Origin of the sequence: Neobacillus sp. GCM10027624 (assembly GCF_042675345.1) — a bacterium.
Lineage (GTDB): Bacteria > Bacillota > Bacilli > Bacillales > Cytobacillaceae > Neobacillus > Neobacillus cucumis_D.
Map to the genome: position 1 here is coordinate 1 of NZ_JBHTHD010000005.1, position 115,343 is coordinate 115,343.

The window sequence follows — 115,343 nt, forward strand, 5'->3', positions numbered from 1 at the left end:
GGTGTGGCGGAATTGGCAGACGCACCAGACTTAGGATCTGGCGCCGCAAGGCGTGGGGGTTCGACTCCCTTCACCCGCACCATATTTTTTAAAGAGCAAAATCACTTAAATAGATGCGGAAGTAGTTCAGTGGTAGAACACCACCTTGCCAAGGTGGGGGTCGCGGGTTCGAATCCCGTCTTCCGCTCCAAAAGTGCCGGGGTGGCGGAACTGGCAGACGCACAGGACTTAAAATCCTGCGGTAGGTGACTACCGTACCGGTTCGATTCCGGTCCTCGGCACCAAGTTTTTTGCAAATTGAAATTATTTATCAACAAATGCGCCCGTAGCTCAATTGGATAGAGCGTCTGACTACGGATCAGAAGGTTATGGGTTCGACTCCTTTCGGGCGCGCCATAACAAAAAATAGCTTAATAATTCAAATTTGGCGGTGTAGCTCAGCTGGCTAGAGCGTACGGTTCATACCCGTAAGGTCGGGGGTTCGATCCCCTCCGCCGCTACCAAATGATTTTTAAAATAGTGGAGGAATACCCAAGTCCGGCTGAAGGGATCGGTCTTGAAAACCGACAGGCGGGTTAAACCGCGCGGGGGTTCGAATCCCTCTTCCTCCGCCATTATTTTATTGTTCACTTATAGATGGAGGGGTAGCGAAGTGGCTAAACGCGGCGGACTGTAAATCCGCTCCCTCAGGGTTCGGCGGTTCGAATCCGTCCCCCTCCACCATAGTTTTTTCGCGTTAGCGAAAATAACTTAGGGGTATAGTTTAAAGGTAGAACTAAGGTCTCCAAAACCTTCAGTGTGGGTTCGATTCCTACTACCCCTGTTTGTTTTATTTTGCCGGTGTGGCGGAATTGGCAGACGCGCACGACTCAAAATCGTGTTCCGTAAGGAGTGTCGGTTCGACCCCGACCACCGGTATCACACAAAAGGGTAAAACCCTTAAAGGTCAATGCTTTGAGCAATCTAAGCATTGACCTTTTTTGTTTTTAGTGTCTTAAAGTCTATACTTAATCGTGTGCTCAACAAATATACAACAACTACAGTTAACGGCTCTAGTCTATACTTTACGTGAGTGCACATTTTTAATCTAGTCCTAAGGTGGATGTTCATGAACCGGCTAATAAAAGATGATTCATATCAAATAAGTTTACAAAACATTGAATATTATTCTCCGCATATTTATTTAGGAATCGAGATTCTCCTAGTGATAAGGGGAGAAATCGAGATTACGGTCAATCAGCATTCCTACCATCTAGCTGAAAATGATCTTCTGCTGATTAACGCCAATGATCTACACTCTATTAAGGGTAATAAGGAGAATGTGGTCCTATCGTTACAAATTCCTTTGGATCTAATTAAGCCTCATTATTTAAATATTCATGAGTGTCATTTTAACTGCAACTCATCTAAAGAGGATAATGGGATGTATCTGCTTTATGATCAAATTCGCCAACTAATGGCGAAAATTTTGATTGCCTATTACCAAAAGCAGGATGGAAGTGAAATCGAGATTAACGGACTAATTTTTCAATTAGTTACACTGTTGATTCGGAATTTTAAAACTACCCATCCTGGAAGTAATCAATTCACCGAAATGAAGGATGAAAGAATTAGAGAGATCCTAGCTTTTATCGAAAAAAATTATCGCAAACCGATATCATTGAATGAAATTGCCAAAGAGCAGTATTTGTCTCTTTACTATTTGTCACGTTATTTCAAGCAAGAAGTTGGGGTTAGTTTCTCTCAATACCTCAAAAATGTCCGTTTGAAATCAGCGGTGCAGGAGCTGCTTTATACCGGCCAAAATATTACCCAGATTTCGGAGAATTGTGGTTTTCCCAATGTAAAAGCATTTAATATGGCTTTTAAAGAAATGTACCAACAAACGCCTACTGAATATCGCAACCTTCATAGACTGGAACCGATGGGTGTCGAGGAAGTGAAACATGAAACCGAACAATATACATTACTGCAATCACCCAACTTTTTAATGGAAATCAGTAAATATATTTCAGGAAATGAGAAGAGCACCACGCCGATGGAACCGGCTGCTACTGTGGTACATGTGGAGCTGCCGCAGGAGCCCATTTTTATCAGAGAAAAAGCCTTAAAGTTACTGGTGATCGGGAAGCTGGAATATGCTTTGCATGAAGAAGTGAAGGCAGCATTAATGTTGATCCAAGAGGAACTTGGATTTGAATATATCTATTTTTCGGACCTTTTTTCAGATAGCTTTGCGATGACAACGCCTCTCTACCAAATAGGCGGACAATTTTATCAGCTGGATGCCTTATTCAGCCTTTTTCAACAATTAGGGTTGGTTCCTTTCATTCGTGTGGAAGTTGAAAAGGAAGTGGAAAGGAGCTCTGAGTACCTTAAGAAGCTAGATGAATTTTTACAGCATAGTATTAGTTATTTCGGCAGTGACTTTGTAGGCAAATGGCGATTTGAACTGGTTTTCACGGAATGCGGCGAAACAGCAAAGAGCTTTTATCAAGATTTTTATCAAACTGTAAAAAAGCGGGCTTCTGCCGCAAAAATAGGTCTCCATATGCCGTTTTCTTTACGAAAGACTATATCCGTTCCTGCAGCTGAATTTATAAAGCAAATTTCCGACCGTTGCGAGCTAATCTGCTTCACCTGCAATCCGAATGAAGAAGTGGATTTTACCGATATGGATAATCTTAGTTTTGAAGGAGTAAAAAATTATGTAAAGAAAGAAATCGGCAAATTAAAGGAAAGTCTAGCGTCTGTGGGTTTAGACGAGATTCCGATTTTTCTTACCGATTGGAATACACTTTATGGGAATACGATGGATTTGAGCGGTATTTTTTTTCGCTCGGCCCTTATTTTTAAAGAAATGTTGGATGCAATGAAGGAAATATCCGGTTTGGGCTTCTGGATTGATACCCATTCACTGGAAAAAAATAATCTGGATCAAGACCATATTGCCATGAATGGAATTGCCCTCCTGTATTATTATCAAATTAAACGCCCTGCTTATTTTAATCTTCAACTGATGGCAAAAATGACCTTGCGGATTTTAGCGGAAGGCCCGGATTTTGTAATGGCAATGGGGGAAAATGGCTACCAATTAGCCGTTTATAACCCTTCCTATATTAATCCCTCTTATTCGGTCGAAAGCTTCTTTTTGCAATCCATTACAAAGGAAAAGAAAGTGGTGATTTCAGGCCTGCCGCCTGGGCGTTATCAAATTCGCAAGCACATCCTTGATCAAAATAACGGCGAATTTTATATTAACTGGATAAATTTGCAGCATCAGGATATTTACGACCAGGAGATTATTTCCTTTATTAAGCAGGGAACCCACCCTGATTTACAAATTTATGAGGAAAAAGTGGAATCGGAGCTTTATTTACAATCCACTCTGACCTTTAATGCTTTTCATCTCTTTGAAATAAAGCCATTAAGTTAAAACTTAATGGTCTTTTTTTGTGGTTAGTTTTGACGAAATTGTGAAGAAGGGCAAATATTAGAGGTACACACAACAAATATGGGAATGTAAATCGACAAAATTCGCTTTAAACTAAATATATGAAAACGTTTTCAGTCTAACTTCTTCTGATTCGGTAACGTGTTAGAAGTTTTTCTGAAAAGTTTATTAATGGAGGTTTGCACGATGTCCAGAAAAGTTTTAGAAGATATATTAACTCCACAGCTGCAAGAGCTGCGTGAGAAAGGGCTATATAACGTCATTGATACAGTAGAAGGCCCTAATGGCCCAATCGTAACAATCAATGGCAAAAATGTCATCAATATGTCATCCAACAATTACCTTGGGTTGACAAACAATGAAAGATTAATCCAAGAAGCGAACGAAGCGACGAAACAGTACGGTGTGGGTGCCGGTGCCGTTCGGACAATTAACGGAACAATGACCATCCATAATGAATTAGAAAATAGGATTGCCGAATTCAAACATACGGAGGCGGCAATTGCTTTCCAATCAGGATTTAATTGCAATATGGGCGCAATCTCGGCGGTGATGACGAAGAAGGATGCGATTATTTCTGATGAATTGAATCATGCCTCGATCATTGATGGCTGCCGTTTGTCCGGAGCAAAAATCATCCGGGTCAAACACCAGGACATGGATGACCTAAGAAGGGCTGCAAAAGAAGCGGTCGAAAGTGGCGCCTATGAAAAAATAATGTATATCACTGATGGCGTTTTTTCAATGGATGGGGATGTAGCAAAGCTCCCTGAAATCGTGGAAATTGCCGAGGAATACGGCTTGCTTACATATGTGGATGACGCACATGGCTCTGGCGTCATGGGCAATGGTGCAGGCACCGTTAAACATTTTGGCCTTTCCGATCAAATTGACTTTCAAATCGGAACGCTTTCCAAAGCAATTGGCGTCGTGGGCGGCTATGTGGCCGGTACCCAGCAATTGATTGATTGGTTAAAAGTGCGCGCTCGTCCATTCTTATTTTCAACATCGCTGACGCCAGGAGCTGCTGCTGCCTGCATTGAAGCCATCAATATCATGACGGAATCAACGGAGAGAGTCGATCAGCTATGGGAAAATGGCCGCTATTTAAAAGAAGGCTTGAAAAACTTAGGATTTAATATTGGCCACTCGGAAACACCGATTACACCATGTATTCTCGGCGAAGAAACATTAACGCAGCAATTTTCTCGCCGCCTCATGGAAGAGGGAGTTTACGCCAAAGCCATCACCTTCCCAACGGTGCCAAAGGGAACAGGCAGAGTGCGCAATATGCCAACTGCGGCCCATACAAGAGAAATGCTAGACCAAGTACTGGCTGTATATGAAAAAGTGGGAAAAGAACTGGGTGTCATCCAAGATTAGAAAAGAGGCAGGAGGGCCCGTTCTTAGAATGGTTCCCTCCCTATTACAACTTGAGAAATATTCGGGAGGTTGTTTACGATGAAAAAAATTCTTGTGACCGGAAGCTTAGGCCAAATCGGTTCAGAGTTAACGATGAGAATGCGCGAACTGTACGGAGAGGAAAATGTCATTGCCACTGATATCCGTCATGTTAATGGCAACCCAGTCGTGGAAAATGGTTTATTTGATACATTGGATGTTCTAGATGGCGAGAGAATGCAGAAACTGGTCAATGATTATCAGATTGATACGATTATCCATTTGGCAGCGCTACTGTCGGCAACAGCAGAGAAAAACCCGCAACTTGCCTGGAATCTAAATATGGGCGGATTGATGAATGCGCTCGAGGTGGCGCGGAATTCCCATGCACAGTTCTTTACACCAAGCTCGATAGGAGCCTTTGGTCTGTCTACGCCAAAAGACCTTACACCACAGGATACAATCCAACGGCCAAACACGATGTACGGTGTCACCAAAGTAAGCGCCGAATTACTTTGTGATTATTATTTTGCAAAATTTGGCGTTGATACCCGCGGTGTCCGCTTCCCGGGATTGATTTCTTACAAAACACTTCCGGGTGGAGGAACGACAGACTATGCAGTAGATATTTTCTATGAAGCGTTAAAAAACAAAAAATACACATCCTATATAGGGAAAGGCACTTACATGGATATGATGTATATGCCGGATGCGATTGATTCAATTATTCAATTAATGGAAACGGATTCATCAAGATTAAAACATCGGAACGCCTTTAATATTACAGCTATGAGTTTTGAACCTGAAGAAATTGCCACTTCCATCAGAAAATTTATACCAGAGTTTACGATGGATTATCAGATAGATCCAGTCCGGCAGCAAATTGCCGACTCTTGGCCAAACAGCATTGATGCGTCCGCTGCCAAAGAGGAATGGGATTTTAACCCGCGGTACGATTTAGACCGTATGACAAAATCCATGCTAGAAAACTTAGGGGAAAAATTGGGTATTCCATTTGGGGAACCTGTATTGGTTTAAAAGAAAGAATAACAGTAAGAAGGTAGAGTTAAAAAATCCAATGAGGGAAAGTAGGACAGTTTATGTCAAAAAACCAGGAATTAAAGCGTGGCCTTAAATCGCGTCATATCCAAATGATTGCATTGGGTGGTACCATCGGGGTTGGGTTATTTATGGGATCGGCCAGTACGATTAAATGGACGGGCCCATCCGTTATGATTGCCTATGCAGTTGCCGGTCTCTTCCTATTTTTCATTATGCGCTCGATGGGGGAAATGCTTTATTTGGAACCAACTACCGGTTCATTTGCTGACCTCGGCAATAAATATATCCATCCTTTGGCCGGATATTTGACAGCTTGGAGCTATTGGTTCCAATGGATCATTGTCGGCATGTCGGAAATCATCGCGGTTGGTTCGTATATGAATTATTGGTTCCCACATTTGCCAACATGGATCCCTGGGGTAGTCGCGATGGTGATCCTTGGCGTTGCCAATATGATTTCGGTTAAAAACTTTGGTGAATTTGAATTCTGGTTTTCATTAATTAAAGTATTAACGATTGTCTTGTTAATTATTGCTGGTATTGGAATTATTATCTTTGGCTTCGGGAATGGAGGCCATGCAATTGGATTTTCGAACATTTGGAAAAATGGCGGCTTTTTCACAGGCGGCTTTAAAGGATTCTTTTTTGCCCTTTCCATCGTAATCGGCGCTTATCAAGGAGTGGAGCTGATTGGGATTACGGCCGGGGAAGCAGAAAATCCGAAGGAAACAATCACGCATGCTGTGAAAACAACCGTTTGGCGTATTTTAATTTTCTATATCGGTGCAATTTTTGTCATTGTAACGGTTTACCCTTGGGACCAGCTCAGTCAAATTGGCAGCCCATTCGTTTCGGTTTTTGCCAAAATCGGAATTACAGCTGCAGCCGGCATTATCAACTTTGTTGTAATCACGGCAGCAATGAGCGGCTGTAACAGCGGCATCTTCAGCGCAACACGGATGCTTTACGCATTGGCGAAAAATGGACAGGCACCAAAGATTTTTGCTAAATTATCGGAAAATAAAGTTCCTGTCTATTCAACCATAACGGTTTTAGTCGGCTTGCTCCTTGGCGTAGTGTTGAGCTTTGTTGCACCACCATCGATCTTCGTGTATGTATACAGTGCAAGTGTACTTCCAGGTATGATTCCATGGTTTGTACTGCTCATCAGTGAAATCAAATTTAGAAAAGTAAATGCTGTTGCAATGGAAAAACATCCATTTAAAATGCCTTTTGCACCGTACAGCAACTATGCTACGATTATCTTTTTACTAGTGGTCCTTGTCGGTATGTTTATCAATCCAAGCACTCGCATCCCGTTAATCGTGGGAATTGCATTCCTTGCTCTCATGACAGGTATTTTCTATCTGTTAAAAATGGAAAAACGCGTACCGTTAGACGATGAAGAAAACGAAAAAGGCACAAAACCAAAAGCGGTTTAATATAAAGTTAACAAAGGATGAAACAGGGGGGACGGTTCTAATGCTTCACTTATTGGAACCGGCTCCTTTTAGGGAGTGGTATTATGTCTTTCATGAGTTTAAAGGAAGTAATTGAACTGGCCGAGCAACATAACATAACGATTGCTGAATTAATGATCCAAACGGAAATACAGCAAAAGAGTATTCCGCGCGAAGCGATTATCGAAAAAATGGCCGAGCAATTTACGGTAATGGAAGAGGCTGTCCGCAAAGGGACGACAAGTGCTGTTATGTCTCGTACCGGCTTGACCGGTGGTGATGGGTACCGTCTTCACCAATATGCCGAAAATGGAAAATCGTTTATCAATCCTGTTACATTAAATGCCGCAGCCAATGCGCTGGCCGTATCAGAAGTCAATGCAGCAATGGGGCGGATTGTAGCAACGCCGACTGCAGGTTCAGCGGGAATCTTGCCGGCAGTGCTCGTTCACGCTCTGGACAGCGGGAAATTCCCACGAGAGCAGATCGTACTGTCGATGTTCACTGCCTCTGCCCTTGGCTTGGTGATTGCTAATAAAGCTTCGATATCAGGAGCTGCCGGCGGATGCCAGGCGGAAATTGGCTCAGCAACCGCGATGGCAGCTGGCACTTTAGTTGAGCTTGCCGGAGGCACTCCAGAGCAGGTTGGAAATGCCATTGGAATTGCTTTAAAAAATTCACTGGGACTAGTTTGCGATCCGGTCGCAGGGCTAGTGGAAATTCCATGTATCGTTCGGAACGGATTACACGCGATTACCGCGCAGGCTGCTGCAGATATGGCGTTGGCAGGGGTGGTCAGCATTATTCCACCTGATGAGGTGATTCATGTAATGCATGAAGTCGGGCAGCAAATGCCTGAATCGCTAAGGGAAACCGGGATTGGCGGTCTGGCTGGTACCCCGACAGGTCAAAAATTGAAGGTGCAGATTTTCAGTGAAAAGACAAGCAGCTGCGGGCCGGCTAAATATCAAAGCGCCTATGAAATTATCGGCCCTGTCATGGTCGGGCCATCCAGTTCACATACTGCAGGTGCTGTCCGAATTGGCAACATAGCCTGCCAGCTGTTAAACGAAAAACCATTATTTGCAAAGTTCTCTCTGATGGGTTCCTTTGCCGAAACCTATCAAGGTCATGGCACAGATTTAGCATTATTGGGAGGGGTTCTAGGGTTAACAACAATGGATGAAGGCATTCCAAATGCAAAATCCATTGCCGAAGAAAATGGATTACAATACGAGTTTACGAAGCGGGTGATGGGAAGTTACCACCCAAATACAGTGCTAGTTGAATTATCAGGAGCAACGCGAACGGTAAAGGTATTGGCCAGTTCTTTAGGCGGTGGCAAAGTAGAAGTTCAGGAATTGGATGATTACCCGTTAAAGTTTTCCGGAGAACGACCAACACTTGTGATTCGCCATACCGATCGAAAAGGGGTTATTGCCGAGTTATCAGGATCACTTTATCAAAAAGGGTTAAATATTGCCCGTATGGCGAATGAACGTTCAAAAATCAATGGTTCGGCGATAACAGTTTGTGAGATTGACAATCAGATCGAAGGAAACCTCTTAACCATATTGAATAAAGAAATTCCCATCATTGATGAAATTTTATTAATCCAAACTATGTAGTGTTGAGGACTGTATTATTTAAAAGTTAAGGCAAGCCAATTATAGGCTTGCCTTTATCTATAATGATGAGGTATTAAAAACAAGTTATCCTCGTCTTCCGCCTCTACCGCCCTGTTTTGCTCCAGTGTTTTTTTTAAGGGTAGACAAATTTTCTTCACTCGTCTTTAAAAAACGAGCCATTTTATCTTCAAAACTTTCTTTTGATTTGAATTGACCTTTTGGACGAAAGTCTTTGGAACGGTTATCACCTCTGCCCGAGCGTTGTGGGCGTTGTTGTGAATAAGAAGAGGTTTGTCCTTCAGGTCTATCTATCGCTTTTTTTATGGACAAGGAAGTTTTTCCGTCCTTCATACTAATCACTTTTACTTCAACCTGGTCTCCTACCTTAAGATGGTCATTAATATCTTTTACATAGGTATCCGCAACTTCACTGATATGCACAAGACCTGTTGACCCATCTGGTAAGTCTACGAATGCTCCAAAATTAGTGATGCCTGTTACCTTACCTTGTACCTTGCTGCCTATTTCGACTGACATAAAAATAGTGTTCCTCCCTAATACTGTTATAAGATTTAATTATAACATATTCTTGAAGAAGTAAATATGGTCTGGAGCTGTACCTGAGCCAAAATTTTTCAGGTATCCATTCTATTTATGGTGGAAAAATAGTTTGATTAAAGGAAAACTGAGGAGTGTTTTACAATGGAACAACTTGAGTTCTTGGCTATTGGCAAGGCAAAACGGGAGAATTGGCTGGCTACAATGACTCCTGAGGAAAAGGCAATAATGGGAAAACACCTTGAATACGTTAGGCAGATGTACACGGAAGGGAAAGTGGTCTTGTCTGGCCCATGTTTAGATGGGGCTTATGGGATCATTATCTATAAAGCGGAATCTGCGGAAGACGCACAAAAAATGTTTGAAAACGACCCAGCTGTTCAAACCGGTGTCATGGATGTGGAATTACATCCCTTTAAAGTCGGAGTAATGGAAGGTCGCTAAGGTGAAATCGTGATGGTTTCATCTTTCTTATTGTCCATTAACCCGATAGTGGATTTTGTTCGTACAGGAAGTATTGAAAGGATTGTATAGACTATCTGCTTTTCTTTATTTTATCAAGATTCTCTCTGATTTTTTCATTCATTTTTAGTAACTGACTATTTTTCAAATCCCTTTTAGGTAAGGTTCCTGATGGTTTGTCCAAAAAAGGGCTTTTCTTTTTTCTTTCTCCCATTACATCATCTCCCAAACAGATCTTTATATATCTATATTGTCTGTATGGTCACAATATGAGAGCTTTAAACAAAAAAGACAGGAGAAATCTCCTGTCTTATCGCTTCGCTTCACCATAACGGCTATCTCTTAATCGCTCTACCGCTTTGTTGCTTCTCTCAAACAAATCTCTTGTATACAACGAAGGAGAAGTTTGTGGAACTGTTTGAGCCGTCCTTTCCATTAAGAAAGGGGATCTTGCTCTACCTTTGCGTCTCCTTGAAACAACTGCTTCTGCTCCAGGCTCTGGCATTTTATCCACTCCTTTCCTATCTTTTACCCTTATTCTATCAGATTTACACTCTATTTTCTATAATTGGCTTTGCCAATGTGGTTGTTGCGGTTGCTCTATTTCAACCCAAGTATGTATTACTGACAAATTGATTATGTGATCAATATCTATATCTAATATGTCGATCTCTGATTCAATTGCGATAACTACTGGATATGTATGTTTTAAGTAGGGTACTAATATTGTGAATTTATCAATATGAACGACCTTTTTCTCATTTAGAACTTTCATTTGGTCTTCCGTTAAATTAACGCCGATGATCGTACCTATCTCTTGTTTGAATGCTCCATCATCTTGCTTAACAAATACGGTAAGTTCCTGCCTACAAGTTTCTCCGTAGGCCATAAGAAAATCTTCTAAACTATCACGATATGATTCCGCATCTTGCCATTCTTGAGTACCAAAAGAAGATTTTTTCACACTGTCTAAAATAGAAGTGAACTGCAAGTTTCTGTTTTGCGTTTGTGTAATAACCTTGTGCATTTCTTCATTGATACTTTCCACCTCAGTAATCGGTTCCATTTCGGCTCCGCCTATTTTCTTAATAGACGGTGTAAGGAATAACGCTAAGTCTACAAATATAAACATGCCCGCTAATAACGTGTATCGTTGCCACTCTTTCACATCAAAACCTGACTGATTCAGCAGCAAGATCATCCCTATAATAAAAAAGAAGTACCATGTTCTTCTCAAATTTTGATTATACTTCTTAAAGAACTTCGGAAAAGTCCAACTTGTATAGATGATAATAAGAGCAACACCTACAAGGATCAACCATTTATTTTCCTGCGTAAAGGATAGAATTTGACTTCCCCAACTTTTCTTTACAACGAAAGAAATAATTAAGAGAATGAGGGGAATGATGATTTTAGCCAAAAAAACATACCGTTCCTTTGTCCAACGCTCTCTTTCATACCATTTTTTATAATCTTCAGTTACCATATTTCACCTCCTGAACTTTATTCTATCATGTTTTTATAAATTGAATTGTTATATATAAGACTTATCTTGGTGGTGGTTACTCACCAAGGTGATGAAAAAGAAAATACTATTTAAAATGTGTAGGGTTTTTTAGTTTAAAGAAAATATTTCTCAAATTTCTTTTATGTATTATTATGTGAATACATTTGCTTTAATTGGCGGAAAAGAATAAGATTGTTTATTTCAGTCTAAACTAAATCAATTTTATAAGGTATCCATTCCATTTATTGTGGAAAAATTGATTGATTAAGGACAACTGAGGAGTTTTTGAAAATGGAACAGCTTGAGTTTTTGGCTATTGGCAAGTCAAAACGGGAGAATTGGCTGGCTACAATGACTCCTGAGGAAAAAACAATAATGGGAAAACACCTTGAATACGTTAGGCAGATGTATGCGGAAGGGAAAGTTGTTTTGTCTGGCTTGGCCCATGTTTAGATGTGGCTTATGGGATCATTTTAGGTCATGATATTTTTTCTAGTAAACACTTTTGTCTGAAAAATCTGATTCCAATACCCAAAATAGGTAATGATAGGGTGAAATTTCACCCTATGTTCGTAATTTTTTTAATATTTCTCATACGTAATCACGTAATATGTTCATATTTTTGTCTCTTAATCAATCATTTTGCTTATTTTGTCCCATTTTACATAAATGCACTAAAACTGTATATTTTTTTCCTTAAGGCAGGTTGGTATAGTTGGGATATCAAATAATAATAGATAAGGAGATGAAGAGATGGATTTTAATTTAACGGAAGCCCAATTTGAATGGCAAAAGGAAGTACGGACTTTTTTAAAAGAACACGTCACTCCAGAATTACTAGAAGAATTTCGGGAACATGAAGATCAAGAAATGGGACCTCTAGAAATTGCCTTCAAAAAAAAATGTGCAGACCGCCGTTGGAATAAAATCAACTGGCCAATAGAAGAGGGTGGACTCAATTTAACGGAGATGGAGAAATTCATCTTAAATGAGGAGTTCTTATATGCCCTTGCACCACAAATTAATGATACCGCCTCATCCATCGTTGCCCCTTCTTTGTTTAAATTCGGAACCAAAGAAAATAAGGAAAGGTTTTTACCGCCTATTTTAAATGGTGAAATGTCTTTTGCCTTAGGGTATTCGGAGCCAGAAGCCGGTACCGACTTAGCTAGTTTAAAGACAAAAGCCGTCCTTGATGGGGATGAATGGGTGATTACTGGACAGAAGACATGGAATACCTTCGGCCATCGTGTGACTCATCAATGGCTTGCAGCACGTACGGGGGACGAAAATTCCCGTCATAAAGGGATTTCCATGTTTATCGTTCCAAATGACGCACCTGGATTAACCATGACAAGCCAATATACATGGGGAGATCATACAACGAATGAGGTCTTCTTCGATCAAGTCCGGGTACCGAAAGACCATTTAATCGGCGAAATAAATGGTGGATGGAAAATTCTAACTTCCGCACTTGATTTTGAACGAGTCATGATGGGGGAAGTGGCCGTTCCAAGACGAGCCTATGACGATACAGTGAAATTTGCCGCTACAACAGAATTAGATGGCGAATTAATAATGGATCGTCCAGACGTCATTTCAAAGCTGGCTGAATTAGAAATTGATTTAGAAATTGGACAATTATTTGGATATCAAGCCGCCTCCAAACTGGATGAAGGTGTGGATTTATCTGCAGATGCTTCGATGATGAAAGTCTATGCAACGGAATTATATACGAAGGTTTCCGATCTTGGAACGCAAATGATGGAAGCCTACGGCCAGTTAAACTGGCAAAATGAAGCTGCACCCGCAGGTGGAACCGTTGAGCATATCTATCGTCTTGCACCATTTCATCGATTTGGCGGGGGGACAAATGAGGTACAGAGAAATATTGTGGCACAGCGCGGATTAGGGCTGCCTCGTAAATAAAAAGGAGGGATTACAAGATGAAGATGACATTTACAGATGAGCAGCAAATGTTGCAGCAAGCGGTGAAACGTTTTTTTGAAAAAAATGCACCCATTGAAACCATTCGAAGGATTCAAGCAAGCGAACTAGGGCATTGTGAGAACTTATGGCATAAAATCACGGAGGCTGGCTGGAATGCGATCATCATTCCAGAAGAATTCGGCGGTGCTGGTGGAACGCTGATGGATTTGGCGATTATTTTTCAAGAAGCAGGGAAAGTTCTGTTACCGACTTCCTTTTACAGCACGACCTATGCCACGCTTGTATTAAATGACCTTGGCACGGACAAGCAAAAGGAACAATATTTATCAAAAATCGCCAATGGTGAATGTATCTCCACTGTGGCCTATGAAGAGAAAAATGTGCTAACGAATCCTGCATTATTTACGACAACAGCAGAGCAAGTGAACGGTAAATGGATGATTCATGGTGAGAAATGGTTTGTTCAAAATGCGTATAGTTCGGATGAAATGTTCGTTGTTGCACGGGTTGGCGAACAGTTTGGAATTTTTTCAATTTCGAAGGATCAAGAAGGAGTGCATTTACAAGAACTCCATACCATTGGACAGGACCAACAAGCGATTGTCCGATTAGATCACGTCATGGTGGACGCAGCAAACCTAATCGGTGAACGCCTGGTAAGTGCGGAGGAATTAGAGAACAGCCGGCTAAAAATGACAGCGCTTCAAAGTGTTGAAATGGCTGGCGGTGCGATGAGAGTCGTTCAAATGACGGTAGATTATGTAAAAGAGCGGCGTCAATTTGGGGTACCGATTGGAACTTTTCAAGCGGTTCAACATCATTTGTCCAACCTCTATACAAAGGCGGTAGGTTCACGGTTAGCTGCATATAAGGCAATCTCTGTGCTGCAAAAAAATCCAAAGGCGAAACGTGAAGTAAGCATTGCCAAAGCCTTTACCAGTGAATCGTATACCGGTATTACAGTCATGGCCCATCAACTATGGGGAGGCATGGGCTACTCAACAGAAAGCCACTTGTTTTTATGGTCAAACCGTGCAAAAGCAGCGGAATTAACCTATGGAACACCCGCTTTTCACCGAAGAGTAATTGAACAAATCCTACGGGACCGGGCAAAAGCTCAAGAGGAAAAAACAATATATGTTTAAACCGATCGGAGGAATGCAAATGTATGGACAATTAGAACCGTTATTTTCACCGAAGTCGATTGCCATTATTGGCGCGACTATTCGGGAAGGGGCCATTGGGAATACGGCGGTTCGTAACTTCCGTATATCGAATTATCAGGGGCGTGTATATCCAATTAATCCTCGGTACAAAGAAATTGAAGGATTTACCTGCTATTCAAATGTGAAGGAGATCCAAGAGCAGATTGATATGGCCATTATTGCTGTACCCGGAGAGCATGTGGAGAGAAGTGTGCAAGATTGTGCCGAGCAAGGAATTCGCCATGTTTTAATTTTTAGTTCCGGATTTGCAGAAATGGGCGAAGAGGGAACAAAGATGCAGGAGCGTTTTGTTTCTTACTGTAAACGGCAGGGGGTTCGTATTTTAGGTCCCAATACATTAGGGATGGTCAATGTCCATGAAGATTTAGGATTAATGTTCCAAGATATTGGCTACACGGTGTATGAAAAAGGGGAGGTAGGGATTGTCGCTCAAAGCGGTGCAACAGGATCGCAAGTACTATCCATGGCCTCAGAAGAAAAAGTCGGCTTTTCCTATATGGTTGCCACGGGGAATCAGCCAGATATCGATACGATTGAAGTGCTAGATTACTATATTCAGGATCCAAAAACGAGTGTTGCTTCCTTTTATATGGAAGGAGTGCCCTCTGGGAAACGTTTCTTATCGATGGCAGAGAAGGCATTAGCGGCAAATAAACCCGTTGTCGGCATTAAATCGGGGCGTTCATCTGCCGGGCAGAAAGCAGCCCTATCCCATACAGCTTCTTTAACGGGTTCAAATGAGATCTTTGAAGTAGCAGCGAAAAAATACGGTGTGACGGTTGTCGAAGGATTTGAACAGTTAATCGATACGTTAAAAGCCTTCCAATCTGGAAAAAGATCAAAAGGAAATCGTGTTGCTACCATTGTAGTTTCGGGTGCAGTAGGGATTTTACTCGCAGATGCACTAGAGCTGAATGGCTTACAAATGGCGGAGTTGTCTCAAGGTACAAAGACCAGGTTACGGGAGCAAATCGCCAGTTATTGTTCGGTTGAAAATCCAGTAGATATTGCCTCCACCTTTATCTTAAATGAGCAAGTGTATCCTCATGCGGTACAAACATTAGTAGATTCAGATGAAGTCGATATGGTGATCATTCATCTGCCCGTTCCAAAAGCATTAAATCCTCAAAAGTTTGCGGAAATGTTTGTTGAAATTTCAAAAACGACCGATAAACCCATCTTTGTTGTGCCAACAGGGCTTGAGTCTGAAATGGCAGAAGTCCGCCACTTCTTAACAGAAAATCATGTTCCCGCTTATCGGCATATTGAAGGGGCCGTTCAATCGGCAAAAGCAATCTATCAATATGAATGTACACGCCAAAAGTATATGGAAAACCAAAATTTCGCATCCGTGGAGGTGCCGATCAAGATTACCAGCGAAGAGCCTTCGATTGCCGAACATCTTGTCAAAGAGATGCTGCAAAACTATGGTGTGCCTGTGCCTAATAGTCTATTAATTAGAAGCGAAGCAGAGATTTCCTATCTTTCTAGTATCACCTACCCTGTTGTTGCTAAAGTCGCTTCAGCACATATTGCTCATAAAAGTGATGTAGGCGGAGTGGTGCTAAATATTAAAAACCCAGAACAATTAAGAGATGCCTACCATGAAATTCTATCAAAGGTAGGGATCCATTGCCCTGAAGTAAAAATAGATGGGGTTTTAGTTGAAGAAATGGCGACAGACCGCTTTATTGAATTTTTTGTTGGGGTGCAAAATGATGAATTATTCGGACCTGTTTTAACATGTGGATTAGGCGGCATCTTTGTGGAAGTCCTGAAAGATGTATCACGCCAGCTCGGATATGTATCGAAAGAGGAAGCCCGCCAAATGGTGGAATCTCTAAAAGGAGCGGCTATTTTAAAAGGGGCCCGTACGAAGGTAGAATACGACATGGATGCGTTATCTGAAGCCATCTCGAATATTTCTCAAATAGCAGCTTCACTTGAAGGCAATTGGCAGGACTTTGAGATTAATCCACTTGTAGTGTTTGAGAAAGGTAAATGTGTGTTAGCACTAGATGGATTAATTACACTAAAGCAAACAGCCATACCAGTTTCGTCATGAAAGGGTGAATAAAATGGAATATAACCATGTTCAAGTAGAAAACGCCGGACCTATTTTTATTCTTACGATTAACCGTCCAGAGGCCATGAATGCGATCAATCAGCAGACATGGATTGAAATTGGAGAAGCGCTCGAGTATTTCAATCGAACGGATGACTATGTTGTAGCGATTTTAACCGGTGCTGGTCAACGATCATTTTGTGCCGGGGCAGATTTGAAAGCGCTGTCGCGGGGGGAGAATATTATCCCTTCCACTGAAGCGGCGGATTGGGGCTTTGCAGGAATCGTTAAACACTATACAAATAAACCGATTATCGCAGCGGTAAACGGTTTTGCAATAGGAGGCGGAACGGAAATTGCCTTAGCCTGCGATCTCGTCATTGCTTCAGAACAGGCAACATTCGGCTTACCGGAAGTGAAACGCGGGATTATTGCCGGAGCTGGCGGGCTGCTGCGCCTGCCGCGGCAAATTCCAATAAAAATTGCCTCTGAACTAATCTTTACCGGTGATGCATTATCGGCAGATGCTGCTGCGAAGTGGGGACTTGTGAATCATGTCGTCCCACATGAACAAGTGATGGAGAAAGCCATGGAAGTAGCGCAAAAGATTGCCAATAATGCACCTGTTGCGGTTCGGGCCAGTAAAGATATTCTTTACAAAGGACTGGATGTACCCCTCGATCATCCGCAAACGGCATGGGAGATTAATGATCAATATGTGGAGGTGGTCATGTCTTCAGAGGATTCTTTGGAAGGACCGCGTGCTTTTGCAGAGAAACGTCAGCCTGTTTGGAAAGGAAAGTAAAACCAAAAATGGAGGGAAAAATATGAGCGCGGCAAAAAAGTATAATCCGTGGGTTGTTTTCTTCTGTCTATTAATTAGTGTATTTGTTTTACTTGAAGCAGCAGCCTTTCAATCACCCGCTTTACCATTCATTACGAAGAGTTTTGGAATTGATCCAGGTTTTGGCGGCGCGGTTACACTCGCTTATTATGCTGCGGCCGTTGTTTTTGCCCCATTAATGGGGCGTCTTAGTGACCAGGTTGGGCGTAAAAAAATGATTTTAAGTGGATTAACCCTCTTTTCCTTATCGGAGTTTACAGCTGCTTTAAGCCCGAACTTCTCCGTTTTCTTAGCAGCACGTTTCTTGCAAGGGATGGGTTATGCCTGCGTATTTCCTGTTATTTTTGCCTATATTTCGGATTTATTTAAGGAAGAAAGCCGGGGGAAAGCGATTGGATATTTAGGAGCTACAGCGACAGTCGGCGCCGCTTCCGGCGGGATTATTGCAGGGGTATTAATCGATCTGTACGGTTGGTCGATCATTTATTGGATTAGCGGCACTCTTTCAGCTATTGGGATTGGGATTATTTATTTTACCATGCCAAAATCCACAAAACTGTCAGGCAAACAAGTCATTGATTTCCCTGGAGCTGTCATTTTGCTCGTCACCATTGGCTCACTTGTCACGTTACCGATGATGCTGACCAATTTTGGCCTGGTTTCACCGATTTCGATTGGTTTAATCGCAAGCAGTGTGATTGGATTGATTTCGTTAATTTTGGTTGAACGAAAAGTACGCGTGCCGGTAATGGATATTAAAATCCTTCGATTACGCGGCATCCATCTTCCAGCAGTCATTGTGATTTTACAAAATTTCTGTAATATCGCCCTGATCTATGCCCTTACGTATTACATCGCTGGCCGTGAAGGCTGGGGGGCAACACAAACAGGGTTAATGAGTACGATTAACTATATTTTTAATAGTGTGGCAACATTAGCAACCGGTTATTTAGTAGATAAATATAAGCCAAGAATCTTTGTTCTAGCTGGGGCTGTATTGAGTTTAGGCGGAGCATTGGCCTACACCTTCATTACAACGACTTCCTCTTACGCTTTCTTAGTCTTCGCCGTAAGTATTGTTGGATTATGCGGCGGTCTAATCAACCCTGCCTTAATGAAGATTGTAACGACTGACGTGCCTAAAGCATTACGTGGCGCCGGATCAGGTACCTATGTCATGTTCCGGGATATTGGGGTGCCGCTAGGGTCTTCCATTGGTTTAGCATTATTTGGCTTTATGAGCCGCACTAGTGGTGTAAATGCAGAGCCGATTGTCGCCACAACGAAAGCCATCAATGGGGTCGGAATGGTTGTGATGGGTGTCATTGTTGTATTAATCCTCACTACTTTACTACTCTATCGAAAGCCTTCTGCGGAAACTCAAGAAGAATTTGGTATCCAATCTATTCCAGAACAGACCTAAAGGAGGATCAAGGATGAAAGGAAAAGCTGCAATCGTCGGCATTGGTGAAACAAACTATGAAAAAGATAGTGGAAAAAATATTTTGCAGCTTGCAAGTGTAGCAACTAAATATGCTTTAGCAGATGCCAATTTATCGATTCGGGATCTAGATGGCATCATCACGTTAAGTCCGCTATCTACTAGTGCACGTTTAAATAATGTGCTTGCCTCTTATTTAGATATGAAACCAGCCTATAGTGCGGAAGTGGCTGTTTATGGGGCTTCGGGTGGTATGGCATTAAAACAGGCAGCGGAGGCAATCGTATCAAAAGCGGCAAGAAGAATTCTCGTGATCGGCAGTGATAAAAATTTCTTAAAAGTTCAATCGAACGAACCGCAAATTTTAGGGAGTGCATATCAGCAGAAGTTTATTAGCGCTGAAGCCACACCTAGCTATGCGATGGCGGCTCATTTGCATCAGCACTTATATCAATCCACTAATGAGCAGCGGGCTAAAATCGCTGTGGACCAACGATATAATGCGAACCATTTTGACAAAGCACTTTTTAAAGAGAAGAAACTGAATTTGGATGATGTGTTGGCATCCCCGGTCATTGCTGAACCGATTCATATGTTGGAAATTGTCTATCCTTGCGATGGAGCTGTTGCCTTTATTGTAACCTCGACTGAGGATGCAAAAAGCATCACAGACACTCCCGTCATGATTGAAGGAGCAGGGTTTTATAACAGTCATTTTTTATTCACAGAGTCAGAAATGTTTACGAACGGATTAGTGACAGGTGTAAAAAAGGCAGCAGACATTGCCTATGAGATGGCAGGGATTGGCCCGCGGCAAATTCAGATTTGCGGTCTCTATGACTGCTACACCATTGCCGTAATGCTTATGCTTGAGGACTTGGGATTCTGTGAAAAAGGGCAGGGCGGCAGGTTTGTTGAGGAACATGATCTGACGTTCAAGGGCGATTTTCCTGTTAATACGAGCGGCGGCCAGCTGTCTGCCGGTCAGCCCGGCGATGCGGGCGGAATGGTCAATATTGTAGAAGTTGTCAGGCAGCTTAAGGGGGAAGCAGGCATCCGTCAAGTCGCGGATGTGGAATATGGAATTACCACATCGAACGGCGGATATTTCTCGAATGAATGTGTCCTGATTTTAAGGGGGGATCGGTAATGTATAAAGAAGCACAGCCATTTTGGGACGGAATAAAGGAGCATAAATTACTCCTCCAGCGCTGCAAGAACTGTGAGCAATTTGTCTTTTACCCGCGAACCTTTTGTCCACATGATCTGGGAGAACTGGAATATGAGGAAGTCGAGGCTGCCGGTAAAATCATTTCGTACTCCGTCGTAAACCGTTGTGGTGAGCCTAGTTTAATACCTTACCTCCCTTATGTTGCTGCTTTAATTGAACTAGATTGCGGACCCAAGATTTTTGGGCGTTTAGTAGAAGTACCGTTGCCGCTTGTACATTCCATTTTTGGGCAGCGTGTAAAAGGAAAGTTCGTTAAACAGGGTGAGGAAGATATGCTCGCTTTTGCACTAGAATAATAGATGTGTGTTTTGAATATTTCTAATTTTCAATTTACAATCTCGGTTTGATTCTAGTATGATAAGAGTAAACAAGGTCATCGATATTTCTCTGGTGGAGAAAAGAAGATGGCCTTTTCTCGTGAAGAATACATTGAATCGATGGGAGGTTTGACTTTGGCTCGAAAATTACCACATGCAAAGGAAGGATTGATGCAAGCGTTAATTTCCTTGATGGCTGAAAAACCATTTCCGCTCATTAAAATTACAGAAATCTGTCAGGTATCTGGCTATAATCGAGGAACTTTTTATAAACATTACCAACAAAAGGATGATTTGTTGGAAGATTTATTGGAGATTAAATTACAAGAATTGAATGCTGTGTTAGAAGATATCGCTAAAAATGGTTCACGAATGCAAATAGTTGAACGGCTGATTCCCTTGTTTTCCTATATTTATGAGAATCGGTATTTTTTTAGTGTGATTTTAGGGGAGCATAAAATTGCCGGTTTCCGGCTACGTATCTTTGAAATCTACCGACAGTACATAGCTCAGCATATCGTAAAGCCCATCCCGTCCGTTGAAAATGATCCGCTTTTACAAACGATTCAGCTTGATTTTGTGTCCTCTACTTGGCTGGGGATCTCTCTTTTTTGGATTCATCAGCAGGAGCAGCCGACCCCTGAATATGTGACGGAGCAATTTATTAAAATTATGGAGATGCCGAAGCATATTATTTTTTCAAAGGATTGGCATTTTAAGTTTCAGAAGGAAAATACTCCGGTTGATGCAAAAGCAAGGGGAGCCCGGAAGGCGTTTCAAATCTCGTTGATTAAGCTCCTGATGATGAGGGAATATAAATTGATTCGGATTCAAGATATTTTGGAGACTTCTGGATATAACCGTTCGTCCTTTTATCTGAATTTTGCTGACAAAGAGGATTTATTTCATTCCTTGCGAGATGATTTGGTGACGGGGATGCTGCGGGCATTCAGAAAAGGGCCTCAAAGTGCTCGTGCGATTATTGGGAGAGATCTTCCGATTTCCACGTTGTTTGATTACATCTATGAGAATCGCGAGCTCTTAAAGTTGATGTATAGTTCAAAAGCGGTGCCCGGGTTTTTTAATTATATGTTTAGCGCGGTGTCCCATTTTTTTGCGGAAGAGGTTTCGGGACGAGTAGATGTGGATAAGGATTTATACAGTAACTATTTGGCCACCACCCTAATGACCATCATCGGCAGCTGGTTCACCCATGGCGTGCGTTATTCACCAGAATTTATTTCTGGAATCTATCTAGAATTCCTGCACCAGTCCTCCGTTTGACCAGGAGGGCAGAGGGGGATCACGTGGACGGTTCAATAAGGGGACAATCGGAAGTTTTGCGCATGAAATGGCCCATCAAGCGAATAGGAGCTAGTTGGGCCTTATTGTTTTTTGGGGTAAGGTCTTTTCGCAATTGATTGCTCACGAAGAATGAAGTCGCAGTTATGGTCGTTGGGTTTCAATCTTTCGGTATCCGATAGTTTTTGATTATATTGGCTGTTTTCGTCTAATAGTAAGTATATTTTTTGTAATTTCAATCTATTTATAGAACTTTTCCTCGCCCCATGGAAGGGGGGGGGGTTGCTATCCAAAAGCCATATGTTATTCCAAGTCCTTATGCTGAACAAGGAACAAACTTGGGGACAGTTCGTGCAATTACCATTGAGGGATACTGTTTTATAAGTTTGAAATTGCTTCCTGTGTCGTCCAAGTAGCACTAGCAAAGGCTTTATAATTGGTAACTGCTGCTTGAAAATCTCTTTCACTTATCGTTGCTGTGGCATCATATACAATAGCTGTTTCAAACCCATTTTCGATTAAATCCCTCATATGGGACTCTACGCAAATGTTGGAGAGCACTCCTGCAATAATTGTCTTCTCTTTTCTATGTTGCCGTAACTGGTATACTAAATCATTTGTTTGTGGGCTAGCAACCTTGTGTGGAGTAGAAACGATGGTTCTCCTATGAAAAATATAAGGTTTCAAAGAATGAACGAAATCAGCTCCTACAGACGGTGGTGTATACGCATTTGCTTTTTCGTACATTTTAAGGCCTAATAACATATTTTGTTCATTTCCTGTAAATTGCCAGCCATAATCATGAGGATATAAATAATGGGGTGATATGAAAAGTTGATATCCTTTATTCAGTGCAGTTCTCATTAATAGCTCGAGGTTTTGTACAGTGTTGTTTTTCTCAATATTATCTTTTGTTAAATGATAACCTCTGCCTCCCGGGCTCATAAAATCATTTTGCGGGTCTGTAATTACAATGGCAGTATTATTGGGATGTGGTTTAAACGGCAAAATATTTACCTCCCTCTCAGCACAAGCTTGCGGAATTATTTTCAACCTGTTCGGATAGGATAGAGAACTTGTTTTGTTTAAAAAAGTTCAGCATGGACATGACAGTCGCACCGGACAAGCTACAAAGTCATCAAAAACTTTATAGGCATTTATATGTAGTTTCAGTTTGATTGGTTCACTTTGTTATAAGAAAATTAATGTACAACTTTGACCAATTGTTTGCAGAAGGTAATTGTTAAGCTAACGAAAATGTTTCCACCAAAAGCAGAGAAGAGATGGTTTGGATGTTACAATATAAAATTGAAGAAATGAACGGGCTGTGACAAACGTGTCACAGAAAGACTGGGACCAGGCACTTACTTTAAAAATCAAAATGACTTTCCCACTATTCCAGCAAGAACTCATCATGTTTTCAAACTGAATCCTCTGATATTCCATCCTGACCCTTTGGAAGGAACAAGCCTGAACCAAGCAATACCAGAGATTACTCCAGAGATTGTTCAAAGACAACAACAACAGAAAAAAACTCCCGTTGTCGTTGTATCCAACCTGAAAAACTCCCAACCCCCCTTTTTTAAGCCCAATTCAAATCTCTTGCCATTTGTTCAAACCTCGCCATACTCTAAAAAGCTTTTTTATTCACCCTGTCCATTTTACTCCTTTTTCTTTATATAGCAGGTGTAAGGTTATTGAACCAATCGAGGAATCATTCATCAGAGACTCTCTCGGGAATAAGGACAATAGGAGGAATAAGCAATGAACAGTTTATTACTGAACGAAAGCCCCATGATGGTGCTCCCATCATTGGCAAAGAATATTGGGTTAAATGAAGCAATCATCCTGCAGGAGATTCATTATTGGATTCAAAAAAGTTCTCATGTGATTGAAGGAAAGACCTGGATTTATAACACCTACCAACAGTGGCATCAGCAACTTTCTTTCTGGTCGTTAAGCACCATCAAACTGACAATTCGTTCATTGGAAGACCAAGGACTTCTCCTCTCAGGGAACTGGAATCGAAGCAAAATGGATCATACCAAGTGGTACACCATCGATTATGAGCGATTGGCAACATTAGAATTAACATCTCCTGAGCCTAAGATACACGAGGTTGAAACAGAAATAGACTCTACCGAACCGGAAACCGCATCAGAAACTTCACAGAAAACATCACCCATTACCGAAATTATCACCTACCTGAATGAAAAGACAAATGCAGCTTACAAACCAAGTTCACAAAAAACAAAGGTCATCATTCAAACAAGAATGAGGGAAGGGTTCACATTGGAGGATTTTAAAAAGGTCATTGATTTGAAGACCGCCCAATGGCTACATGATTCTCGTATGTCCAAATATCTTCGACCGGAAACTCTATTTGGTCCAAAATTCGAGTCTTATTTGAATCAGAAATCTTTTAATCCAAATTTGTTAAGAGCTGAGGATTTTGATTTAGATGATTTAGATGGAGACGGTTGAATTCATGAAGAGTATTAAGGTGTTTTTTTGAGCAGTTTGAAAAGGATCAAAAGAAAATGGAGATTATCTTTGAATCAGTAGATTTTGTTTAATTAAATAATATAGGATACCGATGAGAGGTCTTTTTAGTAAGGAGGCTAGGTATTTTTGATAACTTAGGAGAATTTAAGGAAACAAAAAAAGATGGCAAATTAATGCCCTCCCTTACATAGTTTTAAGAGTTCTGTGATGAGGCACATCGTCTTAAAGAACAGGGACATATGAAAAAGAAGATCCCTGGTGAAAATCAAGCCACACAAATTATTCGATCATCTAAAGTCAGTGTTTTCTGTGTAGATGATCAACAGGTTATTTCTAAAAAAGATATCGGGACTGTAAAATTAATCGAAGATGAGGCTGAGAAACTGGGTGCCATGATACATACAGTAGAATTGGAGTCACAATATCGGTGTTCTGGTTCCGGGAACTATATAGCATGGTTAGATAGTCTTTTAGGCTATATAGATAAGGAGATTGCGCTTGAAGGTGAGTTTGATTTTCGTGTAGTTACAGATCCACATGAGTTAGTTGAGGAGATTGTTGAGAAGAGAAATGGTCGACTTCTTGCTGGCTATGCATGGGAATGGAATAAGAATCCTATAGATGGACAACTTCCTAAAGATGTTGAAATAGAGGAATATAATTTTGCTTTACCTTGGAATGATCCGAATCGAATTGATTGGGCGATTCACCCTGATTGTGCTAATCAAATAGGTTGTATTCATACAGTTCAAGGTTTAGAAATGGACTATGTTGGAGTCATTATAGGTAATGACCTTGGATATGATCCAGAAACAAATTCTCTTTTTGTTAGAAGGGATGAATACAAAGATAAAGGTGCAAGGCCTGCAAAGCCGAAAAAAGGTCAAGAAGATCCACTATTTGATCTTGTGCGTAACACATATAAAACACTCATGACACGTGGCATGAAGGGATGTTATGTGTATTGCTGTGATAAAGAGTTGAGTGACTACATTATCAATAGAATGAAAAGGAGGAATTAGTTTCTAAAAAAGTATACTCTTATATAATAAATTCATGGGTTAAACTTGTAAAATGAAATTTACTTGGAAGAGATACACTATTGTTGTTCCCGGAAAAACTTTGAAGGAATACATTTATAAAGAATCGAATATATAGGTTGATGGAGAAACCTATTAAAAAATGGGAGGTATTGTATGTCTTCTCCTAAGTCCAGATTTGAAACGATTCATGGGTTGGAAGTCCATTTTACTGAATGGGGGGATCGAAACAACCCAACCATTGTTTGCTGGCACGGCCTAACTCGAAATGGGCGGGATTTCGACAAAATTGCAAGCTTTCTTGAAAAAGAATACCATGTTCTTTGTCCAGATACTATTGGGCGCGGATGGAGCCAGTGGAGTTCTTCCCCTGAAAAGGATTATTGCTTTGAAGTATACAGCAGCCTGGCAATTGGTCTTCTGAATCGGTTAGAAATTGAACAAGTCCGATGGATAGGGACCTCCATGGGGGGAGCAATCGGTATGCGGATTGCCGGCACCCCAGAGTGGCAAAAGCGCATCACCCATTTAGTTCTAAATGACATCGGGGCAGGTGCGCTGGAAAATTCGGTTCAAAATATTGAAGGGATTAAGCGGATTATTAGCTATGTTGCATCTCCTCCGCAATTTAAAACCGTTAGCGAATTAATGACCTATTATCAAACCATTTATGCCACATTCGGTTTTTCTGATGAACAGGAATGGATTGATTTTACCCGGTTTTCCTGCAGGAGAAAAGATGGAGGGGGCGTCGGCCCTGATTATGATCCGAACATTGCACTGCAATTCCATCACGTTGAAGATTTAAATCTCTGGAACTATTGGGAAGCCATTCAGTCCAAAGTATTACTTATTCGTGGCGAAATTTCCGATGTATTGCCGCTTGATGTCGCTGAAAAAATGAAGGAAAGACCGAATTGTCAAATGGTCACCATCCCGAAATTAGGCCATGCCCCGGCATTAAATACAGGGGAGCAAATTTCCATTATTGAAAAATTTTTAAAATCATAACAAAAGTATCCCTTGCCTTGCAAATGGAAACCATCCTGAATATGCTGCACAAGCAGTTTTAATGTCTACAGTATTTAGTATCATCACAGTAACCACAGTTATTTTTCTGCACATTTGTTATATTCTTAAAAAGTAGCGATTGCTCATCAAGAGTTGTCGCTTTTTAACTGATTTTAAAACTGGTATATAAAAAAATAGCCCGACGTAATGCGGCGGGCTGTTTACTAAATATTAAAAAGTGTGACTTCAATTATTTCCCTGAAGCTCAAGGATTAATCTTCGTTCTGTAAAATTAGACCATCGCTCATTTTAATTATATGATCAGTGTAAGAAAGCATTTCTTCGTCATGCGTTACCATTAAAGTAGTGATATTTAACGTTTTGGTTAAATCTCTTATTAATAACATAATATCTTTAGATCTTTTTGAATCTAGACTTGCAGTTGGTTCGTCTGCGAAGAGAACTTTAGGCTTATGAATGATTGCACGAGCTATGGCAACCCGTTGTTTCTCTCCACCTGACAATGAAGAAGGATAAGCCTTTTTTCGATGGTCCATTCCAACTAATTGTAGAATGGTATTAACTTCTGCTTTTCTTGCTTGTTTGCTTAATGCTGATTCAGAAACATCAAGCATTAGCATTAATTGTTCTTCTACTGTTAGAAAAGGAACAAGATGTGCAAATTGAAAGACAAAACCAAATTTATTTGCTCGTATTTTACGGATTTGTTCTGAGCTCATTGTCGTCATATTTTTTCCTTCAAATAGGATTTGTCCATTTGAGGCAGGTTGAAGCCCAGCAGCGATTGTAAGAAGTGTGCTTTTACCAGATCCTGAGGCACCCACTAATGCTGTTACTTCGCCTTCTTTTAGAGAAAGATTAATTCCTTTTAATATTTCTTCTTTTACTTCCCCATTCGTAAATGTTTTTCTAACTTCATCAATCGTAAATATTGTCATATTAAACCTCTCCTTGTTGTATTGCTTGTAATGGTTCAACTTTCTTTATTTGTATACCTGAGAGTGTTGCTCCAATAAAACCGATAACGAGAAAGACGATAGACAATTGAGCTGTTGTTTCAAAAGTTAAATGAAAAGGCATTCCTTCAGGTGCAATCATATTAAAGACTTGACTGAGTGCAATAGACATTGCTAGTGAAATGACTGTAATAAAAATCATCTGAGTCCACATCATTTTGAATAAATCACTTGTTTTTACACCAATTGCTTTTAAAATACCGTATAAACCAATTTTTTGAACGTTCATCATGTAGAAGAAAATCGCAAATAACATTCCACTAATGATCACTAAAAACCAAACAATCATATTTAAAGACATCTGTTCTGCGTTATAACTTGGAATGGTATTGAGAAAATCTTTCTGTGAAAAGGATTGTAATCCAGTGAATTCTTGTGAAGAATCTCCTCCTGGGATGAAAACTAATTGCATTTCTTTGACTTTGTAAATTTCTTTGTAATCCTCCATATTGATATAAGCAACAGGGACATGACTGTATTTTTTTTGATCAACAAAACCTTTTACAATAAACTTGCCACTAAATTGATTATTCGTTAAGATATCTCCAACTTTTATACCTTTATCCTTCAATGAGTTATCTAATATAATTTCATCGTGTTTAACATTTTTAAATAACTTTGAATGGGTAGATGTAACAAAGGCAACACTTTGTTGTTTATCATCCTTATCATTTAGAAAACCCATTTGAATAGAGAATGCTACAGCATCTTTTTGTTTGTTTAATATTTCATTTTGGATCCCGCTATCTATTTTTGACAGATTATACGTTTCCTCTGCCTCTTTAGCCATATAAAATTGACCTTCTGGTAAATCTTTAATTAATGCAGCATTGTCTTGTGATAATCCATTTGCCAAACCAGAAATAATAAAAGTTAGTAAACTAACAAGAAAAACAATGGAACCTAATATCAAAAATCTTACTTTATTTTTCTTCATTTCTTTCCACGAAAGATTCATCATTCATTCCTCCAATCTCTTCTTTACAAACTTAGAATAAACCTCCTATATGAACAGAGGATGAACAGATCTTTACATTTAAAGCGATACTGTCATGATTTATTTTAGTTACATTGACGAATGGAACTGATGTAGAAATTGCTCAATTTCGGAAAGTAATCAACGAAGAGTGGAAACAGATTAATATCAAGCTGGAAGAAGAGTGTTTAACTGAAAAAAGCACGGATAATTGATTAAGGGGTTCACCTTTTGGAGAGACAATTAACAATTTTGAAAAAGTAAATAATACGGGATTGATAATACGTGAAAAGAAGTCCAACGGGGTGTTTCTGCAACAGGCAGGAAAGGTTTTTTCACTGGGCGGATAGTGAAAAAATTCAAAAGAAAGTGAGAAATAAAAATGGGGCCAGTGTGCCTGACCCCCAGTGCTTTCGAAAGAAATGGTAATTCCATTTCTTTATGTATTTATTTTAGCGGTTAAAATAAGGAACTTTTTTCAATGCAGCACTAACCGGAAGGGCAACAATAACTCCTAATACATTTTGAACGACGTCTCCAGGGATCGAAGCTACGGGTGCAACCCAATTACCGTATAGAATTACTTCGCCAATGTAATAAACAGCAATCATTACCGGCATTGAGACGATTGTTCCAATTAAATTGAAAGCAATGCTATTGCCATTACGGCCATTTGACCAAGCAATTTTACCAACGATATATCCCTGCAGAGCACGGGAAACAAAGGTAATCGGTGCCCACAACGCCCAACCTCCAGCTAGATCAAATAATGCCATTCCGATCGCACCAGCAAGAGCCGCCTTTTTAGGACCAAAAAGAATTGCTGCGATAAAAAGCATTGCAGTCCCTAGATGAACTAAACCTCCATTTGCTGCAATTGGCAGTTTAATGTTCAAGAAAGTAGATAGGAAAACAAGTGCAATTAGCATGGAAGTAAGAATTAAATCAAACGTTTTGTAACCTGGCTTTGAATAAGTTTGTGTAGTTTGCATAGTTCTAACCCTTCTTAACTGAATTTTCTATGATTTTAGCAAATGACTGGCATATATAAAAGTGTCAATTTATTAAAAAACTATATGGTCAGTTAGTAAAGGAATTTTCCAAATTCTTTATTTGTGGTAATATGAAAAAGGTTTAAGACGGTCAGCCTTATGGGGGTTATTATGAAAAAAGTTGCTGTAATACAGGATTTATCATCTTTTGGAAAATGTTCATTAACAGCCGCAATACCGGTTCTTTCGGTAATGGGCGTACAGGCATGTCCGTTACCAACGGCCATATTGACGGCGCAAACGGGTTATCCAAGTTTTTATTGTGAAGATTTTACATCTAAAATGAAATATTTCATTGAGGAATGGAGCAAGCTTGAGGTTACCTTTGATGGAATCCACACAGGCTTCGTTACCGGTGAAGAGCAAATTCATAATATTTTTCTTTTTTTAGAGAAGTTTCAAACAAAGGAAACCCTTTTACTTGTCGATCCGGTGATGGGGGATTTAGGAGAAGTCTATAAGCTTTTTACCGATGAATTGCTGGTATTAATGAGGGAACTGGTGAAGCGTGCAGATGTGATTACACCAAATGTTACGGAGTGCTGTTTATTATCCGGTATTTCTTATAAAAAGCTGCATCGTTATTCGAATGAAAGGGACTATCTAAAAGCGGTCGAAGAAGCAGGAAATATTTTGCAACAGGAATCTGGCGCTCAGGTTATTATTACTGGAATGAATCCACCGTCAGCAGATTCAGATAAGCAGTATATCGGAAATATGTATTTGGACGGAGACAAAACCTTTTATCGTGCGATGGAGTATAACGGTATGAGCTATTCTGGTACGGGTGATTTATTTGCATCGGTGATTATGGGAAGCATGATGCGTGGGGAGAGCTTGGAAAAATCTGTACAGCTTGCTGAGGCATTTCTGACAGCGGCCATACAGGATTCCTCCAAAGAGCAAGTTCCTAGTGTAGAAGGAGTCCACTTCGAGAAATATTTGAAAATGTTATTTTAAACTTCTAACTTCAGTTATACGATAGATTGCGATACAAAAATTGTAACAAAACATTCACAAGGATTTTTCATAAAAATACAGAATTACTCTGTATAATCCGAAAGGTTGTGAATGTATGAAAAGTCCAATGGCAGCCGTTTCTGCGTATGAAGAGGATGGAATTTATTTTAGGGTCTATCAAGTAAGACACCGGATCAAGGTTTATGCTCGAAGGGGCAAAAAAGCCGTAATCGAGCATGGCAGCACACCAGATCAAGCTGCTGTTAAAGCAAAAAGAAGATTAATGTCACTGTAAATATAGACATTTGCCAACCCCAATAAAGATTCGGCAAAATTTGTCGGGAATCCTGTTTTAAGCGCCTATACTGGCGCTTTTTATTTTATATAATTATAGATGACGAGGGGACGGTTCCCCTCGTCTTACCATTGCAATTACTTAACCGAACAGATGTGAATTCTCTGGGTATGCCATGAAAAATGGCGAGGTTTTTATTGAGCTAAAGGCTAATTTATCTAATGTTATCGAGAAAGTTAGTGAACCTAAGGTGACACCACATTTTAATATTCGTATAATCCCTAAAGCAACAGGCGGCATTTATTTTCAAGAGGTCATTGAACGTGATACCTCAACTGATTTTGTTTTGCATAATAAAACTCTTATAGATGTTGAGGTACGATTGAATGGAACTTTTACAGAACCGCTGAACCAATTGGAACCTATTAAGATTCTAGGGGACAGCCTTCCATACCTCAATAAACGACAACTGGCTCATAGGTGCTGAGATTGTCATACACAGTTTTCATAATGCTCGGCGGAGTGTTAACACATCCATGAGATCCATCATTAAGATAGGCCTTATTTCCCCAATTTCCCCGCCAACTTGCATCGTGGATTCCCTGTCCGTCATTTGTAAAAGGAGCCCAATAATTAACAGGTGACTGATAAATGATTTTTCCATTTTTTCTGCCCGTTAGTATGGCAGGAGATCGCTTATAGAGAATATACCACACTCCTGGTGAAGTATCTTGATGGATATTATGTGTGCCAGTAACAACATTCGTTGTGACGATTAATTTTCCATTTTTGTATATCCACATTCGTTGCTCTGCAATGGAGACTTCAGCATACGTATCGCCAATACCATTATTGGTGAATGTGTCATATCCGTATCCTTCACCATTCCAGCCATGTCCGTAAATATTGGAGGCGGAAACCGATTTCTCCCCATTTTCAAAAGCCTTCATAATCCGTGGTATTTCTTTTTCAACATTTATAGCCCAGCCATAGCCTTTACCTTTAACTGATATTACCGAACCTGAATGGGTCTTGAATTTGAAATCCTTATTTAATGTGGATTGGGTATTGTTAATGTTGGCTATTTTTTTCTTAAAATCACTCCATTCATCAATCTTAATCTGTAAATCTTTTGAAATAGATGCATTTTTAACTAATTCGCCCGCCTTTAACGTAAAAACTTTATCCTGTACCTTGTAATCAACGGTCTGAGCAAGGAATTCTTCAAACATTTTCTTTTGATTTTTTACAAACTCGCTGTCTTCTTTAATTGGCTGTATATAAGCTGGATTGAGCCGGATTTCACTACTATATTTGTGTTTTTCGAAGTCCATCAAAAGACTTGCGACATCATACTGTGCACCGCTTATACTGTTTGCGACATTAATTTTGCCTTGTTTCAAAGAAACCACTGCATCTTGTGGAGCTTTTAAACCCTTATTCATGGCTAGAAGCTTTTCTTCCAACAGTTTTTTCAACTTCTGGTTTCGAAAGTGATCCTGATTGATGGGTAATAACGAATAATCTTTTACTTTTGAAGAAGGTATAAAAGTCCATTGGCTCTTTAATAATTTTTTGACATTGGGCAGATCCTTATCCGAATATTCTGCCTTTGTATCTTTTCCATCTATTATTTGTTGATCCCCAACATAGACTACATTTTTTAATACGGTTGTTTTTAATTTTTTTAGTGCCTGATCAGCGGTCATTCCGCCGACTTTGATGCCATTAATCTTGATTTGTGAATTAAAATGGTTAGCCTGATAGTAGCTGACTGCTGCAATGAAGAACGCGATAATAAAAATGATACTTGCTATAATAAACCACCTGTTTGCATACCACTTAGTTGAATTTACGCGTTGTTTCTCGAATTCTTGATTATTTACCTTGCTTTCCATAAAGTATCTATCCCCCATACCTGAACTTCCGCTGTAAACATCCTATGCCCATAAACGATTGATATTGTGTAATTGGTTACCTTTTTTTAGAAAATAGGTAATTTGTACTACTGTTCTGCAAAATGTCATATTTGAATATTGTCGGTTTTTGTAAATGTTTAAATTTTTGATTAGACCTATTGCAGAAATTCTAAAGGACCCCATGAAGCCTTGTGGTGGAAAGAGGAGAAAATAAATATTGATGAAAAAGTGGCTGAATCGGAGAATGAAAAATAGCTTTTCTCTAAATGGAAAGCATTAATTGAACATTAAAAAATGTATAATTAAAAGGCGCTTTCTTAAGAAGGCGCCTTTTTAGATCAATACTGCCAGTATGCTTATCACTAAATTCATTACAGCAATTTACCAATTTAAAACACAAAACGTAATACCATTAAAGAGATGATTCCAACGATAACAGTTCCTAATAAACTGCGTGTTACAATCGCAATAATAAAAGCAGGCAAAGCAGCGATTAGTTCAAGATTTTTTTGCAAAGGTTCCAGTTTTCCATTCGGCATTAACAACTCTTGCCCCACTAAGGCTGCCATAACAGCAATGGGAACGTAGCTCAACCAACGCATGGCCCATTCTGGCAGTTCAACACGACTTAAGATAGCAATTGGAAGCACTCTTGGAATGAATGTTACAAGGGCTGAGCCTAAAATAATTAAAAAGATAGACCATCTTACTTCCATTTTTCCACCGCCATTCCAATGGTTGATGCGATGATTGTCGCCACAATAACACCAACGCTTCCAGATGCCATTAAACTTACCCCTACAACAAGGACAACAGCGCTTAGTGCAACAAGAATATCTTTCATCAATTTTCTTCGGCTGACCATCTGGAGGACAAGCAGGCCAATAAACATACCCGGCAATGCAAAATCAAGACCGAATTTCTCCGGATTCGAAATCCATTCACCGAAAAATGCTCCTGCAATATTGGCAATGAACCAATTTAAATAAGCAGTTATATTTAAACCATACATCCATTTTTCACTGAGCCATTTCTTACTTGCTGCTTCATTCATTGCCACACCGAATGTTTCATCTGTAAGTAAAGAACCAATTAATACATTTTTGAAGGGTGAAAGATGACGGAAATAAGGCGATAAAGCCGCGCTCATTAAAAGATGGCGGAGGTTAATAAAGAAAATAGTAAAGATAATCGCCAGAGTGGGACTATTAGCACCAATCATCGCGGCGGCAATAAATTGACCAGAACCTGCGTATAAAAGCAAGGATATAAGTCCAATTTCAACAATCGAAAGTCCTGCTGTTTTTTCCACAACACCTGCCGCAAATCCAATACTTAAGTAACCAAGTACAGTGGGCAGACAATCCCGTACACCGGCAGAGAAGTTGTTTTCTTCCCGCAAAAATGTGTTTTCACTTATGTTCATCATCATTCACTCACTTTTAAAAATAATTTGAATATAAATTAACCTTATCATCCTCATTGTATGGCTTCAATGATATAATTGTATGCAATACAATTTTTCGAGGAGGGGTTATATGCCAGTTAATTCATTTGAAAATTATCCTATGTCGTGGAAGCCGGATAAAAAAAAGCTTGTCCCTCCAATGTATCGATCGATTGCCAGTTTGCTGGAATATGATATTCTCAATGGCTTTCTCGCACCCAATACGAAACTTCCTCCTCAACGAGAATTAGCAGATTATCTTGATATTAACCTCAGCACGATCACAAGGGCATTTAAAATATGCGAAGTGAAAGGATTAATCTATGCCGTTACCGGAAGGGGAACCTTTGTTACTCCCAATATAAAAAATGCTATTTTTATGGCAGACAGTGATGAGAATAAGAATTATATAGAGATGGGGATCATCAAGCCCCTTGACAGCACAAACTCAATCGTCGCACAAGCAATTAAAAGCATTGCCGCCAAAGATTATCTTGAAAATTTATTAGATTACAGGCACCCGTTGGGAATGCCTTATCATCGAATGGCAGCCAAAAAGTGGATGCAGCGCTTTAACATGGATGCGCCCATTGAAAATATTGCGATCACATCAGGAGGGCAAAATTCGTTTTCGCTGATTCTAATGGCCTTGTTTCATCCGGGAGATAAAATAGCGGTGGATATATATACTTATCCTAATTTTATTGAACCGGCCAAAATATTGAATATCCAATTAATCCCTATTGAAGGGGATGAGTTAGGGATTAAGCCGGAGCGATTAGATTCCGTCTGCAGAACAAATCCAGTGCAGGGTATTTATTTGAGCCCCTCCTGCAATAATCCTACTGCTGTAACAATGAATATGAATCGCAGAAAGGAAATAGCAGAAGTGATCAATAAACACGGGCTTATTTTAATAGAGGATGACGTATACTCGTTCCTGGCACCAAATGGCTATTTCCCTATTTCACATTTTGTACCGGAAAGATTTGTTTATATCCTGAGTATTGCCAAATCACTCAGCTCTGGTATTCGAGTTGCATTTATCGCATACGCCAATCAGTTTGTTGAAAAAATTACGTATGGAATTTTCAATCTCAATGTAAAGACATCTGCCTTAAATGCAGAAATTATAACAGAATTAATTAATACTGGGGCTGCTGAACAAATCATTAAGAAAAAGCGGGAAATTTCACAAGAACGGAATAGGATTTACCAGAAATATTTTCAAATAGATCATCCGAGCGAGAACCCTATTAGTTTTTTTCGTTGGTTACCATTGCATAAACAATGGCAGCTAAACCAGTTTGAGCATATTGCTTTAACTCGGGGGATTCATGTTTATCATTCTCATCGTTTCTTGGTCAAAAAAGATGAAACTCCCCAATTTATTCGTATTTCACTAACATCTCCTAAGGACTCCAATGAATTGGAGAAAGGGCTTTGCATCCTAAAAAGATTTTTGCTTGAGTCGTAAGTCAGAGGAATCTTTATCTGATATATAGAAAAACCGAATTGTCAAATGGTCACCATCCCGAATTTAGGTAATGCATAGGTATTAAATACCAAAGAACAAATTTCCATTGTTGAAAAATTTTTTTCCTCATATCAAATAGGAGCCCTTGCACCGCAAGGGCTTAGAAAGAATAAGTATAAGCCAAGATGTTTTGAAACGAGCCCCCATTTAACCAACCCTTTAATACCCTATCACTTTGTCACCATTATCCCGATCTTCCACAAGAGGATAAGGCAACTGCAGCCAATGCAGTAGCATGGTGAAGACCACCATTACATAAATTCATCCTTCCAAGAAAAAACTATCCATATCATAAACCACAGTTACATTGATTGGAGGAGCTAACTTGAAGGCTTCGGATTTATTTGTGAAATGTTTAGAAAATGAAGGGGTAAAGTACATATTTGGTATTCCTGGTGAGGAAAATACTGATTTTGTTGATTCCCTTATTGGTTCTGATATTGAATTTATTCTTGTTCATCATGAACAAGCTGCAGCTTTTATGGCTGATGTTTATGGCAGACTTACAGGAAAACCGGGGATTTGTCTGGCAACACTTGGGCCAGGTGCAACCAATTTACTAACGGGGATCGGGGACGCCTATCTTGATCATGCGCCAGTTGTCGCGATTACGGGTCAGGCTGGTCTAGAACGAATCCATAAGGAATCCCATCAATATGTCGATATTATAGGTGTTTTTGAGAAAGTAACAAAATGGAATCAACAAATCCGGGTAGCCCATACCATCCCTGAAATCGTTAGGAAAGCTTTTAAAAAAGCTGTCCTTGAAAAGCCTGGTGCTGTTCATATTGAACTTCCCGAGGATATCGCCATGGAAGAAACGGAGGGTAAACCGCTTCCAGTCACACCAAATCCAGCATCCAGCCCTACAAAAAGTGAAATTATAAAGGCTGCGATGGCCATTAATCGTGCAAAAAAACCAATTATTTTAGCGGGGAACGGAGTCATTCGCGATGGAGCAACGAATGTGTTAAGGGAATTTGCAGAAGCAAAGAATATTCCGGTTGTAAATACCTTCATGGCTAAAGGCGTTTTGCCCTCAAATCATCCCTTAACACTTTATACGGTTGGGATGCAGGCGAAAGATTATGTGCTTTGTGGATTTGACCAAGCCGATCTTATTATTACTGCCGGCTATGATTTTGTAGAGTATTTGCCAAAATATTGGAATGATGAGGCAATGAATCCGATTATTCATATTGATAGTCTTCCTGCAGAAGTGGACGCCTATTATCCGCTAGAAGCAGAATTAGTCGGGAATGTAAAAGAGGGGTTCGAAGCATTAAGTCCTCTAGTAGAAGGAAAAGAATTATGGCCAGGAGTTAAAAAATTAAAAGCGCAATTAGTTGAAAAACTTCATGCATCCGATGAGCTGTCGGGAAGTCCAGTTAAACCGCAAAGAATTATTGCCGATTTGAAAAAGGCTGAGAAAGGCGAAGCCATTATCATTTCGGATGTTGGAGCGCATAAATTATGGATTGCCCGTCTCTATCAGCCGGAAAAGCCTAATCATACCATTATTTCGAACGGATGGGCTTCGATGGGGATTGCGGTGCCTGGTGCAATTGCGGCCAAACTGGCCTTTCCCGAAAAACCGGTAGTTGCGGTTACTGGTGATGGCGGTTTTCTTATGAATGGTGTCGAATTGGCAACAGCCAAACGCCTTGGACTGGCATTTGTAGTTGTCATTTTCCATGATTCGAAGTTCGGTTTAATTGAGTGGAAACAGCTGAATAAATTTAATCGCTCAAGTGATATTGCCTTTACGGATCCCGACTTTTTGGAGTTTGCAAAAAGTTTCGGCGTGAGTGGAGTGAAAGTAAGTCATTCTGATGAATTGTTACCCGCTTTAGAAAAAGCGATTGCAAGTCAGGAAATTGTCCTAATTGATGTCGATGTTGATTATTCAGAGAACGTAAAGCTGTCGAAAACCCTTGGGGATTACATTTGTAGATTATAGAAATGATTCGGTACAAGACTGGAGGAAAATGTAGGATGAAGAAAAAATGGCCATTATGGATCGGCGGGAAGTGGCAGGAAGCAAAAACATATGAACCATTATATAATCCCCATACCGATGAGGAGTTAGCCGAAATCGGGCAAGCCGAACCAGCTGATGCTGAACAGGCTATAACGAATGCACATGAAGCGTTTCAAAATTTCAAATCTAATCCGGCACATGAACGGGCAAAAATTTTAGCAAAAGTCGCAGATATCATGGAAGAACGCAGTGAGGAATATGCGAAAATCATTGCACTTGAAGGAGCTAAATCGATTCGGAATGCCCGCGAGGAAATTAGCCGTACCGTTCAAACCTACCAATTTGCAGCAGAAGCGGCGAAGAGTAATTATGGTGAACAAATTCCAATGGATGCGGCGAAAGGCGGGGAAAATCGCTTTGGATTTACGATCCATACACCCATTGGGGTAGTAACGGCTATTACTCCGTTTAATTTCCCTTTTAATTTGGTTGCCCACAAAGTCGGTCCGGCAATCGCGGCAGGGAATTCGATGGTCTTAAAGCCGGCTGAACAAACACCGTTAAGCTCCTTAGTTCTTGCCGAGATTTTTCAAGAGGCCGGGCTGCCTGATGGAGTACTTAACATTATTCCGGGTAAAGGAGAAGTGTTAAGTAAAGTATTAACAAGTCATGCTCTTGTAAAAAAGGTGACCTTTACAGGCAGTGTTGAAGTCGGCCATATTATTCAACAGCAGGCAGGGTTTCGTAAACTTACGCTTGAGCTTGGGTCCAATTCCCCGTTGATCATTGATGAAGGTGTTGACCTAGACAAAGTCGTTGAACGTAGTGTGATGGGGTCTTTTTCCTATAATGGTCAAGTATGTATCTCCATTCAGCGAATTTATGTCCATTCATCATTTTATCAAGAATATTTAGATCGATTTATTCGCAGAACGAAAGAGCTTGTGATTGGTTCACCATTGGATGAAAAAACAAACATAACGGCAGTCATTTCGAAAAAATCTTTAGAGCGTTTGCAAAGCTGGCTGGATGAAGCCGTTAAGGAAGGGGCAAAAATTGAGTGCGGCGGTACGGTGGAGGGGAATATCTTGGCCCCAACCGTTTTAACGAATGTAAGCCGTGATTCAAAAGTATTCCGTTCTGAAATATTTGGCCCAATCGTTTGTATTTTCCCATTTGATACTTTAGATGAAGCGATCAATGACGCGAATGACTCCCGTTATGGATTGAATTCAGGAATCTTTACACCAAGCGTTGAAAAGGCTTTTTATGCAGCGCAACGCTTAGAAACTGGAGGGGTCATAATCAATGATATTCCAACCTTCCGGGTTGACAACATGCCTTATGGCGGTTGGAAGGATAGCGGTGTCGGAAGAGAAGGCATCAAATATGCGATGAAAGAAATGATGGAGCAAAAATTTATTAGTTTCAAATTAAGTGATGATTAAGTAGCTAGTGCCTGCCCCCCAGTGCGTTAAAGTTTTTGCTAGCTGGGCTAATTTTTAAAAAGGCTCTGTTACTACTAAATGTTGATTTTACTGTGTTTAAAAAATAAACGGTAAAATTCCGTTTAAAATCGGAAATACCCATTTCTCCTTAAAAATAAAGGAAGTTTTTCCGTTTATATGATCCAAATCCTTGGATTTTGTCTTATTTAGAGCAGATAATCGGAATATTTCCGCTTATATCTACTTCTTTAGCTCCTCTAAATAAATTAGCCGGAATTTCTCCGCCTTTGAATTCTGATATCTACACGAAAATCAACAATGAATAATAACAGAGTCTTTAAAAAACAAAAAGCACCGATAATCCGGTGCAAGTATTTGCATTTGAGTTTCTCAATTATCTAAATGGAGTTCTTGTGGTGGTTCACCATTTAGGTTTAAAATGCGGATGGTTTCAGGTTTTATTTCAAGAAAAACGTAGTTTGGATCTTCAGGGCCCTTAAACCATTGTTCAAATGAATCGTTCCAGTATTGTTGTTTCACTTTTGGTGAATCATTAAGAATCGATGTTCCGGAAATTTCAACATAAGAATCGTTTTGGCCTTGTTTTTCGTACCCTAACAAAACGGATACGGAAGGATTTTTCACTATTTCTTCAATTTTCTCCGTATCCCTTTTCGTTGGTGTATATAATGTTAAATTATCATTATAAAATGTCATGTACCGGGAATGAGGTTTATTATTTTCAACAGAAGAAAGAACCCCTGTTCTGTGTTCCGTAATAACTTTTAGCACCTTTTCTTTCATAGATGAATCTCTCATTGAATCTACTCCCTTTAATATATTAACATTAATTTTCCTCTTAATAATTGTAAATAAACTGTAAAATTAACCCAAGGAAAAGGGGCAATACAAGATGGATGTAAATGATGTAGTTAACACACTAAATAAATTTTTAAAATGTTCATTTCTTAAATCGTTTATTTATGAATTAGTAACCCACTTTTAGGGGGCTCGCTGTTTTAAAAGAGCCGTAGAAAAATATATAGCTAGTGCCTGATTCCCAGTGCAAAATTTTGAATTAATTCAATTTAATTACTACAATGCAAGGCCAGTGGGTGAGGCACTTAGATCTCAAAAAAACAAAGCCCTTCTTTACCGAGAAGGGGCTTTCACCTTAATTTTTATAGTTTCACAACTAATTCAGAAAAGTGAACTAGCTTTATATTTAACGGAGAACCTTCATCCACTATTTCACAATAACCGGACGCATATTGATGAAGAATGGTATATTCCTTACCTTCAAAAATCACTAAAATTTTCTCCACGAAATCACATCCCTATTTTTATACCCCAATAGTAATAGAATTTTCTTTAAAAGTCTGTGTCTTTGTAATGACAATTAAATTTGCCAAAAATGAAAAAGGAAAGGATTTATCCCTTCCCCGTTGAATGTTTGATCTCCAATAATAACCGAACAATGATTAAGCTGAACATCGTCGACAGAAAGGCCGTCCCAAGTCCGAGTTTAATGATTGTGTTGTCTTTATTTTTTTGGAACATCTTGCTCGCTCCTTTGGTATACACTTTTTTCATTAGTTCACCCTAAAACATCCAATAATTTACATTTAAATTTAAGGGAATGAAAGTACTATCGAAAAAAGCAATCGAATCTTGTTTCTCTAGTGTAAATTTCTAATCCATAGACTTATACCGTTACAAGCTATCGGAAATTCACATATTAATAGATGAACCGGAAATAGAGAAGGGATGATCGCTTTTGAAGATTTTATTTCTAGAAAGTCACCCAATGTGGATTTATGGTTTACCAAATGGTTTTAGAGAAGAAGGACATACGGTGATGATTTCTGGGCCTATAAGTAAGGAAAATATTACTGAAATGCTAGATTGGTTTAAGCCTGATTTAATCATATCTCTTGGATGGACACCTGAACATTCTAAAGAAAAATGGCCCTGGATTCGAGAGGCTATTATGAAAACTACGATCCCGTTCGTTTATTGGGCAACGGAAGACCCTTTACACACTGAAAATTTTACCCTACCCCTTATTAATGCAATTAGACCAGATTTTGTTTTTACCGTTACCCCTTCATTATGCGAAGTATACGAGAAGCTGGGTTTTAAAGCTGCTCATTTAGATTTCGGGTATCATCAGAGTGTTCATTTTCAGGTACAACCAATGAATAACTATCGTTGTGACATAGCGGTAGTAGCGAATGCTTATCCTGAATATCTTGAAGAAAATCCAGATGAGTACCGTTCGAGATCCTTAAAAAGATTATTAAGACCCTTGATTCAGAATGGAATACGTGTTGATTTTTGGGGAAAGGATTGGGAAAGAATGGGTAAGTTTTTTGGGAAAGAAATTCCAACTAATTGGATTCATGGCTATTTAGACTACCGGGATGCCTACAAAGTCTATAGTTCTGCCAAAATTGTGATTGGATTGCAAAACTCTCGAACACAACTTACTCAGCGCACATATGAAATTCTTGGTTCTGGTGGGGTTTTATTTACATCGGATACGTCGGCAGTTCGTGAACAATTTAAACCAGGTCAAGATTTAATTATTGTATCCTCCTCTGAAGAAACAGTAGAGAAGATTCAATATTATTTAAAAAATGATATAGAAAGACAGCAAATTCGTGAAAATGGTAAAATAGCTGTCAAAAATCATTCCTATCGAAATAGAGCAAAAGAAATGCTAGAAGTATTAGAAAATAGGGGTGTTCTGAGAGAAATCGGAGATATTATCCATTTTTCAGATTTTCTAAAAGAAATCTATGAAATGCATACGGTTTCTCCAGGTGATCATCTTTCTAGAATTGCAAATATCTATAATGTCCCGATTCAACAATTGATTGAACTAAATAATCTTAGCTCAAATGATGTATATGCAGGTCAAATCCTTAGAATAAAGAAAAAGTAGTGCCGGGGGAACGGTTCTCTCGGCTTTTTTGAATTCATAGAATTTTATTTACGCAAATATGCATGAGTATCCGTAAAGGTTTGAATTTCCAGGTTGTCATTCAGTGTAATAAAATATGAAGCAAATAAGGCAAAAGCAATCGTTAGAAATAAGGGAATTACTACAAACCATTCAGGTTTTTTTCTTTTTCTTTTCATTTTTTTATACATTTTTAAGCTAACAACCTTATTACTCTTGTTCACGATCATTCTCCCCCGTATTTTTATTCATATACACTTATAAATATAATATAACAGTATCTGAATTTTGTAAAAATTATCTTTTATCACTGCTTCTCTTTTGTGATCCTAGCCTCTTCAAAATTGCTTCATGAAACAAATTCAAACTTTAACTTATAATGGTAATTTTCTTGACCAATGTTGCAGATGAATAGGTAGAACAAAAAAATGCAGCAATTTTGGAAGGAATTAAATTATTTTCAAATGGTTATCCTAAGCGAAAAGACGAGGGGAGATTGGTTATGGCCACGGATAAGGAATTAAATCCAATGACTGTGATGAAACCACAAGATTTAAGTTTACATACAATAGGTGAAGACCAACCTTTAACGACTTTTGAAATAGGTAAGCTTTGGGCTACCTATATGGGAAACAGTATGTCCATTCAAATCCTAGGTTATTTTCTTCAACATTGCGATGATGAAGATATTCGGTTGCTATTGGAAAATGGTTTAGCCTTATCAAGAGATTTCATAGAGAGGATAGAAGGATTTTTTAACAATGAAAATTTCCCTATACCAAAAGGATTTACTAAAGAGGATGTAAATCTCGGTGCCCCTCGTTTATACGAAGATGAATTTTACGCTCATTATTTAAAATATGCTGCTAAGGCAGGTATGAGCCTTTACGCAGTAGCAGTTCCATTGATTATGCGGGAGGATATAAGAGAGTTCTTTATATATTGTAATCAGTGTGCTACCGTCCTTTTAGGGCAAATTAATAATGTTTTAATGAAAAAAAGGCTCATTGCAAAACCTCCGATCATTCCAATTCCAAAAGGGATTGATAAAATTGATAATCAAAGTTACAGTTATGGTTTTATGGGAGATGTCCGGCCATTACAGGCATTGGAAATCATTCATCTTTGGGATAACATTGAGAATAACACAACAAGTAAGGCGTTATTATTGGGGTTCTATCAGATCGTGAAGGATGAAAAGATAAAGGCTTTGTTTAAAAGAGGTTTGAACATGACGGAAAAAGCGGTAAAGCAGTATAAGGAAAAACTTCATATTGAACAAATTGATTCACCTGCGTACTTGGATCATTTGGTTACAACATCTTCATATCCTCCTTTTTCAGATAAAATAATGCTGTTTCATAAAGTTGATATGTTCGCAATGAAGATAAGGGCGTTCGGAAATTCACTGGCAGTAACTGCAAGAAGAGATATAAATATGTTATATATAAGAACACTTGTAAACATTGGCTTATTTGTGGACGACGGCTTGAATATCTTAATTGATAAAGGATGGTTGGAATCACCTCCAAAAGCGTTTGACAGGGATAGCTTGAACAAGTCCTAATTGAAAACTGGGCAAAAAAAGATTTTAGAAAAGGAATAGAACAATTTGGTGAACAGTAAAGAAGCGTTGTTATGGAGTATTGCACTTCCAGGCTTCGATCAATTTCTAAATGGTAAACCTTTATAACAGGGGACGGTCGCCCTCTTAATTGCTTCGATGATAAGATAAAGCCCAATTTTGGTAAAAACAGAATAGGGCTTTTTACCTTTCATTATCCATTCTTTTCAAATAACAGTAACTTATGAAATTAATCTTTTTATAATAGTGGATAACCGTCGCAGCCCATCTTCTAAATCTAAAAGTGAAGCAAAAGAATAAGAAATCCGCAGATATTGTTCAGATTGGTGATCATACACATTCCCTGGATTCAGTAAGATGCCTTCTAAAAGTGCCATTTCGAATAATTTTCGGATCGAGATCGATGGGATCAAACGGACCCATATATAAAATCCTCCTTTTGGTTTTTCCCAAACTGCTAGATCAGAAAAATATTTATTCAAAGTAGTTAGGGTAAAATCTCTTCGTATTTTCAATTCTTTTCTTACATCATTAAGATGTTGAACATAAAGTCCGCTAGAAAACCACTCCGCGGCAGCCCACTGAGATAATGAACTAGAACCATAATCGGTTTGCATTTTAATATCTGCTAAATGGTCCACAACGGGTTCTGGGCCAACGATCCAACCAATTCGGAGACCGGGACTTAACGATTTTGATAAACTTCCCAAATAAAGGACAAGCCCATTTTTGTCCAACGCCTTGATTGGCATCGGAGGTTTTTCATCTAACCATAATTCCCGATATACATCATCTTCGATTAATGGTAACCGCTCTTGTTGACAGATCTCTAACAATTTATGGCGTCTTTCCTCTGTCATTAAAGTCCCGGTTGGATTGTGAAAAGAAGGAATGGTATAAAGTAAAGCTGCTTTATGTTGTTTTTTATATTGAGATATGTATTTGGTTCTAATACCTTCCCGATCCATTGGGGTTCCAACTAATTGCATTCCCGCTGACTGGAAGACATTTAATGAATGAAGATAGGAAGGCTTTTCGGTTAACACTGTAGAACCCTTATGCAGTAAACCAACACTAATGAGCTGTAAGGCCTGCAAAGCACCTGATACGATTAAAATAGAAGAAGGAGAAGTTGGAATCCCCATTGTTTTTAAATAGCTGGCCAATTGTTCCCTTAATGGCAGCAACCCCTTTGGTTCTTCATAACCATAAGAAATTTCTTTTCTAGACAATTGATTAAAAATTTTTTTCATTAGTGTGGTGGGTATTAGGGATGGCGATAATTCCCCGGTTCCCAAGCGGATGATATTAGGATAGAATTCAGCTCGATTGATTTCCTTAATCGTTGGCAGGTTTGGCTGATGAATACCCACATTCACGTATGAGTTCCAGTCTGGGGGAGGAGTGGTGGCTAAAAGATTCCAAGTGTTATTGACTACTCTCGTTCCGCTACCGCTTTTTCCTTCAATAAGTCCCTCTGCGATTAATTCATCATAAGCCGCTACCACTGTACTTCGATTTACTTCCAAAGTTTTCGCTAAGGTACGTTGGGGAGGAAGCTTAAATCCGATCGTCCACTCGCCATTTGATATTTTTTCTTTTATAAAATCTGTTATTTGTATATGTAATGGTACAGATGATGATTTATTTGGTTTCCAGTCGATTGTAAACATAGGTATCGCTCCTTTCTATACATGATTATATAACTTGGTTGGGTTGGATGCCATCCAATTGGATGGAGACATGAACACCGTTTCTAACTAAAATAGGTTTAGGTTATAGAAAGAAAGGAAGAAGATTTGATGTTTGAACCATTTATTCATGGATTTATACTTGCAATAGGACTGATCCTGCCACTCGGTGTCCAAAACGTTTTTATTTTTAATCAAGGAGTCTTGCAGCCTCGTTTTGTGAAAGTATTACCAGCCGTCATTACCGCTTCCTTGTGTGATACTTTTTTAATCTTGGTGGCTGTTTTGGGAGTTTCATTACTTATTTTTGGTTCAGTATGGATGAAGACCATTTTAATTGGCGGAGGTTTTGTTTTTTTAGTTTATATGGGATGGACCACCTGGACTAGTAAACCAGGTAATCGAAAGGAAGAGATCGAGAAGAAGTTTTCTTTGAAAAAACAAATCTTATTTGCCGCATCTGTTTCCTTACTGAACCCACACGCCATTATGGACACGATGGGTGTGATTGGAACGAGTTCATTAAGCTACCATGGGGAAGAAAAAGTATTCTTTACATTTGCGTGTATTTTGGTTTCATGGATTTGGTTTTTCGGGCTTTCGCTATTTGGGAGAATAAGTGGAAAACTCGATAAATCTGGAAACTTCATATTGGTATTAAATAAAATATCAGCCTTGGTTATGTGGGGGGCGGCCATTTATCTTGTGCTGACATTGTTTTAAACTAGTGAAAGAGATTGGGGTTCCAATCTCTTTCATTTTAATTAAAGCTTATATAACAAAAATAGCTGATTTTGGGCCAAGTGGATCAGACAAGGTAGATGAAAAAACTGTTTGATTTTTACGTTTTTATTTCTTTAATCGATAAGGTACTGTTGAAACGATAACATTTTTTTGGTAAATGAGATAAATCCTTAACATTAAACTTGATTGATTATGCAATATATCATGCCATCTTCTCTTTGTGATAAATTGTGGAATCAGAACGGTAAGTGTGAAATTCTTTTCTTCAGATTTTTCCTTAGCTAAATCGATAAAGCGTTCTAACGGTCTAAGTAAACTCCTGTATGAAGTATATAAGGTAACCAGACGAATATCAGGTTGCCATTCTTTCCACTTTTCCTCGATTTGTTTTTCACGTTCACGGTCAAAAGCTACGTAGACTGCAATAACGGTGTCTCCTATTAGTTTGGCATAGTTTAAGGAGTTTTCAACTACTGTTGTGATCCCTCCAATTGGCACAATCACAACATTGCCTTCTAACTTCAAAGGCTGTTCATCTGACATAATCCTAAGTTGCTCTCCTACTGCATCATAATGCTTTTTAATTTGATGGCATAAAAATACAATAATCGGCAAGAAAATTAGGATATACCAGACATGAGAAAACTTTGTGAGAAAGAATATGAGCACGACAGTGAAGGTAATTAACGCACCAATCAAATTAATAAACATTTTAAATAACCAACCAGTAGGTTTCTCTCTTACCCATTTCACAATCATCCCTGTTTGTGAAAGCGTAAAAGGAATAAACACACCGACTGCGTATAAGGGAATTAATTGTTCGGTTTCTCCTTTGAAGATGATAATCAACAATATAGATGCAACGCCAAGAGTAATAATACCGTTCGAATACCCCAGCCGATCCCCACGATTTAGAAACATTCTAGGCATGTATTTATCCATTGCAAAGTTAACTGCTAACATAGGAAAAGCCGAAAATCCAGTATTCGCCGCAAGAACCAAAATGAGGGCGGTAGTGCCTTGAACAAAGTAATATAAGAAATTTCTCCCGAAAAGTTTTGCTGCCATCTGGGATACAACGGTTTCCTTATTATTGGGAGTTATTCCAAGCCAATAGGCTAAAAACATAATACCAGAGAAAAGGATGGCTAAAATGATTCCCATCAAAACCAAGGTATGGACAGCGTTTTTTGCTTCTGGTTCTTTAAAATTAGGAACTGCATTAGAAACAGCTTCAACACCAGTAAGTGCCGAGCATCCTGATGAAAATGCCCTTAATAAAAAAAAGAGGCTAATTCCAGGAACGGCAGTACCAATGGGTGAATGTGAATTTGTGTTGATTTGACCACTTGAGATATTCCAAATTCCCACTCCAATGAGAATCACTAATGCTAAAACAAATAAATATACGGGGTACGCTAGTATGGAAGCTGACTCCGTAATACCCCTTAGATTCAAAATGGTAATTAAAACTACTAGAAAAGAAGCAATTATAACATTAATCGGATGCAGTTGTGGGAAAGCTGATGTTATGGCATCGGTTCCAGCTGAAACGCTCACAGCAACTGTTAAAATATAATCCACTAATAATGAGCTGCCAGCGATGAGGCCGACATTTTTGCCTAAATTATTTTTAGATACAACATAGGCTCCTCCGCCGTGGGGATAAGCATAAATAATTTGTCGGTATGAAAGAATTAAGGCTGCTAAAAGAATCAATACGCCGATTCCAATTGGGACTGAGTACCAGAATGCAATAAGACCTAGAGTTGATAACACAATTAAAATTTGTTCTGGTCCATAGGCAACTGAAGAGAGGGCATCTGAAGAAAGAATAGCAAGGGCTTTTAATATGCCTAATCTTTGTTCACCTAAAGCACTGGATTTTAATGGTTTTCCAATAAGAGCCCGCTTAAACAATGAATAACGCATAAACGCAACCTCCGAGAGAAAATAGCTTGATTTCATATTTTATTTATTTGTTATGAGATTATACTACCCACTTAAATCATTTATAAATCTTTGAGTTTGTTTTAAAAAGGAGCTTAACTTATTTATTCGATTAACGATGCCGGTTGGTTGGAGGAGATCAATTTGATTTGAACTAAAGAGGTGACAGTATAAAATAGTCAAAGAGATTGGGATTCCAATCTCTTTCATTTTTATTGAAGCAAACCAATTTAAGGAAGTATAGGAGTATTTTACTTTTAAATAGAAAAAAAGTAGGATATGATTCTTATAGTCTATTAAATGAATACATATATCTTCTATGAAAGGAAGTTCAGAATGCGTCCTCTTGTTTTTCATATTTTCACATGCCTGGCGGTTTTGGGCATTGTTTTTTCCATGGGTGGAAAAGTTGCTGCGGAAGAAAATACAGTTACGCTAAATGTAGCTGATTTTGGGGCAAATGGATCAGATGAGGTAGATGATACCGACCTAATTCAGGAAGCGCTTGATGCAAATAAAGATGATGGTACACAAACGACCATTGTAGTCCCGGACGGTACCTATTTAATCACTAAAACTCTCAAAATCAATTCTAATACTCATTTACTTTTATCCGAAAAAGCAGTGATCGTAAGGAATAAAACCTTTGGTCCGATGTTACGGAATGCAAATCGTGCACCTGGTTATACAGGCAACGAAAACATCGTAATCGAGGGAGGCACTTGGGATGGGAACGCAATAAAATTTCCTGCAAAAGATAATATGGGTTTTGATAACCTTGAATTTGGCCATGCAAATAACATTACAATCCAAAAGACCAATGTTATTAACAATTTTGGAGCGCATGCCATTGAATTTGCAGGTGTTAAAAATGGGCAGGTACTAAACAGTTCTATCTCGGGCTACTATGAATCAGGTAGCCACAAAAAGAAGGAAGCCATTCAGCTTGATATTACACATGATAATATTGTTACGCCCTTTTTCGGGGCCGTGAATTATAACGATGACACACCTTGTCAAAACATAACCGTGCAAGGAAATACAATCGAAAACTATTCAAGGGGTGTTGGGAGTCATACCACAGTAAAAGGGATCTATCCTCAAAACATTGTGATTCAAAATAACACTTTTAAAAATTTAACAGATGAAGCCATTGATGCACTCAACTATAAGGATCTTACAATCAAAGATAATATATTTGAAGATGTCGGTTCAGGTGTGGAATTTACCACACAAACTGCCAATGGAGCCTATGAACCTAATGATACCGCTATTCCCATAAAAATAGAGGATCAATTTTCTATTAAAATTACAGGAAATCTTATTACAAAAACCCATACAACAACCCCAAGCCAAATTGGCAACGGGATAATATTATCTGGGACCATTGATTACCCAATTAAAGATGTTACGGTCCAGAACAATACGATCAGCGACTGCGATGAGAATGGTATCTTTTTAAATTTTACAAGTAATGCCTCTGTCCTAGACAACACAGTAAAAAATTCTAAAAAATATGGGATGGCTATATTTAGGGCTTCTGAGCAAAACATACTAGCCAATAATAGTATCACTAATTCTGGTAAAAACGGGATTCGATTATATGGAACAGCAGAAACCTCCGTTCAGAACACACAGCTCGCAAATAATAAGATCAATAAAAGTACCTCGAATGGTATCTATCTAGAACATGCCAAAAATAACGCAATATCTAAGAATACCGTTGCTAATTCAGGTGAACATGGGTTATATCTAAATAAAACTTCAACTGGGAATACGGTAGATTTTAATACGATTGCTTCTAGTAGCAAAAATGGGATCACTCTTAATGATCACTCCACCGCTAATGTCTTGAATAATACCATCAATTCAAGCAAAACAGACGGAATTAGTCTTAGCTCCTACGCGAGTTCAAGCATGGTAAAAGGAAATGTGATCAAGGATAGTGGACAAAGCGGGATTTCGATTTTATCAAAATCATCTTTGAACACTTTAGATAATAACACCATTACAAGCAGCTCTAAAAGTCTGAGCAGTGGACGGTATGGCGTTTGGATTAGTGACAGTTCAAACAATAATACAATTAAGAATAACAAAATTAACAATTCTCAGGAAAAAGCGATCTTTTTAAATGGAACAGCGAATAACCAAATGATCTCGAATACAGTTACACAAGATCGTTCCCATTCCAATAAGGCGGATGGCATATACTTGGATCGGGCAAATGGTGATGTATTAACTGATAATAACATTACATCCCCTGGTGGATCAGCTATTTCTATCAATAATTATTCACAAAATGTTAAAGTGAACAATAATCAAGTGAACTATCCAAAATTGCAAGGGATTCAAGTGGCAAATCATTCAGTTGCTGATATGACAGGAAATAAAATTAATAGTTCAGGACAAAATGGTATAGCTATTAGTAAATATTCAACAGGAAATTCGGTTAAGGATAATACGATTTCTGCAAGCAGTAAAAATGGAGTTTTCATTTATGACCACTCGAAAATTTTAATTCAGGAAAATAATATTAGTAATAGTAAGGAAAATGGGATTAGTATCAGCTCGTATTCTAATTCCAGCAAGTTAATAAAAAACAACGTTAAAGATAGTCGGAAAACCGGGATATCCATTAGTTCAAATTCAATCCTAAATACGGTTGACGATAATGATATTTTAAGGAGCATCCAATATGGAATTGCTGTTAGTGGCGGTTCCGGTAGAAATGTTATCAAGAATAATACAATTAACAGTTCTTTAAAAGGTATTGGGTTAGTGGGAACGAAGACAAAACAAGTAAAAGCGAATACTATCTCTAGCAATACAATTAAATCTAGCAAAGTGAACGGGATTTACTTGGCATACGCAAGTGGAAATAAAATTTTAAAAAATAAAATATACTCATCAGGGAGTTCTGGGATTGCAATTAAGTATTATTCAACAAAAAACACAGTAGACCGAAACAAACTGGATAGGTCAAAAAAACACGGCATCCAAGTGTATTCCCATTCTTCTGCATCCATTACAAAAAATAACATTTATCGTTCATCTGAAAACGGGGTGTCCATCAGTTTCTATTCTAATCACAGTACAGTATCGTCAAACACGATCAAGTATAGCGGGAAATATGGAATTGCCCTATCAAGCCATTCAAGCTCAAACAAGATTGGAAAAAATACAATTGTAAGTTGTAAAAAGGGCAAAATATACAAGGGTTAAAGCTAAAATGACCAGAGGGAAGGTTCCTCTGGTCATTTTGTTTAAAGTCTCGACTTACCATTAGAATTTATCATTTTCGCATCTCACATTGTACTAATGTCAATCACGAATCGATACTTGACATCCGAAGCTAAGACACGTTCGTAGGCTTCGTCAATTTGGTCGGCTGAAATGACTTCGATTTTAGGAGCAATGTTATGTTCTGCACAGAAGTCTAACATCTCCTGAGTCTCGCGGATGCCTCCGATCATTGAACCTGCAAAAGAGCGGCGATGACCGATTAAATTAAATACGTTTAATGACAAAGGTTCTGCTGGAGCACCAACGTTTACCAGAGTGCCATCAAGATTGAGCAAACCTAAATAGGCATCCAAATTAATCTTCGCACTTACTGTGTTAATCATTAAGTCAAAGGTTCCAGCAAGTTTCTCGAATGTTTCTGGGTCACTTGTTGCATAGTAATTGTCTGCGCCTAATGCCAGACCATCGTCCTTTTTCTTCAATGTTTGAGATAGAACAGTTACCTCGGCACCCATGGCATGTGCAATTTGGACAGCCATATGACCAAGACCGCCCATACCTATAACCGCTACTTTCTTACCTGGACCGGCTCCCCAATGGTTTAGAGGTGAATATGTAGTAATACCGGCACAAAGTAATGGTGCTGCAGCGTCAAACCCAATGCTGTCAGGAATTCTGACTACGAAGTCCTCTGTTACGACTATGTGGGTAGAATAGCCACCTTGAGTAGGCTCGCCGTATTTGTCCACCCCAGCGTAGGTAGGGACATTTCCTTTGAGACAGTATTGCTCTTCACCTTTACGGCAGTTTTCACAATCGCCACAGGAGTCAACCATACATCCGACCCCAACCCGGTCACCGACCTTGTACTTCGAGACTTCAGTTCCTACATCTGTGACAATTCCCGCAATCTCGTGTCCAGGGACGAGTGGATAGTTCACGGGACCCCATTCGCCATGAGCAGTATGGATATCAGAATGGCAGATGCCGGCATATTTAATTTCAATTAGAACATCATGCAAATCAAGATCGCGTCTTTTAATTTCAGCCACTCGAAACGGTTTGTCTGGACCATCGACAGCTCGTGCTTTAGCAGTTATCATGAATAAAACCTCCAATAATTTTTTTCAAGAGAATGCGCTTGTTCCGGGTATAATTGGATAATTTCCCCTTGATTCATTTCTTTCTTTTTTCTCTTGCAAAAACTAGAATAATCCCTATAGTTAACTCTAGGTCAAGTGATAAGATTATAAGCAGAAATACACAAAATAATTTAATTAAGCTTTGACATCTTGCATACAGCATGATAGCATGCTAACGAAACATAGAGTTAACTCGAAATCTAGATCGTAAAGAATTGGAGATAGATAATGAAGACATATTCAATCAGCGAAGTTGCAAAAGAATTGAATCTTACTGTATATACCCTGCGTTACTACGACAAGGAGGGACTTATGCCTTTTGTAGAACGGACAGCCAGTGGAACACGATTGTTTAAAGAATCCGATATCAGCGCTTTAAAAGTAATTGAATGTTTGAAGTCCACCGGGATGCCTATTAAGGAAATTAAAAATTTCATTGATTGGTGTTCTGAGGGGGATTCAACCTTGCAACAAAGATATGAAATGTTTCTGGAGCGAAAAGCGAATGTAGAAGCACAAATGGAAGAACTAAAAAAAACAATGGAAGTCATCGAGCATAAATGTTTATACTATAGGACTGCATTGGATGCCGGAACGGAAGATATTCATAAAAATGATAAAATAGAGGTTTCCAGTACTAATTAACAGAGTAGAGCCACTAGTATTTCATACATGTCTATATGAAGTACTGGTGGCTCTGTTTGTCAAAAAATGTTTTATAAAATTTCTCCTTGATTTAGAGTTAACTCTAACATTTATACTTACTCCTGTAATGAATGCTTATTATAATTAGAGGAGTTGTTTTTTTGACTAAACGAAATAGTTTGTTGATTTTCATATTAACTATAGGCGTATTCGGAATCTTAAATACCGAAATGGGGGTTATTGGGTTATTGCCCTCCATTGCTGATCACTTTGATGTCAGCATATCAAAAGCAGCATTGCTTGTGAGTCTTTTTGCACTTACTATTGCTGTATCTGGACCAACGATGCCGTTATTGTTTTCCGGGATCAATCGGAAGAGGGTCATGTTACTTGTATTAGGTGTTTTCGTTTTGGGAAACATTGTATCCACCTTTACATCTAACTTTACGATTCTACTAATTGCGCGGATCATTCCAGCTTTTTTTCATCCAATTTATTGTTCTTTGGCATTTACAGTAGCTGCTTCCTTTGTAAGTAAAGAAGAGGCTCCAAAAGCTGTTTCAAAAGTGTTTATAGGAGTATCTGCTGGTATGGTAGCCGGCGTACCGATCGCAAGTTTTATTGATAGTGCTGTTTCGTATGAAATGGCGATGGCATTCTTTGCTATTGTGAATATTGTTGTATTGATTGCTACATTGATTTTTGTACCAACGATGCCTGTTAAAGAAAGACTTTCTTATGGTACACAACTTTCCGTATTGAAAAAACCTATTATATGGCTTTCGATTGTTACGGTCATTTTGTTAAACTCAGCAATCTTTGGCGTTTATAGTTTTCTTGCTGAATATCTGAAAACTGTAACGAATATGTCGCCGAATACCATAAGTTTAACGTTATTCATCTTTGGTGGAGCCAATATTATTGGAAACATTGTTGCAGGAAAGTTGCTTACGCATAGTGCGACAAAATCTATATTATCTTTTCCTGTGTTATTGGGGGCTGTTTACATCATTTTTTTCTTCGCAGGACAGCTCACGATACCTATGGCAATGATAACTTTAATTTGGGGAATCTTGGCTGGTGGAATAATGGCAAATATTAATCAGTATTTGATTGCGTCTTCAGCTCCCGAAGCGCCTGATTTTGCCAATGGCTTATTTATATCAGCTTGTAACGTAGGGACAACATTGGGTGCAGCTGTAGGCGGGTTATTTATATCAGGAATGGGTACACAATACGTCGTATTGGTCGGAATCCTATCCTTGATCCTAAGTTTGGTAACTATATTAATTAGAAACTACATGTTTACTCCTGCTCAACAACTTTCTAGCATTTAGATCAAAAAGGGAAAAGGAAAGCTCCTGCATTGTCCGCACGAGCAGGATTTAGATCAAAAAGGGAAAAGGAAAGCTCCTGCATTGCCCGCACGAGCAGGATTTAGATCAAAAAGGGAAAAGGAAAGCTCCTGCATTGCCCGCGCGAGCAGCATTTAGGTCAAAAAGGGAAAAGGAAAGCTCCTGCATTGTCCGCACGAGCAGGATTTAGATCAAAAAGGGAAAAGGAAAGCTCCTGCATTGCCCGCACGAGCAGGATTTAGATCAAAAAGGGAAAAGGAAAGCTCCTGCATTGCCCGCGCGAGCAGGATTTAGATCAAAAAGGGAAAAGGAAAGCTCCTGCATTGCCCGCACGAGCAGGATTTAGATCAAAAAGGGAAAAGGAAAGCTCCTGCATTGCCCGCGCGAGCAGGATTTAGATCAAAAAGGGAAAAGGAAAGCTCCTGCATTGCCCGCACGAGCAGGATTTAGATCAAAAAGGGAAAAGGAAAGCTCCTGCATTGCCCGCGCGAGCAGGATTTAGATCAAAAAGGGAAAAGGAAAGCTCCTGCATTGCCCGCACGAGCAGGATTTAGATCAAAAAGGGAAAAGGAAAGCTCCTGCATTGCCCGCGCGAGCAGGATTTAGATCAAAAAGGGAAAAGGAAAGCTCCTTCATTGCCCGCGCGAGCAGGATTTAGATCAAAAAGGGAAAAGGAAAGCTCCTGCATTGCCCGCGCGAGCAGCATTTAGGTCAAAAAGGGAAAAGGAAAGCTCCTGCATTGCCCGCGCGAGCAGGATTTAGATCAAAAAGGGAAAAGGAAAGCTCCTGCATTGCCCGCACGAGCAGGATTTAGATCAAAAAGGGAAAAGGAAAGCTCCTTCATTGCCCGCGCGAGCAGCTAGGAATATTCTTTAAGGGGATACTTGTTCATAATTGAATAGAAAGAACAGTGATCCGGTTCATTCTAATAAAATTAGCTTAATGATAAAAAGATATTCACTTCACTCACCATAGGAGGATTCCGCCGCCTATGGTGTTTTTTTTATCAACAATGAATAATATTAGAGCCTTAAAATAAAGTTATTGACAAAAAAATTTATAAGTATTATTATTATCTCATATTCAAGATAATTAAATTCAAGATTTATTAAGGGGGGATGAAATTACTGAAGGGGAAATGCAATAATTTGCCCTTGCTGATATTCATGCAAACATCTAAACCAATTTATGATTGAATAAACGCAATTTTTTTTAGAATAATATCTCGAATTCGAGATAAAATACAAGGAGGATTTAAAGATGATAAATATTGGATTATTAATCATTCGTCTGGTAATTGGCGTATTGTTCATTGGACATGGTGCTCAGAAATTGTTTGGTTGGTTCGGTGGCTATGGATTGAAAGGAACCGGTGGATGGTTTGAATCCATTGGCATGAAGCCGGGGGTAACCATGGCTCTATTTGCAGGATTAGCAGAACTTGTTGGAGGAATATTGTTTGCTTTAGGACTATTAACACCACTTGCAGGAATTATGATTGCGGGAACAATGGTAATGGCGATCGCGAAAGTGCATGGTGCAAACGGAATATGGGCAACCTCAAATGGTTATGAGTATAACTTAACTTTGCTTGCAGTGGCAATCGGTATAGCTTTAATGGGTCCTGGCCAATATGCTTTAGATGCATTTTTATTCTAAAGTACTTTTACTCATTATAAGCGAACAAAAGAACATAATTAATCTTTTGACAGGAGTGATTAGGAGATGGAACTCTTAGGACTACATCATGTATCAATATTAACAGGAAAAGCGGAAAAAAATTATGAATTTTATACAAAAATTTTAGGAATGAGATTGGTAAAGAAAACCGTTAATCAAGATAATACAGAATCCTATCATCTTTTCTATGCTGACGCGGAAGGAACCCCAGGGACTGACGTGACGTTCTTTGACATTCCTCATCTTGGAAAAACATACAGGGGAACATCAGATATTTCTACTGTATCACTAAGGGTGAAAAATTCGGATTCATTGTTATTTTGGAAAGATCGTTTTAAACAATACGAGGTTGAACATGATGATATTCAAAAAAGAGCAAATCGTGATACATTGGCTTTCAGAGATTTCGAGGGGACTCGTTTAATCCTTGTAGCCGATAACGATGAAAAAGGTGTGCGAGCAGGGGTTCCTTGGCAAAGGGATGACATTCCATTGGAACATGCCATCATTGGTTTAGGACCTGTAACTCTTACAGTCTCCATTGCAGAACCAACGATTGGTGTTTTAACAGAAGTAATGGGTTTTCGATTTGTCGGTTCCTATCCATCACTTGAGGGGGATTATCCTGATATCTTGATTTATGCAACGGGCGAAGGCGGCAGTGGTGCGGAAGTTCATATTGAAACAAGGACCGATTTGCCAAGAGTTCGCTTAGGTCGCGGAGGTGTTCACCATGTTGCCTTTCGTGTTCCGAATGAGGAAGAATATGAACAATGGGCAGAGCGTTTAAAAGAGTACCGGTTACCGAATTCAGGGAAAGTGGAACGTTATTACTTTAAGGCCTTGTATTTCAGGGAACCAAACGGTATTTTGTTTGAATTATCAACGGATAAACCGGGATTTGCGACAGACGAACCAATGGAAACAATGGGAGAAGCACTGGCACTTCCACCATTTTTGGAACCAAAACGAAAAGAAATCGAAGAAAAATTACGTCCATTAATTTTAAATTAAATCTGATTTTCTAGGAGGAATATATAATGAACCATTTAAAAGGAATACACCATGTAACAGCGATTACAAGCAGTGCGGAAAAGAACTATGAATTTTTCACTTATGTTTTAGGGATGCGCTTAGTTAAAAAAACCGTCAATCAAGATGATATTCAAACCTATCATTTATTCTTTGCAGATGATAAAGGCAGCGCAGGAACAGACATGACTTTCTTTGACTTCCCTGGCATTCCAAAAGGTGTCCATGGTACAAACGAAATTTCGAAGACATCTTTCCGTGTACCAAGTGATGCTGCGTTAGATTATTGGGTTAAACGCTTTGAACGCCTTGAAGTCAAACATACTGGAATTAAAGAACAATTTGGAAAGAAAACTCTTTCTTTCGTTGATTTTGATGATCAACACTATCAATTGATTTCAGACGAATTCAATAAAGGGGTAGAATCTGGCACACCATGGCAAAAAGGTCCAATCCCACTTGAATATGCAATTACTGGTTTAGGACCTGTTTTTGTTCGTATTGCGAAATTTGATTACTTTAAAGAAATGATGGAAAAAGTTCTATTATTTAAAGAGACAGATAAAGAAGGGTCACTCCATTTATTTGAAGTGGGAGAAGGCGGGAATGGTGCCTCCGTAATTGTAGAATATAATGCCATTCTTCCTGAAGCCCGGCAAGGTTTTGGGACGGTTCACCATGCGGCATTCCGTGTAGAAGATCGCTCTGTTTTAGAAGAATGGATTGAACGAATGAATAGTTTTGGATTCCATACATCCGGTTATGTAAATCGTCACTTTTTTGAGTCATTATACGCAAGAGTGGCACCGCAAATTTTATTTGAGTTCGCTACAGATGGTCCTGGTTTTATGGGTGACGAACCTTATGAAACGCTTGGGGAAAAATTATCTTTACCACCATTCTTAGAGCCTAAACGTGTAGAAATAGAAAAATTAGTTCGTCCAATTGATACAGTAAGAAGCACAAAGGAATTCATCAAAGAATAAAAGGAAAAAATATAGCGCATCAACTGGTGAGAAGCTTTAATCGAATTTTTAATTACTTTTTAAGAGCTACTAAAGATAGCTCTTTTTTTAATTTTATAACCATTCTGTTATTGTGTTAAAATTAAGAAAATATAAAAAAGGGGGATTAAGTAATGAGATTATATTTAGATATTTTTGAAAATGACCAACCAGCTATTCATTCCTAAGTCGAGGGATGAATAGTTACATTAAAGTCATGCCTCGTCTTAGGGAAAGTTCATTTTAATTTCCTTTTAAAAGGACGGAGGTATTATTAATGAAGCAAAATTTGGTTGGAGCAATCTGTTTATCTTTAGCCGCAAGTATGTGGGGCGGTATGTATGTAGTCAGTAAATATGTATTAGATTATATACCACCGTTAACGTTGGTATGGGTGCGGTATGTTATAGCGTTTGTTTTTTTGTTTATTGTATTGAGATTGACGGATAAAAAAAATGATCATCGCACAGTTATTATGAAGAGGGATTGGTTCCTATTAGCCTGGATTGGTTTTATTGGCTACTTCGTATCCATTGCATTCCAATTCATTGGCACAAAATTATCTGATGCACACACTGGAGCTTTGATTACATCCGCTACACCAGCTTTTATTGTGGTCTTTGCACGATTTATATTAAAGGAAAATCTGACCGTTAGAAAAATTACTTCTGTTTTATTAGCTACATTTGGAGTTGTTATTGTAATTGGTTGGGATACAAAGGTTGGTACTTACTTAACAGGAAGTATCATATTGGTGGGAGCTGCAATCACTTGGGCGTTATTATCAGTCTATGTAAAGGTTGCTTCTAAACGTCTTTAATCCTTAACCATAACGACTTATGCAGTATTATTTGCACTTATTTTTACTACGCCGGCAATGATTTGGGAACTTCAAGCGAATGATGTATATTATCAAAACATTTTAATCATTTTAGGAGTTATTTATCTTGGAGTAGTTTCAACTGCTGGCGCATTTTTTCTTTGGAATAAAGGTATGGATTTAATGGATGCTGGTATCGGCTCATTGTTTTTCTTTTTCCAGCCACTTGTAGGTTCTTTTTTAGGATGGCTCTTGTTAAAAGAAAAGTTAGACGTGAACTTTTTTATTGGTGGTTTCATCATTATGATAGGTGTTGTGATCGTTACCTTACAAAAGAAAAAACCTATCCAAAGGTTAAGCACCCGATCTGATAAATAGACGGAAAAATTCCGCTTATTTAGTAATTATTATTAAAAATAGCTTCAATAGGCGGAGAGAATCCGCCTATTGACTCGAAAAATTCTAAAAGGGGAGATTTTCCTTTGCATAACCGGAAAACCTCCCCTTATATACCCCGAAACGAGCTTCATTCTGCATCTAACCGAAAAATCTCCGCTTATTTTACCTTTGCTGGTTACCCGATTAAGGACAAGACATCTTATTTAAAAGTGAGTGAGTTTTATCTCATTTAAATAAACATTTTAAAAGTGTATATGGAACAACAGCATTTGAATATTTGTCACATATAAATTGAGGAGGAGTTTTGTATTTTAGGAGGAAAAGCTTATGAACTTATAAAGCGGGATATTTGATTTTCACTTTATATTTTTGTAATATTCAGATTAGTTCGTGTACTGTATAAAAACTTGAGGGGGGATAGCTATATGCCATTAAAAGTTGGAGATATCATTACGTTTGAACGGATCTTTTCTATAAGGGATGTTGAATTATTTTCAGAGATTTCAGGTGATGAAGGGATTCACCATATAACCCCAGATGAACAGGGTAGACTTGTCGTTCAAGGGTTATTAACGGCCACTCTACCAACAAAAGTAGGTGGAGATCATAACGTTTTGGCACGTACTATGAATTTTGAGTTTTTCCGACCTGTGTTTACAGGTGATACAATCATATGTGAAGTTAAAATTGAAAAATATGAAAGGCAAGAAAATAATAGAACCGCTATTATTGCATCCTTTTTATGTATGAATCAGAATGAAAAGGAAGTATTAAAAGGAGATTTTTCAGGTGTAATACTTTGAAAGAATAGGAGTTGATGATTTGAAATTAGTAGATATCGCTGGAAGAAAAGTATCACCTCTTGGAATAGGGACTTGGAATATTGGTAATGATGCGCAAAAAGAGAAAATGGAAGTTGATGCTATAAGTTTGGGTCTAAATGAAGGGATTCAAGTTATTGACACAGCGGAAATGTACGGAGATGGAAAATCGGAACTTCTAGTAGGAAAAACAATTAAAAGTTTTCCGCGTGAAAACTTATATTTAATCTCAAAAGTACTTCCAGAGAATGCATCAAGAGATAAATTACCAAAAAGCTTGGATAAAACACTTATGAGACTTCAAGTTGATCAGATCGATTTGTATTTATTACACTGGCAGGGAAGTGTTCCTATAGAAGAGACAGTCATGGCAATGGAAGAGATGAAAAAAGTCGGTAAAATTAAATCTTGGGGTGTTTCAAACTTTGACACAAACGACTTAAAAAAGCTATTTGAACAGCCTTTTGGAAAGAATTGTGCGGCTAATCAAGTGAAATATAATGTTGCTGACCGTGGTATAGAATATGATTTAATTCCGTTTATGAAAAAAAATAATATGCCGCTAATAGCATACTCTCCAATTTTAAAAGGGAATCTTTCTGATTTGGATCATAAGAAAAAAGCAATTTTGGAGGAAATCGCTGTTCATCATCAAGCAAGTATTTTTCAGATTTTATTGGCTTGGACGATTCGAGACGGCAATACTATTTCGATTCCTAAATCTGGAAATTCACAGCATATGAAAGAAAATGTTGATTCTGTCAATATTATTTTAAATGAATTTGAGCTCTCTAAAATTGACTCCGTCTTTAGTAAACCCCAATCAAAGCAAAGACTTGCACTCTGGTAAATGATCAAGATATTGATAAACCAAACACCTGAGTCCCGGAGGAAAGAGACTCAGGTTTATTTAGTTTAATTATTCTAGGTTTCTATCTAACAATGCCCCCGTTTGTTCTGCCATAATACGAGCTGGCAATGGCATACCATTCTTGAACCACCATTCCACTGCACCAACAACCGCGGAACCAAAAAATTGAAGAACCACGTCATCACTTAATCCTTGATTTTTTCCTTCAGTTGTATCGACCTCACCTTTAAACTCTTCAATCACTAAATCAAGAAAGCGACTGCGGAAATAGGGTGCACCTTTACTTGCTAACATCGTTGAAAAAAATAAATAGTGACGCTCAAAGTATTCGTACCAGACATAATTTCCTTCTTGAAAAGTCATCTCAGAGGCAGATTTGCATAGTTCTCGGAGATTGTCCATATGTTCTTCTATCATCCTATCCAGGAGGTCGTATTTATCCGTGTAATGAAGATAAATGGTTCCTCGATTCACATCTGCTCTGTCCGCAATATCCTGAATGGTAATGTCGTCAAAACTTTTTTCAGACATCAGTTCAGTTACAGCATTTTTGATCGCTATTTGGCTTTTGGCTATTCTTCTATCTACTTTAGACATTGTATTTCTCCAATCACTCTAAAGATAATCAACAATTTTAATGGATTTGTTGAGTAATCAACGAATTGCGTTCATTTAACCATTGAAAGTATGAAAAGCTTTTTTATAATTATAAACAGTTGTTGATTAATCAATCAATATTAATTTTTCAAGCATCATGTTGCAGCGAACTTTTGGATTAAAAAAACTAAATGAACTTGAAACAGGAGGCTTATTTGTGGATCGCATTGAAAAGAGCAAGGAAAAATACAACCAGTTATTTGGAAATGGAGTTCCAGCCGCATATGCTACCGATCCTGATTTTCAGGACATTCTTAACCGCTTCATTTTTGGAGAAGTTTTCTATCAAGGAAATCTGGGTGACAAGCAACGTGAGTTGATTACTTTGGCAGTGCTTACCACGAACCAGACGATGACTCAGCTCAAGGCACATGTAATTGCCGCACTGAACGCCCAGCTGACACCTGTGGAAATAAAAGAAGCCGTTTATCAGTGTGCCCCCTACATTGGATTTCCGAAGACATTAAACGCCATCAATGAAGTCAATGAGGTTTTCAAAGCAAAGAATATTGCTTTACCAATTGAAAGTCAAAAGACTGTAGATGAAGATGATCGTTTTGAGAGGGGACTTGCTGCTCAGGTAAAGATTTTTGGTGAGATAATCGCAAAAATGCGTGAGGCTGCCCCAGCAAATCAAAAGCATATCCAAGATTATCTTTCTGCTTTTTGCTTCGGAGATTTCTATACTCGCGGGGGACTTGATCTGAAAACACGAGAGCTGCTGACCCTCTGCATCATAAGTAGCTTAGGCGGCACTGAAGGTCAAGTAAAGGCACATGTGCAGGGTAACAAAAGTGTAGGTAATGACAAGGAAACATTGATTACCGCCATCACTCACTGTCTCCCATATATAGGATTTCCAAGAACACTGAACGCATTAGCGTGCATCAATGAAACGATTCCAGAAAATTAAGAAATTTAACAATTCAAAGGAGACAAAAGCATGTTTAACGAAACATACAAATTAGCAAATGGTATAGAAATTCCAAAATTAGGTCTTGGTACCTGGCTGCTTGACGATACACAGGCGGCACAGGCAGTGCGTGATGCGGTATCGATAGGATATCGTCATATTGATACTGCACAGGCTTATATGAATGAAGCTGGTGTAGGCGAAGGAATCCGTTCCTGCGGTGTCGCAAGAGAAGAACTTTTCATCACAACAAAGGTTGCTGCAGAAGCAAAGACCTATGATGCTGTAACTAAGTCCATTGATGAGTCTTTAGCAAAAATGGGACTGGATTATATTGACCTTCTGATTATCCACAGCCCACAGCCTTGGGTGGAGTTCCGTGAGGAGAACCGTTATTTCGAGGAAAACAAAGAAGTATGGAAGGCAATGGAGGATGCTTATAAGAAAGGCAAGGTAAAGGCAATCGGTCTTTCTAACTTCCTTCAAGATGATATAGAGAATATTCTTTCAAGCTGTGAAATCAAGCCTATGGTAAATCAGATATTGGCACATGTAAGCAATACTCCTTTGGAACTAATTGAATTCTGCAAGAAGAATGACATCCTTGTAGAGGCATATTCACCAATTGCGCACGGTGCAGTTCTCGATCATGCAAAGGTCAAGGTAATAGCTGATAAGTATGGAGTATCTGTTGCTCAGATTTGCTTACGTTATGATATCCAGCTTGGTCTTGTAGTCATTCCTAAGATTTCTAATCCGGATCACATGAGAAACAATATAGAGCTTGATTTTGTCATCAGTGATGCAGATATGGAAACGTTAAAGAATGTAGAGCACATCCAGAATTATGGTGAGCATAGCTTCTTCCCGGTATTTGGCGGGAAATTAAAATAAAAAGGTAATGTCGTTTAAATAACATTTTTTTCACCCAACAGTAGCCATGACGTGATGCTACCTTATGTCTTCTTAACTAAAGAGTATCTGGAATTTCAAAGGGGTGAAAAGCAAAATTATGAAAAACACTTGGAAAATTTACTTGCTTGCCTTGATAACATTCATGGTTAGTACATCGGAGTATGTCATTGCAGGCATACTAGATAAAGTTGCTGCCTCCAATCACGTTTCTGTATCAGCAGCAGGACAACTGATCTCCGTATTTGCAATTGCGAATGCGGTTGGTTCTCCTCTCGTCGTGATGGCAACGACAAAACTGAATCAGCGGAAGTTATTGATACTTTCTCTTGTTTTAATGGTGCTTGGCTGTGTAATGACTTTTACACTTCCTGGCTTCGGTTTTCTAATCGTCTCACGGATTATTCTTGCTTTAGGAAGCGGAGTTTTTGCCATTGCTGCGAAGACTGCTGCGTCGAAATTAGCACCACCCGAAAAACAAGCAGGGGCTATCGGCACAGTTTTACTTGGGTTTAGTGCTGCCATCATCATTGGTGTACCAATTGGTCGTGTTGTAGCGCTCCTCTATGATTGGAAGTTAATCTTCGTGGGGATCGGTGTTCTTAGTTTACTAGCAATCTTCGTTATCATCCGAACGATCCCGGGCACAATTAAAGGGTCTACCGTTCCTCTGGGCAGGCAACTTGCTTATTTAAAGAACCCGAAAATATTAATGGGCCTTGGTGTGACGTTCTTTTGGCAATTAGGATATGGGGTGATGTATTCGTATATTGCACCATACTTACTATCCATTACAGCTATGAGTGGACGAGAAGTGAGCGGTGCTCTGTTTGCGTTTGGCATCGCAACTTTAATAGGTTCCAAGTTTGGTGGATTTATGACGGATAAGATTGGTAACCCCAAAACTCTTGTTGGCGGTTTGGTTGTCCATTGTTTAGCTCTTGTCTTACTCTCTACCATCGCCAGATCAACTTTTGTTGCTATTCCGTTGCTTATGCTTTGGTCCTTTTCGGCATGGTCGTCTGGTCCGGGTATGCAGTATAACCTGGTATGGCTTGCCCCTGAAGCTTCAGGAATCATGCTTAGTTTATATGGCTCCTTCATACAGTTAGGGATAGCGACAGCGGCAGGAATCGGGGGTATTGCCGTAAAGAGCACATCCGTTCTATCGGTCAGCTGGATCGGGGCCGCATCAGTGGCAATTGCTGCAATTATAGCGGCGGTCTCATTTAGCCTTACTAGAAAAGTGGCGAATTACGAAAAAGTTGTTTAATGGAAGGGGTACTATAATCAACAAATTAGATTGATAAATTCATAAATCAACAAATTGCGTTAAATTAACGATTGAAAGAATCAACAGATATTAAAACAAGATAATCTTCCGACGATTTCTAGAACGGATTACGTTGCAATAAAGATGCAAATTAACTTTATTTAATAAAGGAACGATTAAATTTTGGAGGTACATTATGGAGTATCGCACAATAGGAAAAACGGGAATTCAGGTTTCAAATTTATGTTTTGGTGCAATGTCTTTTGGCGGGGATGCTGATGAAGAAACATCTAAAGCCATGTATAAACGTTGTCGGGAAGCTGGTATCAACTTCTTCGATACTGCCGATGTATATGGACGTTCTGAAGAAATTCTAGGAGAGTGTATCGCACATGAAAGAGACGAAATCGTTTTAACGTCAAAAGTGTTCTGGAACACGGGTGCTGATGTAAATGCTAGAGGACTGTCTCGAAAACATATGATGCAAGGGATTGAAAATAGCCTGCGTCGCTTAAGGACAGATTATATTGATTTTTATTTCGTCCATGATTTTGACGAACAAACTCCAATGGAGGAAACGCTGCGAACACTTGATGACCTGCAGCGTCAAGGAAAGATTCTTTACCCAGCAGTAAGCAATTGGGCCGCATGGCAAATCACAAAAGCATTAGGAATTTCTGCAAAAGAGCAACTTGCTCGTTTTGAAATAATCCAACCCATGTATAACCTTGTTAAACGCCAAGCAGAGGTTGAAATTTTACCAATGGCTGCTTCCGAACAAATTGGAGTCATTACTTACAGTCCTCTAGGTGCTGGACTTCTTTCAGGAAAATATGGAGTGAACAAACGACCTGAGCAGGGCCGCCTTGTACAAAATGCCCGCTATGGTGACCGTTATGGTGCCAATGAAGATTTCATCACGGCTGAACTGTTCACCAAATATGCAAAAGAGCATGATGTGAAACCTGCAACTTTAGCAGTTGCTTGGGTAAAAGCGAATCCTGCTGTTACTGCCCCAATCATTGGTGCACGTAATTTAAACCAGTTAGAAGATTCATTAGCTGCTGCCGATTTTAAAATGACACCAGAAATGTATACTGAAATCTCCAATTTATCAAGAACACCTGCACCAGCAACAGACCGAGGAGAGGTATTAACAGGTAAATGGAAATAAGGGTTTCAAACTCTTGATGAAGTGGGTTAAGGAGGATGTGTGTACATCCTTCTTTTTTAACATTTAAGATTGAGAAGTCTTTATCAGTTTTTGGCTTAATCAAGCTTCCCATCAGAAAATAGCGAAAATGATTCAAAACAATGTATTAGGTTTTCATATGATTGGCATCTACTCACAAAAAGGGCCCATAACTATGAAAGGGATATTGAAGTATAAAAACAATTCTTATATTGAATTCAATCAAGGAGTTTAGTCCAATATAAAAAATAGTAAACATAAAGAAGGGGTTTTGAAGAGTATGACAACATTTCATGAAATGGGTATTAGTGAACCCATTCAAAGAGCGATTACGGATATGGGATTTGAAGAAGCATCTCCAATTCAAGAGAAGGCCATTCCCATCGCTTTGACGGGGAAGGACATTATTGGTCAAGCACAAACCGGTACAGGAAAGACGGCTGCCTTTGCCATACCGATCTTGGAGAAAGTGGATACGAGCAAAAAATATATTCAGGCGATTGCCATTGCACCGACAAGAGAATTAGCTATTCAAGTTTCAGAAGAGATCAATAGGCTATCGAAATACATGGGGATAACTTCTCTCCCAATTTATGGAGGACAGTCCATAGATCGCCAAATCAAGGCCTTAAAAAAGGGACCTCACATAATTACGGGAACACCTGGAAGACTTTTGGACCACATTCAACGTAAAACCCTGAAGTTGGACCAAATTTCAGTGGTAGTTTTAGATGAAGCGGATGAAATGCTTGATATGGGCTTTCTGGAAGATATCGAACGAATCCTCAAAGAGACCCCTGAAGAAAAACAAACCTTGCTGTTCTCTGCAACCATGCCCAAACCGATTCAAAATCTTGCGGAAAGATTTATGAGCAATCCAGAGTTAGTGAAGATAAAAGCGAAGGAAGTTACCTCTCCAAGTGTAAAGCAAATTTATTATGAGGTAAATGAACGCGATAAATTTGACGTGCTTTGCCGTCTACTAGACGTGGATAACCCAGAATTAGCCGTGATTTTTGGAAGAACAAAAAGACGTGTGGATGAATTAAGTGATGCATTGAATAAAAGAGGGTATCTGGCTGATGGGTTGCATGGTGATTTAAATCAAAGACAGCGTGATGTTGTGATGAATAAATTCCGTGAGGGAACCATTGATATTTTAGTTGCGACTGATGTGGCTGCGAGGGGAATTGATGTTTCAGGGGTTACCCACGTCTACAATTTTGACATTCCTCAGGACTCGGAAAGTTATGTTCACCGAATTGGCAGAACAGGGCGAGCAGGAAAGACGGGGGTAGCTATTACATTTGCAACTCCTAGGGAAAAGGGGCAGATTCACAGTATTGAAAAAGCATCGAAAGGGCATATCGAGCGTAAATCAATACCGACAGTAGCAGAGGCAATGGAGTCTATTCAGAAAGCAGCAGTAGAAAAGATGATTCAATTGGTTGAAGAGGAGGATTACATACAGTTTAAGCAAGCTGCAAGCGAATTGCTCGATCAATACGATTCAATAGCGTTAGTTTCTATTGCCTTGAAATTGTTGTCGAAGGAGCAGAGGGATGTTCCCGTTCAGCTAACTTCCGAGGCACCACGATATGCGAATAAACCAAAGACACAAGAGAAAACAAGGAGAAACTATAAAGGGAATAGGGATTTTGGGGCAAAAAGGGGAAATGGGAAACGGAAAAAAACCTCGATGTCCTCTCAGAAAAAAGAAAGGATTATAAAATGAATCCAAGGAGGGTGATCTCAGCAATCATCCTCTAAAGCCCAATCGATTGTCGAATAAATGAAAGCTGTTATACAACCAATTGCATAAAACGGAACTATTTAATAAAGGAGAGGGCTTATTTAACTTCCCTTAAGCCCTTCCCTTCAATAATCTCTTGAATACCTTCTTCACAAACCCCATATGAACGCCAGAAACAAGTTTCACACACAGATTGAATATCGGAGGGTTCGACATACTTTTGGATGTGTGACTCAATGTCCTCCCAATTCAGAATTTGCCCGATCTTTAGCCCCAATTTCTTTAAAATAGCGGCATCTCTTTCATAAATATTGTCGTGCTGGCAGTGGTATTCACCTGAGTTGGGGTACTTTTCACACAAATGATCAGGTCCATTTACAAGTTGAATCCACGTCTTGGGGTCGTTTCTTAAGGTTTGATGCAAATGGGTCATATTTTCCACGTATTCTTTGGAATAGCCCATTCCACGATATCCAAGAAGGCAAAAAAGATGATGACCTCGTAGCTTATACATAAATTTCCCCCAGTTCGACAGCTTCGATTATATTTAAATGTTAACTAAAAAGGAAAAAAGTTAACACATTTATTCATCATAACATATCATACCTGATCAGCTGAGAAATTTTTATTTGATTAGCAGCCTCTCCTTGACAGTTGATCACCGCAACACTTTATTAACACAAAAAAGGACGAGATATCCGTCCTTTTTGAATAACTTAAATCACATTTGATTCGTATGATTTATAAAGATAACGATCTATAAACTCAGCTAATCCATCATTTTCGTGGTGTCCTGTAACAAAATCTGCTGCTGCTTTAACCTCTTCGCTAGCGTTCCCCATTGCCACACCAGTTCCGACATGTCGAAGCATCTCTATATCATTGGGTCCGTCCCCAAAGGCAACAACCTCATTTGTACTAATTCGAAATTCGCGAAGTAAACTTTTTATAGCAGACCACTTGGAAACATTAGGAGCAACCAGTTCAAACCCGTCATTCCAATTGATGACTTCTGCTTCCTTTTTAAATACAGCGGATAATTCAAAATTCGGTGTACCTGTTCGAACACTATATTTAAAAACATCTTGGTAATTCGCCTGTCTTAAATCTCCAATATAACGTGGCGGAATTTGCCCAACTTTTGTCCAATAATCGATTTCTTCATTTGTTTCCTTACAATAAAGCCCATTGGCTGTATGGATCATAACATTCCAAGGATTTTCAGCGGTCAGATCGTGGAATCGTTCTTCATTCAGTCGGATGATTCTCATTTGAATAGCTTTTCCTGTCTTTGCATCGTGAATGGCGGCACCATTCAGACAGATCATAGGAGTTTGCAATCCAATTTCTTTATGGTAGGGAGCGGTTACTTCATAGTGTCGACCAGTCGCTAGAAAAACCTTGACTCCCTGATTTATAAGCTTATAAATACCTTCCATATTTCGGCGGGTAATGTTATTTGAGGCTGTTAGTAGTGTACCATCCATATCAATAAATACTGCACGCACATTCATTTATACTGCCTCCTCATTCGTTGATAAACGAATCATATCATCTGAATATTAAAGACTTGTAAACTCAGTGTATGATTTGAATAAAGTTTAGAGGGAAGCAAGGGATGGTCCTACAAAGGGTGTCCACTTTAACCTTTTGGCAAAAATTTGCGAGGAGTCCTTCGCCGATTTTTGTATGTGTGATTTCTCTTTCGCGAAATTGAACACTTACCCTTAAATATCAAAAAGGAATCTATTGCTTTTCTTCATTCACGATTAATTGAAACACATCTTTGCGATTATAATGTCCGACAACATCAAAGTCAAAATGACCCCGTGTGATGTCATCCAAATCTAAAGTCGCATACAGTATTTCTTCTTTTCCAAATACTGGCTCAACTATAAATTTCCCAAGTGGATTTACGATGCAACTTCCACCTCGTGTGATTTCATTAGGCATTTTTTGCATTTCCTCTGTTTCAAGTAAATCCTCTTCATACATATCCTTCGTACTATATTGATTGCAGGATAAAACAAAGCAACGTCCCTCAATCGCAATATGCCTCATAGTAGCAAACCACGTGTCACGCGAATCAGCAGTAGGAGCGACATAAATCTGAATTCCCTTTTCATACATAGCTGCGCGTGCTAGGGGCATATAGTTTTCCCAGCAAATTAGAGAACCAATTTTGCCATAAGCTGTATCAAAAACAGGGAGTGTACTCCCATCCCCTTCACCCCAAATGAGACGTTCACTTCCTGTTGGTTTTAGTTTTCGGTGTTTACCCAACAGTTTTCCATCTGGACCAAAGTAAATTGCAGTGCAATAAAGTGTGCCTCCGCTTGTTTCTTGGTCGCGTTCAATGACACCAATAATAGTATAAGCACCTGCTTTTTTCACTGCTTCTCCTAGTTGGTCTGTTTCCGCTCCGGGTACCGTTATGGCATTTTTTACGTAACGTACAAAATCATTACGTCCACTTGTAGAACGGCTTCCTACTACTGCACCAAAGCTCATCCCTCGTGGATACGCCGGTATAAACGCTTCTGGAAAAACAATTATATTGGCTCCTTGTTCCCCAGCTTCTTGGATCAACTTTATTGCCTTATTAACACATTTCTCTTTATTCATTACTATTGAACCCGCTTGAACCACTGCAACTTTGCATGAAGTCACTTGAATTCCTCCTTTTTCTCAAATTCTAAGAGGAAACGATTATAATGTAAAATATATGATAATCATATTGATTATGCCCTAAAGGAATAATGGAGGAAAATGATGAACTTACAGGACTTTGAGGTATTTAAAACAATTGTAGAAAGTGGAAGCTTTTCTAAGGCTAGTGAGCAGCTATTTATTGCCCAGCCATCTCTTTCTAAAACGATTCAAAGATTGGAAAAAAAGCTTGGCGTAACACTCTTTGAGCGTTCTAATCGAATTATCCGTTTAACCGATGAAGGTGAACTTGTATATGAAAAAGCGATTATAATGCTTCAGCAAATGAAGGAGTTAACTATACAGCTTGAAGATATGAGCGAACATGTAAAAGGGCATTTAAAAGTCGGACTGCCACAAATTATTGGCACATTTTTCTTTCCACAAGTGGCAAAAACTTTCTCAAAAAAATATAAAGGGGTCACACTTGAAATTGTTGAAGAAGGGGGATTGAGTGTAGAAAAGCTCGTTGAAAAAGGGGAAGTGGATGTAGCTTTTGTAGTGTTACCTGCACGAAGTAAGGAACTAGAAGAACAACTTATTTTTGAAGCACCGTTTGTTGCCTGTTTGCCAAAAGGTCATGTTTTAAAAGATGAAAAGCAGATTTCACTTGCACAACTACAACAGGATGACTGGATCATGTTTGATACTACATTCGCCTTGCGTCAGGTAGTTCTTGATAGTTGCCGTAAAGAGCAGTTCGTACCGAATATTGCATATAGTACAACGCAATGGGATTTGTTAATGGGATTAGTTCGTGATGGACTAGGGGTTGCTATTGTTCCAAGCCCATTAACTGAAATGATTGCACAGAATCTTTGTGTAAAAGAAATCTGCAGTCAATATATCCCATGGAAAATTGGCATCGTTGTGAAGAAAAATGCTTATAAAACACATGCGTTGGAGGCTTTTTTGAAAATAGTGTCGGATGTTTACAAGAAAGATGATATAACCAAATAATGCCCCGCAACTTCTTTATAGCAATTTGCTGCTAAACGATGGATTCGAGAGTTTAACAACATGTAATTACTCATTCACTCTCTGTTCCTATATGATAAATATTCTAAAAATTTCTTGGACGCAAGGGAAAGTGTTTTTTGTTCTCTCATAGCAACACCAATATTTCTAAAAGCAGGAACTTCAAGCTCTTTCGCTATAATTTTGTGTGGAATTCGCCGTAATATCAATTCTGGCAATATACTGATTCCAAGCCCATTTTCCACCATAGACATAATGGCATAGTCATCCCATGTTGTAAAATTAACATGCGGTGAAATATGATGTCTCTCAAAAATTTCAGAGATTTCTGCTTTTGCCCCCTTTTCCAACAACATAAACGGACTGTCCAGTAAGCCGTTGATGGGAAACCTATCGCAATTAGCAAGAGGATGATTTTGTGGAATCACTGCCAGCAAACGGTCTTGTTCCAAAAAGATTGTTTCAAGTTCTGCTTTTGCCGGTAGCCGCAAAAATCCAAAGTCAACACGCCCATTTAGGATCCAACTCTCAATTTCTGTATAATCACCAAGCAGAAATTCAAAATCTATCATTGGGTAATCCTTCTTAAAAATTTTAATAATGTTAGGGAGCCAATGAGATGCCACACTGGAAAATGTCCCAATACGAATCATCCCGGATTCCATACCATGTAAGTCTCCGATCTGCTTCATTAAGATTTCATACTCATTGCAAATTCGCTTTAATTGGGGGAGTAACTTTAAACCATCCGAGGTTAAATTGATACCGGCACGTCCTCTTTCAAAAAGGAAAATCCCCCATTCCTTTTCTAAATCGTTGATCATACGGCTAATCCCGGACTGTGAATAGTCCAATATTTCGGCAGCTTTTGTAAAACTACCCAATTCTACTGCTTTGACAAATGCCATATATTTTTGGATATTCATATTTCTTTCCTCATCCCATCTGGTTTTATCATACAAATCATGATAAACATTCGTTTTTGTAATGTGTGTAAGTATGATAAATTATTTCTAATAATTATTCAAGTTAGGAAAGGAAAAGGTGTATGACGATGTATTTTATGGGTGATATTATGCAAAAAAACCAGACAGCTACAAGTCTCATCTACGTTGGAGTAGATGATGAAATCTAAAATTCAGTTTATATTATCAATGATTATTTTCGGTACAATTGGTTTAGTTGTTCGAAACATTGATCTATCTTCGAGCGAAAGAGCTTTACTAAGCAGTTTCATAGGATGCTTATTTTTAATGTTAATATTCTTCATGATGAAGAAAAAAATATCATGGAATTTAGTTAAATCTAATGCTTTATTTTTGATTCTTTCAGGTATTGCATTAGGAGGGAATTGGATTTTTCTTTATCAATCGTATGACCATACGACCATTGCCAATGCAACGCTAGGATATTACTTTGCACCTGTATTTGTGATGATTCTTTCTCCCTTTGTACTTCGGGAACAATTATCCATCAAGAAAATTATGTGTATTGGTGTAGCAATCATTGGGATGTTAATGATTGTAGGGGAAGGCGTGAGAGCATCCAGCTCAGATGATCTGCTTGGACTTTCCTTTGGATTAATCGCAGCTGCATTTTATGCTGCGTTATTGCTTTTAAATAAATTTATTAAAGATATGGGAAAGTTAGAGCTGACCATCATTCAGCTTGGAATAACCACGTTACTTCTAATGCCATATGTTTTCTTGACTTCCGGCTTTGGTATTTTTGAAGTATCAAGCTCTTCCATTCCTTTTATTTTAATTTTAGGGATTATCAATACAGGGATTGGTTTTTGGTTATTTTTCTCTGGTATGGAAGGATTAAAGGGGCAGAGTATAGCTATGCTAAGTTATGTGGATCCATTTGTAGCTATATTGATTTCTGCCATTATCCTGCAAGAACAAATGACAATTGTTCAAATGCTTGGTGGTACACTGCTATTAGGTTCTACATTGGTTAGTGAAATTAGATCAGTCAATTGTTCAAACCAATTAATGAAAGCACCATCTGAATAAAGTTAAAAACAGTGAAGGCATTAGTGTCCCACTGTTTTTTATTTTAGAGTGTGATTAAGTGTTATTTCCATATTACATTCATTTCCCAGAGTCATGCCAAACTTTGTCATTCCATATAATAAAGAAAGTAAACAATTGGGGAATAAAGTCACAAGACTGATAGAGGGGTAAAATTACTAATCGGTAGAAGGTGACAAATATGGAAGCCATCATCCTAGCTGCTGGATACTCCAGCCGAGCGAATGCATTTAAGCTGACGTTGCCACTGGGGCAAAAGACCGTCTTGGAGCAAACAATCTCTAAATTTGAAGGAATATGCAACAGGGTCATCATCGTAGCCGGGTTTCAAGCGGAAATCATCCAAGAGGAAATCGCAAAAATCAGAAGTAAGAATGCCTATTCTTTTCAGATCAAGTTTGTTTATAATGAAAACTTTACCCAGGGGATGTTTCGTTCCATTCAAACAGGCTGCAATGAAGTACAGGGTACAACCTTCTTGCTAACACCTGGAGATTGTCCGCTCGTTAAAAAAGAGACCATTCAGCTAATCGCGAAATCCAAAGGGGACGTGGTCATTCCCAGCTTTCATTATAAAGGTGGTCACCCCATCAAATTATCAAGCGAAGTGAAAAAGAAAATTCTTGAAACTCATCCAGATCATAATTTGCGAGAAGTTCTCAACCATTACGAAAAGAATTACCTCAATGTAGAGGATCCCGGAGTATTAATGGATGTGGATACACAGGAAGATTACCAAAAAGCCCTAAGTTATTTTAAAGCCTAAATACCTCGCTATTTTTTCCGTTTTATCCATGCAGGTTCATTCGATTTGCTTTCAGGTCGAATGAACCTGCATTTTTATTGTCGTTTATTTTCATAAAAATTAATCATAAAATAGGTTTCTTATTTATAAAATCGGAAGGAAGAGGTTTCTATCATTCTATGTCCCTTTTAAAAAACGAGTCGAAGGGTGTTGCTGCCATGAATCTCAAAGACATAAGCATTTCAGTACCCAAAAAGGACCATAAAGGTAAAGTATCCGGTCAGTTACCCTATATTAGCGATGTGAAAATGGAAAATATGGTATATGGTGTTTTGTACCGGTCGCCCATTGCATACGGAAAAATCTTATCCATTCAATTACCACCCCTTCCAGAAGGGTATGAAGCGGTGGGCGCAGAGCAGATCCCCGGACCGAATTATGTCAAAATTATCAAAGAAGACCAGCCCATTTTTGCCAATGAATGGGTCCAGTATATTGGTGAGCCGATTCTGATGCTCGTTGGAAAAGACCTGGATATCCTATATAGTTTGTTAGATGAAGTAAAGGTTGAATTTGAAGAACATCAGGCTATTTATACATTGGACGAAGCGATCCAGCAAAAATCAACATCCGGGGTTATTATGTCTTGCTATGAATTTGGGGAAAGTTTAGAAACTATTTCAACGATCGAGCAGGGGGCCCATCAAATCATTGAAGAAGAATATGATACAGGTTATCAGGAGCATGTCTACCTTGAGCCACAAGGAATGCTCGCAATTTATAAGGAGGATGAAATTGTCGTCCAGGGATCGATGCAATGTCTTTATTATATAAAAAATGCGTTGGTAAACGCTTTAGCCTGTGGTGACGATGAAGTCAGAGTGGTTCAAAGCCCTACTGGCGGTGGCTTTGGTGGCAAAGAAGATTTTCCCTCGATGATGGCTTGTCATGTCGCAGTTGCTGCAAAAGCAGTTAAAAAATCGGTAATGCTCGTGTTCGACCGTTCGGAGGATATGGTTGTGACGACGAAAAGGCATCCGGCCAAACTCAAATATCGAACGGCCCTTGATCAGGAAGGAAATATTTTGAGCATGTGTGTGGATGTTTTTCTTGATGGCGGCGCCAATGAGGGATTGAGCTCTGTCGTATTACAGCGCGCCTTAATAAATAGTGCCGGTGTTTATAAAATTCCTCATTTTCATGCAAAAGGATATGTCTTAAAAACCAATACAGTTCCCAACGGAGCTTTCAGAGGCTTTGGAGCTCCACAAAGCTTTGCTGGAATCGAAAGTCATATGGGACATCTTAGTAAACTAGCCACCATCGACCCACTTGAATATAAACGAAAATACCTCGTCAAACAAGGAGACCCCACCATCACTAAAGGAAATTTCCGCGACCCAATCTTAATGGAAGAAATGATTGAGGATTTGCTAACCAAATCTGAATATAAGAAGAAAAAGGAGGAGTTTCAGCGTTTTAATCAACAAAGCCAGCGCTATAAAAAAGGTATCGGATCCTCGTTGTTCCTCCACGGCTGTGGATTTACAGGCAGTGGCGAACGGGATCATATTAAAGCAACGGTGAAACTGGTTAAATCAAAAGATGGCAAAGTAATGCTAAAAATCTCGAATTCTGATATGGGACAAGGAATTTATACGACGCTGAGTAAAATTGTTGCCAAAGAACTCGACCTCCCATTTGAGAGAGTTTTGTACCCTAATCCCGATACAAAAGAGGTTCCCGACTCCGGTCCGACCGTTGCCTCTAGGACGACGATGATTGTCGGAAAATTGCTGGAACGGGCTGCAAAAAAACTGAAGGATCAGTGGCAAATAGGGGTCGAACAGGAAGTAGTCGAGCATTATGTTCACCGTGAAATGATTCCTTGGAACGAATCAACCTTCACTGGAGATGCCTACCCGGCTTATTCATGGGGAAGCAATATCGTAGAAGTAGAAGTGGATACAATAACAGGAAATGTAAAGTTAGCAAAAGTATACGGCAATTATGAAGTTGGGAAGGTCATCGATGAATTGATTATGAAAGGCCAAATTGACGGCGGTTTGGCTCAGGGGCTAGCGTATGGTTATCTTGAAAAGATGACGTCAAAACAAGGCAGAATCCAGCAAAAAAGCATATCGGATTATGGTCCGCCGACTTCATTGGACGTTGTGACAATTGAAAGCAAGGTCTTCGATAACCCCTATGCTGATGGTCCATACGGGGCGAAGGGTGCAGGTGAATTAACTTTAATCGGCGGCGCTCCAGCAGTCCAAGCGGCGATCGAGGATGCACTGCAAACGTCTTTTCAGCAAATTCCGATTACACCAGAAGTCATTATGGAAAGTCTTCTGTTGAAAGAAGGTGAAGAGGGATGATTAAATTCACACTAAATGGAAGAATCGTAGAAACGAACGCCCCTCCTACAGTAAGATTACTAGATTTAATAAGAGATGAGTTTGGGTTAATCGGAACGAAGGAAGGCTGTGGGGAAGGGGAGTGCGGAGCCTGCTGTGTTTTTGTGAATAACCTCCTGCAAAACAGCTGCCTTATTCCTATTGGCTCGATTGCTGGAGCTCATATTCAAACGATTGAAGGTATTATGGAAACGGAACAATTTAAGATTTTAGATGAAAGCTATTCTAATGCCGGTGGCGTGCAGTGCGGCTATTGCATACCGGGGATGATTATGGCAAGTGCAGCTTTGTTATCAAAAAATGCTCATCCTTCAGAGGCTGAAATTCGTGAAGGAATTTCCGGAAATCTGTGCCGATGTACCGGCTACAATATGATTGTAGATGCGATTAACCTAGCAGCTAAGAAAGGTGACGGCTTATGGCAGAAAAAATAGCCGCGTACCGTTTTGAGCGTTTAGACCAAACCTTGAGCCAATTGAATCGGGAAGACTGTGCCATCATCGCCGGCGGTACAGACGTCATGGTTCTTCATAAAAGTGGAAGAGGAGTACCCCTGAAAATCCCGAAACCGATTGTTTTTATTGATCATCTTTCCGAATTAAAGCAGATATATCAAAACCAAAAGGATCTCCACATCGGGGCCTGCTGTACCTATAGTGAATTACTTGAACATCCATTAATCCCCAGACCATTAAAGAAAGCCATTCAAACCATTGCTGCTCCGGCTATTCGAAACCGAGGAACATTAGGTGGTAATATTTGCAACGCCTCTCCGGCTGGTGACACGCTTCCGTTATTATATGTATACAATGCAAAGCTTCTGTTGCGATCCATAAATGGGGACCGTATCGCTAGGATCAGTGATTTTATTCAAGGTCCACGCCGGATTCAACGCTTACACAATGAAATCGTAGCGGAGATTATTCTTCCATCTGTTTTAGAAGAAGATTCTCAGGTCGTTTTTGAAAAAGTCGGCAACCGCAACGCAGATGCCATTGCCAAAGTATCGTTTGCGGGCTATATCAAGATAAGCAAAGATCGAATCGATGACATTCGCTTGGCCTTCGGGGCGGTCGGACCTACGATGGTTCGTTCCCATGATATTGAGAAGCTGTTGGTCGGAAAAACAATCCCATTGGCCAATGCAGACATCGCAACAATTGTAGCAGCATTCGAAAAGATTATTCGGCCTATCGACGATCAACGCTCCACTGCGGCTTATAGAAAAACGGTAGCGTTAAATCTTTTACGTTATTTTCTTAGCCTGAAGCACGATCAAACGAATTCACTTTCTTAAAAAGGGGGGAGATCTTCATGCTGCTGATGGAAAGAGTAGCCTTGTTGACGCGTCAAAATGAAACCTTTGCTTTAGCAATGATTATAGAATCAAAGGGTTCCACTCCCAGACATGTAGGAAAAATGATTGTTTACCGTGATGGTACGATTGAAGGGACTGTCGGAGGGGGCTTGGCTGAACATTATGTGATCGAAGAAAGTGTAAAGGCGATCCAAAATGGCCAATCGAATATCGTTGAATATAAATTGAATAAATACGCAAAAGACGGGATTGACATGGATTGTGGCGGGACGTTACGGGTTTTTATTGAAGTGTATACCAGCAGGCCTGAACTCGTTCTGGTTGGAGCTGGTCATTTAGGCTACGCGGTGGCAAAGCTTGCGGAATTCCTTGAATATCCCTATTGCATTGTCGATGATCGTGTGGGGTATTGTACAAGGGAACGCTTTCCTCATGCGGCTAACCTTTTTGTAAATGAAGATATTGAAAAGGCTTTGCTCACAGCAAATCTAAATGAAAAGTCCTATGTGGCGATTTTTACAAAAGACTGTGATGATATTGCATTAAAAACTGCACTACAATTTCCCTGTGCCTATATTGGAATGGTCGCCAGTAAACGAAGGGCCATCCATGTATTTGAAAAACTAAAAAGTGAAGGGGTTACACCAGAACAGTTGGAACAGGTCCATTCCCCAATCGGATTGAAAATTGGCTCAGAAACATCAGAAGAAATTGCTATCGGGATTGTCGGAGAAATCATCAAAGTCAGCAGGGAAAAAAAGTCTATGAAAGTGAAACAATTAAATAGGTGACCAGGGGACCCGTGACCAGAGTGACGGTTCCTCTGGTTTTTTTCGTTGGACAAAAACCAGGGAATTCTCTCTGCGGAATTTCTAATTAGTAACAAGGGTCTAATGCAATAAGAAGGCTGCCGTTATGGCAGCAAATTATTTAAGGAAAGCCCCTGATATGAGTGAATTCCGTTAGTGAAGATGATTTTTATTGCTTTTTCAATTCATTAACAATCTCATTAATGCGTTTTTCCACTTCATAAAGGTTCTTCTGCATCCGTTCACGCCGACTGGTTAAGACCTGTAATTCCTGTTTCAATTCTTCTGTTTTGCTCATGATTTCCCTCCGGATTATGATATAACATTAATATGCCAGCAAAGAATTAATTTTAATATAATTCGTTAAAATCTTCAATCGCTTTTTTGAATGGATTAATTTTGAATTTTCCGGCTATAGGGGGGTAAACCTTGCAATTATAAGCACAACTCCCTTGGAAATCCGTTTTTGAAGTGATGGAAATCGAGGATGGAAGGCGAGATAATTGGAAACAAGCTAGGTAACGATTATAATCGGAGTAGATTACATAATACGGGAGGGGATTTGAAGTGCCTCATTTATTTATTCGAGGAGTAACAGTTGAGCAGGTGAAAAACATTAGTAAACCACTCGTTCAGGAATTAGCGGATCTTTGTGCCTGTGGGACGGATAATTTTACGCTCGAGGTTGTCCAATCTACCTTTGTTTTTGATGAAAGAGAGGTGCCGGGATATCCATTTATTGAAGTGAAATGGTTTGAAAGAGGGCAGGAAATTCGAGACGAATTTGCGAATATTATCACGAAACAGGTTCAGTCCCTCGAGATCCCGGAAGTAGAAGTTGCTTTTAGTACGTTTAAAGAATCTGATTATTATTTAAATGGGAAGAGTTTTGCTGAAGAATAATTTTTATAAATCGGAGGGAAAGGTATGTATCCAAATATATTAAGACATCCAGGGCCGACACCAATTCCTAAAAAAGTTGAACTGGCCATGGCGCAGGATATGATTAGCCATCGTACAGAGGAATTTGTTAAGTTATATCAAGAAACAACACATCGAGTAAAGCCTATTTTCGGGACACAGCAAGATATTTTGCTTTTGCCCTCAGGGGGAACAGCTGCGTTAGAAGCCGCAGCGGTCAATACTGTTTCTCCTGGAGAAGAAGTAGTCGTTATCACGGTTGGCGCCTTCGGTGATTACTTCGTTTCAATTTGTGAGAAATACGGATTTCATGTACATAAGCTTGTAAAGAATTGGGGCGAGGCCTGTACGGAAGAAGATCTGATTGAATTTTTGAAACCGTTATCCAACATTAAAGCCGTTTTTGCTACTTATAATGAAACTTCTACCGGAATTTTAAACCCAATCGGCCAATTAGGCGAGGTGGTGCGCACTCATTCAGATGCACTCTTCATTGTCGATGGAGTGAGCTGTATTGGCGGCGCTCCTGCTGAAATGGACGAATGGGGCATCGACATTCTCGTAACAGGTTCACAAAAAGCGATGATGCTTCCACCAGGACTTTCGCTTTTAAGTGTAAGTGAAAAAGCTTGGAAAGTGATTGAGGCGAATCCTACACCTGCGTATTATTTAAATTTATTGAGTTATCGGGAGTGGGCTTCAAAGGGGATGACACCTAATACGCCTGCGATTTCCTTAATTATGGGACTTTCTGCTGTTTGTGACTTAATTGAAGAGGAAGGCGGATTTTCGAAAACCATCGAACGACATGAGGTAATGAAAAATATGGTCCGTGAAGCCATGAAGGCTCTCTCAATTGGATTATTGACCAGTGATGAGTTTGCCTCGCCAACAATCACGGCGATCCGAACCCCAGAAGGATTAGACCTTTCCGCATATTTAGGACATTTAAAGAAGAAATATCACCTTGATTTTGCCGGAGGGCTTGGCCATCTGCAAGGCAAAATTTTTAGATTTGGACATATGGGCTATTGCTTCCCAAGTGACATCCTCGAAGCTGTTTCCCTAATCGAAGCCGGGTTACAGGATTTTTCCTATTCATTTGAACCTGGGGCAGGAGTAAGAGCGGCACAAAAGGTTTTCTTGTCTACACTAAGCAAGTAATAAGATTTTTACAGACTCACCCTTCGTTTCTATTCAAACGAAGGGTTTTTTATGAAGAGATAAGAGTACTTGAGGCGCCACATAGCTAATCCGAGAATGAGATCGATCTTGGCATCTCAACCGAGAGTAGCGCTTGATAACGCCTGACCAGAGGGACTGTTCCTTTGGTTTTTTTCGTAGGGAAAAACCATGAGAATCCTCCCCATGGAATTTCTAGTTAGTGTTTATAATCCCTTCCATTGCTCTCACTTTAAGTGAATTTTCAATGATCATGTCAAGCAGCTTAGGATATGGAATCCCCGCTGCTTTTGCGCTCTTTGGCAGCAGGCTATTTTTCGTCATCCCAGGTAATGAATTAACTTCCAACACATAAGGGATCCCGTTTTGAATCATCATGTCGATTCGGGCATAAACACTACACTTCAATGCTTTATAACAAGTCATTGCTGCAAATGCGACTTGGGTTTGTGTTTCAGGCGAGAGCTCGACCACCTCTTCAATGGTAGCCACATCATCATATTTGGAGGTATAATCAAAAAACTCTCCCATATGACGAATGGAAATCACCGGTAAAAGATTTCCGTCCAATATCGAACAAGTGATTTCCTCTCCGTTTATACATCTTTCAATCACCACTTCGGTATCCCACTTGAATACCTCAGCTATTGCAGATTTTACCTTGTCTTGGTCATAAACAAGTTTTACTCCTACACTTGAACCACCTGAATTAGGTTTCACCACTACTGGGTATCCCATCTTTTCTAGTTCATCCATATTAAGTTCTTCCATGTTCTTTAGGTGAATCCAATCCGGTGTTTGCACTCCTTCATAACGGATAATTTTTTTCGAGATATTCTTATCCATGCATAAGCTGCTAGACAGGACGTTACTCCCTGTATAAGGGACTCCAAGGGTTTCAAGGGTACCTTGAATGGTGCCGTCCTCACCGTACTTGCCATGCAACGCCAGAAGCGCAACGTCAAGATTTTTCGCCTTTTCCACTAAATCTTCTTTGTGTTCTATTTGGATTGGTACGATTTCATATTTATTTTTATCTAAATGCACCATCATTTCTTCACCTGTCATGAGCGAAACTTGTTTCTCGGAAGAAACCCCTCCCATAATGACGCCAACTCTCATTTTTTTTAACCCCCATAATGATTTTTTATCGTGTCACCTATGATTGTAATTCCTTGAATAATTTCTCTTTCTTTCAGCCTGGAAAATCCTAATCGCAACGTATGCTTTCCACTACTGTCCGTGTAAAAAACATCGCCTGGAGAAAAAACAACTCCTTTTTGGTAACATTTTTCTAAAAGCTCCCGTGAATCGATGTTGTTTTCTAGTTCTATAAAAAGGTGGAGTCCACCGTCACCCGTTAACCGTTTATAAGGAATAAGTTGCTTACAATAATGAGCAGCTAATTCATACTTTTTCTTATAAACGGATTTAGCTTTTTTTATATACTTCTCAAAGTAGCCATCATTCAAATATTGATATAACACCGCTTGGTCCAATGTGGACGTATGAATTGTTCGAGCTCTTTTCATACTTTCCAAGTAATAAATCAACTCTTTGTCTGCTAAAATCCACCCAACCCGTAAGCCTGGAAAAAGAATTTTAGAGAAGCTGCTAATATAAATGACATGATTGCCGTGTCCGGCGAAGGCAGCCAACGGTGCCAGATGTGAACCTGAGTAACGTAATTCTTCATTAAATCCATCTTCAACGATCGGAAGCTGATAGGCGGAAAATAACTCCATGATTTCCTTCCTTTTTTCAGAGGACGTTACGATTCCAGTTGGATTATGATAAGACGGAATGAAGTAGGCAAAATCATATTCCTTTTTTGATAAGGATGTTTCTAAATTACTTATATTGACACCGTCATCCTCCATTTCAATTCCATCGATTTCAAAGCCATGTAGTCGAAAGAGCTTAAGGGCAGAATGATGGGTAGGATTTTCACAAATAACACGGCCGTTCTTTTTATTTAAAGAAGATAAAAGGAGATCCAGAGCTTCTGTGAAGCCATTGGTAATTAAAACATCCTTATTTTGAATGTCTACCCCTTTTATCTCCATGTAGTGAAGCAGGTATTCGATCAGTGGTTTATAGCCCTTTGCATATCCATAGTTCAGAACAATGTCTCCCTCAATGGACATCCGATTTAAAAAAGCTCTTTTAAAATTTTCTACATCAAAAAGCTTTTCATCAGGTGCGATACTAGTAAAGGAAATCATTTCCTTATTCCAGCGGACTCCATGCTTCATGAGATCCATTTCTTCTGCCAAAAAGGATTGCTCATTGATTTTTTCAGCCCAATTCAACTGGATGGATGGAGATTTGAAGGTCTCAACATGACTTACGAAGTTGCCTTTTCCTTTTACCGCATAGATCATGCCTTCTTGTTCCAAATCCGCATATGCAGTTAGAACGGTGTTTCGGCTGATGGATAATAACGTGCTAAGTTCACGTGTGGATGGAAGCTTTTGGTGTTCAAGTAAATGCCCGTTGGTGATCATTCTTTTTAAATATTCCTTCAGTTGAATATATACAGGACGGCCTTCCGTTAGCTTAAAATCGTTAAACACTGCATTCACCCCCTTGCTAACATTTTTACATATCAGCACCTTTTTCAAAAGGTCCACACCATATGTATTTTTACGGTGTTGTGGTAGGTGTGCACTGAAAATTATTCTGAAAATAAATTAAATATCCTTCTTGCGAATTGAATGGGGTGAATTAGATAAGAAGGTAGGGGCTATTTGATGCTTACGAAGAGATGTCCTCGTAAGATTAATTTAGAATTTAGTATGTACAAGTAGAAAAAGCACCGATTTTTATCAGTGCTTTTTCTCATTACGCTGCAGCTTTTTCTTCTTTTGCCATGTTGTTCTTTACAAATACTGCTACTACCAAAATGATAGCCATAGCAATTGGAACAACTAAGTGAAATGATTCTGGAATTAAGATGTGGAACTTTTCTAATCCTTTATCTTCAACCATCATTTTACCAGCAGCAAAGGTTAATAATCCTGCACCGGCATAAACAATGATTGGAAATTTCTCCATTAAATTCATTAGTAATTTGCTGCCAAAAATAATGATTGGAATGGAGATGAGAATTCCAATAGCAATCGGTAGAATTCCTTCCGCAACGCTTGATAACGCAATAACATTATCAATAGACATTGCAAAATCAGCAATGGCAATCGTTTTGATTGCTCCTAGAACTTTATCAGATTGTTTGATATTCGGGTCGTCTTCTTCTTTGTGTGCGATTAAATTGTAGCTGATTCGCAACAAGATTATACCGCCCACTAATTGTACGAATGGAAATTCGAGAAACTGAATTAAAACTGTTGCTGCAATAATCCTTAAAACAATCGCCATTAATGTCCCGCCGAAAATGGCTCTATTTCTCAAATGATTTGGAACTTTGCTAGCAGCTAACGCGATAACCACCGCATTATCACCCGATAACAGAATATCGATTCCAATTAAACTTAAAATTTGTAGAACCGTCATGTCTTTTGATTCCCCCGTGTTTATGTATATTTTTTGAACATCTATGATATTGGTATATCATATTTTAGGGGATTCAGGCTATAAATTTTATGTACTTAATATGGAAAATCCGACCAAATCTATTTTTGGGTGGTATTAGAGGCTTTGGAATATATGCAAAATGGCAGAGGGATAACGCGGAATATTTAAAAGGCTAGGTTTACGGCTAGCCAGAAAAAATGAGAGTTAGATCGGAAATCGAGAATATTGAAAGGTTATCGGCGAGTATTCAGCGCCCATCCACGAGTATTCGCCGCATATCCGAGAGTTAGATTGGAAATCGAGAGTATTGAAAGGTTATCCGAGAGTATTCAGTCCCCATCCACGAGTATTCGCCGCATATCCGAGAGTTAGATCGGAAATCGAGAGTATTGAAAGGTTATCCGAGAGTATTCAGTCCCCATGCGAGAGTATTTGCCGCATATCCGAGAGTTAGATCGGAAAACGAGAGTATTTAGCGCTCATCCACGAGTATTTGTCGCACATCCGAGAGTTACATCATCCTGATCGATCTTCATGCTGGATATACTTACCCCAACTAAGGTAATCACCCCGCCGACAAGCGAAATCCATGTAGGAACCTCATTTAAGAAAATCCAAGAGATCACAATTGCAGCGACAGGAGTTAAATATAACGAGCTTGTTGCAGCCAGAGCACCGGCATTTTCAGTTACATAGGCCATCGCCAAATAAGGAAGAACAGTTGGAACCAGCCCCAAATAAATAACCGAAAAAGTAGAAGAATAAGAAGCTGTAGCGATTTCATTTCCTAAACCCGGTAAAAAGATCAGCATGAAAAGCGTACCAGCAAGAATCGTATAAATCGTAAAAGGGATGAAACCGTATTTTTTTAAGTAGTTTAATTGAAAGATAAAATAAAAGCTCTCCCCTATGGCGGCAATCAAAATAAAGATAACCCCTTTTAGATAAGCCGTTTGTGGAATTCCTGATCCGAACGAAATAATCGCAACACCTAAAAAGGCGATAAGCGAGCCAATCCATCCTGTTTTATGGAATTTTTCTTTTAAAAAAACGACTGCTAAAATAGCTGAGATTATAGGTGTAGTTGATACGAACAAACTAGCCATTCCGGCACTCACCGTTTCTTCTCCAATACTTAACGCGGTATGGTAGGTCATGAAGCCGAGAAAACCAAGTAAAAGGATGAAGGGGATATCCCTTAAATCTGGTAGTTTAATTTTTTTAACCACTGCAAAAATAATGAGGCTGATGGAGCCAATCAATAGCCTGAATAGGGCAAGATGTTCCGGACTATACGATTCTAGCGCTGCCTTAATTCCCGGAAAGGCCGATCCCCAGGCGATAATAATCATACTGTACGCAACGAAAAGTTTACCATTCATGATTTTTCCTCATTTCTTTTATATATGGAAGAGCGCCAACCACCAATAAGAGAAAACGAAACAAAATAGAAATTGTTGTAAAATTATAATAAAATAGGAAAGAATCGAAATCGCCAACAAATTAAATAAGAAAAAAACCAACAAATATGAAAGAATGATGTTTATGAATAAAAAGCCTCGATACCTGCAAATCGTTCACTGGATGCGGGAGAAAATTGAACAGGGTGAATGGGTGATTGGTAGTAAGATCCCAACCCAGCGCGAAATAGCTGAAAAATTTGCTGTAAACAGAAGTACGGTCATAACAGCTATCGAAATCGTCAAGTCTGAAGGTTTATTGGAGGGAAAAACCGGCAGCGGTATTTATGTCATTCATAATCAATGGTCCCTTGAATCGGAAATTACTCCTCCAGACTGGAATGATTTAACGAAATGGTCCCTGCAGCCGTCAAGTGTACATACGGTGCAACTGATTAATGAATTAGAGACGAGAAAGGATTTAATCCAACTAAGCAAAGGGGAGCTTGGATCTGACTTGTTTCCTCGTTCAGAAATCGCCGAGGCAATGGGAACAGTCTCAACCCAGATTCAGGATTTTGGGTACGGTGACGGGTTAGGGGATTTGGGATTAAGAAAAGAGATTAGTAGACATCTCCTAAAAAGTGGAATCAAGATTAAGCCGGAATGCATTTTAATTGTCTCGGGCGCCTTGCAGGCACTTAAATTAATAACAGTTGGGATCTTGAAAAGAGGGTCAACGGTGTTTTTAGAAAGCCCTTCTTACTTACATTCGGTCAATTTATTTCCTTCAGAGATGACAATCAAGAGAATCCCTGTCGATGGGAATGGACTAAGAATCGAAGAGTTATTTCAACAAACTTTTACTAGAAACGCCTCTGCCCTGTTTATCAACCCTACATTTCACAATCCGACAACAACTAGTATGTCGTTGGAACAAAGAAAAATCTTGCTAGAAAAATGTCAGCATTATCAGCTGCCCATCATTGAAGATGATATTTTTAGAGATTTATGGATAGATGAGCCGGCTCCTGCTCCAATAAAAGTATTAGATAAGAATGGACAAGTTTTATATATTGGCAGTTTTTCAAAAACGATTGCGCCTGGTCTACGTATTGGCTGGTTAGCGGGTCCTGAGGCTGTCATTAAACGCCTTCGGGATGTGAGGATGCAAACCGATTATGGTTCAAGTTATTTGTCTCAGTTACTGGTTAAGGAGCTGCTTGCATCAGGAATGTATGAAAATCATTTAAATAAAGTTAGAACCATCCTTAGAGAGAAAAGAGATTACCTCCTGCAATTACTTACTCTTCATTTTAGTGAAGTTGCTACCTGGACCAAACCATCAGGAGGATTATTTATTTGGGTTCTTTTTAAGAAAAAGGTCAATATGCAAAAACTATTTAAGCAATGTGTAAACAGAAATGTGTTAATCAACCCGGGATTTATTTATCATGACCACCGTTCATCGATTCGCCTGTCTTATTCTTATGCAAGTTTTGAGGAAATGGAAAATGGGATCTTAACCCTTAAAAAGATTTTACTAAATGGTTTATAGTCAAATAGTATTTTTAATATATTTATTTTTTTGAAAATTAATAATAGTTGTCTTGACATGATATTTTTCAGTCCATATAATAATGAATGAGGACAGTGGGATTTCGTTATACTGTCGCTAATTAAGAAAGCGATTACATAATGTCAAAAAGAGTTGTCCCTATACACATAATATTAACTAAAATCAGACAGACATTGGGCACTTCGTAAGGAATATTCGTAAGTCGAACCTCTTTATTGAAGATAGATGTCTTGTCTGGTTTTTTTTATAACCTAAACAATTAAAAAGAATTGAAAGGAAGGGATCAAAAAAGGAAAAATAAAGGGGGAAAAGGTGAAAAATATTAAACTTATATTTCAATAGTAAAGGCGGGACGTGGATGGCAGTTGTTAAAGAGGTAAAAGAGGAAATTCATAATAGTGAAGAAATCACAATTAAACGTAATTTAAAGGCGCGTCATATGACGATGATTGCGATTGGCGGATCGATCGGAACAGGTCTCTTTTTAGCGACGGGAGCCTCTATCCATACGGCTGGACCGGGTGGTGCGCTGGTGGCATATGGATTAATTGGAATTATGGTATATTTTTTAATGACAAGCCTTGGGGAAATGGCTACCCATATGCCGGTTTCCGGATCCTTCGCAACCTATGCCGGCCGGTTCGTAGATCCAGCACTTGGATTTGCATTAGGGTGGAATTATTGGTTTAACTGGGCAGTAACCGTGGCAGTTGAAATTGCGGCATCGGCTATTATTATGAAATTTTGGCTTCCGGATGTTCCTAGCATCGTGTGGAGCGTACTATTTTTAGGTCTTATGTTTTTATTAAATGCCTTATCTGTTAAAAGTTACGGTGAGTCAGAATATTGGTTTGCATTAATTAAAGTTATTACCATTATTGTTTTTATTGGCGTGGGCATTCTGACGATTTTTGGTATTTTTGGCGGTCAATCTCTCGGCTTTAAGAACTTTACGATTGGAGATGCTCCGGTACACGGCGGATTTATGTCAATATTAAGTATCTTCTTCATCGCCGGGTTCTCATTCCAAGGAACGGAATTAGTCGGGATTGCTGCTGGGGAAAGTGAAAATCCTGGTAAAAACGTACCAAAAGCTATTCGACAAGTTTTTTGGCGTATTCTTTTATTCTATATTGGTGCCATTGCTGTTATTGGTCTAGTCATTCCATTTACAAGCCCTCAGCTATTAGGCGGAGACGTTGATAGTATTGCGGTGAGTCCGTTTACCCTCGTATTTGAAAAAGCAGGGATTGCCTTTACCGCTTCTGTCATGAATGCTGTTATTTTAACGTCCGTTTTATCCTGCGGATCTTCAGGATTATATGCAGCGACACGGATGCTTTGGTCAATGGCAAAGGATGGCCAGGCACCTAAATTTTTGCAAAATGTAAACAAGCGCGGTATTCCAATGAATGCCCTTGTTTTAACGACGATTATCGGGGCTTTGGCCTTTTTAACATCGATCTTTGGCGATCAAGTATATACTTGGTTATTAAATGCTTCAGGATTAACCGGTTTTATTGCTTGGTTAGGAATTGCGATAAGCCACTATCGATTTAGAAAAGCCTATAATGCACAAGGAAGAGACTTGAATCAACTTAAATACAGAGCAAAGTGGTTCCCACTAGGTCCGCTACTTGCACTGGCAATGTGTATCGTGATTATTCTTGGTCAAAACTATCAAGCATTTACGGCCGATAAAATTGATTGGTACGGTGCAGCCGTATCCTATATTGGATTACCAATCTTTTTAATTGTTTGGCTTGGATATAAAATCGTCCATAAAACGAAGGTAATCCCGCTTAAAGAATGTTCATTTGAAGAAGAGCATTTATAAAATGAAGAAAACCGGATCAATGGGATGTCCGGTTTTTTTGCGTTTATTTTTTTAGGATTTTAGGAAAAGATATTCGGTAAAGGAGAAATATTGGAGGGAATCAAGATGCCTGAACTTCCCGAAATGGAGAATTACCGAAGATTATTAAATCAACGGATTGCTGATCACGTCATTACAGATGTGCAAATTAACCGTGAAAAATCAATTAATGTAAAGCCGGAGCTTTTTATAAACAGTGTCCTTCACCAAAAGATTAGGACAGTTGACCGGAGAGCCAAGCATTTGCTTTTCCATCTTCAAAATGGACAAGTCCTGTTATTGCATTTAATGCTCGGTGGCTGGATGTTCTTCGGGACGGAGGAGGAAAAACCGAAACGGACGATTCAAATTCGCCTATCCTTTGGGAATCAGCATTTATATTTCATCGGATTGCGGCTTGGCTACCTACATCTATACAGTGAGAAAGCCGTGCAGCAAGAGTTATCTGATTTAGGTCCAGAACCACTGGAAAGCAGCTTTACTTTAGAAGCACTTTTGAAATTAATGGACCATAAGCGTGGAAAAATTAAGGCGAAGCTGCTTGACCAAGGTTTTATTGCTGGGATTGGGAATTGCTATTCAGATGAAATCTGCTATCATTCTGGAATATTGCCAACAAGGGATATCCAAGAGATACAGGAAGAAGAGAAAAGCCAATTGTTTCATTCCATGAAAAATGTGCTGACCGATGCCCTAAATCATGGGGGATATTTAGAAAATCCATTTTTTATTGGAGATACAAAGACAGGTAGCTATAACCAGTTTTGCAAGGTTTATGATCGTGAAAAACAGCCTTGCTTTCGCTGTCAAACACCGATCAAAAAAACAACCATTGCATCACGAAAATCCTTTTTCTGTCCTGTTTGTCAAAAGTAATACCCCTACTCCATCTTAGTTAGATGGGGTTTTTTAATAATTGTCGAAAAATAGTAGAAATAAATGTTTCGCATTTTGGCCAAATGTAATATACTATATGTAAATAAGTATAACACATTTAAAAAATTCCGTCAGATTAGGACCTATTTTTTTGAGAGGAGGGCGGAAGTTATTAAACTAACAAAACGGCAGGATGAAATCTTGCAAATTGTAAAAACAAGCGGACCGATTACCGGGAAGGAAATTGCCGAGAAACTATCGTTAACAAGGGCAGCACTTAGGCCAGATCTAGCTATTCTAACGATGTCCGGAAATTTGGATGCAAGACCCCGGGTTGGATATTTTTATAATCATGAATTAGAAGTAAAACAGCATGCAGAAAAGTTCTTACATCAACAAGTAAGTGATTTTAAAGCCCACCCAATTGTTGTAGAAAAATCCACCTCAGTTTATGACGCAATTGTTCAGCTTTTTTTAGAGGATGTCGGCACACTTTATGCGGTTGATGAGGAAGGAAACCTAGCAGGGGTCATTTCCCGGAAGGATTTGCTTCGAACCGCAATCGGTAATCAAAACCTCAATGAGCTCCCTGTTAGTGTTATCATGACACGGATGCCGAACATCGTTACCATTCGCCCAGAAGAAACCTTGCTCGAAGCAGCAAAAAAGATGATTAATAATCATATTGATTCCCTACCCGTTGTGAAGGAAGTGGAAGACCATACATATTTACTTGTTGGTCGGATTACGAAGACAACGATTACACGTGCATACCTTGAAATAATGGATCAAAAACTTGGTTGAGGAGAGTGGCAGTAATTTTGGATCAAAAAGAAGTGGTCTATGTTGTATCAGACTCAGTTGGGGAAACGGCTGAGCTTGTGGTAAAAGCGGTGGCAACTCAATTTAATGGGGGCCATGTTGAAATCCGCCGCAATTCCTATGTGGAGGATTTTGAAGATATTGAAGATGTAATTTTATTGGCAAAAGAGGGCCAGTCGATTATCGCTTATACCATTGTTGTTCCAACCTTAAAGGATTATTTGGATCAGCGGGCTGCAGAAGAGGGGATTCATGCTGTTGATTTATTAAACCCCTTAATGAATGCCTTTGCCACAAGATTTAATAAAACGCCGCATCACCAGCCTGGTATGATGAGAAAATTGGACGAGGAGTATTTCCGAAAAATTGAGGCCATCGAGTTTGCGGTTAAATATGATGATGGACGTGATCCTCGGGGAATTACCAAGGCAGATATCGTGCTAATAGGCGTATCAAGAACATCCAAGACACCACTTTCTATGTATTTAGCTCATAAACGCTTTAAAGTAGCGAATGTTCCATTGGTTCCAGAGGTTCCGCCGCCAGACGAATTATTCGACATACCACGCCGTAATTGTATTGGTTTAATTATTTCTCCGAATAAATTAAATGAAATCCGAAAAGAACGCTTGAAAGCACTAGGACTTGGTTCGAAGGCCAGCTATGCGAGCTTTGAACGAATATTGGACGAACTAGAGCATGCGGAAAAAATTATGAAACGTGTTGGCTGCCCGATTATTGATGTTTCCAATAAAGCAGTAGAGGAAACAGCCGGTCTCATTTTAGATATTTTAAAAAAAGAGAGGAGCTTTTAATCAATGGAAAAATACGTATACCTTTTTCATGAGGGAAATGGCGAAATGAAAGAATTGCTTGGAGGTAAAGGTGCAAACCTAGCGGAAATGACGCGGATTGGCCTTCCTGTACCTTATGGATTTACGATTTCTACACAGGCATGTAACGCATACTATGATTCTGGCAAAAAAATTCCTGTTTTAGTAGAGGCGCAGGCATTAGAAGCACTCAGCCGTTTGGAAGAAAAAATGGGGAAAAAATTGGGAGATGCGCAAAATCCATTACTTGTTTCTGTGCGTTCCGGTTCTGTTTTTTCGATGCCGGGAATGATGGATACGGTTTTAAACCTTGGTATGAATGATGAAACCGTTGTGGGAATGGCAAAGTTAACGAACAACCCTCGGTTTGCTTATGATTCCTACCGCCGTTTTATTCAAATGTTCAGCAATGTTGTGTTAGACATCGATACGTATTATTTCGAACAATTTTTAGAAGAAGTTCGTGAGCATAAAGGCTATACCTCTGATCCTGAAATGAGTGCTGAAGATTGGCAGGAAGTGATTGTCGGTTATAAGTCAATCGTCAAAAAGCATACAAGAAAAGAGTTTCCGCAGGATCCAAAAGATCAGCTATTCTTGGCTATTAATGCCGTGTTCGATTCCTGGAATAATCAACGTGCGATTGTGTACCGCCGCTTAAACAAAATCCCGGATCATTTAGGAACGGCAGTAAATATTCAAAGCATGGTGTTCGGTAATATGGGAAATGACTCAGGTACAGGTGTTGCGTTCACACGTAATCCTTCAACCGGTGAGCATGTCCTTTACGGTGAATACCTGATTAATGCACAAGGCGAAGATGTTGTGGCAGGAATTCGTACACCACAGCCAATTGCGACGCTAAAGGATGAAATGCCGGAAGTTTACCAGCAGTTTACAGAAACGTGCAAACGCTTAGAACAGCATTATCAGGAAATGCAGGATATTGAATTTACTGTTGAGCGCGGAAAACTATTTATCTTGCAAACTCGTAATGGAAAACGGACTGCACAAGCAGCCATCCGCATTGCCGTTGAAATGGTGGCAGAAGGTATTATTGATAAAAAGACCGCTCTCCTTCGCGTTGACCCAGATCAACTAAATCAATTGCTGCACCGCCGCATTGATGATAAATACCAGCGTACATTGTTAGCGAAAGGCTTACCGGCATCACCAGGTGCTGCAACTGGCCAGGTTGTCTTTGATGCAGATGAAGCAGAACAACTAGGCAATGAGGGTAAAAAGGTAATTCTGGTTCGTCCGGAAACGACGCCAGATGACATCCACGGCATTGTTGCGTCACAGGCTATTTTAACAAGCCGCGGCGGAATGACAAGCCATGCTGCTGTTGTTGCAAGAGGGATGGGAAAAGCTTGTATCTGCGGTTGTGAGCCATTGAAAATTGATTTGAAAGCGAAGCAATTTACGGTTGGTGAAACAGTTGTAAAATATCGCGAAACAATTACGATTGATGGTTCAACTGGTGAAATCATGTTGGGTGAAATTCCAATGATTGACCCTGAATTATCGGATGAGTTCCAATTATTGTTAGCATGGGCGGACCAAGAGCGCAAGATTGGTGTACGTGCAAATGCGGATAATCCGGAGGATGCTCGGAAAGCGTTCGATTTCGGTGCTGGCGGAATCGGTTTGTGCCGTACTGAGCACATGTTTATGGACTTGAAGCGAATTCCGATTGTACAAAAAATGATATTAGCAGAAAACTATGCTGAGCGTATGGAAGCACTCGACGAATTATTGCCAATGCAGCAGGGCGATTTTGAAGGTATTTTTGAAGCGATGCAAGGGCATCCGGTTACGATTCGTTTACTTGACCCGCCACTACATGAATTTTTACCGGATAAAGAGGAGCTTTTAGTCGAAGTAACAAAGCTGCAAATTTTAAATCCGGGCTCTGCAGAATTAAAGGCAAAAGAAGTATTGCTTAAAAAGGTTCGCCAATTGGATGAATTCAACCCAATGCTCGGCCACCGCGGCTGCCGTTTAGGTATGATCTTCCCGGAAATTTACGATATGCAGGCCAAAGCGATTTTCTATGCTGCTGCAAAGCTTGCTGACAAGGGAATGGAAGTTAAGCCTGAAATCATGATTCCGCTTGTCGGACATGTGAATGAATTGAAAGAAATGCGTCAATTGGTGGTTGATGCTGGGGCTCGAATTCAAGAGGAAACTGGTAAACAGTTTGATTATACAGTTGGGACGATGATTGAGATCCCGCGTGCTGCGTTAACAGCGGATGAGATTGCAGAGGAAGCTGATTTCTTCTCGTTTGGAACAAATGATTTAACGCAAACGACTTTCGGTTACAGCCGTGATGATGCGGAAGGAAAGTTCTTGCAGGCGTATATCGAGCATAAGGTACTTCCGGATAATCCTTTTGCTGTACTTGATCAGAATGGTGTAGGGAAGTTAGTTGAGATGGGCGTGAAGCTTGGCCGTGGAACGAAGCCTGCTTTAAAAACAGGTATTTGCGGGGAGCATGGCGGTGAAAAGAGCTCGATTGATTTCTGCTATAGAACCGGCTTGGATTATGTCAGCTGTTCACCATACCGTGTGCCGCTGGCTCGTCTGGCAGCAGCACAAGCGACGATTCGTCATGAAAATAAAGAAGAGGTTTATACAACAGCATAAGGTTTGTGTGGTTTAGGGGCGGCTTCTTTTTTAGGGGGCCGTTCTTTTGATTTTTGGGGGGGGCATTGGGTTTTAGGTAAAAGGGTAAAAGCAAGGGAGTTGCATTACCCGGTTGAGCAGATTTTTCTATAAAAAGGGAAAAGCAAAGGAGTTGCATTACCCGATAGAGCGGATTTTTCTATAAAAAGGGAAAAGCAAAGGGGTTTCATTGCCCGCCAGAGCGGATTTTTCTGTAAAAAGGGAAAAGCGAAGGGGGTTCATTGCCCGGTTCAGCGGATTTTTCTATAAAAAGGGAAAAGCAAAGGAGTTGGATTACCCGATTGAGCGGATTTTTCTATAAAAGGGGAAAAGGAAGGGAGTTGGATTACCCGGTTGAGCGGATTTTTCTATAAAAAGGGAAAAGCAAAGGAGTTGGATTACCCGATTGAGCGGATTTTTCTATAAAAGGGGAAAAGGAAGGGAGTTTCATTACCCGCCAGAGCGGATTTTTCTATAAAAGGGGAAAAGGAAGGGAGTTGGATTACCCGGTTGAGCGGATTTTTCTATAAAAAGGGAAAAGCAAAGGAGTTTCATTGCCCGGTTGAGCAGATTTTTCTATAAAAAGGGAAAAGCAAAGGAGTTTCATTACCCGTCAGAGCGGATTTTTCTATAAAAGGGGAAAAGCAAAGGAGTTTCATTACCCGTCAGAGCGGATTTTTCTATAAAAGGGGAAAAGCAAAGGAGTTCCATTGCCCATCAGAGCGGATTTTTCTATAAAAGAGGAAAAGACAACAAATTCCATTACCCCTAAAGCGGAAAGAAGCGGCCTAAAGGTTAAAACGCACTCCACAGTATTCACAAATCAAGGATGATTCCCCCAATATCTGCAAATACTAACCAAAACAAGGAAAAAGGAGCATGATGATGGGGGCTATCGAAAGAAGCGGTTACCGATTTGTACCGGAATATAGCGTTATCGCGCAAAATGGAGCTATCCATGTATATAATCACGAACATTTCATCGAGGAAATTAAATTTCAGTTTTCAGGAAAATTCCCGGAACTGGACCAAATCGGGGATTTAGTTGACCAATATTGCATCCAACATAATATTTAAGGGAACGCTTGTTCGATGTGGAAATTTATGCTATAATTAGAAATGCAATAGAATAGGATCTCTCAAGGGTGGTCGGATCACTCCTATCGAAAGGGGGTGATGCCGTTTGACAGTTTATGAAGCTTTGACGCTGGCAATTTCATTTGCAGGTCTCATTGTCACCGTGCTGTCATTTAACAAAAAAAAATAATCCACCCTTGAGCCGACAAGCATAAACGGTGGATTATCTCTTCCAATATGCCGACTCCCCATGGGGAACCGTCTATTGCATTGACCGAGTAGTTCTTCGTCATGCTCGGTCTTTTTTACTATACGATCTCTATGACCCCATTATACATAATAATAAGAAAAAAAGAAATCAGAAAAGATGCAAATTTTTAAGAGGAGACTAGCGATATGAGTAAATTAACTGTCATTTATCCTCAGGCGGTCGAACATACGAAAAAAAAGCTATATGAAGACATTGATCATTATTTGCAAACGAAAGAAACGATCCCAACCTTTGAACAATACCTCACCGATCGAAGTCAGTATACCGAACAAATCTGGATTAATGTTTGGCTGAATAAATCCACCAATGACGTTCCAAGGAATGAAAAGAAGGCATTTTTAAAAGAAAAAGGATTTGTTGTGGAAGGCATCGACCGGAAATTAATCAACAAACTGTTTCGAGATGAAATGCGGACATATCAGCCGTTTGATGCCTTGGAATGGCTGCAGGAAACCTTTGAAGGTGAAGAAGAAAAATGGTCAAAACGGTATCATCAAGCAAAGTCCGACTTTTTAAAACGGGAAGAAGAAAACAAACGGCAGGCTGAAAAACAGCTGCTGCAAAATGAAATCGATTCTTTTGCGGCAGAGTTTATCGAGGAAAATTATCAAAATTTCTACCTTTATATCCGAAGATTTGTTGCAGTTCAATTAGAAGCAGATTTCGAAAACAACCCTAAATTCCAATCCGTTGATACCTTTGCTCTTGAAGAAAAACTAGTCAACCAAGGGAATTTTGATCCGAATGCATATACCACGCTGGCAACATTTTTTGAGGAACTAACCGGCGACGTCCATAAAACGCTACATTGGGGCAGAAGCTTTTACGAATACGAAACCTATTTTTTCGTATATGAAGGCTTAATTTCTGACTATGTTTCTGAACTCTTGCCGCAAAAGGTATTAGAACAACTACCGGAAAAAATCCATCAACAATTTCAGGCTATCTTTAACGAAAATCTGACCACTTCTTTTGTGAAAAATTGTATTGAAAATCTTATATATGAGGTAGAGGAATATTTTACCCAGGATATCCAAGACGAATATGTTTCGGACCTCTTAAAACTTGTAGATCTTCCATTTGATTTAGAGGTTCACCGAGAAATTTTTGAAATAGATTTTGCGGAACGAGAACGAAAAAGAGCGGAAGAGGAAGCGGAATTACAACGAAAAAGAGAAGAAGAGGCCCGAATGATGGAGGATATTTTCGGCCAGGAATACAATCCATCTCTAGGCAGGCAAATTCGCTATATTCTCCACATAGGAGAAACCAATACGGGGAAAACGCACCATGCCCTTGAGCAGATGAAGGTAGCAGACAGCGGTATCTATTTAGCGCCGCTCCGCCTTTTGGCGCTTGAAGTCTATGATAAATTAAATGCCGAAGGAACACCCTGTTCCTTAAAAACGGGTGAAGAGGAAAAAATCGTTCCTGGTGCCAAACATATCTCCTGTACAGTTGAAATGTTCCATGAAAAAGAATCTTATGATGTGGTGGTTATTGATGAGGCACAAATGATCACGGATAAGGACCGGGGATTTTCTTGGTATAAGGCGATTACGAAAGCGAATGCCCGAGAAGTGCATATTATCGGCAGCCGAAATTCAAAAACGATGCTGCTTGAGCTTTTAGGTGATTCCGATATTGAGATCCATGAGTACAGCCGTGACACCCCACTCGAAGTGGAATCAAAGGAATTTCATATCAAGCACATTAAAAAAGGGGATGCGCTCATTTGTTTTTCAAGACGACGTGTGCTCGAAACAGCATCAAGGCTGCAAAATGACGGACATAAAGTCAGCATGATATACGGCAGCATGCCGCCGGAAACAAGGAAAAAGCAAATTGAGCAATTTAATGATGGAAAAACAAAGGTCATTGTCGCAACAGATGCGATTGGGATGGGATTAAACCTGCCCATCCGAAGAATTGTCTTTTTGGAAAATGAAAAATTTGATGGAACCAGAAGAAGGCTCCTTACTTCACAGGAAGTGAAGCAAATTGCCGGACGGGCCGGCAGAAAAGGGATTTATGATGTTGGAAAGGTTGCTTTTACAAATGATATCAAAACGATGCGCCGACTGTTAATGCAGGAGGATGAACCGGTTCATACCTTCGCGATTGCACCGACCAATTCCGTGTTTGAACGATTCCAGCGCTATTACCGCGATCTCGGGACTTTCTTTGAGCTATGGGGAAAATTTGAAAGCCCAAAGGGAACGAAGAAGGCATCTTTATCTGAGGAGCGGTCACTTTATCAGTTGATTGCCGGGACCGATATTGAAGCAAGACTTCCGTTAATGGATCTCTACGGATTTCTGCATTTACCTTTTTCTAAAAATGAACCGGTGCTAACAAAGCAATGGGAGCAAACGATGTATGCGATTATCGACGGGAGAGAACTTCCTGAGCCTATCGTAAAAGACCGCAGCCTTGAGGAGCTTGAACTTTCCTATAAGGCAGTCGGTCTCCACCTATTGTTTTTGTACCGTTTAGGTGAGAAAACGGAAGCGATATACTGGGAACGTCTGCGCGAAGAGGTCAGTGACCAGGTACAAGAACGGTTAAAAACCGATATCAAGAAATTTGTGAAAAAGTGTAAGAACTGTGGAAAAAAATTGCCTTGGGATCATGCTTTTCCGATTTGCGATTCCTGTCATGCTGCAAAATACCGCCGATATCGCCATGACGATGAGTTTGATTTTTAAAATCCACTGTTTTCGCAACGATTGTGGAATAAGCAATTAATATTGAGACCACCGAGTGTGGTCTGGCAGGTACGATTCCCAAGCAGTTCCGATCACTATAATCATTACTTACCGCACGGTGAATTTTTTCACTTATGCGGTTTTTTTTATTTATGTGTAATTTCTAACTTTTGTTTCCGGACTTTCCTAAGCAGATTTATGAAATTGGTGTGAGTATCATGAAATATTAAAGTTAAACAAGAAAATTCAAGGCGGTTCCTGTGTCCAGTGTATTGGTTATTTGCAATCTGCTATTCTTTTAAGAAAAATTCATTTACCAACAAAAATGCAACTAGTTTATAATAAAAGGTATCTAGAAATAGTATTAGTGGTCAATGCATGACACTAGGGAGATTTAAGTAGGTGAGTCCAATCGATGTTATTGAAACAAGGGTGAGAGGTTTTATTGGAGATATTCAACACCCTAAACAGAAAAAGAAAATAAATATTAACGATTTAGAAATTCAGTTGCGCAAGCTAATGGATGATTATTTTGAAATGGACGGTTATTCGTTGTTTTATCGCGCAATCGAAACATTGCAGGCGGAAGGTCAGCTAATCCCTATTCAAAATAATCAATACAATGGTAAAACACCAGCGCTTGCCTTGTATTACTGGGTAAATATAAAAGTTCAGGCAGACAAATGGGATCGGCTCGAGATGATGAAATTAAGTGATCGGTTTGATTTTTCCTATTATGAACGTCATCCCGAGTGGCAGACGAAAGACGAATGGCATCGAATCCAGAACGTATATACTTTTCTAAAATCCAGTTCGGAACGGGAAATCGTGTCATTAGAAGAAAGAAGCCTAGAGCTTTTTGGTCATGAAAAATTCTTAATTGATAGTGATAGCTTTCCTGATGGAAAAGGCTTTTTATCTAGACTTGGAATATCAGAAGACCAACTTAAAATGGTGAACTATGGGGAGCCCTTTGTATTTTGGATGAAACAAGGGAAAGAAATGAAAGATATTCAGCGGGTACTAATCGTCGAAAATCTATCTTTCTTTCATACTTCCATTAAATTATTGGAAGCGAATCAACTCGATTATGCACCTGAACTTATTATTTATGGGGAAGGGACCAAAATTGAACGGAGCTTTTCCTTTTTCTTTCGAATGTTTCCGCCAAAATCCTATCTTTTCTATTACGCAGGAGATCTTGATGCCGCAGGATACGGGATCCTCATTCGGCTTATTGAAAAATACCCGGATTGCTGTATTCAGCCTGCCTTAAAAATTTATCGCAAAATGCTAGAATGTATAGAGAAAAGGAATGACCAGAAAATCGGTCAAACCCAAAACCTCAAATACCGAGATCAATTTTTTCAATGGTTTACAGAAGATGATCAAGAACTACTTATGCAATTATGGAAAGAAAATAAGCGGATTCCACAAGAAGTCTTAAACATAGAAACATGGAGGAGATGGATGTGAACGAATCATGGGAAGGTTTCGGCAAGCGTTTGCAACGATTAAATCCACTGTTCGAGCTTGGTAGGGGAATGGAAGTAGGAGAATTGAAGCCTCATATCCAGACAATTCTTATGCAAGTGCTCCTTACCATTTTTTATCGAGAATTGAATGATGATGATCATCGGCGGAAATCAGATATTAAGTATATAGTAGAGGATTCCATTAAGCAGATGAAGCTTTTAGCAGAGGATAAACAAATTGAACGGATTACAAGCGGACTTTTATATCAGGGAAAAGAAGAGTATAGTAAACCGTTTGAGGCCTTATATTACGATGAAATAAGACAATCCTGGGAAACACAAACATTTCGATATGTCACGATGGATGAAATATATACGAATTTAGAGCTAGGCGGATCCATTGTTTATAAACTCACAGATGTTTCTCAAGAAATGATTTTTATGAGCAGGGAAATGGCGGAAGAATTCTCCATAACGATAGAGCAACTCTATAGTATGCAGCTGATTAAAAACGGTAATTTTAGAAAAGCTACTCGTAACCTCGATCACCTCATTTCACGCGTAAACCGCTTAATGGCAAAAGAATTCACATTCCAAAAGGAAATGATTAATAATCCCAAAATCTTATTGATTGAACAAGAATGGCAAAGGGCCGACAACCGTGTTGAAATTGAAAAGCAATTTGACGAAGAAAAAAATCACTTCCGGACCATTACTAGGATGATAGAAAAGACGAGACGTAGAAATGAAGAGGATGATTTTATTCAGAAAGAATTGATTCTTCTCCAAGAAAAAATTGGTCATACAAGGCAGTTGCATGATCGTTTTGCCAAACTAGTCATTCAAAATATCTCCTATGAGATGAAATTAAAGGCAGAAAACCCTTCATTGTTTTGGGAAACCAGCCTGGTATCCTTTCGCGAACATATTTATGAAAATATGATACTGAAGAAAGGAGTTCAGCGTTTCGAGACAATAGAAAGAGTCCTTTCCCCCTTATTTTCACCGAAAAATGAGTTTATCTTGCCGCTTGAATGGATTTGGGGGGAACAAGAATTTGATGAAAAACAACTAAAGGATGTTGTAATCGAAGAGGAGGCAGAAGTAAGCGTAACTCCTAAGCGAGTAACGGACTGGGCGTCTGTTATAAAGGCATGGAGTTATGTTTTCCAACATTTACAAACATACGGAGAGTTTTCATTAGCTGATTTATCAACACTGCCATTGGAAGTGCAGGATTTATGGTTTGAAGAATATGAAACGATTGATTTATGGATGATGTTTGATAAAAAGCCGCTGAAGGTTCAAGTGCTGCATCGGAAAGAAGAAACAATAAGTGACGAAAGGGAGATTCTTCTTTATAAATTAATGCAGGAATACCCACAATTTCAAGTGTTTGAAGGTTCGAAAATCTATACCATGTTTGATCATCGAGCAGAGCCATTTCTATGGTATCAAATGAAAATTACCCCGTTTAAAATATGTGTCCAGGAGGGATAATCGATGAATGCAGAATCAATCAAAAAAGCTTCTGCTGTCTATTTTACTCTATTAAAAGATAAAGTAATTGACGAAAATAGCGAGCACTTTCAATCGTATTTTGATCCGGAAGTAAGACAGACCGTTCTATTATTAGCAGACGAGTCAGGTACATATATCATCGAATCGCCTAAACGGATCCACTTAGTTGTCCAGCCTACCGGCTCCGTCTTTGCTACGAATTTTACACATTTGAAAGAGAAGCATAAGCAAGTCGAAACGAAAAAACACTTTCATCTTATTAGCGTCGTGATTATGTCTTTCTTAGCAGCGATTGACCGGAATCAGGCTGCAAAAATCCGCATGAAGCGGGAAGGAATTAGCTACTACTCATTAGAGAGGCAAGTAAACGACCTCATAATGAATTGGGATAGTATTCTAAAAGCAAAACCTAACTTCGGAGAAGAAGAACGAATCGATATGAAGGATGTTGTGACAACATGGAAATACATGGAGGTCGACACAGATGATTATGGTGTTAAAAAAGGCAATAGACGAACCAGAATTGGTTTAATCGCCAGCGCTATGCGCCTACTCGAGACGGAGGGGCTGATCGTCATTCTTGATCGGGATGATATTCCAAAGGTAATTCCTAAGAATGAGCTTTTTGAGCGTATTGAATACCTATATCATGATTACGACCGTTATGAATTACTAAAAAAATTAATGGCTACAGAGGAGGAGCAGCATGCCGAAAATCCATCGAATTAGAATTGTTGGCCTGAAGTATGATGGCATGCAAAAGCAATATAAAGACACCACTTTTAACTTCCATAATGAAGAGACATCAACAAATGGTCTCATTGCAATGATGAATGGCGGAGGGAAAGGGGTATTCTTGCAAACCATTTTCCAAATCCTTAAGCCTGGTACCTCATGGGGAAAACAAAATAATCGTTATTATCAACAGTTCTTTTTTAATAATAAAGAGCAATTTATTCCGTATACCTTTCATGTTCTTATTCAATGGGAATTGGACGGTTCTGACCGCAGGCATCTGGTAACGGGCGGCATGTTCTCAGCCGAACAGCGGATTTCGATGAACGAAGAAAGTGGAAATGAAAGCAAAACGTTAGAACAAGAAGCGAAGATCCTCCCTAATATTACCTTTTATACAAGAGAATTTGAAGGGAAAGAAGAGGTATCGCTTGAGCATATTCCACTCTATGAAAATGATGAGGTTGCTGAAACCGAAAGCTTGAAGGACTATTTAAAATGGAATGGATATGATGTTTACCGAGATACGAAAAAGCACTATCGCATTCTTGATACATACGGAATTAACCGTAAAGACTGGGATATTATGAAGGACATAAACAAGGATGAAGGCGGAGTTGGGAAATACTTTGAGGGATCTGAGGATGATCATTCGCTGTTCCAAAAACGAATCATTCCTACAATTAGCCAAGTCTTGCATCGGACGGAACATCAAAAGGACGATCTTGTGGAGATTTTCAAGAGTCAGGCAAGTATCGCGAAGGATTTGCCGGTTCTCTTAAAAAGAGAGCAAGCACATAAGGAATTTTTAGAAGATATTGTCCCTTTTGAAGAGAATCTAGCAAAAGGTGCAGCGCATAAAGAAATTGTTAATGGCAGTATTAAGGTAGGAAGACAACTGCTTGGAGCTTTGGAGCATTTGAAGCAATCGGAAGTGGAAGCGCTGATTACTTTAGAAAAAGACATTGAAGGATTAACGACCACACAAGCAGATTTACGCTTTCAAAAAGACAACCTAGACTACGCCAAAGCTCATAGAGAGGTACTAGATTGGGAGAAGAAATTAGTAGAAGAAAGGAATAAGCATACTTCCTTTCAAGCAATCGTTCAGGAGAAACAGGAAAGAAAAGAGCTGCTCGCCTTTCATGCCTTATTGAAAGAGTGGAGTGAAAACGAACAAAGTATTCGCACTCTTGCACAGCAGATTGCGACATTAGAACAAAATAGCGGCTTAGAGCAAGTGAATCAAAGAATGGATGAGATCAAAAAAGAAACTAAAATGCAATGGGAGCATTCTTATCTTTCCATACAAGAAGCTGTAAAGCAGTATTTGGGTTATCAAAAGTTTTTAAAGAAAAAAGGAAATGAACTTACGCAACAGGATAAACAAAAGACAAAAGAGATTGCTCAGCTTAGCAGTGAAATTGATTTTTTATATACACAAATCCATACATTTGAGACTAAAGAAGAAGCGCTCATCAAAGAGTTTGGCGACCGCATAACCTATGACTTAAAGGGCTTTACTGAGTTTCTTTCTAAACAAATTGATGACAAAAAGGCTTTGTTAGAAGAGTTGCAAGCAAAAGAGAAAGAATCTAGTGGGCGGCAAAATCAACTTGCCACTTTACATGGCACACTCGGTCAATCGATTCAGTTTTCAGAAGAAAAATGCGGAGAGTTAAAAACTGCAATTGAGGAGCAAAAGCCAAAAGAAACTAAACTATTAACTAAGCTCCATGGCTTATTAGATGATGTTACTGCACCGTTCACAAAAGCGCTTCTTTCGAAATATGCCATACAGATTGAAGAGGTCCTAGTAAATAATAGAGAACAAGGTGAACAAATTAAAAAAGACCTTTGGGAAATACAACTGGATCATTCCTTAAATGATGAGCACTTCTGGATTCCTAATAAAGATGTGAAGGAATTAAAGGAATGGATTGATGAAAAGACGGGCATTGATGTGTTTTATGGTACCCAATTTCTCCAATCCTTACGTGCAGAGGAAATGGCGAACCACCTTATGGCAAACCCACTTCTTCCATATGGAGTGGTCGTTAGCGGGCAACAATGGCAAAAAATTAATCAGCAGATTCTTTCGGGAAGAATGTTTAAAAGTCCTGTTCCGATTTTCATGCGTGAGGAAATGAACAACAAAAAGCAATCGCCATCCTTTGTGATCATTAACGGAACAGAGAAAGAGCTATTAAGTGATAAAATTCTATTTACCGACTGGAAAATAAAGATTGCTAAACAAATAGAAGAAAAGAAAGATACTCTTATTGAAATTGAAAAAACCGAAACTTCCTTACGCCTAATTTTAAAAGAAATTGATCGGTTTATCTCAAGTGAGCTTTGTATTGATCTCGAGAAATCTTTGACTAAAGAACAGAACGCTCTTCTTTCTAAGAAAACTGAATTACAAGATGTCACGACAAAACAGGAAAAAGAGAAAGAAATACAGCTTCAGCTAAATGAGCAGCGGCAAAAAGCAATTCGAAAGATAGATAAGCTTACAAGAGATGTGGAAACCTTAGAGGATTTTGATCAAGAAAAAACACTGCACCTAGTGAATAAACGGGTGAAACTAGAAAAAGAGAAGCAAAAGGAAACCTTGGTCAATAAACAATTAGAAATAGGAAAAGAGCATGAAAAAATTGTTGAACTACAAAACCAGTGGAATCAAACCTATTTAGAATGGAAGCTTACAAACGAACAAAATATAAAGGAGATCGCCGTCTTTATTGAAACAGCGGCATTTCCTGTTGATGAAAAAGCGGAGCAATGTGAAGAAGTCCCACGTTTATCACCACATTTATTAGAAGAGATAAATGGTAGCATCAGAGAGTTAATACAACTTCAAAAATCAAAAGAAGAACAGGCTAAAGAATTACTGGTTATTCAAGCAAGAAAAGAAACAGAACAAAAGCAACAAAAGAAATTCGAGAAAAAACTTGATGCGCTTAACAAAGAATGGCATAAAGCTCCGGTACCAGATGAACCTATTAGTATATTAGAAAATATGCTGCAAACCGCACAGAAGGAAGCGAGAGCAGCAGAAAAAGAAGAACGGGAACAAGGTACAGCTGTTACAGTGGCAGAAACGTCCCTAAAGCATGCGACTGAACAACGTGTCAAGTCAGGTAAAAAAGTAGCAAAACTTGAAAAACAGCCTGAAGAATGGGAAGACCTTGACTTAGAAGTAAAGGAAGTCGAAATAAAAGACCAAACGAAAAAAACGATAGAAGAAAAAAAGCAGGCGGAAAAGCGCCAAAAAGAAATAGAAGCAAACATTACTGGTTATGAAGGGGATTTGTTAACATTATCCGTTATCCTTAAGGAGGAAGCTCTAGCATTTACGGATTCGGATTTAGAAAAAGTTAAGAGTCAAGGAAAAGCCTGTATCTTATCCTGGTGTGAAGAGCAACAAGCAATACAGGAAGATGGACAGGAGAAACATGCAAAAATCGAACAATCCTTGCGTAATTTAAAGCTATCAGTTGAAGGAAAAGATTGGGAGATTCGTTTTAAAAATGATGTGTTAACCACATTAGATCATATGGATACGAGGCATTATTCGCATATTCAAAGCATCGTTCAAAATATGAAGCGTTTTTCTCAAAGTGGATTGGAACAATTAGAACGTGACAAGGAAAGGGCAGAAAAGGCTCAAAACTTCTGGGCAAGCCGTGCCAGCATGAAAGTCATGAGCATTTCAGAGGCGATTCGTTCCATGATTGCAAAAATGAAGCTGAAAAATGAACGAGGAAACTTTCCTCTCGTCCAGCTAAAAGAAGACATTTTGCCTAAAAAGGCTGAAGATATCGAGCCGCTGCTTAAGCAGCATTTTGTCGCTGCCATAAACAAAATTACCAAACAATTTGATGTGATTGATAGTAGTAATCAAGCTGTAGACCAAGAAATAAAACAACTCATTAGCGATGAGCAAATATTGTTTGTATCTTTGCGGAATCGGTATCCTGAGCTACTCGTCTATAATATGCGAACGGATAATGCCTTTATGTACGGGAAACCGCAAAGAGAGCATTATTCAACCTGGCAGACCATTAATCAAGGTTCAAAGACGAAATCCGATGGTAGTGGAGGTCAAAAGCTATCAGCCCGAATGGTAATGATGATGATGTTATTATCAGTTAAAAACGAGACCGATCAAAGCTGGGTTCCTTTAGTCTGTGATAATCCATTCGGACAAGCTGCGTCGGCACATGTCCTTGATCCGATATTCTCCGTTGCCGAAAAACTGAAGTTCCAATTCATCGTCGTCACTCCGCCCGAACTAGTGAAAACGGAAATCAGCCAAAGATTTGATGCCTATTATAAATTGGACTTTATTCGCGAAAAAGGAAAAGAAATTGTAACAGATACGATTGTTCCGGCATTTCGGATATACCAGGAAGCTGAAGTAACTCTTTAAGTTGAATCAATGATAGTGCTCAAAATGCCACACAGTCTTGTGTGGCATTTTTCTTCTGCTTGGCAATCATTCCTTATATATGAAATAATGGGAAAATAATACACCGTAAAGTGAGGTGCAGTACATGCAGCTTTCATTCACTGTAAGGGGGCAGGGGGCGGAAGCCGTTTCCTATCTTCTTGCTAAAAATCCAAATAATCTTTATGAACGGGATGAAAAGGGCTTTAAAACCCGAATTGTCTACACAATCTTTACACCGAATGAGGTCCAACTTCTGATTTATGTAAAATCGGACGCTATTGATTTAGTACGGAACTCAGCGGAATTATATGATATTACCTCCTACATAAATGATCGCGAGTTTGCGGTTAGCAGTATTTTCACTTCAGCCATTCGTAAAGCACTGGGCACTGCTTTAAATGGGAAACCACAAGAAGAATATTTGAAGTGGGTACAGCATCCCTTTGAAATAGAACTAGCCTTTGGTCCGGTTGCGACTGATTTAAAGGATGAGGAGGTTCACGCATTATTCGAACCAAACGACTATCAGGTAAACCTTGAACGCGGCGTGGCAAATAAGAAAATTCATGAAAAAAGCTCGGCAAAATTTATTACCTTAAAAGGGCGGCAGTCCCTTCAAAATGCCCTGAAGCATGTGTTTATTCTCATCCCGGTGATGGATAACTATAAGCATTATTTTATTGATGAAAAAGAAATAGAAAAACTAGACCGATACGGGGAAGGGTGGCTTGAAAACCATCCGTTAAAGCAGTTGATTGTAAAACGTACATTAAGATTTGAAAACCTGATTTCACAGTCAAAGTTTTTTGAGCCGGAGCCTTCTAAGACTGAGCTGCCAAAGGTTCGCTTAAATGACCTTCGCTATCAGGCGATAATTGATTCTATTAAAGGATTACCAAACAAAGAAACGATTATTGACCTTGGTTCCGGTGAAGGAAAGTTATCGACCTTGCTTGGTTTTGTAGACGGAGTAATGGAGATTCTTGCGGTAGAGCCCTCGAATAAAGCTCGGTTACGTGCCTTGGACCGGTTTCATCAAGCGAAAGAACAAGCTGGGTTTCTCGAACCTACAACAATGGCGGGGTCACTGTTTTATTTTGACGAGCGTTTGCAAAATAAAAACATTATGATTTTATGTGAAGTCATTGAACATATCGATGAAGCTCGGTTGGGGAACATTTTTAAAATGATCTTCCATGATTATCGCCCACAGGTCCTAATCGTTACGACACCCAATCAGGAATACAATGTCGTCTATGAAATGGACGTGGAGATGCGGCATAATGACCATCGCTTTGAATGGACACGAAATGAATTTCAGCAAAAATGCGCCGAGTGGATAGAAGGAACTTCTTATCATGTTCAATTTCATGGGATTGGTGAGGAGCATCCAACCTTTGGTAAGCCGACACAAATGGCGATATTTACAAGGAAGGAGGGATGATGATGAGGACTATTCATTTGCCCCATACAGGGATTGTGTTATTTGTCGGACCTTCCAATTCGGGAAAAACAACGGTTTTAAATCGCTTAATCGCTGAAAAAGTAATTCTGCCCTCTGAAGTCGTGAGTTCGGATCAGTTCCGCGTTCTTGTTAGTGATGTTGAATATATCACTTGGAATGATCGGCCGAGGGATGAGGCTGATGCATTATATGATGAATACAACCAAATTTCTAAAGAGGCTTTTCAGGCAATGGATTTTTTAATTGAAAAACGCTGCCGACTCAATAAATTAACTCTGATTGATGCCACGCACTTACGGGTGGAAGATCGCGAGCGGTACCTGGAAATTGCAAAAAAACACCATGTCCCGGCCTCAGCTACCGTGTTGAACGTTCCAGAAAAAGAACTGCTAGAAAGGGATTCAGAAAGGGAATTCCCACGCGGGAAGAAAAGAATTAAACAGCAGTTTCAACAGTTCCAAAAAACACTTCGTTCGATAAAAAAAGAAGGCTTCCAACGATGTTATATTTTAAATGAGGAAGAGATCCAGGCTTTAGAAGTACATCGTTTAAAAAATCCACTTGTAATCGATGTGGGTAATGGAATTGATTTGATCGGCGACATTCATGGATGTTATGACGAGTTTATTGAATTATTGGGAAAGCTTGGATATTTGGAAAATCAGGAAGGGTACTATGTCCATCCGGATGGGCGAAAAATTCTTTCGTTAGGGGATGTAATGAGCCGCGGACCTCGCTCCATTGATACCTTGCAATTTTTCCATAAGCATGTCGAAGCAGGTCTGGCTTATATGATTGACAGTAACCACGGCTGGAAAATTGCCCGCTGGCTAGATGGGCGTCAAGTAACGCTCGCTCATGGCGATGAAAAGGTTGAAGCTGAGTTTGAAATCTTTGAAAAACAAGCTGGAAAAGATGCTGTTGACCTATTAAAGAAGCAAGTAAAAGAAATGCTTTTAGAGGCAAAATCGCATTATATTATCCAGAAAAATGGCGTAAATGTCGCCGTTGCCGTCCATGCCGGTATTAAAGATTACTATATTGGCAAGCAATCCCCAAGGATTTCCGACTTTTGCCGGTATGGTGATACGGATGGCCTGGATGAAAACGGGAAACCGCTGCGAAAGGATTGGACGCTTAACCATAAATCAAGTGAGCTAATTCTTTGGGGGCATGACCCGAAACCGCAGCCCTTGCAAATCAATCATACCTTGAATATTGACCAGGGGGTCGTATTTGGAGGTAGGTTAACGGCAATCCGCTATCCTGAAATGGACTTGGTTTCAGTGAAAGCGAAGCAAGATTATGCTAATGTCCCTGACAATCCTTTACGAGAATGGGAAAGCAAAAGGCTTGCCCCACCGAATATCCGTAAATTTATTGATGGATTTGCTGTTTCGACAGAGCAAAACAGGCATATTGCGATTGCTGCCGATGGAGTCAAGTCTGCTTTAGATGATCTTTCTCATTTTACCGTACCGATTGAGGAAATCCCTTATATTCCGCCAACGATGAGCCCAACGCCAAAGCCATCAAGATTAGTGGGATATTTAGAGCATCCATTGGAAGCATTTGAATATTATCAAGCGAATGGCATCAATAAAATGGTCGTCGAGAAAAAGCATATGGGCAGCCGCGGCATTTTGTTTCTTTTTAAAAATAAACAAGTAGCTAAAGAGTATGTGGGCAGGGAAACATTGGGGACCATTTATACCCGAACAGGAAGGCCATTTTTTCAAAAAGATTTAGGCGAACGGATTTTGGAGATGCTTAATCGCGACTTAAGCTGGTATTTTGAAAAATACAACACCAATTTTGTCCTGCTTGATGCCGAAATTCTCCCGTGGAATTTGAAGGCAAAGGATTTGATTCTTAATCAATATGCGCATGTTGGGGAAATGGCGTTGCTGGATCGGAAGAAGATTAAGCAAATGCTTGAAAAGGCGATTGAAAATGGTAAAGATGTGACGGAGTGGATTCAGGAAACGAAGGTGGAGCTAGTGGAAGCGGAGATATTTAATGAAGTCTATCAAAACTATTGCTGGGAAACAGAAGGAATAGAAGGAATTCAAATTGCTCCATTCCATACCCTTGCCCATAGTAATCAATCGTTTTTCGACCAACCGCATGTATGGCACATGGAAAAGAATCGTGAGTTTAGCCGACTTTCTTCCTTATTTATAGAAACGGAATATCTTGTGGTAGGGGATGAGGCTTCGATGGAGGCTGCGATTAAATGGTGGGAGGAAATGACGGAAAATGGTCATGAAGGTTTTGTGGTGAAACCTGAAAACTTTGTGGCCCGCCATAAAGGAAAACTCCTCCAGCCGGCCATTAAAGTAAGAGGACGCAAGTATTTGCATATTATTTACGGGATAGATTATTTAAAGCCTGAAAATTTGGTGAGATTAAAACAAAGAAATGCCGGGAAAAAGCAGCGTAATGCCTTGAAGGAATTCTGCCTGGGGCTTGAAGCGGTTCAGAGATTTGTCGAGCGGGAGTCATTGGAAAGAGTGCATGAATGTGTGCTGGGCGTGTTGGCGCTCGAGGCGGAGCCGATTGATCCGCGGTTATAAATTAGGGAAATACGTAGTTCTATTTTCTCTTAATTAGTTAAAAATATCTTCACCCGCTCTAGTATATTAGCAAATCATCTCCATAAGATGGTTAAAAGGATACAGAAAAGGTGTGATGATATGGCGGTACATGTGGTTCGTAAAGGTGAGAATTTGTGGGGGATATCCACGATGTACCGGATACCCCTGCAAACCGTTGCCCAAGTAAATGGTTTAACTTCTACAACATCCCTCGTACCCGGCCTTGCACTTTATATTCCAGATAAACTAATGCCCATTCGCTATTACCGTATAAAAGCTGGGGATCATATTTGGCAATTAGCTAATCAATTTAATACGAGTACCGCTGCGATTCTAGCAGCCAATCAGGGTATTAACCCAAATCGGCTAGTTATCGGTCAAATCATTGCAATTCCCTCACCTATAAAAATGGAAATAGCAACCCTTGGCTTTATTGTTCCGTCTGCAATAGGAGATATTCTTTCCACACTTGATACCTTGGCTAACCAACTAACCTATTTAGCAATCGTTGCCTATTCCTTTACGGAAGAAGGCTTTGCTTTTAATGAGATTGAGGATTCTGACATCGTAACAAAATGCAATAAATTGAACATTACCCCTTTATTGATGATCCGAAATTATACGAAAGGTGACTTTAGTGCTGAGCTGGCAGGTAAGGTGTTAGAAAATCCAGTTTATCGGCAGAATTTAATTGCAAGTATTGTTAACTTAACCATTCAAAGAGGTTTTGGCGGGGTGAGTATCGATCTTGAATTTATTCCTCCGCCAAGGCGTCAGGACTTCAATAAATTTCTAAATGATTTAAAAACGGCATTAGGAACTATGATTCTTCATGTGAATGTTCATGCCAAGACGGCTGATATTCCGACCAATCGCATTATTGGTGCTTATGATTATATGGCGATTGGAAATGCAGCTGACATTGTGGCTGTTATGACCATTGATTACGGTTATCCAACAGGCCCGCCTGATCCGATTGCTCCTATTACTTGGATGGAGCAAGTCGTCCGTTATTCACTTACGCAAATCAATCCGCAGAAGCTGCAAATCGCTCTGCCTCTTTATGGGTATGACAAAATAGCTTCTACTCATGCAACACATGCTTTATCTGTTCTTGCCGCTCAAAACCAAGCGATTGCAACAGGTCAACAAATTCAGTTCGATATTACCGCGAAATCGCCATGGTATCGTTATTGGAAAAATAATGAGGAGCATGTGGTCTGGTTTGAGGATATTCGAAGTTATCTGGAAAAATATAAATTAATGGACGTATATTTGCTTTTAGGAACTACCTTTTGGCAATTAAGCCTGCCCGCTCCACAAAATTGGGAATATCTTAATCAAAATATATCGGTTGTAAAAAATATAATTTAAGTGGTCTGGCAATTTTTTTTCGAAAACTTTTGGACAAACTCTAAAGGAAAAAAGGAGGTTTGAAAAAAGGCTTGAATAAAAGAGTAAAAAATTCGCTGCTTATATTATTTCTTTTCATTTCTGCTACGGTACCATACATACTCGAAAACCCGGTTGAGGCCAGAGCCCCTGTGTCACTGGACCAAAAATTAAATCAACTCATCATGAATGAACCTGCTTTAGGCGGTGCCATTGCAGGAATCAGTGTGCGGTCAGCATCATCAGGGCAAATCATTTATGACCACATGGGGAATACCCGTCTGCGAGTGGCTTCAAATATGAAATTGTTGACCGCGGCTGCGGCATTAAATGTTTTGGGGGAGAATTACCGCTTTAATACAGAAGTGCTGACAAAAGGCAGGATAAAAGGAAAAACCTTGTATGGCAGCCTGTATTTAAAAGGAAAGGGCGACCCAACCCTTTTAAAAGCGGATCTTGACCACATGGCGGAGCAGCTTAAACTGAGTGGGATTGTTAAAGTTAAGGGTAACCTGATTGGGGATGATTCCTATTTTGATCATGTCCGTTATTCAACCGATTTACCTTGGTCGGATGAAACCACCTACTATGGTGCGCAAATTTCCGCTTTAACCGTTTCACCTGATCAGGACTATGATGCAGGAACGATTATTGTACGGGTTAAGCCGGGCAGTCAAAAGGGAATGAAACCAACAGTATCGATGTCGCCGAAAACAAACTTTGTAAAAATAGTCAATCGAGCGGTTACCGGGGTTTCTGACTCTAAAAAGGATCTTAAAATGGAGCGGGGACACGGGAATAACATCATCACGATTTCCGGAGGCATTCCCTTGAATAGCAAAAACGAACGGGAGTGGGTAGGCGTTTGGGAACCAACTAATTATACGCTCGCATTATTTAAACAATCTCTTTCCGAACATGGAATTAAATTAACAGGAAAAATTAAAACAGGGAAAACGCCTAAAGACGCTATAGAGCGAGTCGGTCATTCCTCGATGCCGCTTTCCGAGCTGCTCGTTCCCTTTATGAAGTTAAGCAATAATGGCCATGCTGAGGTTTTGACAAAGGAAATGGGCCGAGTGGTGAAAGGTGAGGGAAGCTGGGAAAAAGGTCTTGAGGTCATTCAAAATGAGCTTCCAAAGTTTGGGGTCAACCCGAAGACAATGCTGCTCAGGGATGGATCCGGTATATCCCATGTGAATTTAATACCAGCCAATCAAATTTCACAATTGCTATATTCTGTCCAAAACAAATCTTGGTTTCCTATTTTCCTGAATTCACTGCCGGTCGCGGGTGAAAATGAGAAAAGGGTAGGGGGATCCCTAAGATACCGTTTAAAGACCCCGTTAACAAAAGGTAAGGTTTGGGCTAAAACAGGGACGATTAGCACCGTGACTTCCTTATCCGGATACGTTCAAACAAAAAGCGGAGAAAAGCTGATTTTTTCCATTTTGTTGAATAATTTGTTGGATGAGAAAAAAGGAAAGAAGATTGAAGACAGGATTGTTGAGCTATTGGCGGGTTCGTAAAAAGGGTGAAGGAATTTCTAAAGAGGTTCCTTCTCCTAGCGTAAAACCTGAAGTGCCCTCGAAAATGCAACCAAAGTTTAAATCTTTTTACTTTTCACACTACTTACCTTTAAGATGTTACTTAGAGACATTTTCTTATTTTTAGGTAAAACAAATTAAAAGGAGTGACTAGAGTGAAATCACAAATAATTCAATCCTTTGGTGATGCATCAGTATTTAAATTAAAAGAGATTTCAAAACCTGAACTGAAACCCAGGCATGTACTTATTCAAGTAAAGGCTACAAGTGTCAATCCAATTGATATTAAAGTCCGTGCTGGTGCAGTTCCAGCCGTTGCGCCCGAGTTTCCAGCAGTTTTACATGGAGATGTGGCAGGGGTGGTAGTTTCAGTGGGTGAAGGAGTAACCGAGTTTAAAATTGGCGATGAGGTGTTTGGATGCGCGGGTGGATTTAGAGGGACGACTGGCGGCGCACTTGCAAAGTTTATGCTAGCAGATGTTGATTTACTTGCTCATAAGCCGAAAAATTTGACGATGGAAGAAGCCGCAGCTTTACCACTAGTTACCATCACCGCTTGGGAAGCTTTATTTAATCGTGCAAGGCTTATACCTGGGCAAGATCTATTGATCCATGGAGCCACCGGAGGTGTAGGACACATCGCCATTCAACTAGCCAAATGGGGAGGAGCGACAGTCTATACAACTGCCTCTTCGCAAGAAAAACTCGAGATTGGCAAGCGCCTTGGTGCTGATGGAACCATTAATTATCGAGAAGAAAGCGTTCGCGACTATGTACAAAAATATACAAACGGAAAAGGATTTGACGTGGTGTTTGACACGGTAGGGGGCGAAAACCTTGATCGCTCTTTTGAAGCGGCAGCGGTACATGGAACGGTATTAGCTATTGCTGCGCGTTCGACACACGACCTCTCTCCCGTGCATTCGAAGGGACTTTCTCTTCATGTTACATTTATACTGTTGAAGATATTAAACAAAGAGATGCATAAACATTATGGAGAAATTTTAAAGAAGGTTGCTAGGGTGGTCGAAGAAGAGAAACTTCGTCCGCTTTTGGATTCAAACATTTTTACGTTTGATGAAGTCTCAGAAGCCCATGAGTACATGGAGTCAGGTAAGGCTATAGGAAAAGTTGTTTTGAAAAATAGTTGGTAATCTTATTGAAAATAGAAATAAGATTACCAACTTTACGTTCATTAAAAAGTAGATGGTCAATAGAATCTCTATAAGATTCTCAATGTACCGTCTGCTTTTATTTTTAATTGAGTGGGATTTAATGGTTTTCAGTTGCAAAATCATTCTTATAAACAAATGTTTTACTATGAATGCATGAGATATAGGGATGAAATTGGCCAAGATAAAATTGATCAACTTCAACGTATATTTAATGTACTACCATATAAGAATGTAGAGGAAATACAACCGGATAGTTTTAGTAATTCCATACTCAATTCTAAACTCATTTCCTCTAATAGTTTCGACTTCTTTTCGATTCTTGAAAGTACAATTCGTGAAGCGGATCGAAAATATAATTATTTTGTATAGTTATGTCAATCACATTTTCTTTTATTTTGTTAATAGCTTAAAGAAAAAGAATGAATTCTGTTGTAATTAAATTTGTAAAATACT

Annotated in this window: 94 protein-coding genes, 8 tRNA genes and 2 pseudogenes; 76 read left to right on the top strand and 28 right to left on the bottom strand. The window is 39.4% G+C overall.

Annotated features, from left to right (window positions below; all coding sequences use genetic code 11):
* Positions 1-115 precede the first annotated feature (115 nt).
* The 13 genes from ACFQZ9_RS09785 (at position 116) to sdaAA (ending at position 9,005) form a co-directional block, all read left to right on the top strand.
* Positions 116-190: transfer RNA gene (locus tag ACFQZ9_RS09785), tRNA-Gly, on the top strand.
* Between the two features lie 5 nt (positions 191-195).
* A tRNA-Leu gene (locus ACFQZ9_RS09790) sits at positions 196-284 on the top strand.
* Between the two features lie 35 nt (positions 285-319).
* A tRNA-Arg gene (locus ACFQZ9_RS09795) sits at positions 320-396 on the top strand.
* 30 nt (positions 397-426) lie between these two features.
* Positions 427-503, top strand: a tRNA-Met gene (locus ACFQZ9_RS09800).
* A gap of 18 nt (positions 504-521) precedes the next feature.
* Positions 522-614: transfer RNA gene (locus ACFQZ9_RS09805), tRNA-Ser, on the top strand.
* Between the two features lie 24 nt (positions 615-638).
* Positions 639-723: transfer RNA gene (locus ACFQZ9_RS09810), tRNA-Tyr, on the top strand.
* A gap of 29 nt (positions 724-752) precedes the next feature.
* Positions 753-823, top strand: a tRNA-Trp gene (locus ACFQZ9_RS09815).
* Between the two features lie 13 nt (positions 824-836).
* Positions 837-918: transfer RNA gene (locus ACFQZ9_RS09820), tRNA-Leu, on the top strand.
* A gap of 190 nt (positions 919-1,108) precedes the next feature.
* Complete coding sequence (locus tag ACFQZ9_RS09825; protein ID WP_498943621.1) at positions 1,109-3,436, top strand: helix-turn-helix domain-containing protein; 2,328 nt, start codon at positions 1,109-1,111, stop codon at positions 3,434-3,436.
* Positions 3,437-3,640: 204 nt separating this feature from the next.
* On the top strand, positions 3,641-4,837 hold the full coding sequence (locus tag ACFQZ9_RS09830; protein ID WP_498943622.1) for a glycine C-acetyltransferase: 1,197 nt from the start codon (positions 3,641-3,643) through the stop codon (positions 4,835-4,837).
* A 78-nt stretch (positions 4,838-4,915) separates the two neighbouring features.
* Positions 4,916-5,893, top strand: coding sequence for an L-threonine 3-dehydrogenase (locus ACFQZ9_RS09835; protein ID WP_498943623.1), 978 nt, complete (start codon positions 4,916-4,918; stop codon positions 5,891-5,893).
* Between the two features lie 62 nt (positions 5,894-5,955).
* Positions 5,956-7,359 carry an amino acid permease gene (locus ACFQZ9_RS09840; protein ID WP_498943624.1) on the top strand — a complete coding sequence of 468 codons (1,404 nt, stop codon included), beginning with the start codon at positions 5,956-5,958 and terminating at the stop codon, positions 7,357-7,359.
* Positions 7,360-7,442: 83 nt separating this feature from the next.
* Positions 7,443-9,005 (top strand): L-serine ammonia-lyase, iron-sulfur-dependent, subunit alpha, encoded by a 1,563-nt coding sequence (sdaAA, locus tag ACFQZ9_RS09845; protein WP_498943625.1) that lies wholly within the window; start codon positions 7,443-7,445, stop codon positions 9,003-9,005.
* Positions 9,006-9,089: 84 nt separating this feature from the next.
* Here the strand turns inward: sdaAA and ACFQZ9_RS09850 are convergent, their stop codons facing one another.
* Positions 9,090-9,542: a S1 domain-containing RNA-binding protein gene (locus tag ACFQZ9_RS09850; protein WP_198313332.1), complete on the bottom strand. Its 453-nt coding sequence runs from the start codon at positions 9,540-9,542 to the stop codon at positions 9,090-9,092.
* A 165-nt stretch (positions 9,543-9,707) separates the two neighbouring features.
* On the opposite strand from ACFQZ9_RS09850, the gene ACFQZ9_RS09855 reads away from it, so the two are divergent.
* Positions 9,708-10,007, top strand: a complete 300-nt coding sequence (locus ACFQZ9_RS09855; protein WP_498943626.1) for a YciI family protein — start codon at positions 9,708-9,710, stop codon at positions 10,005-10,007.
* A gap of 91 nt (positions 10,008-10,098) precedes the next feature.
* Here the strand turns inward: ACFQZ9_RS09855 and ACFQZ9_RS09860 are convergent, their stop codons facing one another.
* The 3 genes from ACFQZ9_RS09860 to ACFQZ9_RS09870 form a co-directional block, all read right to left on the bottom strand.
* Positions 10,099-10,239 carry a hypothetical protein gene (locus ACFQZ9_RS09860; RefSeq protein ID WP_198313330.1) on the bottom strand — a complete coding sequence of 47 codons (141 nt, stop codon included), beginning with the start codon at positions 10,237-10,239 and terminating at the stop codon, positions 10,099-10,101.
* Positions 10,240-10,335: 96 nt separating this feature from the next.
* A complete protein-coding gene (locus ACFQZ9_RS09865; protein WP_198313329.1) occupies positions 10,336-10,530 on the bottom strand; it encodes a hypothetical protein in 195 nt (64 codons plus the stop codon).
* A 57-nt stretch (positions 10,531-10,587) separates the two neighbouring features.
* Positions 10,588-11,511: a type II toxin-antitoxin system SpoIISA family toxin gene (locus ACFQZ9_RS09870; protein WP_498943627.1), complete on the bottom strand. Its 924-nt coding sequence runs from the start codon at positions 11,509-11,511 to the stop codon at positions 10,588-10,590.
* A gap of 312 nt (positions 11,512-11,823) precedes the next feature.
* On the opposite strand from ACFQZ9_RS09870, the gene ACFQZ9_RS09875 reads away from it, so the two are divergent.
* The 9 genes from ACFQZ9_RS09875 (at position 11,824) to ACFQZ9_RS09915 (ending at position 21,890) form a co-directional block, all read left to right on the top strand.
* Positions 11,824-11,985, top strand: coding sequence for a hypothetical protein (locus ACFQZ9_RS09875; RefSeq protein ID WP_498943628.1), 162 nt, complete (start codon positions 11,824-11,826; stop codon positions 11,983-11,985).
* A 300-nt stretch (positions 11,986-12,285) separates the two neighbouring features.
* Positions 12,286-13,461 (top strand): acyl-CoA dehydrogenase family protein, encoded by a 1,176-nt coding sequence (locus ACFQZ9_RS09880; RefSeq protein ID WP_498943629.1) that lies wholly within the window; start codon positions 12,286-12,288, stop codon positions 13,459-13,461.
* A gap of 17 nt (positions 13,462-13,478) precedes the next feature.
* A complete protein-coding gene (locus tag ACFQZ9_RS09885) occupies positions 13,479-14,627 on the top strand; it encodes an acyl-CoA dehydrogenase family protein (protein ID WP_498943630.1) in 1,149 nt (382 codons plus the stop codon).
* A gap of 19 nt (positions 14,628-14,646) precedes the next feature.
* Positions 14,647-16,773: an acetate--CoA ligase family protein gene (locus ACFQZ9_RS09890; RefSeq protein ID WP_498943631.1), complete on the top strand. Its 2,127-nt coding sequence runs from the start codon at positions 14,647-14,649 to the stop codon at positions 16,771-16,773.
* 13 nt (positions 16,774-16,786) lie between these two features.
* Positions 16,787-17,578: a crotonase/enoyl-CoA hydratase family protein gene (locus ACFQZ9_RS09895; protein WP_498943632.1), complete on the top strand. Its 792-nt coding sequence runs from the start codon at positions 16,787-16,789 to the stop codon at positions 17,576-17,578.
* A gap of 22 nt (positions 17,579-17,600) precedes the next feature.
* Entirely contained in the window at positions 17,601-19,040 is a 1,440-nt protein-coding gene (locus ACFQZ9_RS09900) for an MFS transporter (RefSeq protein ID WP_498943633.1), read from the top strand.
* A gap of 13 nt (positions 19,041-19,053) precedes the next feature.
* On the top strand, positions 19,054-20,208 hold the full coding sequence (locus ACFQZ9_RS09905; protein WP_498943634.1) for a thiolase family protein: 1,155 nt from the start codon (positions 19,054-19,056) through the stop codon (positions 20,206-20,208).
* Complete coding sequence (locus tag ACFQZ9_RS09910) at positions 20,208-20,585, top strand: Zn-ribbon domain-containing OB-fold protein (protein WP_498943635.1); 378 nt, start codon at positions 20,208-20,210, stop codon at positions 20,583-20,585. Before ACFQZ9_RS09905 ends, ACFQZ9_RS09910 begins: the two co-directional genes overlap by 1 nt.
* Before the next feature lie 156 nt (positions 20,586-20,741).
* Positions 20,742-21,890, top strand: a complete 1,149-nt coding sequence (locus ACFQZ9_RS09915) for a TetR/AcrR family transcriptional regulator (protein WP_498943636.1) — start codon at positions 20,742-20,744, stop codon at positions 21,888-21,890.
* A 396-nt stretch (positions 21,891-22,286) separates the two neighbouring features.
* Here ACFQZ9_RS09915 and ACFQZ9_RS09920 read toward each other — a convergent pair whose 3' ends face one another.
* Positions 22,287-22,916, bottom strand: a complete 630-nt coding sequence (locus ACFQZ9_RS09920) for an isochorismatase family protein (RefSeq protein WP_498943637.1) — start codon at positions 22,914-22,916, stop codon at positions 22,287-22,289.
* 756 nt (positions 22,917-23,672) lie between these two features.
* On the opposite strand from ACFQZ9_RS09920, the gene ACFQZ9_RS09925 reads away from it, so the two are divergent.
* The 3 genes and pseudogenes from ACFQZ9_RS09925 (at position 23,673) to ACFQZ9_RS09935 (ending at position 26,464) form a co-directional block, all read left to right on the top strand.
* Complete coding sequence (locus ACFQZ9_RS09925) at positions 23,673-24,392, top strand: conserved phage C-terminal domain-containing protein (RefSeq protein WP_498943638.1); 720 nt, start codon at positions 23,673-23,675, stop codon at positions 24,390-24,392.
* Between the two features lie 236 nt (positions 24,393-24,628).
* Positions 24,629-25,435, top strand: a pseudogene (locus ACFQZ9_RS09930) (DUF2075 domain-containing protein); the annotation flags it as partial.
* A gap of 174 nt (positions 25,436-25,609) precedes the next feature.
* Complete coding sequence (locus tag ACFQZ9_RS09935) at positions 25,610-26,464, top strand: alpha/beta fold hydrolase (protein ID WP_498943639.1); 855 nt, start codon at positions 25,610-25,612, stop codon at positions 26,462-26,464.
* Between the two features lie 272 nt (positions 26,465-26,736).
* Here the strand turns inward: ACFQZ9_RS09935 and ACFQZ9_RS09940 are convergent, their stop codons facing one another.
* From ACFQZ9_RS09940 to ACFQZ9_RS09950, 3 genes are all read right to left on the bottom strand, one after another.
* Complete coding sequence (locus ACFQZ9_RS09940; RefSeq protein ID WP_498943640.1) at positions 26,737-27,423, bottom strand: ABC transporter ATP-binding protein; 687 nt, start codon at positions 27,421-27,423, stop codon at positions 26,737-26,739.
* Between the two features lies 1 nt (position 27,424).
* Positions 27,425-28,459, bottom strand: a complete 1,035-nt coding sequence (locus ACFQZ9_RS09945) for an ABC transporter permease (RefSeq protein ID WP_498943641.1) — start codon at positions 28,457-28,459, stop codon at positions 27,425-27,427.
* 470 nt (positions 28,460-28,929) lie between these two features.
* Positions 28,930-29,469 carry an ECF transporter S component gene (locus ACFQZ9_RS09950; protein ID WP_198313319.1) on the bottom strand — a complete coding sequence of 180 codons (540 nt, stop codon included), beginning with the start codon at positions 29,467-29,469 and terminating at the stop codon, positions 28,930-28,932.
* 171 nt (positions 29,470-29,640) lie between these two features.
* On the opposite strand from ACFQZ9_RS09950, the gene ACFQZ9_RS09955 reads away from it, so the two are divergent.
* The 3 genes from ACFQZ9_RS09955 to ACFQZ9_RS09965 all read left to right on the top strand — a co-directional run bounded on the left by ACFQZ9_RS09955 (position 29,641) and on the right by ACFQZ9_RS09965 (position 31,271).
* Positions 29,641-30,489 (top strand): pyridoxamine kinase, encoded by an 849-nt coding sequence (locus ACFQZ9_RS09955; RefSeq protein ID WP_498943642.1) that lies wholly within the window; start codon positions 29,641-29,643, stop codon positions 30,487-30,489.
* A 115-nt stretch (positions 30,490-30,604) separates the two neighbouring features.
* A complete protein-coding gene (locus tag ACFQZ9_RS09960; RefSeq protein ID WP_026576722.1) occupies positions 30,605-30,784 on the top strand; it encodes a hypothetical protein in 180 nt (59 codons plus the stop codon).
* Positions 30,785-30,959: 175 nt separating this feature from the next.
* Positions 30,960-31,271 carry a hypothetical protein gene (locus ACFQZ9_RS09965; protein ID WP_498943643.1) on the top strand — a complete coding sequence of 104 codons (312 nt, stop codon included), beginning with the start codon at positions 30,960-30,962 and terminating at the stop codon, positions 31,269-31,271.
* Here the strand turns inward: ACFQZ9_RS09965 and ACFQZ9_RS09970 are convergent.
* From ACFQZ9_RS09970 to ACFQZ9_RS09980, 3 genes are all read right to left on the bottom strand, one after another.
* Positions 31,240-32,682, bottom strand: coding sequence for a L,D-transpeptidase (locus ACFQZ9_RS09970; RefSeq protein WP_498943644.1), 1,443 nt, complete (start codon positions 32,680-32,682; stop codon positions 31,240-31,242). The two genes, ACFQZ9_RS09965 and ACFQZ9_RS09970, sit on opposite strands and share 32 nt — an antisense overlap.
* A 410-nt stretch (positions 32,683-33,092) precedes the next feature.
* Positions 33,093-33,419, bottom strand: a complete 327-nt coding sequence (locus tag ACFQZ9_RS09975) for an AzlD domain-containing protein (protein WP_498943645.1) — start codon at positions 33,417-33,419, stop codon at positions 33,093-33,095.
* On the bottom strand, positions 33,410-34,129 hold the full coding sequence (locus ACFQZ9_RS09980; RefSeq protein ID WP_198313313.1) for an AzlC family ABC transporter permease: 720 nt from the start codon (positions 34,127-34,129) through the stop codon (positions 33,410-33,412). The genes ACFQZ9_RS09975 and ACFQZ9_RS09980 overlap by 10 nt, the downstream gene beginning before the upstream one ends.
* Before the next feature lie 112 nt (positions 34,130-34,241).
* Between ACFQZ9_RS09980 and ACFQZ9_RS09985 the strand changes: the two genes are divergently transcribed.
* The 3 genes from ACFQZ9_RS09985 to ACFQZ9_RS09995 all read left to right on the top strand — a co-directional run bounded on the left by ACFQZ9_RS09985 (position 34,242) and on the right by ACFQZ9_RS09995 (position 39,116).
* Entirely contained in the window at positions 34,242-35,627 is a 1,386-nt protein-coding gene (locus ACFQZ9_RS09985) for an aminotransferase-like domain-containing protein (RefSeq protein WP_498943646.1), read from the top strand.
* Between the two features lie 385 nt (positions 35,628-36,012).
* Positions 36,013-37,647 carry an acetolactate synthase large subunit gene (locus ACFQZ9_RS09990; RefSeq protein ID WP_498943647.1) on the top strand — a complete coding sequence of 545 codons (1,635 nt, stop codon included), beginning with the start codon at positions 36,013-36,015 and terminating at the stop codon, positions 37,645-37,647.
* Positions 37,648-37,682: 35 nt separating this feature from the next.
* Positions 37,683-39,116 (top strand): aldehyde dehydrogenase family protein, encoded by a 1,434-nt coding sequence (locus ACFQZ9_RS09995; protein ID WP_498943648.1) that lies wholly within the window; start codon positions 37,683-37,685, stop codon positions 39,114-39,116.
* Positions 39,117-39,506: 390 nt separating this feature from the next.
* Here the strand turns inward: ACFQZ9_RS09995 and ACFQZ9_RS10000 are convergent, their stop codons facing one another.
* The 3 genes from ACFQZ9_RS10000 to ACFQZ9_RS10010 all read right to left on the bottom strand — a co-directional run bounded on the left by ACFQZ9_RS10000 (position 39,507) and on the right by ACFQZ9_RS10010 (position 40,676).
* Entirely contained in the window at positions 39,507-39,935 is a 429-nt protein-coding gene (locus ACFQZ9_RS10000) for a pyridoxamine 5'-phosphate oxidase family protein (RefSeq protein ID WP_498943649.1), read from the bottom strand.
* 362 nt (positions 39,936-40,297) lie between these two features.
* Positions 40,298-40,441 (bottom strand): hypothetical protein, encoded by a 144-nt coding sequence (locus ACFQZ9_RS10005; RefSeq protein ID WP_198313308.1) that lies wholly within the window; start codon positions 40,439-40,441, stop codon positions 40,298-40,300.
* 106 nt (positions 40,442-40,547) lie between these two features.
* Positions 40,548-40,676, bottom strand: a complete 129-nt coding sequence (locus ACFQZ9_RS10010) for a hypothetical protein (RefSeq protein ID WP_286180329.1) — start codon at positions 40,674-40,676, stop codon at positions 40,548-40,550.
* 217 nt (positions 40,677-40,893) lie between these two features.
* On the opposite strand from ACFQZ9_RS10010, the gene ACFQZ9_RS10015 reads away from it, so the two are divergent.
* Positions 40,894-42,063, top strand: coding sequence for a DUF3880 domain-containing protein (locus ACFQZ9_RS10015; protein WP_498943650.1), 1,170 nt, complete (start codon positions 40,894-40,896; stop codon positions 42,061-42,063).
* A gap of 44 nt (positions 42,064-42,107) precedes the next feature.
* On the opposite strand, the gene ACFQZ9_RS10020 is transcribed toward ACFQZ9_RS10015, so the two are convergent.
* Positions 42,108-42,305 (bottom strand): hypothetical protein, encoded by a 198-nt coding sequence (locus ACFQZ9_RS10020; protein ID WP_198313306.1) that lies wholly within the window; start codon positions 42,303-42,305, stop codon positions 42,108-42,110.
* A 278-nt stretch (positions 42,306-42,583) separates the two neighbouring features.
* Between ACFQZ9_RS10020 and ACFQZ9_RS10025 the strand changes: the two genes are divergently transcribed.
* Positions 42,584-43,648: a YvdQ family spore coat protein gene (locus tag ACFQZ9_RS10025; protein ID WP_498943651.1), complete on the top strand. Its 1,065-nt coding sequence runs from the start codon at positions 42,584-42,586 to the stop codon at positions 43,646-43,648.
* 239 nt (positions 43,649-43,887) lie between these two features.
* Here the strand turns inward: ACFQZ9_RS10025 and pdxR (ACFQZ9_RS10030) are convergent, their stop codons facing one another.
* A complete protein-coding gene (gene pdxR / locus ACFQZ9_RS10030) occupies positions 43,888-45,339 on the bottom strand; it encodes a MocR-like pyridoxine biosynthesis transcription factor PdxR (protein WP_498943652.1) in 1,452 nt (483 codons plus the stop codon).
* Positions 45,340-45,468: 129 nt separating this feature from the next.
* On the opposite strand from pdxR (ACFQZ9_RS10030), the gene ACFQZ9_RS10035 reads away from it, so the two are divergent.
* Positions 45,469-46,080: a LysE/ArgO family amino acid transporter gene (locus tag ACFQZ9_RS10035; protein ID WP_498943653.1), complete on the top strand. Its 612-nt coding sequence runs from the start codon at positions 45,469-45,471 to the stop codon at positions 46,078-46,080.
* Positions 46,081-46,206: 126 nt separating this feature from the next.
* Here the strand turns inward: ACFQZ9_RS10035 and kimA are convergent, their stop codons facing one another.
* Positions 46,207-48,033 carry an APC family permease gene (gene kimA, locus ACFQZ9_RS10040; RefSeq protein WP_498943654.1) on the bottom strand — a complete coding sequence of 609 codons (1,827 nt, stop codon included), beginning with the start codon at positions 48,031-48,033 and terminating at the stop codon, positions 46,207-46,209.
* A 354-nt stretch (positions 48,034-48,387) separates the two neighbouring features.
* Here kimA and ACFQZ9_RS10045 point away from each other — a divergent pair, with 354 nt between their 5' ends.
* The gene (locus ACFQZ9_RS10045) at positions 48,388-51,273 is read left to right on the top strand and encodes a right-handed parallel beta-helix repeat-containing protein (RefSeq protein WP_498943655.1); all 2,886 of its coding nucleotides are present in this window, start codon (positions 48,388-48,390) and stop codon (positions 51,271-51,273) included.
* An 83-nt stretch (positions 51,274-51,356) separates the two neighbouring features.
* On the opposite strand, the gene ACFQZ9_RS10050 is transcribed toward ACFQZ9_RS10045, so the two are convergent.
* Entirely contained in the window at positions 51,357-52,397 is a 1,041-nt protein-coding gene (locus ACFQZ9_RS10050; RefSeq protein WP_498943656.1) for an NAD(P)-dependent alcohol dehydrogenase, read from the bottom strand.
* Between the two features lie 267 nt (positions 52,398-52,664).
* Here ACFQZ9_RS10050 and ACFQZ9_RS10055 point away from each other — a divergent pair, with 267 nt between their 5' ends.
* From ACFQZ9_RS10055 to ACFQZ9_RS10090, 8 genes and pseudogenes are all read left to right on the top strand, one after another.
* Complete coding sequence (locus ACFQZ9_RS10055; protein ID WP_498943657.1) at positions 52,665-53,081, top strand: MerR family transcriptional regulator; 417 nt, start codon at positions 52,665-52,667, stop codon at positions 53,079-53,081.
* Positions 53,082-53,242: 161 nt separating this feature from the next.
* Positions 53,243-54,418 (top strand): MFS transporter, encoded by a 1,176-nt coding sequence (locus ACFQZ9_RS10060; protein WP_498943658.1) that lies wholly within the window; start codon positions 53,243-53,245, stop codon positions 54,416-54,418.
* 1,278 nt (positions 54,419-55,696) lie between these two features.
* Entirely contained in the window at positions 55,697-56,095 is a 399-nt protein-coding gene (locus ACFQZ9_RS10065; protein WP_198313296.1) for a DoxX family protein, read from the top strand.
* Between the two features lie 66 nt (positions 56,096-56,161).
* Complete coding sequence (locus ACFQZ9_RS10070) at positions 56,162-57,130, top strand: ring-cleaving dioxygenase (protein WP_198313295.1); 969 nt, start codon at positions 56,162-56,164, stop codon at positions 57,128-57,130.
* Positions 57,131-57,156: 26 nt separating this feature from the next.
* Positions 57,157-58,134: a ring-cleaving dioxygenase gene (locus tag ACFQZ9_RS10075; protein WP_198313294.1), complete on the top strand. Its 978-nt coding sequence runs from the start codon at positions 57,157-57,159 to the stop codon at positions 58,132-58,134.
* A gap of 295 nt (positions 58,135-58,429) precedes the next feature.
* Positions 58,430-59,350 (top strand): annotated as a pseudogene (locus ACFQZ9_RS10080) (DMT family transporter).
* A 446-nt stretch (positions 59,351-59,796) separates the two neighbouring features.
* A complete protein-coding gene (locus ACFQZ9_RS10085) occupies positions 59,797-60,174 on the top strand; it encodes a hotdog family protein (RefSeq protein WP_498943659.1) in 378 nt (125 codons plus the stop codon).
* Between the two features lie 19 nt (positions 60,175-60,193).
* Positions 60,194-61,042 carry an aldo-keto reductase family protein gene (locus ACFQZ9_RS10090; protein ID WP_498943660.1) on the top strand — a complete coding sequence of 283 codons (849 nt, stop codon included), beginning with the start codon at positions 60,194-60,196 and terminating at the stop codon, positions 61,040-61,042.
* A 69-nt stretch (positions 61,043-61,111) separates the two neighbouring features.
* Here ACFQZ9_RS10090 and ACFQZ9_RS10095 read toward each other — a convergent pair whose 3' ends face one another.
* Positions 61,112-61,660: a TetR/AcrR family transcriptional regulator gene (locus ACFQZ9_RS10095; RefSeq protein WP_498943661.1), complete on the bottom strand. Its 549-nt coding sequence runs from the start codon at positions 61,658-61,660 to the stop codon at positions 61,112-61,114.
* A 217-nt stretch (positions 61,661-61,877) separates the two neighbouring features.
* On the opposite strand from ACFQZ9_RS10095, the gene ACFQZ9_RS10100 reads away from it, so the two are divergent.
* The 5 genes from ACFQZ9_RS10100 to cshA all read left to right on the top strand — a co-directional run bounded on the left by ACFQZ9_RS10100 (position 61,878) and on the right by cshA (position 67,745).
* Positions 61,878-62,633 carry a carboxymuconolactone decarboxylase family protein gene (locus ACFQZ9_RS10100; protein WP_498943662.1) on the top strand — a complete coding sequence of 252 codons (756 nt, stop codon included), beginning with the start codon at positions 61,878-61,880 and terminating at the stop codon, positions 62,631-62,633.
* 30 nt (positions 62,634-62,663) lie between these two features.
* Complete coding sequence (locus ACFQZ9_RS10105; protein ID WP_498943663.1) at positions 62,664-63,527, top strand: aldo/keto reductase; 864 nt, start codon at positions 62,664-62,666, stop codon at positions 63,525-63,527.
* A gap of 118 nt (positions 63,528-63,645) precedes the next feature.
* The gene (locus ACFQZ9_RS10110; RefSeq protein ID WP_498943664.1) at positions 63,646-64,818 is read left to right on the top strand and encodes an MFS transporter; all 1,173 of its coding nucleotides are present in this window, start codon (positions 63,646-63,648) and stop codon (positions 64,816-64,818) included.
* Between the two features lie 196 nt (positions 64,819-65,014).
* Positions 65,015-65,992, top strand: coding sequence for an aldo/keto reductase (locus ACFQZ9_RS10115; RefSeq protein ID WP_498943665.1), 978 nt, complete (start codon positions 65,015-65,017; stop codon positions 65,990-65,992).
* Positions 65,993-66,290: 298 nt separating this feature from the next.
* The gene (cshA, locus tag ACFQZ9_RS10120) at positions 66,291-67,745 is read left to right on the top strand and encodes a degradosome RNA helicase CshA (RefSeq protein ID WP_198313287.1); all 1,455 of its coding nucleotides are present in this window, start codon (positions 66,291-66,293) and stop codon (positions 67,743-67,745) included.
* A gap of 115 nt (positions 67,746-67,860) precedes the next feature.
* Here cshA and ACFQZ9_RS10125 read toward each other — a convergent pair whose 3' ends face one another.
* The 3 genes from ACFQZ9_RS10125 to ACFQZ9_RS10135 all read right to left on the bottom strand — a co-directional run bounded on the left by ACFQZ9_RS10125 (position 67,861) and on the right by ACFQZ9_RS10135 (position 70,433).
* A complete protein-coding gene (locus ACFQZ9_RS10125) occupies positions 67,861-68,277 on the bottom strand; it encodes a DUF1284 domain-containing protein (protein WP_498943666.1) in 417 nt (138 codons plus the stop codon).
* A 202-nt stretch (positions 68,278-68,479) separates the two neighbouring features.
* Positions 68,480-69,277 (bottom strand): HAD family hydrolase, encoded by a 798-nt coding sequence (locus ACFQZ9_RS10130; RefSeq protein ID WP_498943667.1) that lies wholly within the window; start codon positions 69,275-69,277, stop codon positions 68,480-68,482.
* Between the two features lie 232 nt (positions 69,278-69,509).
* The gene (locus tag ACFQZ9_RS10135) at positions 69,510-70,433 is read right to left on the bottom strand and encodes a carbon-nitrogen hydrolase family protein (RefSeq protein WP_498943668.1); all 924 of its coding nucleotides are present in this window, start codon (positions 70,431-70,433) and stop codon (positions 69,510-69,512) included.
* A gap of 102 nt (positions 70,434-70,535) precedes the next feature.
* Here ACFQZ9_RS10135 and ACFQZ9_RS10140 point away from each other — a divergent pair, with 102 nt between their 5' ends.
* A complete protein-coding gene (locus tag ACFQZ9_RS10140) occupies positions 70,536-71,432 on the top strand; it encodes a LysR family transcriptional regulator (RefSeq protein WP_498943669.1) in 897 nt (298 codons plus the stop codon).
* Positions 71,433-71,506: 74 nt separating this feature from the next.
* Here ACFQZ9_RS10140 and ACFQZ9_RS10145 read toward each other — a convergent pair whose 3' ends face one another.
* On the bottom strand, positions 71,507-72,376 hold the full coding sequence (locus tag ACFQZ9_RS10145) for a LysR family transcriptional regulator (protein ID WP_498943670.1): 870 nt from the start codon (positions 72,374-72,376) through the stop codon (positions 71,507-71,509).
* A 198-nt stretch (positions 72,377-72,574) separates the two neighbouring features.
* On the opposite strand from ACFQZ9_RS10145, the gene ACFQZ9_RS10150 reads away from it, so the two are divergent.
* The 6 genes from ACFQZ9_RS10150 (at position 72,575) to ACFQZ9_RS10175 (ending at position 78,760) form a co-directional block, all read left to right on the top strand.
* Positions 72,575-73,468 carry a DMT family transporter gene (locus ACFQZ9_RS10150; RefSeq protein WP_498943671.1) on the top strand — a complete coding sequence of 298 codons (894 nt, stop codon included), beginning with the start codon at positions 72,575-72,577 and terminating at the stop codon, positions 73,466-73,468.
* Between the two features lie 199 nt (positions 73,469-73,667).
* Positions 73,668-74,252, top strand: coding sequence for a nucleotidyltransferase family protein (locus tag ACFQZ9_RS10155; protein ID WP_498943672.1), 585 nt, complete (start codon positions 73,668-73,670; stop codon positions 74,250-74,252).
* A 197-nt stretch (positions 74,253-74,449) separates the two neighbouring features.
* The gene (locus ACFQZ9_RS10160; protein ID WP_498943673.1) at positions 74,450-76,612 is read left to right on the top strand and encodes a xanthine dehydrogenase family protein molybdopterin-binding subunit; all 2,163 of its coding nucleotides are present in this window, start codon (positions 74,450-74,452) and stop codon (positions 76,610-76,612) included.
* Positions 76,609-77,085 (top strand): (2Fe-2S)-binding protein, encoded by a 477-nt coding sequence (locus tag ACFQZ9_RS10165; protein ID WP_498943674.1) that lies wholly within the window; start codon positions 76,609-76,611, stop codon positions 77,083-77,085. The genes ACFQZ9_RS10160 and ACFQZ9_RS10165 overlap by 4 nt, the downstream gene beginning before the upstream one ends.
* Positions 77,070-77,948, top strand: a complete 879-nt coding sequence (locus ACFQZ9_RS10170; RefSeq protein WP_498943675.1) for an FAD binding domain-containing protein — start codon at positions 77,070-77,072, stop codon at positions 77,946-77,948. Before ACFQZ9_RS10165 ends, ACFQZ9_RS10170 begins: the two co-directional genes overlap by 16 nt.
* A gap of 17 nt (positions 77,949-77,965) precedes the next feature.
* A complete protein-coding gene (locus ACFQZ9_RS10175; RefSeq protein WP_498943676.1) occupies positions 77,966-78,760 on the top strand; it encodes an XdhC family protein in 795 nt (264 codons plus the stop codon).
* 187 nt (positions 78,761-78,947) lie between these two features.
* On the opposite strand, the gene ACFQZ9_RS10180 is transcribed toward ACFQZ9_RS10175, so the two are convergent.
* Positions 78,948-79,076, bottom strand: a complete 129-nt coding sequence (locus ACFQZ9_RS10180; RefSeq protein ID WP_256218541.1) for a hypothetical protein — start codon at positions 79,074-79,076, stop codon at positions 78,948-78,950.
* A 269-nt stretch (positions 79,077-79,345) separates the two neighbouring features.
* Between ACFQZ9_RS10180 and ACFQZ9_RS10185 the strand changes: the two genes are divergently transcribed.
* Together ACFQZ9_RS10185 and ACFQZ9_RS10190 are read left to right on the top strand one after the other, a co-directional pair.
* Positions 79,346-79,681 (top strand): DUF1904 family protein, encoded by a 336-nt coding sequence (locus ACFQZ9_RS10185; RefSeq protein WP_498943677.1) that lies wholly within the window; start codon positions 79,346-79,348, stop codon positions 79,679-79,681.
* 24 nt (positions 79,682-79,705) lie between these two features.
* A complete protein-coding gene (locus ACFQZ9_RS10190; RefSeq protein WP_498943678.1) occupies positions 79,706-80,863 on the top strand; it encodes a pyridoxal-phosphate-dependent aminotransferase family protein in 1,158 nt (385 codons plus the stop codon).
* A 213-nt stretch (positions 80,864-81,076) separates the two neighbouring features.
* On the opposite strand, the gene ACFQZ9_RS10195 is transcribed toward ACFQZ9_RS10190, so the two are convergent.
* The 4 genes from ACFQZ9_RS10195 to ACFQZ9_RS10210 form a co-directional block, all read right to left on the bottom strand.
* On the bottom strand, positions 81,077-82,003 hold the full coding sequence (locus ACFQZ9_RS10195; RefSeq protein WP_498943679.1) for a D-alanine--D-alanine ligase: 927 nt from the start codon (positions 82,001-82,003) through the stop codon (positions 81,077-81,079).
* Between the two features lie 5 nt (positions 82,004-82,008).
* Positions 82,009-83,457, bottom strand: coding sequence for an aminotransferase-like domain-containing protein (gene pdxR / locus ACFQZ9_RS10200; RefSeq protein ID WP_498943680.1), 1,449 nt, complete (start codon positions 83,455-83,457; stop codon positions 82,009-82,011).
* Between the two features lie 268 nt (positions 83,458-83,725).
* Complete coding sequence (locus ACFQZ9_RS10205; protein WP_198313273.1) at positions 83,726-84,394, bottom strand: YjbE family putative metal transport protein; 669 nt, start codon at positions 84,392-84,394, stop codon at positions 83,726-83,728.
* A gap of 500 nt (positions 84,395-84,894) precedes the next feature.
* Complete coding sequence (locus ACFQZ9_RS10210) at positions 84,895-85,797, bottom strand: DMT family transporter (RefSeq protein WP_498943681.1); 903 nt, start codon at positions 85,795-85,797, stop codon at positions 84,895-84,897.
* 163 nt (positions 85,798-85,960) lie between these two features.
* Here ACFQZ9_RS10210 and ACFQZ9_RS10215 point away from each other — a divergent pair, with 163 nt between their 5' ends.
* From ACFQZ9_RS10215 to ACFQZ9_RS10300, 18 genes are all read left to right on the top strand, one after another.
* Positions 85,961-87,373, top strand: a complete 1,413-nt coding sequence (locus tag ACFQZ9_RS10215; protein WP_198313271.1) for an aminotransferase-like domain-containing protein — start codon at positions 85,961-85,963, stop codon at positions 87,371-87,373.
* A 379-nt stretch (positions 87,374-87,752) separates the two neighbouring features.
* A complete protein-coding gene (locus tag ACFQZ9_RS10220) occupies positions 87,753-89,231 on the top strand; it encodes an amino acid permease (protein ID WP_198313270.1) in 1,479 nt (492 codons plus the stop codon).
* A gap of 105 nt (positions 89,232-89,336) precedes the next feature.
* Positions 89,337-90,146 (top strand): bifunctional DNA-formamidopyrimidine glycosylase/DNA-(apurinic or apyrimidinic site) lyase, encoded by an 810-nt coding sequence (gene mutM / locus ACFQZ9_RS10225; RefSeq protein WP_498943682.1) that lies wholly within the window; start codon positions 89,337-89,339, stop codon positions 90,144-90,146.
* 135 nt (positions 90,147-90,281) lie between these two features.
* A complete protein-coding gene (gene ccpN / locus ACFQZ9_RS10230) occupies positions 90,282-90,950 on the top strand; it encodes a transcriptional regulator CcpN (protein WP_286180331.1) in 669 nt (222 codons plus the stop codon).
* 17 nt (positions 90,951-90,967) lie between these two features.
* The gene (locus tag ACFQZ9_RS10235; RefSeq protein ID WP_498943736.1) at positions 90,968-91,783 is read left to right on the top strand and encodes a pyruvate, water dikinase regulatory protein; all 816 of its coding nucleotides are present in this window, start codon (positions 90,968-90,970) and stop codon (positions 91,781-91,783) included.
* Between the two features lie 3 nt (positions 91,784-91,786).
* Positions 91,787-94,453: a pyruvate, phosphate dikinase gene (ppdK, locus tag ACFQZ9_RS10240; RefSeq protein WP_498943683.1), complete on the top strand. Its 2,667-nt coding sequence runs from the start codon at positions 91,787-91,789 to the stop codon at positions 94,451-94,453.
* A gap of 903 nt (positions 94,454-95,356) precedes the next feature.
* Positions 95,357-95,548 carry a YbxH family protein gene (locus ACFQZ9_RS10245; RefSeq protein WP_498943684.1) on the top strand — a complete coding sequence of 64 codons (192 nt, stop codon included), beginning with the start codon at positions 95,357-95,359 and terminating at the stop codon, positions 95,546-95,548.
* Positions 95,549-95,672: 124 nt separating this feature from the next.
* Positions 95,673-95,738, top strand: a complete 66-nt coding sequence (locus tag ACFQZ9_RS10250; RefSeq protein WP_407921227.1) for a hypothetical protein — start codon at positions 95,673-95,675, stop codon at positions 95,736-95,738.
* Positions 95,739-95,944: 206 nt separating this feature from the next.
* On the top strand, positions 95,945-98,527 hold the full coding sequence (locus ACFQZ9_RS10255) for a DEAD/DEAH box helicase (RefSeq protein ID WP_498943685.1): 2,583 nt from the start codon (positions 95,945-95,947) through the stop codon (positions 98,525-98,527).
* 402 nt (positions 98,528-98,929) lie between these two features.
* Positions 98,930-100,003 (top strand): Wadjet anti-phage system protein JetD domain-containing protein, encoded by a 1,074-nt coding sequence (locus ACFQZ9_RS10260; RefSeq protein ID WP_498943686.1) that lies wholly within the window; start codon positions 98,930-98,932, stop codon positions 100,001-100,003.
* A complete protein-coding gene (locus ACFQZ9_RS10265; protein ID WP_498943687.1) occupies positions 99,994-101,502 on the top strand; it encodes a hypothetical protein in 1,509 nt (502 codons plus the stop codon). The genes ACFQZ9_RS10260 and ACFQZ9_RS10265 overlap by 10 nt, the downstream gene beginning before the upstream one ends.
* A gap of 3 nt (positions 101,503-101,505) precedes the next feature.
* The gene (locus ACFQZ9_RS10270; protein ID WP_198313393.1) at positions 101,506-102,252 is read left to right on the top strand and encodes a DUF6063 family protein; all 747 of its coding nucleotides are present in this window, start codon (positions 101,506-101,508) and stop codon (positions 102,250-102,252) included.
* Positions 102,230-106,693 (top strand): coiled-coil domain-containing protein, encoded by a 4,464-nt coding sequence (locus ACFQZ9_RS10275; RefSeq protein WP_498943688.1) that lies wholly within the window; start codon positions 102,230-102,232, stop codon positions 106,691-106,693. The genes ACFQZ9_RS10270 and ACFQZ9_RS10275 overlap by 23 nt, the downstream gene beginning before the upstream one ends.
* Positions 106,694-106,817: 124 nt before the next feature.
* Positions 106,818-108,158 (top strand): 3' terminal RNA ribose 2'-O-methyltransferase Hen1, encoded by a 1,341-nt coding sequence (locus ACFQZ9_RS10280; RefSeq protein ID WP_498943689.1) that lies wholly within the window; start codon positions 106,818-106,820, stop codon positions 108,156-108,158.
* Between the two features lie 2 nt (positions 108,159-108,160).
* Entirely contained in the window at positions 108,161-110,755 is a 2,595-nt protein-coding gene (locus tag ACFQZ9_RS10285; RefSeq protein ID WP_498943690.1) for a polynucleotide kinase-phosphatase, read from the top strand.
* A gap of 120 nt (positions 110,756-110,875) precedes the next feature.
* Positions 110,876-112,150: a LysM peptidoglycan-binding domain-containing protein gene (locus tag ACFQZ9_RS10290; protein ID WP_498943691.1), complete on the top strand. Its 1,275-nt coding sequence runs from the start codon at positions 110,876-110,878 to the stop codon at positions 112,148-112,150.
* Positions 112,151-112,221: 71 nt separating this feature from the next.
* Positions 112,222-113,697, top strand: a complete 1,476-nt coding sequence (gene dacB / locus ACFQZ9_RS10295) for a D-alanyl-D-alanine carboxypeptidase/D-alanyl-D-alanine endopeptidase (protein ID WP_498943692.1) — start codon at positions 112,222-112,224, stop codon at positions 113,695-113,697.
* Positions 113,698-113,870: 173 nt separating this feature from the next.
* Complete coding sequence (locus tag ACFQZ9_RS10300; protein ID WP_498943693.1) at positions 113,871-114,869, top strand: zinc-dependent alcohol dehydrogenase family protein; 999 nt, start codon at positions 113,871-113,873, stop codon at positions 114,867-114,869.
* The last annotated feature ends 474 nt before the right edge of the window (positions 114,870-115,343 follow it).

What these genes read in the sequence shown, in the direction of transcription:
- ACFQZ9_RS09825 (WP_498943621.1), top strand. Translation starts at nt 1,109, where the DNA reads ATGAACCGGCTAATAAAAGATGATTCATATCAAATAAGTTTACAAAAC.
- ACFQZ9_RS09830 (WP_498943622.1), top strand. Translation starts at nt 3,641, where the DNA reads ATGTCCAGAAAAGTTTTAGAAGATATATTAACTCCACAGCTGCAAGAG.
- ACFQZ9_RS09835 (WP_498943623.1), top strand. Translation starts at nt 4,916, where the DNA reads ATGAAAAAAATTCTTGTGACCGGAAGCTTAGGCCAAATCGGTTCAGAG.
- ACFQZ9_RS09840 (WP_498943624.1), top strand. Translation starts at nt 5,956, where the DNA reads ATGTCAAAAAACCAGGAATTAAAGCGTGGCCTTAAATCGCGTCATATC.
- sdaAA (WP_498943625.1), top strand. Translation starts at nt 7,443, where the DNA reads ATGTCTTTCATGAGTTTAAAGGAAGTAATTGAACTGGCCGAGCAACAT.
- ACFQZ9_RS09850 (WP_198313332.1), bottom strand. Translation starts at nt 9,542, where the DNA reads ATGTCAGTCGAAATAGGCAGCAAGGTACAAGGTAAGGTAACAGGCATC.
- ACFQZ9_RS09855 (WP_498943626.1), top strand. Translation starts at nt 9,708, where the DNA reads ATGGAACAACTTGAGTTCTTGGCTATTGGCAAGGCAAAACGGGAGAAT.
- ACFQZ9_RS09860 (WP_198313330.1), bottom strand. Translation starts at nt 10,239, where the DNA reads ATGGGAGAAAGAAAAAAGAAAAGCCCTTTTTTGGACAAACCATCAGGA.
- ACFQZ9_RS09865 (WP_198313329.1), bottom strand. Translation starts at nt 10,530, where the DNA reads ATGCCAGAGCCTGGAGCAGAAGCAGTTGTTTCAAGGAGACGCAAAGGT.
- ACFQZ9_RS09870 (WP_498943627.1), bottom strand. Translation starts at nt 11,511, where the DNA reads ATGGTAACTGAAGATTATAAAAAATGGTATGAAAGAGAGCGTTGGACA.
- ACFQZ9_RS09875 (WP_498943628.1), top strand. Translation starts at nt 11,824, where the DNA reads ATGGAACAGCTTGAGTTTTTGGCTATTGGCAAGTCAAAACGGGAGAAT.
- ACFQZ9_RS09880 (WP_498943629.1), top strand. Translation starts at nt 12,286, where the DNA reads ATGGATTTTAATTTAACGGAAGCCCAATTTGAATGGCAAAAGGAAGTA.
- ACFQZ9_RS09885 (WP_498943630.1), top strand. Translation starts at nt 13,479, where the DNA reads ATGAAGATGACATTTACAGATGAGCAGCAAATGTTGCAGCAAGCGGTG.
- ACFQZ9_RS09890 (WP_498943631.1), top strand. Translation starts at nt 14,647, where the DNA reads ATGTATGGACAATTAGAACCGTTATTTTCACCGAAGTCGATTGCCATT.
- ACFQZ9_RS09895 (WP_498943632.1), top strand. Translation starts at nt 16,787, where the DNA reads ATGGAATATAACCATGTTCAAGTAGAAAACGCCGGACCTATTTTTATT.
- ACFQZ9_RS09900 (WP_498943633.1), top strand. Translation starts at nt 17,601, where the DNA reads ATGAGCGCGGCAAAAAAGTATAATCCGTGGGTTGTTTTCTTCTGTCTA.
- ACFQZ9_RS09905 (WP_498943634.1), top strand. Translation starts at nt 19,054, where the DNA reads ATGAAAGGAAAAGCTGCAATCGTCGGCATTGGTGAAACAAACTATGAA.
- ACFQZ9_RS09910 (WP_498943635.1), top strand. Translation starts at nt 20,208, where the DNA reads ATGTATAAAGAAGCACAGCCATTTTGGGACGGAATAAAGGAGCATAAA.
- ACFQZ9_RS09925 (WP_498943638.1), top strand. Translation starts at nt 23,673, where the DNA reads ATGAACAGTTTATTACTGAACGAAAGCCCCATGATGGTGCTCCCATCA.
- ACFQZ9_RS09935 (WP_498943639.1), top strand. Translation starts at nt 25,610, where the DNA reads ATGTCTTCTCCTAAGTCCAGATTTGAAACGATTCATGGGTTGGAAGTC.
- ACFQZ9_RS09940 (WP_498943640.1), bottom strand. Translation starts at nt 27,423, where the DNA reads ATGACAATATTTACGATTGATGAAGTTAGAAAAACATTTACGAATGGG.
- ACFQZ9_RS09945 (WP_498943641.1), bottom strand. Translation starts at nt 28,459, where the DNA reads ATGAATCTTTCGTGGAAAGAAATGAAGAAAAATAAAGTAAGATTTTTG.
- ACFQZ9_RS09950 (WP_198313319.1), bottom strand. Translation starts at nt 29,469, where the DNA reads ATGCAAACTACACAAACTTATTCAAAGCCAGGTTACAAAACGTTTGAT.
- ACFQZ9_RS09955 (WP_498943642.1), top strand. Translation starts at nt 29,641, where the DNA reads ATGAAAAAAGTTGCTGTAATACAGGATTTATCATCTTTTGGAAAATGT.
- ACFQZ9_RS09960 (WP_026576722.1), top strand. Translation starts at nt 30,605, where the DNA reads ATGAAAAGTCCAATGGCAGCCGTTTCTGCGTATGAAGAGGATGGAATT.
- ACFQZ9_RS09965 (WP_498943643.1), top strand. Translation starts at nt 30,960, where the DNA reads ATGAAAAATGGCGAGGTTTTTATTGAGCTAAAGGCTAATTTATCTAAT.
- ACFQZ9_RS09970 (WP_498943644.1), bottom strand. Translation starts at nt 32,682, where the DNA reads ATGGAAAGCAAGGTAAATAATCAAGAATTCGAGAAACAACGCGTAAAT.
- ACFQZ9_RS09975 (WP_498943645.1), bottom strand. Translation starts at nt 33,419, where the DNA reads ATGGAAGTAAGATGGTCTATCTTTTTAATTATTTTAGGCTCAGCCCTT.
- ACFQZ9_RS09980 (WP_198313313.1), bottom strand. Translation starts at nt 34,129, where the DNA reads ATGAACATAAGTGAAAACACATTTTTGCGGGAAGAAAACAACTTCTCT.
- ACFQZ9_RS09985 (WP_498943646.1), top strand. Translation starts at nt 34,242, where the DNA reads ATGCCAGTTAATTCATTTGAAAATTATCCTATGTCGTGGAAGCCGGAT.
- ACFQZ9_RS09995 (WP_498943648.1), top strand. Translation starts at nt 37,683, where the DNA reads ATGAAGAAAAAATGGCCATTATGGATCGGCGGGAAGTGGCAGGAAGCA.
- ACFQZ9_RS10000 (WP_498943649.1), bottom strand. Translation starts at nt 39,935, where the DNA reads ATGAGAGATTCATCTATGAAAGAAAAGGTGCTAAAAGTTATTACGGAA.
- ACFQZ9_RS10010 (WP_286180329.1), bottom strand. Translation starts at nt 40,676, where the DNA reads ATGTTCCAAAAAAATAAAGACAACACAATCATTAAACTCGGACTTGGG.
- ACFQZ9_RS10025 (WP_498943651.1), top strand. Translation starts at nt 42,584, where the DNA reads ATGGCCACGGATAAGGAATTAAATCCAATGACTGTGATGAAACCACAA.
- pdxR (WP_498943652.1), bottom strand. Translation starts at nt 45,339, where the DNA reads ATGTTTACAATCGACTGGAAACCAAATAAATCATCATCTGTACCATTA.
- ACFQZ9_RS10035 (WP_498943653.1), top strand. Translation starts at nt 45,469, where the DNA reads ATGTTTGAACCATTTATTCATGGATTTATACTTGCAATAGGACTGATC.
- kimA (WP_498943654.1), bottom strand. Translation starts at nt 48,033, where the DNA reads ATGCGTTATTCATTGTTTAAGCGGGCTCTTATTGGAAAACCATTAAAA.
- ACFQZ9_RS10045 (WP_498943655.1), top strand. Translation starts at nt 48,388, where the DNA reads ATGCGTCCTCTTGTTTTTCATATTTTCACATGCCTGGCGGTTTTGGGC.
- ACFQZ9_RS10050 (WP_498943656.1), bottom strand. Translation starts at nt 52,397, where the DNA reads ATGATAACTGCTAAAGCACGAGCTGTCGATGGTCCAGACAAACCGTTT.
- ACFQZ9_RS10055 (WP_498943657.1), top strand. Translation starts at nt 52,665, where the DNA reads ATGAAGACATATTCAATCAGCGAAGTTGCAAAAGAATTGAATCTTACT.
- ACFQZ9_RS10065 (WP_198313296.1), top strand. Translation starts at nt 55,697, where the DNA reads ATGATAAATATTGGATTATTAATCATTCGTCTGGTAATTGGCGTATTG.
- ACFQZ9_RS10070 (WP_198313295.1), top strand. Translation starts at nt 56,162, where the DNA reads ATGGAACTCTTAGGACTACATCATGTATCAATATTAACAGGAAAAGCG.
- ACFQZ9_RS10075 (WP_198313294.1), top strand. Translation starts at nt 57,157, where the DNA reads ATGAACCATTTAAAAGGAATACACCATGTAACAGCGATTACAAGCAGT.
- ACFQZ9_RS10085 (WP_498943659.1), top strand. Translation starts at nt 59,797, where the DNA reads ATGCCATTAAAAGTTGGAGATATCATTACGTTTGAACGGATCTTTTCT.
- ACFQZ9_RS10095 (WP_498943661.1), bottom strand. Translation starts at nt 61,660, where the DNA reads ATGTCTAAAGTAGATAGAAGAATAGCCAAAAGCCAAATAGCGATCAAA.
- ACFQZ9_RS10105 (WP_498943663.1), top strand. Translation starts at nt 62,664, where the DNA reads ATGTTTAACGAAACATACAAATTAGCAAATGGTATAGAAATTCCAAAA.
- ACFQZ9_RS10110 (WP_498943664.1), top strand. Translation starts at nt 63,646, where the DNA reads ATGAAAAACACTTGGAAAATTTACTTGCTTGCCTTGATAACATTCATG.
- ACFQZ9_RS10115 (WP_498943665.1), top strand. Translation starts at nt 65,015, where the DNA reads ATGGAGTATCGCACAATAGGAAAAACGGGAATTCAGGTTTCAAATTTA.
- cshA (WP_198313287.1), top strand. Translation starts at nt 66,291, where the DNA reads ATGACAACATTTCATGAAATGGGTATTAGTGAACCCATTCAAAGAGCG.
- ACFQZ9_RS10125 (WP_498943666.1), bottom strand. Translation starts at nt 68,277, where the DNA reads ATGTATAAGCTACGAGGTCATCATCTTTTTTGCCTTCTTGGATATCGT.
- ACFQZ9_RS10130 (WP_498943667.1), bottom strand. Translation starts at nt 69,277, where the DNA reads ATGAATGTGCGTGCAGTATTTATTGATATGGATGGTACACTACTAACA.
- ACFQZ9_RS10140 (WP_498943669.1), top strand. Translation starts at nt 70,536, where the DNA reads ATGAACTTACAGGACTTTGAGGTATTTAAAACAATTGTAGAAAGTGGA.
- ACFQZ9_RS10145 (WP_498943670.1), bottom strand. Translation starts at nt 72,376, where the DNA reads ATGAATATCCAAAAATATATGGCATTTGTCAAAGCAGTAGAATTGGGT.
- ACFQZ9_RS10150 (WP_498943671.1), top strand. Translation starts at nt 72,575, where the DNA reads ATGAAATCTAAAATTCAGTTTATATTATCAATGATTATTTTCGGTACA.
- ACFQZ9_RS10155 (WP_498943672.1), top strand. Translation starts at nt 73,668, where the DNA reads ATGGAAGCCATCATCCTAGCTGCTGGATACTCCAGCCGAGCGAATGCA.
- ACFQZ9_RS10160 (WP_498943673.1), top strand. Translation starts at nt 74,450, where the DNA reads ATGAATCTCAAAGACATAAGCATTTCAGTACCCAAAAAGGACCATAAA.
- ACFQZ9_RS10165 (WP_498943674.1), top strand. Translation starts at nt 76,609, where the DNA reads ATGATTAAATTCACACTAAATGGAAGAATCGTAGAAACGAACGCCCCT.
- ACFQZ9_RS10170 (WP_498943675.1), top strand. Translation starts at nt 77,070, where the DNA reads ATGGCAGAAAAAATAGCCGCGTACCGTTTTGAGCGTTTAGACCAAACC.
- ACFQZ9_RS10175 (WP_498943676.1), top strand. Translation starts at nt 77,966, where the DNA reads ATGCTGCTGATGGAAAGAGTAGCCTTGTTGACGCGTCAAAATGAAACC.
- ACFQZ9_RS10180 (WP_256218541.1), bottom strand. Translation starts at nt 79,076, where the DNA reads ATGAGCAAAACAGAAGAATTGAAACAGGAATTACAGGTCTTAACCAGT.
- ACFQZ9_RS10190 (WP_498943678.1), top strand. Translation starts at nt 79,706, where the DNA reads ATGTATCCAAATATATTAAGACATCCAGGGCCGACACCAATTCCTAAA.
- ACFQZ9_RS10195 (WP_498943679.1), bottom strand. Translation starts at nt 82,003, where the DNA reads ATGAGAGTTGGCGTCATTATGGGAGGGGTTTCTTCCGAGAAACAAGTT.
- ACFQZ9_RS10205 (WP_198313273.1), bottom strand. Translation starts at nt 84,394, where the DNA reads ATGACGGTTCTACAAATTTTAAGTTTAATTGGAATCGATATTCTGTTA.
- ACFQZ9_RS10210 (WP_498943681.1), bottom strand. Translation starts at nt 85,797, where the DNA reads ATGAATGGTAAACTTTTCGTTGCGTACAGTATGATTATTATCGCCTGG.
- ACFQZ9_RS10215 (WP_198313271.1), top strand. Translation starts at nt 85,961, where the DNA reads ATGAATAAAAAGCCTCGATACCTGCAAATCGTTCACTGGATGCGGGAG.
- ACFQZ9_RS10220 (WP_198313270.1), top strand. Translation starts at nt 87,753, where the DNA reads ATGGCAGTTGTTAAAGAGGTAAAAGAGGAAATTCATAATAGTGAAGAA.
- mutM (WP_498943682.1), top strand. Translation starts at nt 89,337, where the DNA reads ATGCCTGAACTTCCCGAAATGGAGAATTACCGAAGATTATTAAATCAA.
- ppdK (WP_498943683.1), top strand. Translation starts at nt 91,787, where the DNA reads ATGGAAAAATACGTATACCTTTTTCATGAGGGAAATGGCGAAATGAAA.
- ACFQZ9_RS10245 (WP_498943684.1), top strand. Translation starts at nt 95,357, where the DNA reads ATGGGGGCTATCGAAAGAAGCGGTTACCGATTTGTACCGGAATATAGC.
- ACFQZ9_RS10255 (WP_498943685.1), top strand. Translation starts at nt 95,945, where the DNA reads ATGAGTAAATTAACTGTCATTTATCCTCAGGCGGTCGAACATACGAAA.
- ACFQZ9_RS10265 (WP_498943687.1), top strand. Translation starts at nt 99,994, where the DNA reads ATGGATGTGAACGAATCATGGGAAGGTTTCGGCAAGCGTTTGCAACGA.
- ACFQZ9_RS10270 (WP_198313393.1), top strand. Translation starts at nt 101,506, where the DNA reads ATGAATGCAGAATCAATCAAAAAAGCTTCTGCTGTCTATTTTACTCTA.
- ACFQZ9_RS10275 (WP_498943688.1), top strand. Translation starts at nt 102,230, where the DNA reads ATGCCGAAAATCCATCGAATTAGAATTGTTGGCCTGAAGTATGATGGC.
- ACFQZ9_RS10280 (WP_498943689.1), top strand. Translation starts at nt 106,818, where the DNA reads ATGCAGCTTTCATTCACTGTAAGGGGGCAGGGGGCGGAAGCCGTTTCC.
- ACFQZ9_RS10285 (WP_498943690.1), top strand. Translation starts at nt 108,161, where the DNA reads ATGAGGACTATTCATTTGCCCCATACAGGGATTGTGTTATTTGTCGGA.
- ACFQZ9_RS10290 (WP_498943691.1), top strand. Translation starts at nt 110,876, where the DNA reads ATGGCGGTACATGTGGTTCGTAAAGGTGAGAATTTGTGGGGGATATCC.